This window comes from Microbulbifer sp. MKSA007 (genome assembly GCA_032615215.1).
Taxonomy (GTDB): Bacteria; Pseudomonadota; Gammaproteobacteria; order Pseudomonadales; family Cellvibrionaceae; genus Microbulbifer.
Window position 1 is genome coordinate 3,076,688 of sequence record CP128433.1, and the last position, 115,343, is coordinate 3,192,030.

Sequence of the window (115,343 nt, forward strand, 5' to 3'; positions counted from 1 at the left end):
GAACCAATACCTTTATGGACAATCCCCTATCTTATTTTCAACGGTGTCTCTGTACTCTTGGCTATCTGGCTGTACACCAAAGCATATAGCTATGCAAAACCCAGCGTGGTGTCGCCAATCAGTTACTTTGGTGTGGTTATTGCCGGACTTCTAGGTTGGCTCATTTGGCAGCACTTACCTAACACTATTGCACTGGTGGGGACGCTGATAGTTATCAGTGCAGGATTGTTCACAGTCTACCTATCAACTCAGAAAAAAATTGTAGCGACCCATCATAAACGTACTTTCTAAGGTGAAATTGGATGAATTGGCAGAATAAGAAACAACCCCCGTTCAATGACCATCTAGGTGTAACCATAGATAATTGGCAGGAAGGCCATGTTGCAATCAGCGTGGAAGTACAACCGGAACACCTGAATACCCACGGTGTGCCCCACGGTGGTTTTATTACAACATTAATCGATATCGCTGGCTCTTACTGCGGCCTCTACTGCCCCCACCCCAACCGCCGTCGTAGAGCCTTTACACTTTCTTTAACAGCAAATTTCACCGGTCAGGCAAAAACTAATCAACTCACTGCGATAGGTAAGCTAACGAGTACTGGACGAAAGATATTCTATTCATATACAGAGGTATATGACAGTGAAGGAACTTTAATCGCTACCGGCCAAATGACTATGCGCTATCGTGGTGGCAGTGAAACATTGGATGGTGAACTGATTGAAAAGGAATCTTACGAAGCTGCTGAATAGATATTCTAAGTATCTATCCACTTTACCATAAAGTATCTCCAGACTCTCACCGCGATGCGGCACTAGGTTGCAATGATCAGCGGCTCAATTAGCTTCACCGAAACTACTAGAAATGACATAAACGAAATAGGTCTTAAAATTAGAAGAGGGTCTTCCTTAGAGAAAGTAAACATCCATTGAAATTTCTCTTATTCTAACTTAACATTCAATACATATATGCTTACTGTGAAACTGGCATAAATTCTCATTTAATGTTGCAGCCTATAAATCCACATCAGATTAATATTGATTTCTATATGCATTTAAATACGAGCCAAAATTTTCATACTATCTTAGATCCCTCACCAAGCTAAGAAAAGATATCATATACTATTGATCCATGCGGAGAACTATAAAACCAACAACTCTCCAGCTGCAAAAAATGAAATGCCAAAGAAATACATCAAAAAATATAACATACCCATTTAAATTAGCTTGTTTTTCGCATGAGCCACCAGATGGACAAATCACCCTTCTACTGTGTTTAACCATGATAAACTAGTGCCATCGTTATTTCAGTATGGTTATATTTGAATTTTTAGGGCGCATTTATAGGCAGTCGGGGCCGGAGCGAAAGCCATACCATTCAAGGGCTAACAATGATTATTCACGAATAGTACGTGCCCCCCTTTGGGATGAGGCAGGTGAGCTAATTATGACTCCAATTATTATAATAGAAGCTATTCTGTTACTAACACCCCATAAAGCACGCTCTGCAAGGGCATTTTTGTTAACCGGTACAGATCTCGACCGTCGCGAGTAATTAGCTTGACTCAAGTCGGCCTATTTAATGTTACGCGCAGATCATTGATAAACATATAGAATACATCAGATATAAATCTCAGCTGATCGATTTAAATCTTATTTCCTTTATTCACGCCCATAAGTTCCAGCAGAACATTTTTTGGACTGACTCGCAAGCAAACTGACAAATGATGAATGTTACAAAAACAACCCTGCCATGCATATCATCTGACATTACAGTATTCAACTTAATCTTCAGTTTTTCGTAAAATTTTATTAGGATGAATATCATCTGAATCAACAATAACTTTTCCTTCCTCCAACTTTTTACTAATTTTTGGCAATAAAGATTTTTATGTTGGACGACCTCCAAGATACGTGATATTAGAAAGGAAAGTATTAAGCAACTCTGTGATTGAACGCTCTTAACCCTCTACGTTAATTCTAGAACTCATACTGGCATGGAAACAATTAACGATTTTAATACAAAACTACTTCAAGCGTATGCCAAGGATCGGCTTGAAACCAGGTTTTGAGCTGAAATATGGGAGATGGTTACCGGTCGTTACTAAATGAGCCGGTTTTGAAAGATTGGTGATACTATTATATTATTTGAAGTTGGCTGTGGATTGTCTGACTTAGGGCTTGCCTTATAGCGTAAACGTTGCATTTGGGCCTGAGGGTTAACTACTACCTATTTGGCGAGAAAAAACTAACTACTTACCAATATGACTTTATTTCTCTCTACCCTTGAAAACATTAACCGGGAATTGCTTTATATTCTAACTCCTTATAGATGAGAATATTCTTCTAATGCATGAATACAGAAAAGAAATTGACGGATTAAGATTCTTGGCTGTTGCTCCCGTAATTATCTTTCACTATCATCCGGCCACACTGCCTCTGGGTTACTTGGGGGTAGATCTTTTTTTTGTGATCTCTGGATATTTGATCACCGGGCTGATAATGAAAGATACCGATAAAGGGAGTTTCAATTTAGCTCACTTTTACATCCGACGAATTAGGAGAATTTTACCGGCTGTATTGGTCGTATTCCTTTTTGTGTTAATTTCTGGTCTGATTTTTTTCATCTCTTCAGATTTAATCAGATTATCTACAAGCCTGCTAACAAGCTTATTTTTTGTTTCCAATATATACTTTTGGCGCTCAGGTGGTTATTTTGGTGCTAGTGATGAACTGAAGCCTTTATTACATTCTTGGTCCTTGAGTATCGAAGAGCAATTTTATCTTGTTTTCCCTTGCACGCTATTACTGCTAACCAAATTATCCAAAAATAAGAATTTTTATATAATCTTAGCTTGCTTAGTTATATTGGCATCCATCAGCCTAAATATATTCATTCTTTCTATCGGGGGTGAAAATCCTGCTTTTTTTCTTACACCCACACGAATCTGGCAGCTTGCAATTGGCGTCCTGGTTGCTCTATTAGCTTATAGAAACCCACAGCAAAATAAAAACATAAATATTCTGCTATCTTACCTGGGGTTTGGGATGATCATAGTCGCGTATTCATATCCCGAAAACTCGATTATTCCAGCTATTTTGATAACGACAGGGGCAGGACTAATGTTGTATCAACCCATTGGTTCGCAAAGTTTGTTATATTGTATCTTAACTTTATCAGCAATTCGTTTTATAGGCCTTATTTCATATTCCATGTATTTGTGGCACTGGCCAGTTATCTCTATCATTAAATATGTTTATGTTGATCCACCTAGTAATTATGTATTGATATTAGGATTCTTATTTACATGCCTTGCTTCAGCTTTGACTTGGAAATTTATTGAAATTCCTTTTCGCCACAAATATCCTGATAAACTTTCCATACTATTGATTGCCCTGTTATATATCTTGATCGTCGCATCGACCGCACTAATTTTTAGCTTTAATGGATTTCCTAAGCGTCACCCTCCATTAGCAAATAATTTTTCGGAATCAATAAGCTCTAACTTTCGTTGTGGGGTTAGAGAATACTTACCTTTTGGTGCCTCTAGAGCTTGCTTAGTCGCAGGTGATAATAAGCAACCCTATTCAACAGTACTTTTGGGTAATTCTCATGCACAAATGTATGGGCCAGCTTTTGTTAATGCATTAAACAGTATTGATGAGAAAGGTCTAATTGTCCCTTTAAATAGCTGCTTGCCAACACTTAGAGTCAATCTCAGTCAAGATTGTTTGAGAAAAGCAAAAAAGAACTATGAAGCTATTGTTTCTACTAAGGAAATACAGAAGGTAATTATCGCACAAACTTGGCATTCTAATAGATATATTAGCTCTGAAGGTAGCCTTGTCAGTAGAAGAGCCAGGGAAGCTTTGGCTGAGGCTACAATTAGCTTTGTCAATCGATTGGAGAAGGCTGGTAAGATAGTCTATGTATTAGGGCCGATTCAAATACCTGGCTATAATTTTCCATCTATTCAAAGCCGAAAGTTGGCTATGGGGATCTATAATCCAAAGCATTTCTTTGTAGGAATTGAAAAATTTAATGAAGATTATCTTGACGTTGTTAACTACCTACATAGTAGATTGGGTGACCAACTGATGTTACCTCACCAGATTCTATGCCCAGAAAATACCTGCCTATTTTCTAATGGTGAGGTTTCATACTTTAGCGATAGTCACCATTTGAGTCCTGCAGGTGCATTACTTATGACTCCGTTATTTGATACGATAGTCAAGGGAACTTAAGTTAACTGTTAGGTTAGATTAAGTCGAGTATATAGTTTATTCAGGATATAAATAATGAGCATAAAATATAAACAAGGAACTAAAGCTGACTGTCATCGTGTAGCAGAACTCGATTACATAACATCCGACGGTGTTGTTGAGTATCTTTTACTCGATTTTATTCCCGACCAATCGCCCTTCGTTTCGGATAATATGTGCCGTTAGTCCGGGAGGGTTCTTCTGATCGCGCCGGCACCTCTCCCGGCCAAGATATGATCTGAGGGAGTTGTAATGATATTGTGGAGGAACAGCTTGGATGAAATCCCAGGGGCCTCGCGTAGCTTAAACGAGAAACAATATATAAAGTAAGGCAATCCTTAGGAATAACTCGTGAGCCTTGAAGGCTAAGCCAGATCAGATATAGTTTAAACCGTATTTCCGGACACCCATCAAAGAAGTATATTTAAATGTCAAATTCATTGACATAATGTAGGGACTTCCACAAAGTACTGGATACAAAAACAGCCACCTCACCTAATTCCATGACCCTATCTCGATGCTCACAGATATCTCTTGATGCAATACCCTACTATCCCTGCGTCTCTCGCTGTTTACATAGGGCATTTCTTTGCCGAAAAGATGTTCAGCTTGGGAAAAACTATGAGTATCGACGTCACTGGATTGAGGTCGGAATGTAAAAACTGCCATTTTCGCCCTTGATATTGCAGCCTATGTAGTAATGAGTAATCATATACCATATCGTACTCTATATTGACTCAAATACAGCCAAAGCTTGGTCCGATACTAAAGTCATTCATCTCTGGCAGCGAGTTTTTTAGTACATCAATACTGGCTCAACGCTGTATTCAAGGTCACCCCCTTAATCACAGTGAAATGGAAAAGCTCAACGAGCTTATCTCTCTAACGAACCTATTGCTCGCCAGGCCAATGCAGAATACAAGTGTACAGGCCGCTTTTCCGAGGCGTGCTTTAAATCCCAAGCTTCGACGGATGAGAGAGCCCTTGCCACCTACATGACCTATGTCGATCTCAATCCTATCCGAGCCAAAATGGCCAAACCCCGAAAGATTCCAGTCACACTTCCATTCAACAGCGTATTCATGTTGCGACCACAGGTGAGCAGCCCAAAGACCTACTGCCATTTGAAGGAGGCGAACATGCGTAAGGGGTTACCCTTTCAATTGGAGCACTACCTGGAACTAGCGGGCTGAAGCGGTCGATATTTAGATCCCAGAAAGCGCGGCTCCATTTCTGAGAACGCTCCCCCATGCTCGAACGCTTGGGTATACCACTAAAACACTGATTGTATCTCAGTCGTAATTTTGTATACCACTATAATCGCCTGGTTGGATCAGCAGAGACCGTACGACAAGCTTGCATCAAGATCGGGAAACACAGGGTACAAAGTATCAGCAATTTCCAACGCTACCTTTCTGCAACACCCTGCTAATTCTAACTCTCTCCAACCGCCTTCATTCCTTTCAGATTTTGCCTAAAACCTTAATTTTCAAATCCGTGGCATAATACTTGGTCTTTCATTACGCGTTAGTGCCAATTTATGAAAACCAGTCGCCAAGGGGGGTACCTGCGCCTCAGCTGGCCCCCTACCTTTATCTATGGGTGTCCACAAGACCAATTCATGCACAAGATCAACTTCAAGCCCGCTTAGAAAAGGAATTTGTTATGAAAAGTAGATATCTAATGCTGCTGTTTCCTTTTGTGCACGTTATTATAATTAAGGCAAAATCAAGAATCTCCATGCTCTTTAAGATCTCCCAATCGTCCTTTAAAATTTTTTTTGCTTTGAAGTACTCCTCGCAATCGATTCGGTATTCTAAAGCGATCAACTTCATCGAAGAAATAGCGGATTTATGTGCGTAAGAAACCATTTGTATCGGATATACGCCTTTGGGGGAATTCAATAACTTTGGATACGTCACATCCATCAGCTGAGCCATTTCGCACACTCTGCGAGGTGTTAGCATATCTGATTGAATGTTGTATTTAACAGCAACAGATGCAAAAGAAATCCAACCAACTAGTAAATTAGTGTATAACTGTGCCTCTCTATTTGGTTCTATACCCTTTTCAAGAAGATCGTACATAAAAGCGAGATTGGTTTCATGTGAGGCAATCAAATCTCGAACCTCTTTATCTTCCGCAAAAACTGGCCCAGTTAAAACTAATATTGCCATTAAAAATAAAGAATATTTCATAAGTTAATTGCCTTTATACGCCACAACATAGGAACCACCAGAACTCTCTATTGCCATCACTACTTGTATTGCTGCAGTCATCAAAGTAGCTCCATCCTTAATCGTACCCTATGACTTTACAGAACTTACTACTACAGTATTGGCTCCCGCATCAAGGATGCGCATTTTGTGCTACACCCGTCGGGATACCACCAAACTTAGAAGAAATTTTGTCATTAATTCTATCTTTTACTGAGATTGATTCCATATAATAAAATTCATTAAAATTATCTATAGCATTAACAGGTTTTTCAGGAGTCCATTGATCCATGGTCCCACGAGAGTATAACTCCCAAAGCTGATGCTCTACAGCGCAATTTGCCTTAACACCAACCTTGAGATGATCAAGCTCATCCTCGCACGAAGAGCCTGCCGAGCACCTAGAAGCACTTGAATGTAATCCTACCCAGCAGATTTCTCTCACGGTGATAAGGATATCGAATAACAGAAAAATGGCTTTACCATAGATTTAAGCGTCTATTTGTTTAACCCGAAAACTCCTATCTATGGATATCCTGAATAATTGGTGAGATATACCTCACACCCTAGCAGCCTCTAACTTTTACGATACTTAACCATACGATCTAAACTCCAACCAAGAAGAGAAGATTTTTCTTGCGCCAACAATGGCAGATCAGCCTCAATAAAACGCTTATGCAATATTTGCACTCCCAAGATATGATTGAGCATCGCATCCAATTGAACCTTTTTTGACCGATGCAGGGTCGGTAACTTATACTCTTCAATTAAAGTATCTATTTCCGAGTATCGCAGTAATCCAGCTAAATTAACCTCCTTTGGGCTGAGAAATTTCTCAATAACTCGTTGCACCCAAGTCCAAGCTCCGGTAACTGTCTCTACCGGAGGAGCCATGAATGCAAATTTTTGCTTTTTATATAGAACATCCGGAAGGACTCCCTTCATCGCTTCGCGAAGGGCATACTTTTCTGTAGTTCCGCTAATCCTGACCGATGGTGGGATTTGTATAGCAAACGCAGCCAGGTGATGATCGAGAAAGGCCGGACGGGTTTCAATGGAGTGTGCCATATCCACTCGATCACTTACCCAGCCCAATATCTGGGTCTCAAACATAGTTTTTATCCAAAGATACTGAGCAACATCCAGCGGATGTCTACCTTCAAGTTGTGATAAATCTAGCGTATCAACAATTGCCTTCCCGGCATCATAACCAGATATTTCTTTGCGCCACTCTTTGTTAAGCAATTTTTCTGCTTGATGATGACAGCTTAACCAGGATTGCAAGCATGTAGGGGTGAATCCTAAAGTCCGTTCCATTCCCTCTGATCGATAACTATCAATTGGCAGCATAGCTCCCTTAAATAAGCTATTGCTCCTTTCTAGATGTTGCTGCCAGGTTCTTCGTTTATTCAACTCAGCTTCAGATGTGCCATACAAGTAAAAATCTTTTTTAAATGCAGGATACCCAGAAAATAGCTCATCTGCCCCCTCCCCAGTAATTGCAACCTTGTAGCCATTAGACTTAACAGCTTTACTGAGCAAAAATTTAGCTACTGATAATGTATTGTAAAATGTCCTTTCGGTATGCCAGATGGTTTCTGAATAATTTTCATATATTTCTTCATCAGTTACCTTTACTATGAATTGGCTGACACCAATCTCACTCGCGGCTTCCTTTGCGATATGAGACTCATCGTAATCCGGATTTTCAAACGCTATCGTAAAGGCGGTGAGATCCTGCTGAGAAAGCGACTGCCCTACCCCAAGCAAGCTACCCGAATCAACACCACCTGAAAGATAATAGGTTACTGGGACATCAGCTTGAAGCCTCAAAGACACGGAGTCTATAATTTGTTCCCGCAAACCCTCAATATAATACTCATCAGACTTGTCACGAGCATACTCATCTGAAACCAAAAAATCGATGTCCCAATATTTATGTTGAGTAACAGCCAGTTCAGTGTTGTCTCGCTTAACTTTTGTAATGCACCCAGGTTCAACCTGGAAAACCCCTTCAAAAGCGGTTGTTCCAGGAATCGATACCTGAATGAGCTGGTGATACACTCCATGCGCTGTCAGTCTTCTTTGGACATCAGGGTGGGCAAACAAACTTTTAATTTCAGAACCAAATACTAAACCTTTTTTGATTCTAGCCCAATAAAGTGGCTTCACTCCAAACCGATCTCTAACCAAGTAGAGGCAATCCTCCATTTGATCGTAAACGGCAAATGCAAATTCTCCTCGAAGATGTTTAATAGCCCGAACAAGACCTAACTCCGCAATAAGATGCAAAATAATTTCGGAATCACTTTTACTTAAAAAATAAACTCCAGAGGCCCTCAATCTGGCTCTTATTCGCTGATAATCATAGATTTCACCATTATGAGCCAAATAGTAACGACCATCTTCTGACACATAAGGCTGAGAAGCGCGCTCATCACTCAGGTCATTGATCGATAAGCGCACATGACTCATCCCAAATCCCAGACCTGGAGGATTTGTAAAACCTACACCATCCGGGCCACGGTGGAACTGGATAGCAGCCATATTTAGAAGGAGTTGACCATCGACAGGCATTGTACGCGCACTATGAAGAATCCCAGCTATTCCGCACATAGACGATACCTTTTATTGGGGCCATTTCGAGACTGGAGAGGCTAGATAATGTCTACGACCTCACTAGGGCGGCCACAAATAGCCATTGCCAAGGCCATTCTGACGTACACACCACCTTTTGCCTGTATAAAATACCAATTATGGGGCGTATCATCCAGATTACTATCAAGCTCCCCCATTCGGGGTAAAGGATGCAGCACAATAGCTTGTTTTTTCAAAGGAGAATTATTATCTATAAAATATCCAGACCCAAAATCTCTATGACCCGCTGTTTTTAGGGATATAGCATTCATATAGACCACATCGAGCCGGGGAAGAATATCTCCAATCTTATCCGTTAACCTTATTTTTAAACCTTTTTCCTGAAGCATTGATAATTGCGCTTGCCTAAACGGTTCTTGTTCTTCCTCATCACAAAGCACAAAAACCCCTGAGAAAAACTCAGGAAAACAGCTCATGAGTATCAAGAGGCTTCTCGCCGCTCGCATTCGAGCTGGCGCTCCAATTAAGCCAATGGAGAGTTTTCGACTTTTTCCTGACAGAATGGAAGGGTTCCACTTAAGAAGTGCATATAGATCGATAAGGGATTGCGTGGGGTGCTCATCTATCCCGTTACCAGCATTGATGATTGGTATACTTAAATTATTAGACATAATTTTCACTGAATCTTCAGAAGAATCCCTCAAAACTACACAATCACCATAATTACTTACCATCTCTGCAACATCTCTTAAGCTCTCTCCGACACCAATACGTGTTGTCCCTTTATCTGTAATTGAAACAGTACTCCCTCCAAGTCGCAGCCAGGCGCTTTCAAAAGATAGCCTCGTCCTGGTGCTCGACTCAAAGAATGCGCTGATTAAGATTTTATTATTTAAATGACATGAGAATTTTCTGTTATCCAGCTCACAACGAGCGGCAAGTCTGAGTAACTGCAATATTCCATCTCTATTAAGCTGACTGCTCGATATAAGACTTTTACCAGTCAGGGACTCTAAGTATCTACCCTGCTCCGGGATAGCCTCTACCAGAGTTTTTGCCATCAAATTTGTATCTTTGTCGAACGGAGCGCTAGTCATCATAACCAAAGCCTAAATCAAATTTGAGGGGACAATTATCGCTTGAATAATCTGCGTGCAGATAAAGCACTTACAATACGGTTACTTAAATTCATACATCTAGTACCACCATCAAACTAAGAATCTTCAACCAATTTTATTGAACCTTGTTCCAATACGGTGTTCTTTCTAGCATTTCCTGCTGAATATCTTCTGGAAGAAGTTGAAATGGTGGAATTCCCTGCTGTATCTGCCATCCACCTCCGAGCGATAGATACACCTGCACCAGGTTCGCTGCCACGGCACCTCGCGCTATCGCCAAAATATCCTGCTGCTGAACATCTGATATCAGCGTAGTTATCACAGTATCAAATTCCACTTGACCATTAGTATATTGAGACAGGGAAATATCGACAGATCGCTGGGAGGCCTGGGCAGCCACCTCATAGTGAACTAATTGCCTTTGAGATTTTATATAAGCGACAATAGCGTTCTCCACATCAGCTTGCGCTAACAGAACTATTTGCTGATAGTCAGACACCAACTGCTGGAAAATCGCATCCTGTAGCCTGACATTGCTCCGAAGTCTTCCGTAGTTAAAGAGATTCCAGTCAAATTCAATAAAAAGGTCCCAGGCACTACTGCTGCCATTAAGTTGACCGCCATTGATATCGATAGCCCCTATCTCCCCACCAATACTAAAATTTGGATAGAGTTCCGCCCTCGCAACACCTATTAACTCACCTTGAGCTGCCAGCCGTCGCTCTGCTGCACGGATATCGGGTCGCTGCCTTAGTAAATCCTGAGGCATACCAACAGTAACGACTTTAGGAATCATAGGTATGGATGAGGGAAAAGAGACGATGTACCTCAAACTATTAGGAGGTATTCCCAGAAGGACTGCCAGGGCATTTTCAAACTGCTGTAAGCTTATCTCCAGTCCCGGCACACTGGCTTCTGTGTTACTGAGCAAAGCCTGCGCTTGCTCCGCATCCAGTGCACTGACCTCTCCTGCACGAAATTTGACTCTCGCGATCCTTAAACCCTCACGTTGTACGCGAATGTTTTCCCTGGCAACTTCTAGCCTGCGTTTCGTTGTGCGAATATTGATATAGGTTTGCGCCACCTGGGCAATAATAGAAACCAGCACACCATCATAGTCAGCTATGCTGGCTTCAAAATCTGCTGCGGCCGAATTAACCAGCCTTCTTAACTGCCCCCAGGTATCTAATTCCCAGGTTAAATTAAAGTTCGGGTAATATTCAGTCTGCAGATTGCCAGTGATCCCCGATCGAACATACTTTGAACGATCAATAAGTCCCTCAAGCTGCTGTGTTTGGGGATACTGGTTACCTATTGCAATAGCTAGCTGTTGCTGGGCCTGGAGAGCCCTGAGAGCCGCAGAACGCAGCTCCAGGTTATTCTCAATCGCAAGTGAGACTAATTCGTCCAGCGTCACATCTGAAAATGCCCACTGCCACCACAATGGGTTAACGGCTTCCAAGGTATCCAGTTTTGAGCTGGTTTGATAGATCCACTCACTTTCGACCTCTACCGGTGGGGGATGGTAATCTGGCCCCAGCATACAACTACTGCCGAAGATGAGCAGCAATGCCAACAGACACCCCTGTAGGCTCCGTATTAACCCTTTCCTGAAACTATTGGGATTGCACCGGTTCATCTTGCTCGGTGCCCGCAGAATTGCTCATTACTAGCACTGAGCTGGTAAATCCAACACGAAGCTTCACAGATTCGGGGACTTCTGTCAGATGAATCCTGACGGGAATACGCTGTGCAAGGCGAATCCAGTCAAATGTGGGATCTACCATTGGCAATAAGTCATTACCTGCAGTTCCATCTTTGCGAGCAATACCCCAGCCAATACTTTCAACATATCCTTCCAATTCTAGATGAGGATAAGCCATCAACTTCATAAATGCCTTATCCCCCGGAGCGATCCGACGAACAAAAGTTTCGCGAAAAAAACCATCAATACGAAAAGTGCTTATATCAACTACAGAAAGTGCAGGTTGGTTGGCGACGGCCTGATCACCGTAACGAAAATCTATATTGGTGACATAACCAGTAACCGGAGCAACAACTGTTGTGTATTCGAGATTTAGCCGCGCCTGCTCCAGCAGCGCAAAAGCCGCACGAACGCCCGGGTTATCGGCTCCAAGCGCTCCCAATTGTGCTCTAACCTGCTCCAGCTCCGCTTGGGATTGCTCCAAAGCAGCCATAGATTCCACCAAGCTGGCTTCTGCACCCGCTCGATACTCAATTGTGGATTCATACTCAGCCTGAGCCGCTTGCAATGCCCTTACTGATGTCGCTCTCTGGGGTAGCAGCTCTCTCTGCCGATCATATTCAGCTTTGGTTCTTGCAATTTCCGCATCAAGCGCGCCGATATTACTTTTTGCCAGATCAATATTTGCTATTGACTCCCTAATCCTGGCCTCATAAGCGAGAATATTCTTGTTTTGCGCTCGGTATGTATCGAGAGCTTCCTCGTACTCTGCCTTGGCCTCTTCCAAGGCTGCTTCATATATTCTCGGATCAATCTGAAACAGTAGTTCCCCTGCTTTAATAAACTGATTATTCTTAATAGGCAACTCAACTACCTGTCCAGTTACCCTGGGAGTCACTTGAATAATGTCCGCCTGCACTTTTCCATCCCTGGTCCAGGGATTATTGAGATATCTCCAGAACTGGATAATAAGTAACAGCAGTGCTACAAGCACTATTGTTCCAGTAAAAATATATTTTCTATACCTAGCCACTACTATATTCCCAAGAATATCCTTCCTATAAAAATTGAATAAATTACACTGAGGGAGATAATAACAACCGGTGGATTGGCAAAATATCGGGATAAACGATACCGATCCAAAAGCCTAGCGGTTAACAAGGCCGCAACAACACCAAACAAAGCTATCACCAATATTGGTGATAGATAGAAACTGCCTATTGATATATCGTGCGGTACTCTTTCCATTTAAAACCCTACAGACATTAAAGACACCTTTCCTCACAGAAAGCCTTCCAATCCACAGATTCTGAAACGCGACGAAACTCTGCCAGATAGTTATTGATGCAGTGGGTAACACCCAAGAAATAAAGAAAGTTTGTTACACCCTCTCTGGATTTTTCACTACATTCCCTTAGCTCCATCAACTCACCGACATCAATATTTGCCCTTTCAAATATCCTCCTATAACCTCTTCGCAGGGATTCAATATCAACCTTTTGGTTGCCACCAGAAAAATAGATAAGTATTTTGCTTGCAAGCCGCCTCCATATAAATGCCTCGCGAAGTAATCTTTTAGGAGCCACAAAATTTATTTTCTTCTTATCTATCTTATATAACAGCTTAACCTGATTGGATATCAACATAGCCAAACCTATAAGGCTTTGCATCTGGCTTCTGGTCATACCCCGCATTTTTTTATCAGAAATGCCCTCCACCCAATAGAACACTCTCTTCCTTGAGATCATAATAATATTCAGGTGGTACAATATATATAACCTGAAAAACAATGATTCTCTCTTTTTTTCGGAATATCACCCTCCACCACCAGCCATGCGGCACTATTGAGAATCCTATCAATACTTCTCTTCAGGTTTATTTCTGGGTGAGCAGTGAAGGGGATATTTCTTGAAACGGCCAAAATACAAAAAATTATCGCCAACACAAATAGATAATTTGTGTAAACTACAAAACTATACTCTTGAGAGTTGTTAAAATTAAAAATAATCTGGGGAAAGATAAGAACCAGGGTTCGAATCATCGACTGGGGTCCAAAGACCTTATTCGAGGAAAAGCTTACTACAAACGTCCATACAAAAATCACGACAGCCAATGAATAAAATCCGTGCAATTTCGGCATTAGAAAGAAATATATAGGTGCCGATAATATGCACACTAAAATCGTGAAAACACAGGTTTCAAACAATTGAATTTTAGGGGTCATTGAGGCGAGAATACCTATTACTGTTATCAGTAATATAACCAGCAATCCACCAATCATGTCAGGGATAAAAAGATATGCCAGATAAGCGATCCACATTCCCATCTGAACACGGACAATATTAGTCAACCTGTCCGGGTCGGGCATCAAAGCTCCAAGCCAGCCTATGCCATCACTACTTACCTGTCTCGAATAGGAGTCACCCCGTGTTTGTATATCATTTACTGAATCAATTAGAGATCGGGTTTCAACCTCCAAGTCATTTAAGGATTTTCTAGTAACGGCTAAAGCAGCGGTTTCAAAGGTTGACAACCTCTTTACTTCTTCAATATTTCCTCGAACCACTCTCCCATTGGCACTATCTACAGGCATTTCCTCTGAAAGGGCGGTTTCCACTTGCGCGAGACGCCCCTCAATGTCGGGCATGTATTCGTCGACACCAATAAGGAATTTTGATATACCCAGATCACCTGAGAGTGCTAAGCTTTCTTCCAACTTCAAGAGGGACTGCGTGACGGCTGTCGCAGATTGACCAAAGTGACCCCACTGCTTTCGACATTCCCACACCTCATAACTATCTGAGCTCGCATCGCCAATGGCTGTTTGTAAGCGCGTATCAAGCTCTAAAAGAGCAACACGCTTTTTACGCCTAATCTTTATTTTCTCGCCACTTCTAACCCGAGAAAAACAATTATCCACAAATCGACGATGTTCTCTCAATAAATCCAGAGATGCTCTTCTTAACTCACCACGACTACAGTTAGGCCAGATCAAAACGGCTACCAATCCGTAGACAATTATTCCGAGCAAGGACTCCTGAATACGTAAAACCCCAGCCTTGTAGGAGATAGAGAAGTCGCCACCAGTCACATCCCACAACAAAAAGATGACATACCCACTTGTAAGCCAAAAATACTGATAGTTTGATCTCTGTAAAAAATAGACGCAGATAGATACCCAGATAGATAGGGCGATCATAAACAACCAGCGATCTTGCGGAAATAATGCGACGATTATCCAGCCAGCCAGCAAGGCAAATAGCGTCCCTAAAATCCACAAAATGGCTCGATTAAGAGACTGCCCCAAATTCGCCTGACTGCAGACAATAACAGCAAATCCAGCCCAAAAAGGCTTCTCCCAATTCAGGCCCAAGGCAATGGCATAAACGATCACTAAAGCTGTTGCTAGCTTAATAGACTCTTTAACATTACGAGACAACTGCAAAGCTTTCTCCGACCATTTCTACATACTATTGCTTCACCATTTTGATCTTTGGCACAGCAATATGTATCTACCCTAAATACAAGCTGGATAACCAAAAGGGAGTATGGCATATAAAAAGGTAGAGAAATCTAAGACCTGGGGGCTTAGCAAAAACGGCCCAAGGCCTAACAATCCGCCCACTGGTATGAAATACAAATTCTGCCAGCTTATAAAAATAAACGCCTAAAATACCAAAAGGATTAGGCATGCCTTCCTAACCTCTCTTCTCACAATCCTGAAGCCCAAGCCATCCCCCATCTTCGCCCAGCACCTTTAAATACACTAATTATAAATCCTTAAGGCAAGAAGGGAACGCGGTATCAGCGGTATTACCGGACCAAATATTAGTGCCAGAGCTACAATCTAAGGCTTCATTATCATCTAAAAGATCATCTAAGCCGCTTCCTGTTACCGTATTCCCACTGATTACATTGTCCTGATTAGGAAAATCGTATGGGCCACCAATAAAAATTCCATAACTTGCACTACCCAGCACTGAATTGCTGGCAATAACGCAAAACGATGCACCCACCGACATTCCATTAATTGGTTGCTCCGCTAGCACGATCCCCAAATCATTATCCTGCAGATTATTGTTTGAGATGTTGGAAAAGAAACCACTTGCAATTATTCCATACACAAGAAAACCTGAGATGCTGTTACCCACCACTACATTTCTCACACCGAAAACATCAATTCCAGCCGCCTCAGCGTTATTACTATTTGACAGCGTATTCTGGCGAATAAGATTGCTATCACTTTCTACATTAATAGCAATATCATCTGAATCCTCTACAGTTACCCCTACAACCGCATGAAAACCATCCCCACGTAATGACACCCCAATTCCACAGCCTCTCAGTTCCCCACCAGTTAGCCGAGCATAAGATCCAGCCATAAGTATACCAGCGCCACTACCGGTACACTCCACCGAACCATCACCTACCATGGTTAACTTACCATCGGGACCTTCAATAGTAAGAGCAGGATCTTCACTACAGGAAAGGGCCTCACTTAATTCTTGAGCATCAGTAATCGTATCTCCACATTGAACATCTGCTATGGCATAGGAGGAAAAAGCCGAAATCAACATTATCAGCCCCGCCAGATATCGCTTATTCGGAGAATTAGACATAGCTGGAGCCTCGACGTGAAGTTAAAATTAAACTTCAGTGTCGGATTCCAAAAAGTAGCCTGCCATAAGAATATATTCTCATTCTAACTTAAACGATAGAGATATATCTTATGACTAAAATCATAAAATCAGTGACAATACATCGACAATCGCCCTTCTATAAAAACTTAAGCACTACCCCAGCCTATCAATTGACATGCAACCAAAGAGCATTCCCAGATTAAGAACTTAATTAATCACAATTTGTTTTTTAGGAAACCGTATAACACCGTCACTTTCCCATCGATAATTATCTTCCACTTCCAGATTCTTTAGCTGAACCCCATCAGGCATATTGATTCTTTTAATAAATCTGCCCGAATAATCCCAAAACCCCATATGACAAGGGTCGAATAAACCTTGCAGCGGTATATCTCCCGCAAATCCTGAAGAATCGTGTAGAAAACACCCTTTATGGGTACTCAGCGGATAATAAACAAAAAAGTCTGGAATAGTCCCTTCACTATAGTAGGGACCATTTGTCAATTTATTATTAGCAACAAGCTCCTTCAAATATTCTTCTGTAGGCCGATAAACTGCTAAAGGCCTACCCTCATATTCATAGATTTTCATCTTGCCTTTAGGGATTGAATAAACACTAACAGTCAAAGGCCCATCCGTTGCAGCAGATGGTTTCAAACTTTCAACAAAGGGGTATAAAGAAAATAATAAGCCGACACAAACCAACCCCCAGACACACCGAACAAGAATTTTCCTTTTGCTCATCGCAATTCCCTAAGATGCACTACCTAATTTTGCCTCAGCCACCCAGCTCAATAATGAATATTAAAGATGGAAAGTTGCGCAAACCGAAACCCCATAATACAACTTAAGAGTCAGAAGAGAACTAACAAAATTACCTGCGACAATCTGGATTAGCGCAGGGTAATAGAGCTAAAACCGATTAATAGCTGATGCAGATACCCAAAAATAAAAAAAGGCCCCAAATGGGGCCTTCTCGAACTCAACCAGCTCAGCAATTATGCATTTAGAGCTTTAAACTCGCGCCTACGGCGGTGCAGAACCGGCTCGGTATAACCATTAGGCTGGGCACAACCTTCGAATACCAGCTCACAAGCAGCCTGGAAGGCAACGCTCTTATCAAAGTTCGGTGCCATATCGTTATAATTGGAGTCGCCGGCATTCTGGCGGTCTACCACAGCAGCCATACGCTCCATGGTTTCACGCACTTGCTTTTCGCTAACGATACCGTGCTTGAGCCAGTTGGCGATATGCTGAGAGGAAATTCTCAGGGTTGCACGGTCTTCCATCAGGCCGACATCATTAATATCCGGCACCTTGGAGCAACCCACGCCCTGCTCTACCCAGCGTACTACATAGCCGAGAATACCTTGGGCATTGTTGTCCAACTCAAGCTGGATATCTTTAGCACTCCAGTTAGTTTCAGCCGCTACCGGAACTGTTAAAATATCTTCCAGCTTGGCGTGATGGCGATGTTGAATCTCTTCCTGGCGGCGATTCACATCCACTTTGTGGTAGTGCAAGGCATGCAAGGTAGCAGCCGTGGGCGACGGTACCCACGCCGTGTTGGCACCAGCCATTGGGTGGACCAACTTAGCGTGCATCATGGCTGACATCTGGTCTGGAATTGGCCACATACCTTTACCAATTTGTGCTCTGCCCTTCAGGCCACTGTTCAGGCCAACATCCACATTCCACTCTTCGTAGGCGCTAATCCATGTGGATTGCTTCATATCACCCTTGCGAATCATGGGGCCTGCAAGCATGGAAGTATGGATCTCGTCACCGGTGCGATCCAGGAAGCCAGTATTAATAAAGACTACACGCTCTTTCGCTTCGGCAATACAGGCTTTGAGGTTCACAGTGGTGCGGCGCTCTTCGTCCATAATGCCCATTTTTACTGTGTAACGGGGCAGATCGAGCGCATCTTCGATTCGGTTAAACAGAGTATTGGCGAAAGCCACCTCCTCCGGGCCGTGCATCTTTGGTTTTACGATATAGATGCTGCCTTCACGGGAATTCTTGATCGGGCCCTCACCACGGAGGTCATGCAAAGCGATCAAACTGGTGATCATGCCGTCGAGAATCCCTTCGGGAATTTCCTGGCCATCGCCGAACAGCACTGCATCGTTGGTCATCAGGTGGCCGACGTTGCGCACGAACATCAGGCTGCGCCCCGGTAAGGTAACCTGGTTGCCGTTCGGGGAGGTGTACTCACGATCTGCATTGAGCCTGCGCTCAAAGGACTTACCGCCTTTGCTAATGGTTTCCTTCAGGTCGCCTTTCATCAGACCGAGCCAGTTGCGGTAAACCACTACCTTATCTTCAGCATCGACAGCCGCTACCGAATCCTCGCAATCCATAATGGTGGTCAGCGCGGATTCCATTAGCACATCTTTAACACCGGCATCATCGGTTTTGCCGATGGGGCTCTCGCGATCCACCTGGATCTCAAAGTGCAAACCGTGCTGCTTCAGCAGGATGCTGGAAGGCTCTTCGCTGTCACCCAAATAACCAACAAACTGCTTGGCATCTTTTAAGGTGGCGATGTCGCCATTGGCCTGTACCACTTCCAGCAGCGAGCCATTGATGCGGTATTGCACCGCCTCAGCGTGACTACCGCAGGTAAGCGGAGCCGACTGATCGAGGAAGTTGCGTGCATATTCGATCACTTTAGCGCCGCGAACCGGGTTGTATTCCGTGCCTTTTTCCACGCCACCCTCTTCACTGATCACATCTGTACCGTAGAGTGCGTCGTAAAGGCTGCCCCAGCGCGCGTTTGCAGCATTGAGGGCGTAGCGTGCGTTCATTACCGGCACAACTAGCTGAGGTCCCGCCAGGATGGCGATCTCTTCATCGACATTTTCGGTAGTTGCACTGAATTCAGCTGGCTCGTCGGCGAGGTAGCCGATCTCTCGCAGGAAGGTCTGGTAGCCTTCCAGATCGCGGAAACCCTCGGGGTTGTCCGTGTGCCAGCGATCCAGGGTCTCCTGCAGTTCATCGCGTTTTTCCAGCAAGGCGCGATTTACCGGGGCCAGATCGTGGACAATAGATTCCAATTTGGCCCAGAAAGCTTCGGCGCTAACTCCAGTTCCTGGAATCACCTCCTCGCAAACCAGGTTGTAAAGTTCTGGTGCGATTTGCAGATCGCCGATTTGGACTCGTTCCGTCATACCCAGGGCCTCTCATCAGATTGTTGGAATAGCGGCATTCTAAACAGCCATTTCCACATACCGCTAATTTATAGACACAATTCCCACTATTCATAGATCGAATTTTTATGACAAAGCAGTTGATGTGTGTTTGCCCGGACAGAACCGCGCAGACACAGCGCCCACCTGCAACATCGTTACAAAGCGCGGCCAATATCGAGAATTAAACGGCGCAGCCAGCGGTGCGGGGCGCTCTGTTGCAACAGTGGGCTCCAAGCCATTTTTAACTCCAAGTTGGGAATTTCAAGGGGCGGATCACGCCTCACCACGCGGGGATTATCACTGGCCAATTGGGCCAAGCGAGTGGGCACCGTTACGATCAGATCGCTCTGTTCAGCCAGCAGCATAGCTACCTGGTAGTGACGGGTGAAAACGGAGATATCCCGCTTCTCTCCCAAACGACCTATGGCCTCATCTACCCAGCCCAAGCGCTGTACATCTTCCGGGTTAACCCCGACACCCACCCCCATACCGGTCTTGCTCACCCAGATATGCTGGGCTTCCAGATAACTCTGAAGATTGTAATCCCGGAGTATCGGGTTATCAGCGCGCATCACACAGGAGAAGCTGTCGCGCCATACGGTGGCCTGGTGAAAGCTCTGCGGCATGCTGTCAAAGCGGTTGATCACCATATCCACTTTGCCTTGCTCTACATCCACAAAGCTCACATCACTGGGCGTCATGATATCCAGGCTGATACCCGGGGCGTCATCCCGCAGCTGCTTTAACAGCGGCGGTATCAGGGTGGACTCGGCATAGTCACTAGCCATGATGCGGAAGGTGCGGCGGGTATTGGCGGGGTCAAAATCCCGATTTGGCTGGATAACCCGATCAATGGAGGAGAGTGCTTCGCGCACCATCGGCTGCAATTCCAGAGCCCTTTCCGTGGGCATCATGCCCTCACGGGTGCGCACCAGCAACGGATCGTCAAACAGTTCCCGCAGGCGCTTCAGGCCATTACTCATGGCCGGTTGGGACAGCCCCAGGTAATTAGCTGCACGGGTCACATTGCGTTCGCGCAGTAGCACATCGAGATACACCAGCAGGTTCAGGTCAGCTCTTTCCAGTTGCATACATCTATTCGCCAAATCGATAGTGAAAATAAAATCAATAAATTAGGCAAATTATGCCACTCCTCCTAAGATACTCAACACCTAATCGCAGTCACCGTTTAAGGATTTACAGTCATGTCCACTTACACTCAAGACATCGACGCGGTAGCAAAGCTCCGTGAAAGCCATGGCAGCTCCTGGGACGCCATCGATCCCGAATCTGTTGCCCGTATGCGTGCCCAGAACAAATTCAAGCACGGCCTGGATATCGCCAAGTACACCGCTGATATCATGCGCGCCGACATGGAAAACTACGACAAGGACACGTCCAAGTACACCCAGTCCCTGGGTTGCTGGCACGGTTTCATCGGTCAGCAGAAGATGATTTCTATTAAGAAGCACTTCGAAGGCAACACTGACCGCCGCTACCTGTACCTGTCCGGCTGGATGGTTGCCGCTCTGCGCAGCGAATTCGGTCCTCTGCCCGACCAGTCCATGCACGAAAAAACTTCCGTAGCTGCTCTGATCGAAGAGCTCTACACCTTCCTGCGCCAGGCTGATGCACGCGAACTGAACGACCTGTTCCGCGAAGTGGATGCCGCTCGCGAAGCTGGCGATAAAGAAGCTGAGAAAGCTGCCCAGGACAAGATCGACAACCACAAGACTCACATTGTACCGATCATCGCCGACATCGATGCAGGTTTTGGTAACGCCGAAGCAACTTACCTGCTGGCCAAGAAAATGATCGAAGCGGGTGCTTGCTGTATCCAAATCGAAAACCAGGTTTCTGACGAGAAGCAGTGTGGTCACCAGGACGGTAAAGTAACCGTTCCTCACGAAGACTTCCTGGCCAAGATCCGCGCAGTTCGCTACGCGTTCCTGGAACTGGGCGTAGACAACGGTGTTATCGTTGCCCGTACCGACTCCCTGGGCGCTGGCCTGACCAAGCAAATCGCTGTAACCAATAAGCCGGGTGACCTGGGTGACCAGTACAACTCCTTCCTGGATTGCGAAGAAATCGATGCTTCCGAGCTGGCCAACGGCGACGTAATCATCAACCGCGAAGGCAAGCTGCTGCGTCCTAAGCGTCTGGCTTCCAACCTGTTCCAGTTCCGCAAGGGCACTGGCGAAGCGCGCTGCATCCTGGACAGCATCACCTCTTTGCAGAACGGTGCAGACCTGATCTGGATCGAAACCGAGAAGCCTCACGTTCGCCAGATCGGCGGCATGATGGACGAAATTCGCAAAGTCGTTCCCGATGCGAAGCTGGTTTACAACAACAGCCCGTCCTTCAACTGGACCCTGAACTTCCGCCAGCAGGTATTCGATGCCTGGTCTGAAGAAGGTAAAGACGTATCCGCATACGACCGCGCCAACCTGATGAGCGCCGAATACGACGACTCTGAGCTGTCTGCAGCGGCCGACGAGAAGATCCGTACCTTCCAGGCCGACGCGGCTCGCGAAGCTGGTATCTTCCACCACCTGATCACTCTGCCGACTTACCACACTGCGGCCCTGTCTACCGACAACCTGGCCAAAGAGTACTTCGGTGAGCAAGGTATGCTGGGCTATGTGAAAGGCGTACAGCGCAAAGAGATCCGTCAGAGCATCGCCTGTGTTAAGCACCAGAACATGGCTGGTTCCGACATCGGCGACGACCACAAAGAATACTTTGCTGGTGATGCTGCCCTGAAGGCTGGTGGTAAAGACAACACCATGAACCAGTTCGGTTAATCGACCGGTACGGTTTCAGTAAATTTGAGGCGGCACTTGCCGCCTCTTTTTTGAACCCATTGGGTTCATCTCAAAGCACCGCAAGTTTGCCTACGCTTTGATCTCTGCAATTTTTATTACTTGGGCCGCTACTGCGGCCCTTTTTTATTCCGAAACTGAACTACCCCGGTTCTTTCCCTCGCAAAGACAACTCCTCGGCTAGCCTTAAAGCACCCTCGTTGAAATTCGCGCATCATGAGCGATCAAAATTTAATTCTGATATTCAATTGCGGCAGCTCGTCAGTGAAGTTTTCCGTGCTGGACCCGGATTCGGGTGCAGAACATCTTGCCGGTATCGCGGAAGCCCTTGGCACCCCCAAAGCCAAACTGAAGTGGCACTATCAAGGAACAGAAGACTCCCATCGGCTCGCGCTGGATAGCAACCACGCAGCGGTCATTAATGAGCTGGTGACTCAGTTTGACCGAGCCTGGTCAGAGTTACAGGACGGGTTAAAAGCGATAGGCCACCGAGTCGTCCATGGCGGCGAGCATTTCTCCAGCTCCGTTCTGATCAGCCAGAAGGTGATGGCCTGTATCGAAGAGTGCTGTGACTTGGCCCCCTTGCATAACCCCGCTGCTCTCAAGGGGATCTACGCCTCCCTAGATGCCTTCCCCCAACTACCCCAAGTCGCCGTCTTTGATACCGCCTTTCATCAGCAAATGCCGAAGTATGCGTATCTATACGGGCTCCCCTACCCACTGTACGAAGAGTACAAGATCCGCCGCTATGGCATGCATGGCAGTAGCTATCAGTACATTGGCGAGCGGTGCGCTGAACTACTGGGAAAACAGACGGCTGAACTCAATATTATTGCTGCTCACCTCGGTGGCGGCGCCTCTGTTTGCGCCATCAAACAGGGGCGCAGTGTAGATACAAGCATGGGGCTTACACCTCTTGAAGGACTGGTAATGGGGAGTCGCTGCGGCGATCTGGACCCGGGAATACTCCTCTACTTACAGCAAGCGCTTGGATATACCCAAGACTCACTAGAGCAGTTGCTAAATAGAGAAAGCGGTATGCTGGGCATATCCACCCTGAGCAGTGATTGCCGTGCACTGGAGCAAGCTGCCGAGAAAGATCATAAGGGAGCCAAACTCGCCCTGGAAATATTCTGTTACCGCCTGGCCAAATATATTGCTGCTTACACCATCCCCTTGGGTAGCGTCGATGCTTTGGTATTCACCGGCGGTATCGGGGAGAACTCCTCCGGGGTGCGAAGCCGGACCATCGAATGGCTCAAGCCCTTAGGCTACCAACTCAACCCCGAAGCCAATCAGAAAACCAAGTCGCAAGTAGAGGGGTTAATCTCTGCGCAGGAAACTCCCAACATCCTGGTAATCCCCACTAAGGAAGACTGGATTATTGCCCGGGATACATCGCGCTTGGTGCAGTCTTAAACATGCTGCGACACAGCAATGCCAGAACCCTGATGCTGGTTCCTCTGGAAGCGGGAGCCGGTATCACCTCTGTAAGCCTGGGTTTAATTCGGGCGTTAGACCGAAAAAGTATTGAGCTTCAATTTTTTAAACCTGTTGCCGAGCCCCCACCCCCAGACGGCACTATAGAGCGCACCACTGAGATCTTGCGGCAAACATCCAACCTGGCCATCCCCAGCTCACTGAGTGCCGAATATGCGGACTCGATGGTATCCACCGGAAAAATGGCGGATTTACTGGAAGAGATTCTCGCCCGCTTCAGACGAATCTCGGCGAAGGCTGAAGTCAATGTGATCGAAGGCGTGCTACCCAGCCGCGACAATCCCGTGACTAACCAGCTGAATTATCAAATTGCCAAAACCCTCGATGCGGAAGTGGTACTCGTCGCCTGTCCATCCCCCGGTGCAAGTGACTCAATTAAGCAACTTCGCGAGAGACTGGAGTTTGCCGTACGTCTTTATGGCGGCGAGGATGCGAAGCGCGTGGTGGGCTGCATCATCAATAAAGTGGGTCTGCCAGCGGAAATTATGGATACTCCCGGAGCTCATTTAATTGGACTGCATTCACAACTGGAATCTAGCAAAGAAAGCCCCCTAGCCTGACCCCTGAGATACTTTCAAAGCAGATTCCACTGCGTATTGTCGGTTTTATTCCCTGGAATGCAGAACTGCTCTCCCCTCGTGCTCTCGACCTGGCGCGGCACTTTAATGCAAAGGTACTCAATAAAGGAGAGCTGGAAACACGCAGGTTGCATACCGTCACTTTCTGCTCCCGCTCACTGCCCAATATGTTGAGAAGATTTAAGCCCGGGGCCATGCTGGTGACTTCTGCCGATAGGCCCGACGTGGTTGTGGGCGCATGTTTGGCCGTTATGAATGGAGTCAAAATTGGATGCCTGCTATTAACCGGCGGCTACCATTTGGACAAAGCCATTTTGAAACTGTGTACCCCGGCCATGGAAACAGGCCTTCCCATTTTACTGGTACCTTCCAATACCTGGCACACGGTGATGTCACTGCAGACTTTTAATTTGCGCACCCCATCAGATGACAGAAATCGCGTGGACCGGGTGCAGGAATTTTTCGCCAGTCGCCTGGATGAAGCATGGGTGGAATCACTGAGCCAACAAAGTGAAATCCCCAAACGCCTTTCACCTCCGGCATTTCGCTACCACCTCACGGAAATGGCCCGGCGCCGCACTATGCGGATTGTCCTACCCGAGGGCACCGAACCCCGCACAATTCGCGCCGCCCAGCTCTGCCTGGAGAGAGAGATCGCACACCCAGTTTTACTGGGCGAAGAAAAAGATATTTTCAAAATTGCCGAGCAGCAGGGGTTAAAGCTCAATAAAAAGTTGGAAATTGTCGATCCCAAGGCGGTGAGGGCACACTATGTGGAACCCATGGTTGCCCTGCGTAAAAACAAGGGACTTACTCAAGTGGTGGCACTCGAGCAGCTACAGGATAATGTGGTTCTCGGAACCATGATGTTGGCATTGGGTGAAGTGGATGGACTGGTGTCCGGAGCTATTCACACAACAGCCAATACCATTCGGCCCGCCCTGCAACTGATCAAAACCGCCCCGGATGAAGAGCTGGTTTCCTCGATATTTTTTATGCTGCTCCCTGAACAGGTACTGGTCTACGGAGATTGCGCGATCAATCCCGATCCCGATGCACAGCAACTCGCCGCTATAGCCATTCAATCAGCAGATTCCGCAGCGGCATTTGGTATAGAACCCCGAGTCGCAATGATCAGTTACTCCACCGGCACATCCGGCAGCGGCAGCGATGTCGATAAAGTCCGCGAGGCCACCCAGCTGGCCAAACAGAAGAGACCGCAGCTGATTATTGATGGCCCCCTTCAATACGACGCCGCCTTAATCCGCAATGTCGCTGCCCAAAAAGCCCCGCACAGCCCCGTAGCCGGCAGGGCCACAGTTTTTATCTTTCCCGACCTGAATACCGGCAACACTACCTACAAAGCCGTTCAACGCAGCGCTGATTTAGTGAGTATTGGGCCAATGTTGCAGGGGTTGCGCAAGCCGGTTAACGACCTATCACGGGGCGCACTCGTGGATGATATTGTGTATACCATTGCCCTCACCGCCATCCAGGCCCAGGGCAAACTTCACTAATTTTATTTACTCCCGGCGCAAAGGCCTACGCTGGTCGATATACTCTTGTAACGCGGCAGCAACGATATAGGCTTCCAGCCTGTGCTCATAGGTCTCTGTATGATCGTACCCCATTCGCTGTAAGCAGCGTTGGATATAGTCGGCACTTGAGGATTTATCGTGCCAGACCCGGCGGCCTTTAAAAATATTGGCCAGCACTTTCCACCAGCTTTTATCAGCGGAGCGCAAGTGCTGTAGGGCCACCGCTAGCAGGGCTTCCTCATCAGAGAAATCAGTACCCAGTGGATAGTGAGGCAGTTCCGCCAGGCATTTTTCGTCATTGAATACACTGGCGAGGTGTTCAGGTGTGTTTTTATTAAAACTCTCGGGAATAGAAAAGCTTTTTTCTATCTTCCCCGCGTGCTTAGCCTGCTCTAGCAATACGGCTTGAAAGCGGGTATCACAGATACTGAGCATGGCCACCATTACATCCCGGTCTGTTTTACCACGCAAATCGACTGCGCCATATTCCGTCACAACCACATCGCGCAAATGCCGGGGAATTGTCGTGTGAGGATATTCCCATACAATATTACTCTCGCAGATTCCATCGCGCATTCGCACACTGGGGAGCGCAATAATGGATCGAGCCCCTGGCAAGTCCCAAGCCTGGGCGACAAAGTTATATTGCCCCCCACCCCACTCACCACGTGGTTATCCACCAAGGCATCCGAGACAACCGCCCCCCCAAGTGTCACCATCATGGCCGAATTTACAAAGCGCGCATGCTGTCGCTGCGCCAGCTTTAGGTCTCTTTGGGATTGGAGGTCATTGGTAAAACTGATGTCAATCATATCGAGACCTGCACCCTCCCTAGGGTCCAGATCCCGCAACTCTCGATACATAAGTTCCGGCCCCAGATAGAAGCCGCCATGTAACCAGACCCCCCCAGCGATCTTTTTATTCAGGCAACTACCAATTAGACGGCGGCGCCCATGTTCGCTGTGAAGATCACACTCCTCTTCTTCACCATCAGGAGTCAGCAACTTATGGCCCCGCCAACTGTAGCTGGGGTCCACAATGCCAAGCTGCTGTAAAAAATCTGTATCTGCCACGGTTAAAGGGCAACTGATACGGCCAGCATTCTTTAATGCCAGCAGCGTTTCTTCCTGCACAGTATCAGTAATCTGATCGCTATCGAGCAGATGTTGAATTGTCGCATCAGCGTAGACTTTACGGGTCAGAACTCCGGCTCTGCGCAGATGGAGAAAACCGTGGGGCACCATTTCACTGGCCCCGTAAAGGCCCCGCTTAAAGGTGCCAGTACATAGAGGCAGTTCCTCTCGGTAGCGCTTAGCATCCTCTTCCACCAAGTCATCCAGAATCCGGCAAAAGAGGGCGTTTTCCTTATGCCTCAAGCGCAGTACATGGCAAACCGCATCTCCCAGGGCGCCGATACCTACTTGAAGGGTTCCTCCATCTTCAACCAGACTGGCGATATGGTAGGCGATGCTGTATTCGGTAAAGGTTACTGGCAGGGCCGGAGCCGCAAACAGCGGCGTATCGAAAGTCTCGCCTTTCAACAAAAAGTCAAAAGCACTGGCCGGTAGCTCACTGCTTCCATGGATATAGGGCAGCTGTGTATTTACTTCACCCAATAAAAACAGGGGATAGTCTTTGCGCTGAGCTGCCAGCTTTAGAACAGGCAGTGTCAGGTCTGGGTTGCAACTTAAACTGTACCTATCTCCACACTCTGAAGGCGCCACCATTTGCGCAATAACGTTAACCCCCCGACTGATCAGCTCACCGGGTACCTGGGTATAATTTGCACTCACGTAGTGTTGCTGCGCATAGTTGTTGCCGAGCAGCGAACCGGGCTCCATAAAGAATTCAATTACCTGGATATTACCTGGCAGGTGCCCTTTCCTCCTCGCGGGAACATAAGCAAGGTCTTGGTATTGACTGTAATGGGTATCCAGAAGTGGCTGGATAAAGCGCCGGGAAATATCACTATCCCCACGGGGGCGCTCCAGCGTCAGGGCCGTAAATATCGTCAGTGAAATCGTATGATCTTCTGCCGCTCGAGCGTATAGCGTATTAGCGAAATGGTTTGCCTTACCAAGCCCCAGCGGTAAGGCCAATACTATTTTCTTGCCGACAACTTCTAAGAGCTTATCGACACACTCCTCGGCACTGGTAAAGCTCTCTGGAGAATTCTTGTGCGCAGATTCCATCGGAGGTAGCTTTCCTCAAACCTTATTGGACTGTGCCCGCACACCCACCCAAGTGCTCAAAGTGATCCACCTGAATTGCCTTCTCCACAGCATCCGCTGTATCGTAGAGTATCTCAGCCTCTTCATCGCTGATTAGATTTTTCTTTAACCCTTCTTCCACGCTATCCCTGCTCAGGTTGCGAATACCGCCTTTTTTTAATTTTTCACGAGCCCGCTCGGAAGCGCATACCCGATCAAACGCCTGCTCAACAATATCCACTCCATCCCCGGGAGTTCCGAGAAAGACCCCACTGGTCAGCCGGTCGCGAGTCGCCGACGGCGTCAACAGTAATTCCGCACAGGCCTTGGCTTGCCGATCCGATGCGGTGTGGACACTGTGACCCCAAGGCATGGTGAGGAAGTGCATTACTTGGCCAATAAATGGCCGGGGGAAATTTTGAAACACCTCCAACAAGTTGACTTCGATCTTATGCAATCCATCTCGCATGGCAAATTCCAGCAGAGGGAGGTCATCCTTAGGGTTGCCATCATCATAAAAGCGCTTCAGGGTGCAGCTGAGTAGATACAGCTGACTCAAGACATCGCCCAATCGGGAAGAAATTAATTCTTTTCGCTTGAGTTCTCCTCCCAGAGTCATCAAGGAAAATTCGGTGACCAGAGATAGCACCGCCGAATACCGATTCAGTTGTCGGTAGTACTTGGCAGCGTGCCCTACGTTGCGAGGGCTGCTGGCAAACAAGCCCACCGTCCAGCCGTGAAAAATACCCCGACAAAGGGTTTTGAATTGAAACCACATATGTTTGGGCAGCAACTTATCCAGTTCATCCAAACCCGCTTCATGATCCGGATTTTCTGCCGCCAACATTTCCTGCAAGATATAGGGGTGACAGCGAATTGCACCCTGACCAAAGATCATCAAACTGCGAGTGAGAAGATTGGCCCCCTCTACCGTAATTGCTACCGGTATCGCTCGATAAACATTACCCAGGTAATTTAATGGACCATCCATAATGGCCTTGCCCGCATGGATATCCATTGCATCAATAATGGCCTGGCGTAGACCGCAAGTAGCATTGGCTTTCATAATTGCGGTGATCACCGCTGGCTTTCGCCCCTCATCCAGAGCACGGGTAGTCGTTTTATGGGCGCTATCCAATACGAAGGCGATAGAAGCAATTTCAGCCAAGCGGCGTTGCACGCCTTCAAAGCGACCAACGGGCACATTAAATTGCTCTCGAACCCGGGCGTAAGCGCCAGTCATGCGCGCGGCCATTTTTGCCCCACCGGTAGACAGGGATGGCAAAGAAATTCCTCGGCCTGCGGCAAGGGCACTCATCAGCATCTCCCAACCTTTGCCGACATTCTCCTCGCCGCCAATAATCCAATCCATGGGCATAAAAACATCTTTTCCCCAGTTGGGCCCGTTCTGAAATGCTTGCAGTGCTGGGAGATGCCTCTGACCAATGGAAACTCCCGGTGTATCTGTGGGCACCAGGGCAACCGTAATACCCAGCTCTTCTTCATCGCCGAGAATATGGTCCGGGTCATAGAGTTTGAAGGCCAAACCTAACACCGTAGCTATCGGGCCCAAGGTGATATAGCGCTTGTGCCAATTAACACGCATACCAAGGACCTTTTCGCCTTGATATTCGCCGTAACAGACTACGCCACGGTCAATCATGGATGCCGCATCAGATCCGGCCTCCGGACTGGTCAGCGCAAAGCAGGGAATATCAGTGCCATCTGCCAGACGTGGCAAATAGTAATCTTTTTGCCCTTGCGTACCGTGAGCCAGTAGCAGCTCTCCCGGGCCCAATGAGTTAGGCACCATTACTGTGACACCCACACAGGTACTGCGGGTGGTAATTTTGGTCACTATCTCCGCATGAGCTGTCGGGGAAAAGCCAAGGCCGCCATATTTCTTGGGGATAATAATGCCAAAAAAGCGATTTTTCCGTAGGAAATCCCAAACATGCTCCGGAATATTGCGATCCACATAGCTAATTTGCCAATCGTTGATCATTCGGCACAGCTCTTCGACTGGCCCCTCCAGGAAAGCCTGCTCCTCTTCATTGAGCGCAGGTGGACCCATCCCCAACAACTGATCCCAATGTGGTTTACCTGACAATAACTCAGCGTCCCACCAAACCTCACCCGCTTCCATCGCCTCCCTTTCTGTTTCAGAAATTGGCGGAAGTACCCGTTTAATAATTTTTAAAAGAGGCGCGGTAAAGAATTTTTTGCGCAATTCGCTCATTTTCACCTTCCATAGCGGCAGCCGTTGCAACAAACACTGCCAATTCCCGCAGGGTCGAGAGAGTCATCAATGCACAATAATAGGAGACGTTTGATTGCAGGTAAGAATTCACAGAAGAAATCCATGCCCCTACCCTGATAGACATTTTATTTTTCAACAAAACCGGCGTTGTTTTTTTTAGGGCCATTGAAAAGTTATTGAGATTAGCTTTTTCTCACTCCGTCCACAGCAATTCGTATTGTGAGACCCCATCACCCCCTTTCAATTAAATAACCATTTTTCCAGGGACTTAGCCTTATAACTTTTTGAAAGGGAAACAAAAATAAACAAGGATTTTGACATGAAGCGATTAACGGCAATATCTCTCACCAGCATCAGCCTGATGCTCCCTTCATTAATTTACGCCGATCTTATCGGCGAAGAACCGCGCTTAGACCCAGCAGATAGGATTAGCCAGGATGAAATTTCCCAAGGACAACTGCACCTCGACGAAATACGTGAAGCGGGGCTGATTATTTTCAGCACGCCTTTCAATCGTTACGACGGCTTTGGTGATGGTCCCCACGATTTTTCTGAACCGGACAACCACTCCCCCACCGGAGGTAACAGGCCCACCCTGCAAGGTAATGGCACATTTTTACGGGTCAATGGCCTCGATGCGCAAAATTGCCTGGAGTGCCACACCGTTATCAGCAATAGAACAACGCCACCCAGATTGGGCATTGGCGGAGGTGGAGGATTCGGAACCAGCGTATTATTCCGTCCCGCCAATATCGATGTTATCGATGAAAACTTTGACGGTATCGCAGAGTTTGATGGGCGGCTGATTAATCCGGTATTTTTATTTGGCGCTGGGGGGATTGAATTGGTTGGTCGTGAGATGACCCATGAATTACAAAATCTTAAACAACACGCCCTCAACAACCCCGGCACCATCGTTGAACTGGAAACAAAATCAGTCAGTTTTGGGAGCATCATTGCCGACGAGTACGGCAATTTGGATACAACCAATGTCGAAGGCGTCGAGCACGATTTGGTTGTCAGGCCATTTGGTCGAAAAGGTGACAACGCCTCAGTCAGGGAGTTCGATGTCTCCGCCTTGGCATTTCATATGGGGATGCAGGCCTCGGAAGCCTTTGGCGGAGCAACAGCAGATGCTGATAATGACGGAGTCGTCAACGAAATCACCGTTGGGGATTTATCCGCACTGAGTATCTTTATTACCACCCTGGAACCACCATTCGATGTCGATGACAGAGAACACCGTGACGGCCGGAGGCTTTTCTCCGATATTGGCTGCGCCGACTGCCACCGCCCAACGATGGTAACCCAGAGAAGGACCCTCCCTTATAAACTTACCGGCTCTCCAGAAACTCCCTTTGAAGACATTTTTTACGAAGTGGACCTCACCAAGCAACCGACAAATTTTCGCCAAACCCGCAATGGCGGAATAGAGGTCGCAATGTTCTCTGATCTCAAGCGCCACGATATGGGCGAGGGGCTGGCTGAGAACGCCTTCTTCCAAACGGACCAGCAAAACCGTGAGTTTATTACCGCACGCCTTTGGGGAGTGGCCGATACCGCGCCCTATTTACACGACGGCAGAGCCACTACGTTGGCAGAAGCCATTTTTCTCCACGACAGCCCCGGAAGCGAGGCCAGTAACGCAGCACAGAATTTCAAGTATTTAAGTGAAAATGATCAGAATAAGATCTTGGCATTTTTGATGTCCCTGAGAATGCCGGAGAACCCCGCTGATGATCTAATTGATCCCCGCTGAGTTGATTCTCAACAACTGGCAGCGCTTTTGGGCTGCCAGTTTCCAGACCTAATGGACTTACTGGTGTTTTTAGGTCAGTGCCTTACCCGCCACAATTACACCGTTGTTATCCGCGTAGAGGTATTCCCCCGGGCGGAAATCCACACCGGCAAAGCTCACCGCCAGGCCTCTTTCACCAATTCCCTTTTTTCTGTTTTCATTGGATGGCTACCAAGTGCCTGCACCCCCAGATCCAGTTCCGCGATTTCATCTACATCGCGAATGCAGCCATACATCAGGATACCTTCCCAACCGTTGGCAACCGCCTTTTCTGCCAGCATATCGCCAAGACAAGCCCGCCGCATAGATCCACCGGCATCTACAACCAAAACCTTGCCCTGCCCCGGTTCAGCCACCAGTTCTCGCACCAGGGAGTTATCTTCAAAACATTTGATAGTGACAATCTGCCCACCAAAACGATCTCGGCCACCGTAATTGACAAACATAGGATCAACTACTCGCACCTCATCAGGGTAGGCATCACATAAATCGGGGGTTGACTTGAGCATCAATATTCTCGCAGCAATCTATGGAAGAGAAGGATAATAGCGGGAAAAAAGTAGAAGAGCTAAGAGGCAAATAAATACCGGGTATCACCACGATGGATAATACCCGGCCAAGCCTTCGCTGCCACGAAATTGAAACTAGTGTGTTACACGAACCGGCGTGCCTACACGCACATGCTGATAGAACTTTCTCGCCATATGTGGGGGCATACGTACACAACCATGAGAAGCGGGATAGCCGGGCACGTGGCCAGAGGCATGCAGACCGATACCGCCATTAAAACGAATGTAATTATTCATTTTTGCACCGCGATACACAGTACCCGCAGGGCGACGATGCTTTCGAGTATTTACATTCGATCTCACGACTCTGCCGGTGCGTCTATCAACAAAACTGCCATAAATAGACGAGCGGTGATAAGGGTGTTTGGACAACACACGAAAATGTCCGGGGCGTGTGCTATAACCGCGCTTCCCCGAAGAAATACGGGAGACACCAACTAATTTCCCACCTTTATACAGATATGCGCGCTGCTCACTTAAATCAATTCTAATTGATGGACTACCACCCCTGGCTGCGGCGCGATCATCAAACCAATTAGATGCGCGTGGCTTTGCATCTGCCGGTGGCGCTGCCATTAAAGCCATAAGGCACATCATCAAAAAGACATGAAGTATGGGGATTTGAAACTGTCTACTCGTTTGCATAGCTCACCTCACCGAGTCTGGGTACCCTGCCCTGAATCCAACAGATAAACAGTCTGTCGGTAATTTTCAGGTGCGCGCCAGTGGGGCCAGGGCCCACGGCGAACATTTTTACGGAGCACATTGCGCAATCTGTTTTTCGATTTACACGCAACCTTAGGACTCTTCCGATTCTATTGAGGCGAGCGGAAAGATTTAGAATGAATTCTTCTGTGTGGATCAGCTGATAGAGGTTTGTATTTTTTGGGTAATGTGTCGTTTAAATTTTTCAAACACAATTAGCAGAACAAAATCAGGCATTTCCGGATTTAACTGCAACAACGGACTCATTTTCCACCAAGGCAAACACCGCTTCAGCAGAAAAATTACAGTTAAATATAGCGGGGGAAGAATTGGGAAAGCGGCCCACAATTGGGCCGCTTAAGGAGGAAAATTAACCTTCCTCGTTGGCCAGGAATAGCCAGGTATCTACTGCGGTATCCGGGTTCAGGGACACACTGTCAATCCCCTCATCCATCAACCAGCGGGCGAAGTCTTTATGGTCAGAAGGACCCTGACCACAAATACCTACATATTTACCCGCTTTCTTACAGGCTTGGATCGCCCTGGAAAGCAGTGCCTTGACCGCTGGGTTGCGCTCATCAAACAAATCGGCAACCAGGCCGGAGTCGCGGTCCAGACCAAGCGTTAGCTGAGTCAGGTCATTGGAACCGATGGAGAAGCCATCAAAGTGCTGCAGGAAGTCTTCCGCCAGCAAAGCGTTGGACGGCAATTCACACATCATAATGACCTTAAGGCCACCTTCTCCACGGCGCAGGCCGTTTTCAGCCAGCAGACCGACTACTTCCTCAGCTTCTTCCGGGGTGCGGACGAAGGGCACCATGATTTCCACATTGGTCAGTCCCATTTCATCGCGGACTTTCTTCAGTGCACGGCACTCCAGGGCAAAGCACTGGCGGAAATCTTCAGAGCGATAGCGAGCTGCACCACGGAAGCCAAGCATTGGGTTTTCTTCGCTTGGCTCGTACAACTGGCCACCCACAAGGTGCGCATACTCATTAGATTTAAAGTCGGACAAGCGTACGATGACGCGATTTGGTGCGAAGGCTGCAGCCAAGGTAGCGATACCTTCCACCAGTTTTTCGACAATAAAGTCTTCTGGAGAATCGTATCCACCGATACGCTCGCGAATATTCTGCTGCAGATCTTCCGGCAGGTTATCCAGTTCGAGCAGTGCTTTCGGGTGAATACCGATCATGCGGTTGAGGATAAACTCAAGGCGCGCAAGGCCAACGCCCTGGTTCGGCAGATGGCTGAAAGCGAATGCTCGATCCGGGTTACCCACGTTCAACATAATTTTGAACGGCAGCTCCGGCATTTCCGCAACTTCAGTTTCCTCGCGCTGGAATTCCAGTTCACCAGCCATTACAAAACCGGTATCGCCTTCCGCACAGGAAACTGTCACCGGGGTGCCGGTTTCCAGCAGCTCGGTTGCATTACCACAACCTACAACTGCGGGGATGCCCAGCTCACGAGCGATAATTGCCGCGTGACAAGTACGGCCGCCGCGATTGGTAACAATAGCACTCGCTTTCTTCAGGACCGGCTCCCAATCCGGGTCGGTCATGTCGGTAACCAGGACTTCACCATCCTGCATCAGCGCCATATCTTCTACGGATTCAAGCTTGCGAACGGGGCCCGCGCCAATGCGCTGGCCGATTGCGCGGCCTTCACACAATACGTCACTGCGCTCCTGCAAGCTGTAGCGCTCAATGCTGGTTCCCTGATCGCGGGAGCGTACAGTTTCCGGACGCGCCTGTACGATAAACAACTTACCGCTGTCGCCGTCTTTGGCCCACTCGATATCCATCGGGCGACCGTAGTGCTCTTCAATCTTGCGGGCCTGGATTGCCAGGTCTGTCAGCTCCGCATCGTTGAGGGCAAAGCGCTGGCGGTCTTCGTCTGCCACCGGGATAGTTTTTACGGAACGACCACATTCACCGCTCTCGTCGTAAACCATCTTGATCGCTTTACTACCGCGATTGCGGCGCAGAATCGCAGGACGGCCCGTATCCAGGGCTGGCTTGTAGAGGTAAAATTCGTCCGGGTTAACCGCACCTTGAACAACGGTTTCGCCCAAACCAAAGGCAGCGGTGATAAAGATCACATCGCGGAAGCCACTCTCTGTGTCCAGGGTAAACATCACACCCGCTGCACCAGTCTCACTGCGCACCATGTGCTGGATACCGGCAGACAGGGCAACGCCCACATCCGCATAACCGGTATGCACGCGGTAGGCGATAGCACGGTCGTTGTAGAGGGAAGCAAAAACTTCTTTTACTGCCTTCAATACAGCGTCGATACCGCGGATATTCAGGAAGGTCTCCTGCTGACCGGCGAAGGACGCATCCGGCAAGTCTTCGGCGGTTGCAGAGGAGCGAACTGCAACAGCAGTTTCCGCACCACCCAGGGCCTCATAGCCCTCGCGAATCTCTTTTTCCAGCTGCTCGGGGAACGGAGTCTGTAAAATCCAGTTGCGGATTTCATCTCCCGCCTGGGCCAGCTCGGTGACATTACCAACATCCAATCCTTGCAAACGCTCGGCTATACGCTGCTCCAGCTGTTCGTGAGCCAGGAAAGCCCTAAAGGCTTCTGCGGTGGTAGCGAAGCCACCGGGTACGCTCACGCCGGCACCGGCGAGAGAGGAGATCATCTCGCCCAGTGATGCGTTCTTGCCGCCGACTTTGTCGACATCGGCCATGCCCAGTTTTGCGAAGTCGATCGTGAAGTTCGTCAAGTGAAGGCCCTCTAAAATTCAGGTTGAGTGGCGGCAGATTATAAGGATGAGTTTTGTAAAAAATAGCCCGTAAAAATTGGCCAAAATGTTGTAAATTTTCTACAAAAATTGCAAAACGCCAGAATAAAAGACCTTTGCCCCATTCCTCCCCTACAATAGCCCCCTCACGCCGACAAACTGAGAACAAACATGGCAAAAGACAAGCGCACGGCTTTTTTTATCTCCGACGGAACCGGTCTCACCGTCGAAGCGATTGGCCACAGCCTACTCGCACAGTTCCGCGATCAACAAGTTGAGCAGGTCACGCTTCCCTATATCGACTCCACCGAAAAAGTTAAACAGGCCCTGCAACGCATAGAAAAAGCAGCCGATGAATCCGGTTTACAGCCGATCATTATTACCAGCATTGTTTCTGACAAGATCCGGGAACAGCTGCACCAAAGCTCTGCGCTGATGCTCGATATCTTCGAGAACTACCTCACGCCACTGGCCAATCTGTTTAACCGGGATCCAGCGCAGATGGTCAACGTCTCTCACGGCATTGACGACAACCGTCGCTACACCGACCGGATTGAAGCAGTGCACTTCGCCATGGACAATGACGATGGCCGCAGAGTCAGCGAATTCCAGCAAGCCGATGTAATCCTGTTGGGCGTTTCCCGCTCCGGCAAAACGCCTACCTGCTTGTACCTGGCACTTCAGTTTGGCCTGCGCGCGGCAAACTACCCCATCACCGAAGAGGATATGGACTCCACCACCCTGCCCAAGATCCTGCGCCCGTTTCGCAACAAGCTGTTTGGCCTGACAATCGAGCCCGAGCGTCTGATGCAAATTAGACAGGAAAGGCGCGCCAACAGCCGCTACGCTTCTAAGGAACAATGTGAATTCGAGGTGCGCCAAGTTGAGCAAATGCTGAGGCGGGCCCAGGTGCCTTTCCTCAATGCAACCCAACTTTCGGTGGAGGAACTCGCCACCCGCCTGATGTCTCAGGCCGGTATTGAGCGCAGGATTGACTAAAGAGCCACACACCCTTTAATTGCCGCCGCAAAATGTGTAGTGTGCGCCGTCTTCCGGACTGCTGTAGCTTGATATGCAAATTGTCTCTCTGCCCTACTCATTAAACACGCCCGCCGCATTTGCAGCGATAGCGGATTTACCTATCCCCGTTTGGCTCGACAGCGGTCGACCTCTCGCGGAGGGTGGGCGCTATGACATCATTAGTGCCGACCCAATAAATACCCTCGAGTTAAGTGCCGACACGCCCGAGCCATTTGCCCGGCTGGATGACCTCGTGTGCGAACTCTGCCCTCAGGACAGGGACTCACAACTGCCTTTTTGCGGCGGGGTTATTGGTTACGCTGGCTATGAACTCGGTGTAGAGGGCAATTATCTGCCGGCAGATATGCGCCCTACGGACTTGCCCGCAGGCTTTTTTGGTCTCTACACATGGGCCTTTATTGCCGACCACCAACTGGGCAGCAATCACCTGGTTTTCCACCCCGCCTGCCCCCCCCAGCAAGTTCGCGAATTGATACAGCGATTTAAAGCTATCAACTGGGAGACCACGCTTACGCCCGGGGACTTCCGGCTGCATTCACCATTTGAGCACGAACTGAGTGCAGATGAATATCGGGCACAAATTGAGCAGATACTGGAATATATCGCCGCTGGCGATATCTATCAGGCAAACTTTACCCAGCGTTTCAGGGCCCCCTACAGCGGCGATCTGCTAACAGCTTACCTGGCATTGCGCTCTCAAGCTGCCGGTCCCTTTTCTGCTTATATGGCCCTGCCCCATGGCAGCCTGCTCAGTATGTCGCCGGAGCGATTTATCCGAGCTGACGGCGCCAGTTTGCGCACGGAACCGATTAAAGGCACTGCAGCAAGACACGCTGATAAGATGGCCGATCAGCGCGCCGCCTTCTCGCTACAGAGAAGCCCCAAGGACCGGGCGGAAAACCTGATGATCGTCGATTTACTGCGCAATGATTTGAGCAAGCTGTGTCGCAGTGGCACCGTACGTGTTCCCGAGCTATTCCAATTGGCGAGTTTTGCCAATGTCCACCACTTGGTCAGCGTAGTAACTGGTGAGCTACCCGAAGAGTCAGTTTATAGCGAATTACTCGAAGCTTGTTTCCCCGGCGGGTCTATCACAGGTGCTCCAAAGCGACGCTCAATGGAAGTGATCCGTGAGCTGGAATCCAGCCCCCGGGGGATTTATTGCGGCAGTATTGGCTACATCAGCAGCTGTGGCCGCGCTGACACCAATATCGCCATCCGGACCTTCAGTGCCAACGATGGACATCTAACCTGCGCGGCAGGTGGTGGGATCGTTGCAGATTCCGATCCCACTTCAGAGCATCAGGAGTGCTTGGCCAAGGTGCGCTTACTACTGGAAACTACTGAACAATTTTTGCAGTAGGCATCAAATCGCCGAAAAACGACTAAAAATTAGCCTATTTTGGCGCCTTTTGTAGCATCACTACAAATTTCAGTTATAAAGGTATCGGCGATTGATATTTCAAAGTTATTAGGGGTTCTGATAGATTCAGTCCATCTTGCCTTTAATGGCATTGCACTGGATCAAGGAAATTATCGTGAAGATCACACTGGTCAAGAAAATTCTCGCCGACGGCTCGCCCTGCGCCAAGTGTCGCGACGTTGAAGAAAAGCTGGAAGAAAATGGCCAAATGCAATTTATCGACCAGACACTTATCGCCGACGTGCGTGACCCGCAAAGCCCGGGCTTACAGCTGGCTCAGCAGTACAAGGTAGAGCGAGCGCCCTTCTTTGTCGTAGAGCGCGAAGGTAAGAAAGCAGAGATTTTCACTGTTTACTTCAAGTTCGCCAAAGAAGTGCTGCGCCCCCTGATCGAGATGGAGGCTTCATAGCCTCCATCCCTTAGCTTTATTCGGCACTTCCATTCAGCAGCAGCTCTAGTAAACCGGCAACTCCATATCGGCGAACAGCGCATCGACCTCAGAACGGGATGTCGCCTGTGCCGCCTGGTCAATCAGCTCACGGCTGAGGTGGGGGGCAAATTGCTGGATAAACTCATACATAAAGCCCCGCAGGAAAATCCCCTTACGGAAGCCAATTTTCGTAACACTCGATTCAAATAGATCACTGGCATCGAGAGCCACAAGGTCCTCATCTTCGCCATCAACGGCCATATCAGCCACAATGCCAATTCCCAATCCCAGGCGCACGTAAGTTTTGATTACATCAGCATCGGCGGCGGTAAAGACTACCTTAGGTGACAACCCTTTCTCCAAGAAAGCTTCATCTAACTTGGAGCGGCCGGTAAACCCAAATACATAAGTAACTATCGGGTACTTCGCCACGTCCTCAAGGGATAGCTTGCTCACTTGGCAAAGCGGGTGATCTTTCGGTACCAGGATGCAGCGGTTCCAGCGGTAGACAGGCATCATCACCAAATCGCTGAAAAGCTCCAGAGCTTCGGTAGCAATAGCAAAGTCTGCAGTGCCATCTGCCGCCATCTCAGAAATTTGCATAGGGGTTCCCTGGTGCATATGCAGGGAAACCTCCGGATAACGGCCTATAAACAACTTAATAATCGGGGGCAAGGCATAGCGCGCCTGGGTGTGAGTGGTAGCTACAGCGAGACTACCTTTTTTATCATTGCTGAACTCTTGCGCAACCTGTTTGATATTCTCCACTTTGCGCATAATTTCGCCGGCAGTCTTTAAGATTGCCTCCCCTGCCGGGGTCACCCTTGTGAGATGCTTGCCGCTGCGTGCGAAGATTTCTACACCAAGCTCATCCTCCAAAAGTCGGATTTGCTTACTGATTCCCGGCTGGGAGGTATAGAGGCTCTGCGCTGTAGCAGAAACATTGAGGTCGTGATGTGCCACTTCCCAGATATATCTCAACTGCTGCAGCTTCATAGATCCTCCCTTTCATTAAGTTCGCTCATGGCCGAGAGCGAGTAATACCATTTTTTGATCGATAGTTATAAAAACTATCTTGAGTTATACGAGAAAAGAATAGCAGTGAATCAAAGCCAGGGCCAATGGACGGTTGAATATCCGTGGTAGAGACGAAAGTGTCAATCAACTTTGGGGGATCCCGGACTTTCTGTCGGCTTTATTTTCTAATAATTAGAGCTAAGCCTCTCGGATGAGGGCCGGGAAAAATTCGAACATTATCGGCATAGAGAGCACTGAGTGATAACGTACACCTTTATCACTTTTGAACTTTTTATACCTCTGCATTTGCGATTCCATGAGGAACATGGCCCGTAGCCACATGCTCACCTGCAGAAACACAGTGACTAGGCTGATCATCAAAGAAGACATCGGCGCCAAAAGCCCGCAGGAACTCACCTTTAGGAAGCCCGCCGAGAAAAACTGACTCATCCACCCTAATATCCCAGGCGCGCAATGTCCTGATGACCCGCTCATGGGCCGGTGCGGAACGTGCCGTTACCAAAGCCGTTCGTATCGGGCAGGTATCCATCTCAAATTCAGCCTGCAACCTCTGCAAAGCCTCAAGGAATCCCTTAAAGGGCCCTCCCCCCAGTGGCTTCTGTGCTGAGGCACGCTCCGCCTCAGTAAAAGCAGCCAGGCCTTCCGTTTTGTAGACTCGCTCAGCCTCATCAGAGAAGATTACCGCATCGCCGTCAAAGGCAAATCGCAACACATCATCACGATATTCGCGGTTTCCTCCGGCAACCAAGGTTGCCGCAGCAACCCCCTGCTCCAACGCTTGGCGGACATCTACACCATCAGCAGACAAAAACAGGTTGCATCCAAATGGGCCAATATAACGGTAAGGGCTTCCACCATTGCAAAAGGCCGCACGAGTAATATTGAGTCCATAGTGCTCTATCGAGTTAAATACCCTTAATCCGGTATCGGCACTATTCCTTGATAGCAGGATCACCTCCACCCGTGGCTCACCGCCAAGAAGCTCATTGATCTTTAGAAACTTCTCAACCAGAGGGAATGCGTCCCCTTTTTCCAGAACATCGTTCTCACGCTCAACTTGATAATGAGAAAAGGCGTGCAATCCCTGCTCCTCAAATACCTTGTGGCTATCGCTAAGGTTAAACAGAGCGCGAGAGGAAATAGCGATTACTAACTTATCTGGACGCACAGCCATTAGAGAGCCTCTACATCGTTAATCCACCGACACCGCAGCTTCACTGAGGGCAGTGAGAGTCTACGACAAATCTCAAACTTATATTCCACAAATTGAGCGATATGTACAGATAAGAATGCCAGCCCTTCCCGATGTTACCTACAGAGCGCTGCACAAGTGTCCAGGGAGTCAAAGTTGCTTTGACTGCGGGATTAAGACGATGGAGCAAAACATTTCAAAATTCGAAATTGAAACCGCTCCAAACTACCGCGTGCATTTTTCTACAGTAAAGTTTTGGTAGAGTTAATATCCACCCCCATCAAGCTCAGAAAGGATTAATACTTTAATCCTTTAGTTTGACACCCCCTTAAAGAACCCAGATTAATACACCCCTTCAAACTTAACAAACATATAGCACCCCACTCATGCAAATTGAATTAAATTGAAGAATTTCGCACCGGAAATAAACAAAAATAACAAAACCACAGAAAGCTTTACCGTTTAAATACAACTCAAAAAAAGTTTGCCATTCAGAAAAAAGCTATAAACTAACCAATTAAAACCCCTCAAATAACCAAAGTTGCAAATATCTGAATTCGTGACATACACATCAAAAAAACAATTTGATCTTTCAAGTTTACATCCACTACAAAAAAATTATTGTCAGGAATAACAACAAGGGATATCGTTATTTCGCCTGACAACGGCAAACAACCCCCAAGAAAATTTTGCACATAAACTCCATACAGCTCTCAGCTCATAGCTCATAGCGCGAGATATTCTTGGGGTGTGATTCAATTGGCCGCTTAACCAGACAGCATTAACCACTGAGCGTTTATTTTATGCTCCCGGTTAACTATGGCCATTAAATTATAATCATAAAGAGAATTACTTAATGAAATATTTGTTAGGAGCCGCTAGCACACTCGCACTCGCTATTAGCGCCCAAGCGGCGGAGCGTATTAATGTCACACCAGAGTTACTTTCCAATCAGTCCCTAGCCTCAATCGCTGGCTCAGATATGAAGCTGGAAAAGGTTCGCGAGCGCACGCTCGCCAACGGGAGAACGGTTGCCCGATATCGGCAAACTCACAAAGGCATACCCGTTTGGGGGAGAACCATAACCAGTTCCAGGCAAGGCTTAACTGAAAAAGTGAGAGGCCACGTACTCTCAGGCCTAGAGTTGGAGGTACCTACCGCCCGCGCAACGATTGATGCCGATAATGCTATTGATCGAGCCATGAACCATCAGCTGAATCTGCGCACTCAGGATGGTGACAGTAAAAAGCTCTCTCAATGTCGTCCATGCGCTTCATCGCACGAAACCAGAAAAAGAGCTCTATGTCTATGTCGATGAAAACGACCAGGCGCGATTAGCTTATTTGGTTAACTGGGTCGAATACGGAGATGAGCCGAGCAGACCGTTCTATTTTGTAGACGCACTTACTGGCGAAGTTATCAAGCAATGGGACGGCCTTGCCTTCCAGGATGCTACAGGCCCCGGTGGCAATGAAAAAACCGGGCGTTATGAATATGGAACAGACTTCCCTGCCCTCGAAGTTGACAATAACTGCTCCATGAACACTGCTAACGTAGAAACCGTGGATTTGAATCACGGTACAAGCGGAGGTAGCGTTTTCTCCTTCACCTGTCCGGAAAATGATTACAAAGAAATCAATGGTGCTTATTCTCCATTGAATGATGCCCACTTCTTCGGCAACGTCGTTTTCAATATGTATAGTGACTGGTATGGAACATCGCCCCTCACACAAAAATTGAGAATGCGAGTTCACTACAGCAACAACTACGAGAACGCCTTCTGGGATGGCAGCCAAATGACATTTGGTGATGGCTTCACAACCTTCCACCCTCTTGTCAGCTTGGATGTATCCTCTCATGAGGTGAGCCATGGCTTTACTGAGCAAAACTCCAACCTGACCTACGCCAACCAATCCGGCGGCATCAACGAAGCCTTCTCTGATATGGCCGGTGAAGCTGCCGAGTTCTACATGAAGGGCACTAACGACTGGATGGTGGGGGCCGATATATACAAGGCTGATGGCGCTCTTCGCTATATGGATGACCCCACCAAAGATGGCAGATCCATTGGCCATGCCTCCGACTACTATAGCGGCATGGACGTGCACTACAGCTCCGGCGTATTCAACCGGGCTTTCTACTTGATTGCCAACTCAAGCGGCTGGAACACCCAAACTGCTTTCGATATCTTTGTGCTTGCTAACCAAACTTATTGGAATCAAAGCACTGATTACATTGAAGGTGCTTGCGGAGCCCTGTCAGCTACTGAAGATCTCGGATACGATACTGCAACAGTAATCGCAGCGTTCGACACCGTAGGGGTATCTACCAGCAACTGTGACGATGATGGTGGTTCAAACTCAGAAGGCTGGGAAGAAACCAACTTATCAGGCCGCCGAAATAGCTGGCAGCACTTCACCCTGGATGTACCATCAGGCTCATCATCTTTGACCGTCGAAATGCTCGGCGGCAATGGCGATGCCGATTTGTACGTCCGTTATGGTGCCACCCCAACCACCGACAACTGGGATTGTCGTCCTTACGTAAACGGCAATAATGAATTCTGTAGTTTTAGCAATCCAGCTGCAGGTACCTGGCACATCAGTGTACAAGGCTATATTTCGTACAGAGGCGTAACCCTTTCCGCCCAGAGCCAGTAATATTTAAGGCAGGTGCCGACACATTAGTGTGTCGGCATTCTCTATCACATCACTCAAAGACTAGCTTCCAAACCTATCTAACAAACTGTGGAAAAGCATCCCCAACACCAACCCCGGCCACCTCAATAAAGTGCCACCTGGAAACTCTACTTTAGGAAGAGAAGAAAACACGTTGTAACCCTCACTCTCCCCATAAATTGCATCAGCCAGAAGCTTACCGGCAAAAGTTGCCGTAGGCACTCCATGTCCAGAATACCCCTGACTGTAATATAGGCCCGACTGCAACTGCCCTATACAGGGCATCCGATTCATAGTAATGGCCAGCGTACCCCCCCAGCCGAAATCAACAGCAGTATTTTCCAGTTGCGGGTAAACCCTCAACATATACTTGCGGACGAAACTGCGAATATCTTTAGGGAAACGCCTGGTGTAATTTTCCCCTCCCCCAAAAATTAAACGATTATCGCCAGATAATTTCCAATAATTTATAACAAATAGAGTATCTTGCAGTGCGAAGTCATTGGCTATGATTTCCCTAGCGAGCCCCTCCGGTAAGGGCTCTGTTGCCAGCACAAAATTATTTATTGGCATTATGCGCCCCGCTAAGCGGGGCTCAAGATCTTTCAAATAACCATTGCAAGCTAAAATCAACTTTTCGGCCTTCACCTTTCCTCGTGCAGTTTTCACCGTAAATGGAGAAGAGCTCGAATACCCTTGCACACCACTACACTCAAAAAACCTGGCACCGGCAGAAACTGCTGCGCGGGCAAGACCTAATGCAAAATTGAGAGGATGAAGATGTAGCGAACCAAAATCCAGCTGTGCGCCGAGATATCGTTTGCTACTTACAAGCTGTCGAACTTCTTCTTTATCTATATACTCAACTTGCCTGTAATCATATTTCTCTCTGAGCTCTTCAGTTTCATCCTGCAGATATTTATCGTGACTGGATTTCGCTGCAAGATGCATGATCCCGCGTTTTAAATCACATTGAATCTGGTGCCTGACTATAAGACTTTCCACCAGTTGAACAGCGTTGATACTCAAATCCCAGAGCTGCTTAGCGGTGTCGAACCCGAACATGGCTTCCAGATCACCCTGACTTCGCCTTTGTCCAACACCGACATGTCCTCCATTCCTTCCTGATGCGCCCCAACCAATCCTATTAGCCTCCAGAAGCACCACACGGTAGCCGCGCTCTGCCAAGTGCAAAGCACTGGAGAGTCCCGTATAACCACCACCAATGATGCAGACATCTGCCTCCACGTTACCTTCCAGGCATGGATACTCCTGAAGGTCGTTAGCTGTAGCGGCATAATAGGATTCCGTGTGCTCATCCAACCTATTCATCACCTTCATATTTCTACCAGATACCCTCAATGCCATTTAAATAAACGGCCCTGTTCCAATCGGCAGTATATAGTTCCTTTACACAGGAGGAATTATTTTCAGCGCAACGCTTTCCGGCACTGATCATAGAATTTCACTCAGGAAGAAAAAGTAAGCAATGGCTATCCAATGGATAAAATTACAAACTGGCTGGCAAATCACAATATTGCAGAAGTTGAATGCCTTGTTCCCGACATGTCAGGTAACGCCAGAGGAAAGTTCACCCCCACCGATAAGTTCTTAACTCAAGACAGCCGTTTACCGGAAAGCATTTTGGTGCAAACTGTCACGGGGGATTATGTCGACGAACACAATGAGCTTGTTGATCCAGCAGACACCGACATGCTCCTAATCCCTGACCCCAACTCAGTGCGCCTAAACCCTTGGGCCAATGATCCGACAGCACAAATCATTCATGACTGCCATTCTCGAGATGGGGACCCTCACCCTATCAGCACCCGTAATATTTTAAAATTTGTCCTCGAAAAATATGCAGACAGAGGATGGAAGCCTATTGTCGCCCCTGAGGTAGAGTTTTATCTTGTAAAAAGAAACCTGGACCCGGATGAAAAGCTATCCGCGCCTGTGGGAAGATCGGGACGCACAGAAAAAACCCGACAATCCTATAGCATTGATGCGGCCAATGAATACGAGCCCATCATTGAAGACATGTATGATTTTTGTGAAGCTCAGGGGCTTGATGTCGACACACTGATCCACGAATCAGGCACTGCCCAGATGGAAATTAACTTTCTACATGGAGATCCACTTCATTTAGCTGACCAGGTCTTTACCTTTAAACGCACAGTGCGCGAAACGGCTCTGCGCCACGGCATTTATGCAACCTTCATGGCAAAACCGATGGAAGACGAACCTGGAAGCGCGCTGCACTTACACCAGAGTGTGGCGGATAGAAAAACCGGTGAAAATATTTTTGTCGATAATACAGGAAAAGAGAGCAATAATTTCTTGCATTTTATTGGCGGCATGCAGAAATACACTCCCGGTTTTATTAGTTTTTTTGCTCCAAATGTAAACTCCTATCGCCGCTTTACACCTGAAATGGCCGCACCCACCAGTCTCCACTGGGGTTACGACAACCGAACAACAGGCCTTCGGGTTCCCGACAGCTCGCCACAAAGTAAACGTCTTGAAAATCGTTTTCCCGGAGCAGACTGCAATCCCTACCTTGCCATAGCAGCTTCTCTTGCCTGCGGGTATTTAGGAATGACCAATAAAGTCGCACCGAGCGCACCTTATCAGGGCGACTGCTCCAAAGAGTCAATTACACTTCCCCGCACCCAGGAACATGCCCTGACACTCCTATCAGATTGTGATGAAGCAACAGAAATGTTTGGCAGTAAATTCGTAAAAGCCTGGAGCGCAATCAAGAGAAATGAATATGAAGAGTTTAATCGTGTGATCAGTTCGTGGGAGAGGGAATTTCTATTATTAAATGTATAAATAACCGTTCCACTAAAAGCTAACAGAAATAATAAACTGTTATCGCCAAATTTATTTTTTCGGAAAAAACAACTCATCTTTTCCACCTCACAGGCAGAACATCACTTCCTAATTTGTGACGATCCGAGCAAAAATATCGAAAACAATTCAAATATATTAGTTTGCCATCACCTTTTTGTTGCCTAGATGCGTATGCAGGGTAATCTCAAGTTGCCCAATTAATTAGGGCAACCGGTTTGAGAAAGCGAACGCCACTGCCGCTACCGCGGTCCCTTCCTGGCGACGGTTATCTTCTGCTGTCTTACCACATAAAAATCCAGCCTGTATTGGCCAACCAGATTTAATACGGTCCCCACAAGGGAAATACGGCTGTATACCGGCGGATTCATATATAAAAAAGCTATAAAAGGGAAAGCTAGCAATGAAGCATTTTGTAGGACTAAGCTGCACTTTAGCCTTGGCTATTAGTGCACATGCTGTTGAGCGCGTCCCCGCCACGGCGGACATGCTCTCACCACAAACTTTAGCTGCCACCGGCGGATCGGATATGGCGCTCGAAAAAGTTCGTGAGCGCACTCTCGTCAACGGCAAAACCGTAGCCCGCTACCAACAGACTCACAAAGGCATTCCTGTCTACGGCCAAACAGTAACCAGCTCCGGGCAGGGTCTGATTACTGAGGTTCGCGGCAATGTCATCACTGGGCTGGAACTGGAAGTACCCAATATCAAAGCATTTATCAATGAAGATAATGCTATTGAGCGGGCAATGGACCACCAGATCAACTGGCGCACGCAGCAGGGCGTTATCCAGGGAGCTTTGTCAGTTCAGGCTTTGAAGCTGGAAGCACATAACCCCAAAAAGAAACTCTACGTCTATATCGATGAGCAAGACAATGCCCGCTTGGCTTACCTGGTCAACTGGGTTGAGTACGGCGATGAACCCACACGCCCCTTCTACTTTATCGATGCAATGACTGGCGAAGTTCTCAAGCATTGGGACGGCTTGAACTTTGCACAAAATGCGACAGGCCCAGGGGGCAATTCAAAGACCGGGCGCTACGAGTACGGTACTGACTACCCCCACATGATTGTTGACGACAGCTGTGCCATGGATACGGACAATGTAGAAACCGTTGATATGAACCACAGCACGAATGGCGGTAGCATCCACTCGTTCACTTGCCCGGACAATGACTATAAGTCAATCAACGGCGCTTACTCACCACTCAATGACGCACACTTCTTTGGCGGTGTGGTGTTTGATCTCTATAGCGACTGGTACAACACATCCCCTCTCACACAAAAACTGAGAATGCGGGTGCACTACAGCAACAATTACGAGAATGCCTTCTGGGATGGCAGCCAGATGACATTTGGTGATGGCCAGAGCTACTTCTACCCACTGGTTAGCCTCGATGTTTCCGCTCACGAAGTCAGCCACGGCTTTACCGAGCAAAACTCTGATTTGAATTACTACAATCAGTCCGGCGGTATCAATGAAGCCTTCTCTGATATTGCCGGTGAAGCTGCCGAGTACTATATGCGCGGCAGCAATGACTGGTTGGTAGGGGCCGAAATCTTTAAGTCCAGCGGAGCACTCCGCTACTTTGAAGATCCAACTGACGATGGCAGCTCTATCGGACACGCCGATGACTACTACAACGGCATGGACGTACACTACAGCTCCGGCGTCTTTAACCGGGCCTTCTACCTACTGGCGAACACCAGCGGCTGGGATACCCGCACAGCATTCGATCCCTTTGTTCTTGCCAACCAGATGTATTGGAGCGCCAATACAGATTTTGATGAGGGTGCCTGTGGTGTTTTCTCTGCGGCATCAGATTTAGGCTACGACACTGATGATGTTGCTGCCGCCTTCTCCACGGTCGGCGTTTCCACCAGCAGCTGCGGTGGCGGTGGCGGTGGTGGCGGTGGTAATGAAGGCGGAGAACTCGAAAACGGGGTTACGGAGACCGATATCGAGGGCGGCAGCGGTGATGAAGTTAACTTCACCCTGGATGTACCTGCTGATGCCACAGACCTGTCTTTTGTAATGTCCGGCGGAAGTGGCGATGCCGACCTCTACGTTCGCTTTGGTAGCGCGCCGACCACCAGTACTTATGACTGCCGTCCGTATAGTTCTGGCAACAATGAAACTTGTGATATCGCTGACGCTGACCTGCAGGGCGGAACCTATTACGTCATGGTGCGCGGCTACTCCTCCTTCTCCGATGTCACCCTGGTAGGCAGTTACACCGGTGGTGGCGGTGGTGGTAGCGACAGCTGGGAAGAAACCAACCTTTCTGGTTCCCGCAATAGCTGGCAGCACTTCACCATTGAGGTTGACGCTGGAGCTTCTACCCTGAGCGCCGTAATGGAAGGTGGCAGCGGAGATGCAGATCTCTATGTTCGCCACAGCCAAGAGCCTACCCGTACAGCGTACGACTGCCGCCCCTACCAGTGGGGCAATGACGAAAGCTGCACCATCAGTAATCCGGATGCTGGAACCTGGTATATCAGTATCCGCGCTTACTCTGCCTACTCTGGCGTTACCCTGAGTGCAAGCACTGAGTAATTGAGCTGATTTCCACCCAGCAGGTATCTGCTGGGTGGGCAAGCTCTAGATCGATCAAAGGATCGGTGGTGCACAAACAAAAAAGGCGGCCATATTGGCCGCCTTTTTTAATCAAACCCAGACAAATTATTTATGGCTTGGGTCTTTCCAGTAGTCCTTCACCGTATCTTTCATCTCCTTGGCCAACACAGTAATACCAAACAGGTTGGGCAAGGTCATTATCACAATGGCCACTGCAGAGAGGTTCCAAATAACTGTGGTGTCCTCAATCGCAGCCCAGAAGAATGCAATAACGTAAACTATTCGGTAAGGCATTACTGCCTTGGGGCCGAAAAGGTAAATCATTGAGCGGTCGCCGTAGTATGACCAGGCAATTGCTGTAGAGAAAGCAAACAGCAGAATCCCCAGAGTTACAATCAGACCACCGTATTCACCAAAGTAACCGCGCTGGAAGGCAAGATTGGTCAGGGCCACAGAGTGCACCAGGGACTTACCCCAAATATCCACATCTTCATTGGCAAACTTACCATCTTTCACATCCAGAACACCGCTGAAGCTGTCATCCCCCACACGGAAGTCCAGGTCTTCAGCAATAGAACGGGCGTGGATGAGGGTAAAGTCCTGGCTGTTCAGCGGGTGGCCGTCAGTCACAACAATGGAGCCGTTATAGGCCTTAACATCACTCTCCTGACCGCTCAAATACTTGAACAGCTGCTCAACATCCTGGGTATTCTTCTCATCGTAGCTACCCGCTACAACGTAAGTATCTGCACCTTCAAACAGGTTCTCGTGTTTCTCAGTCCAAACACCAGAAGAAAGAATCACAAGTCCGGTTAAGGTACAAATGATAATGGTGTCGATAAAGGGTTCCAGCAGGGAAACCATACCTTCAGAAACCGGCTCGTCTGCGCGAGCGGCGGCGTGAGCAATAGGTGCAGAGCCCTGACCCGCTTCGTTCGAGAAGAGGCCACGGTTCACACCACGGTTAAAGGCATAGGCAAAGCTCGCACCCAGGAATCCACCTACAGCCGCACTACCGGTGAAGGCATCGCGGAAAACAGCCCCAAAGGACGGCAGAATATTTTCGTAGTTGTAGATGATAACGCCCAAGGCACCTATTACGTAGATAACTGCCATGGTGGGAACAATGGTGGAGGTCACTTTAGCGATTCGGGTAATACCGCCAATAATCACCATGCCCAGCAAAATCGCCAGGATGCCACCCGTCAGAGCCTTCTCAACACCAAAAGAATCGTGCATTGCCTGGGCAATGTTGTTGACCTGGGGCAAGCTGCCGGTACCGAATGAACAGATAACGGTCGCGATTGCAAAGAGCACCGCAAGCCATTTCATATTCAAGCGACGCTCCATGTAAAACATGGGGCCACCCGCGTAATAACCATCCGCTGCTTTAATACGGTATTTGTGTGACAGGGTCACTTCCACAAACTTTGTGGTCATACCCAGGAATGCGGTCATCCACATCCAAAACAGCGCAGCCGGACCACCGAGGAAAATAGCCAAGCCAACGCCACCGATATTACCGGTACCTACGGTACCCGACAGTGCTGTGGCCAATGCCTGGAAGTGGGAGGTATCACCCGGGTCTCCGGGCTTGTCGTACTTACCGCGTACAATCTTGATCGCATGCCCAAAATAACGAAGCTGCGGAAAACCAAGATAAATGGTGAAAAAGAAACCGACTCCAAGTAACACCCAGGGGAACCAAGGTGCTGAGCCGAGCATGCCGTCTATTAACAACAGCAGATTGTTAAAGGAATCCAAACTAACCCCCCACTACTCTGACTTATTTCTGTTTGTTTTATATACAGATACAACTGTAATTTGTTGCGCAGGTTAGCAGCTTACGCGGCACGAGAACAGTAATGTCGTATTATTCGGCCACTGGGAAGAAGTGAGTTCGGTGGGGGAAGAGGCCAAATTGCCCTCCGGTATGAATAAAAACCAGGTTGTCTGAGCCCCGGTAATTTCCTTTTTTTAACTCCTGTAGCAGACCATGAAATGCTTTGCCGGTGTAGACTGGATCGAGAAGAATACCCTCCAAGCAAGCCAACTCTTTAATAGTCTGGTAAACCTCTGGCTCCGCCACCCCGTAAGCGGGACCTTTATAGTCGGCATTAACCAAAATCTTGAGGGACTCCAAATCAAGCGATACGCCAGACTGTGCCATCCACTGCGAAATATCCTCACGCACTTTCACTTGGAAATAATTAGCACTGTCGCAAACGGCGAAACCCGTAACTTTCACACCGGCTTCCAGCAAATGGCACCCCAAGGTCAAACCCGCTTGGGTCCCACCGCTGCCAGTAGCGCATAAAATATGATCAGGCGAGAAGCCCCTATCTGCACAGTCTGCCAATAATTCCTGAGAGGCCGAGATATAACCCCAGATGCCTAAACCGTCGCTGGCACCAGTGGGGATACAGAAAGACTTCTGCCCTCTGGACAGATACTCAGCAGCCCAGCTGTCAAAGAGGCCCTGTAAATTCCGGGAGTATTCCTCCGGTGAGTAAACCGCAATTTCAGCACCTGCCAACTCATCCAGTAAAAGGTTGCCATCGGGATTTGCAGTGCGCTTGCCACGTAAAATCAACTGAACCTTAAACCCCAATCGAGCCCCCACCAAAGCAGTGGTACGGCAATGATTGGATTGCACTCCGCCACAAGTGATCAAAACCTGAGCCCCTTGGGCCCTGGCCTCAGCGGCAACAAACTCTAGTTTGCGCAGTTTATTTCCCGACATGCCGGACTCGGTAAGATCATCTCTCTTTATCCAAATCCTGGGCCCTCCATAAGGAAGGGAGTAAAGATCACTGATTCGGTCTAACGACTGCAGAGGTGTGGGCAGGTTCGCCAGGCGCAACCGCTTAGGCAACTCTATTGGCAGGCTCTTAAGCACGGTGAATTAAACCTGTTATGTCTAATTATTAGTTTTATAGATGTGACTCAGTAAGGGGACACCTCTAGCAAAAAGTTTCCGCAGAGATAGAACCAAGCTTGCTGAGTAAGCGGATAGAGGACTAGCTTTGAAAAATGAACATAAGCATGCCTTTCAGTGCTATTTATTGCTTTTTGCCTAACCTGTTTTTTTATTGAAAAATTAATCAGACAAATTAGTCCAGCCTTTGATTAATTCCGCAATTTTTCTGTGGGCTTTCAAGGCACAATAAATACTGCCCGCGCAAAAATAGTAACCAAAAAAAGCCCGGCAATTGCCAGGCTTTTTTTAGTGACGACATTCAAAGATAAACCCTGAATAGGATTAGATCTTTTTAATCGTACCTTTGGGTAATACTGCGTGCACAGCTACTTTTTGGAACTTCAAAGACATGCTGTCTGCAACTTCCAATACGATGTAGTCCTCATCGACCTTGTCGACGCGGCCCAGCATCCCGCTGCTCATTACAACTTCGTCACCCTTTTTCAGAGCGCCAACCAGCTCTTGGTGCTCTTTCTGGCGCTTGCGCTGTGGGCGAATAATGAAAAACCACATGAATGCAAACAAACCCGCAAACATCAGCAGGGTTATCATCGGATTACCCTGTGCTGCCGGCGCCGCTTCCTGTGCCATGGCGGAGGGGATAAAAAAGCTCATGCAAAACCTCAAAGAGTCAGCCTATTAAATTGCCGCCAACTCTAACGGGTTTGCCCCGCCGAGGCAACGGATTGGGCCGATCCCGTAGAGACCGGCCAAACCAATCCACACTCAGAACCTCTGGCGGACCTGCCGGCGGTAGCCAGTAGGAGACATCCCGGTCCAGCGTTTGAACGCGCTGGTAAAACTGGTTCGATCAGAGAAATCGAGAATTCGTGAGATTCCATCAACGCTCAGCGCAGTATCTTTGAGGAAATGCACCGCGTGACGAAAACGAACATGGTCACGTAAAGATGCAAAACTGAGGTTGTGTTCCTGCAACCGGCGTTGCAGAGTCCGGGTGGACATACTTAGGTCGGACGCTACCGGGCGAATAGCGAGAGAGGCCTTACCGATACGCTGCTCCAGCACATCTATTACCCGTGCGGCAATACCAAAACTGGTTGCTTCGGGGGGCCAGCAGCTGGTCGAGAATATTCGGGTCTCCGGATATTCTGGCCTGCTGAAGTGATTTGTCTTCAGAGAGCGAAGTCTGGTCGGGCTGAGTATGGTTCATCGAGCTGCTCCTATTGAGTTCCGTGAGCCGCAGTTATTTTTCTATGTCCGCATCCAGCGAATCCCGGTTGCCCCTGCCCACACCAACACAACATCAACTTCGGCGGACGACTACGTGATGCGGGATGCACCAAAAAACAGACATCGAATCCTTCACAGAGATGTACAATTTTTAAACTAACCGCTCCGGCAATTCCCGCAGAGAGACTCTCTCTAGCCGGCGCACCTTTCCTTTACAACTGCCAGTATAGACCAAGAATTAAGAAAGCAAGGGGCGACAGTGCTTTTTTTCATCTTATTGTGTACCAAGGGCCAAAAATACTTACTTTCGGTACCCACATGTCGCCTTTGAGTCCGAAAGGTAGGGGCTACAGCAGACCAAGCACCAGTCCAGCCCCGCCCCTCAGAGTCTGGCAATTAATCCAGGTTCTCGCCAATCCAATTCAAAACATCAGTGTCATGGGTCTTGGTTTTAACTTTGTCGATAATATGGCGAAGGCGCCCACTCTTATCGATAATAAAAGTTGTTCGCAGAAGCCCCATGTACTCCTTGCCCATAAATTTCTTCAAGCCCCAGCAGCCATATTTATCAGCAATCTTGTGTTCTTCATCAGACAGCAAATCAAAATTCAGTTCGTGCTTGTCGATAAAGCGCTGCAACTTTGCTTCTGGATCCGGGCTCACCCCCAACACAACAGTATTGGCTTTTTTAAATTCAGCCGCACTATCGCGAATCCCACATGCCTGAGTGGTACAACCGGGGGTAAGTGCTTTCGGGTAAAAGTAGAGGACGACATTACTTTTGTCACGAAAATCCTTAAGTGACACTTTCTCGCCACTTTGGTTGGTCAGCGTAAAAGCCGGAGCCAAATTACCGATCTTCGGAAAAGCCATCTGATATCCCCTCTGGAACAGTTAAGAGTAAAGCGGGGATTATAGCGAAAAGAAACAAACGAGACGCCAGTTCTATAGAGAAATCAGAACTGCTGCAGACGAAACTCCTTCTCTTTCCTGGCACAAATGCCAAAACGACCTAACTTCTGCACCAGCTCCGCCTTTTCAGCTTCGGTGAGGAACTCCCCGACTTCAAGGCACCCCTCAGGACCACTAAAGTTTACCGAAGCCATTTCGGTAGCACTGCTCCCCATCCTTACGAGTACTGCCAACTTATCGCGGGCGAACTCCCGGTGATACACCGTTTGCTGCCTGAACCCCTTACAGCAATCCAGAATTACCAACTCCTCATTGATGCGTATTACTTCTCTGCGGGTCCCTTCGAGGTACACGTAGGTAAACAGGATGCCCAGCAGGATCATTTCAAGCCCGGCAAAGGGAAGAATCATCCAGGCTCCCGCCATCGCAAAAGCGAGGCTGATTCCAAGGGATACCCCAACCAGGGAGAAAAACACCCATAGATTGCCGGAGAGGGACAGGGACTGGTTAGGCTGCAGCAGGATACAGGCGCAACGGGCGGTGTTGCGGCCAACTTCAGTGACCATAGCAGGGACATCCGGCAGATATATAAAATCAGTGTAGTGCCGATGGCGGCAGCTCACACGAAGATACTGACCGGGAAAGTTTCCTGGTCCGGGCCGGGGTTTACAAAATTCAGGCATAAAAAAACCCACACCTCAGTGTGGGTTTTTGGGAGAGGTCTGCGGCCAAGGCCTGGGACCTGTCACTCCCTATTACGGCAGCAGGTGTGCTACTGCATCACGCTCTTCCGCCAGCTCCTGCTCGGTAGCAGACATTTTCTCGCGGGAGAAGTCGTTGATGTCAACGCCTTGAACAATTTCCCAGTCGCCATCTTTGCAAGTGCAAGGGAAAGAGTAAATCAGGCCTTCCTGAATACCGTAAGAACCATCGCTGAATACAGCCATGCTGGTCCAGTCACCTTCAGCGGTGCCCAGAGCCCAATCGCGCATATGGTCGATGGCAGCGTTGGCAGCGGAAGCCGCAGAGGAAGCACCACGCGCCTTGATGATAGCTGCACCACGCTGTTGAACAGTCGGGATGAAGTCGTTTTCGTACCATTCCTGCTCCACTTTATCCATGGCTGCAGCACCGGAAACCTTCACTTGGTGCAGGTCTGGGTACTGAGTGGAAGAGTGGTTGCCCCAAATGGTCATATGGGTGATGTCGTTAACACTGGAATCAGTTTTGTTTGCCAGCTGAGACAGAGCGCGGTTGTGATCCAGACGGGTCATCGCGGTGAAGTTACGCGGGTCCAGGTCTGGCGCATTGCGCTGAGCGATCAGGGCATTGGTGTTAGCCGGGTTGCCAACAACCAGTACCTTTACGTTACGAGAAGCAACGTCGTTCAGGGCTTTACCCTGTGCAGAGAAGATAGCAGCGTTAGCTTCCAGCAGGTCCTTACGCTCCATACCCGGTCCACGGGGACGCGCGCCTACCAGCAAAGCGTAATCTGCATCTTTGAACGCAACAGTAGCATCATCGGACTGAACGATACCCGCGAGCAGCGGGAAAGCGCAGTCTTCAAGCTCCATAGCAACGCCTTTCAGCGCTTCCAATGCCGGAGTGATTTCCAGCAATTGCAGAATAACCGGCTGATCTTTGCCCAGCATTTCGCCAGAGGCGATGCGGAACAGCAACGAATAGCTAATCTGACCGGCAGCGCCGGTAACAGCAACACGTACAGGTGCTTTCACGATAGTTCTCCCTCGTTTGTAAGCGGCCGCATTATAGGGCCTCGCGAGTAAATTTCATCTTACACAAGCGAAATAGCGGCTCAATTTGTATGACAAAACCTCTCAGACTGTATTGGACACTCTTTGCGAGTGTTTATGTCAGCGCCAATTCCCGGTAACGCGTCTGCAGTGCCTTGTAAACCTGATCACTGTAATCAGCAGCAGATGAGTCCAAAAGTCCGGCAATTTCCGCTAGGTGTTCATTGTCTTCACGGCCCGCCCAGTTTTTTACATAGCTGCCATCTTTATAGCCGTTATCCTGACGGAATCGGTTGAGTACATTTTTACCAACGTATCGCTGGTACAACTCAGCAAAAGACATTTCTGCATCGGCCAATAGTTGAGCAAAGCCAGCAACATCAAACTGCTTGGTGGCCAGGGTGTTCAAGGTGAAAGACTCGAGGTTTTCACGGAAATCACCCGCCGTACGCTCGGAACCGGCAAACTCCTTCAGCATGATCTCAGCCACTTCCTGCGGAGAGCCTTTTTGCAACTCAAGGCTCAAACCGAAATGCCAGATATCCACCAATTCAAGCTTCACCTGATCCATTTCTGGAAGTTGCTTCTTCCACCACTTCCAACCGTAATGGTCTAACAACTCTGCACTTTCTACCCAAATAGCGCGGTACCAGGCAAAGTTTTGCTCACGCCAGTTTTCATTTACTACTGTATTAATCTGGTCTTGCAGAGTCAGCATGACTTGCAACTGCTGCTTCATCATAGGGGAACATCCAATAGACCCGGATCAAACTGCCCGGGGGAATAATCTGAAAAAGTTTTCTGAGGTGATTTCGGCCAGCTCTTCGTAGGGAATACCGCGTAAATCAGCGATAAATTCTGCCACTTCACGCACATAGGCCGGAATATTGGGCTTACCCCGATAGGGCACTGGAGCCAAATAAGGGGAGTCGGTCTCAACGAGCAACCGATCCAAAGGCAGCCTGCGGGCGACATCCCGCAGCTCTTCGGCATTTTTAAAGGTCACGATGCCGGACAAAGAAATATAATAATTGAGATCCAGGGCAGCCTTGGCCATATCCCAGCTCTCGGTAAAACAGTGCAGAACACCTGCGGTATTGGTATTACCGTGCTCTTTAATGAGAGCGATAGTATCTTCCCGCGCATCTCTCGTATGCACAATAACCGGAAGCTCTGCCTGCCCCGCCGCTTTCAGGTGTGCAATAAAGCTCTGCTGCTGGATTTCCTGGGTGTCAGTGCTGTAGTAGTAATCCAGACCTGTCTCCCCCAATGCAACAACATTGGGCTGGTTAGCCATTTCCACCAGTCGCTCAACATCCGCCATGCCAGAGTCGACATCCAACGGGTGCACACCAACGGAACAGACTACGTCCTCGTAGCGGGATGCGATTTCAACAACCGCATCGGCGTTTTCCAAACTGATACCGACACAGAGGAACTTGCCAACACCGCGACTGCGGGCCAGGTCCAATACAGTATCCAGATCGCCATCAAATTTATCGAGCTTAAGTCTGTCCAGGTGACAGTGAGAATCAACAAGCATTAGAGAGTTACAACGTATGGGTTGGGCGGCTGGATTCTAAGGTTCCCGCCAAGTGGGTTTCAATCTTGTTTTGCGCGATATTGTCCTTATCGCCAAATTGAACTCCGATTCCGGGAGTGCGGTTGCCTTGAGCACCATTGGGGGTAATCCAGATCACCTTACCGGCAACCGGAATCTTTTCCGGCTCATCCATTAAGCTCAGAAGCAGAAAAACCTCATCGCCAAGGTTGTACGATTTATCCGTACTGATAAACAAGCCACCATTCTTTACGAAGGGCATATAGGCCGCATAGAGCACAGATTTATCCTGGATTTTCAGTGACAGGATGCCGTTGCGGGCACCGCCTCCCATGGCTTTCATGGACAACCTCAATGTTTATATTTCTAAATGATGCGCTAACTTATCTAAGCCCGCTGCCTGTGTCCAGGCAACGTCAATTACCCTACCCGACTTGTGCAAGATGCCTAAGCAAAAAGCTTCGCCCAACGAATAAATAATTCTTCCAGCAGCAAACGACGATTGGGGTTAGCTGTGCCCAGTAACCCTTTCCGCGCCTGAAGCAAATGATCGTAGAACGCAAATACTGGCTGCAAGCTTTGCTCACTCGACCCCGGCAACCTCTGCAAAAGAACCATTAGCTGGGCATCTCCACTAAGATCACAACTGCGAATCTGCACCATCTGGGTTAACCAGTGCTGCCAAAAAAGCAGTAGCTGAACCAATTCAACACCCTCGGCCGGTGTTTCCCAACGGCCCGCTGTAGAGACTGAACTTGCCGTACCCTGAGCTACAGCAACCAAATCTTTAAAAAACTGCTCGCGTACTTCTCTCGACTTGGGCTCGGCCAGCTCCGCCGCCAATAATGGTGCCCCGCCTGCCAGAGTTAAGACACGCTGTGCCAGCGGCTCTTCCAGCCCATTGCTGTATAGCCACTGTAGCGCCACCTCTCCAGTTGGGGGCGGAAAAGCTATAGATTGACAGCGACTTCGAATGGTTGGCAAAAGGCCTGTGGGGGCATCGGTGATCAACACAAAGATAACGGAGGGTGCCGGCTCTTCCAGGTTTTTCAACAGGGCATTGGCTGCGTTGACATTCATCGCCTCCGCCGGCGACAAACAAACCAGACGCGCCCCGCCCCGCCCACTGGTGCGGGAAACAAAGTTGCCCAGCTGACGGATCTGTTCCACTTTCAGCGGGCCACCGGGCTTTTCAGGTTCAACTTGCAGGAAATCAGGATGCGAGCCAGCCATCCACAACCGACAATCCTTACACTCTCCACAGGCCTGACCTGCCCTCGGTTGCTCACATAGGGCCAACGCAGTAAAAGCAGCCGCGAATTGTCGCTTTCCCAACCCCTCCGGGCCAGTCAGCAGCAAAGCGTGCGGGCAGCGGCCCGCCTGCAACTGCAAGCCCAACCGCTGCCATTGCTCGGAGTGCCAGGGAAGAGGTACCGGTATCGATTTATACTCAAAAGTTTCAGGCACAGACATCAGCCACAATTCTTATCATTTAAAAATAGATTCTGGGGCAAGATAGCTTAAAGCAACAGCTCCAATTGCTTGGCTAGATCCATCTGCACCTGCTCCAGAGATTGGCCGGCATCCACAACCGCGTAACGGGCAGGTGCAGCTTCAGCTCGATCGCGATAAGCCGCACGCACCCGCTGGAAGAACTCCAGGTGCTCACTCTCAAACCGATCCGCTTCCCCAGTGCGTGCGGCTCGCTGTAGCCCCACTTCTGGATCGAGATCCAATAAAAGCACTTTATCTGGACGCAAATCCCCTTGAACTGTCTGCTCCAACTGCTCGATCAATTGTCGATCCAGTCTGCGACCACCGCCTTGGTAGGCATAGGTAGCATCGGTGAAGCGATCACAGATCACCCAATCCCCACGTTTTAAGGCGGGCAGTATAACCTGAGACAGATGTTGCGCGCGGGCGGCAAACACCATCAATAATTCCGCCGTGGGATCAACGGATTCATCCCGCTTGGCCAATAACAGCTCGCGCAGCTGTTCTGCCAACGGGGTGCCTCCCGGCTCCCGAGTTTGGATAAAGTTAATATTGTGCTTTTTGAGCCACTCGGTGATGAAGAGTAAATTGGTAGATTTCCCCACCCCCTCTACACCCTCGAGGGTGATGAACTTGCCGTGCGACACTAATTCTTTCCTTTTGCCGGACTCGAGCGGTAATCCGCGCGCCTTTTCAGCTGATACTCCCGCACCGCACGGTTGTGCTCTGTCAGAGTCGCTGAGAAATGATGAGATCCATCCCCTTTGCCAACAAAATACAAGCTCTTGCCGGGCTTTGGATTTAAAGCGGCCCGAATTGCCGCTCGCCCAGGTAGGGCAATCGGCGTAGGGGGAAGGCCATTAATAACATAAGTATTATAAGGTGTTGCCTGGCGCAGGTGTGTACGGGTCAGATTTCCGTCAAAGTCCTCACCCAAGCCATAAATTACGGTGGGGTCGGTCTGCAAGCGCATACCTTTATTCAGCCTGCGTACAAAAACACCAGCTATTTCACTGCGCTCAGATGGCTGCCCTGTCTCTTTCTCGATAATTGAAGCCATGATTAAGGCTTCATAGGGCGACTTATAGGGCAGATCATCCCCTTTTGATTGCCACTCCTCATCCAGCACCTTCTGCATCCGATCATAGGCCTGACGCAGTAGTTCAATATCTGTGGTACCGGACCGGTAGACATAAGTATCCGGGAAAATCCAACCCTCAACCTCATCTTCCTTTAGGCCCAGGGCCCGGGCAGCAGCACTGACATTGCTTCCCTCTTCAGACTGAACGATTCTTTCACCGGAGCGGATTTGTCGCAGGGCCTGGCGAAAGGTCCAGCCCTCTAATAGCGTAATGCGATAGCGGGTAACTTCACCGCGATTCAGGCGCGCAATCAAGTCCCGCGCGTTACTGCCAAAGGGAACTAAATACTCGCCGGAATGGATTTCTGTTGTGCCCTCCCAGTAGGCATAGGCGAGGAGTATTTGCGGCCACTGGATTATCCCTTCGCCCTGCAAGCTTCGCAGCGTCCGGGACAAACTTCCGCCCTTTTCCACCTGAAGCGTAAGCCCATCTTGTGCAATCGGCAGGGGGATTCCAAGGCTTCCTTTGCCACGTATAGAGAGGCAACTGCAACCAAGCAGGCCAATACCAGCCCACCAAATAACAGCTTCAACACTCTCCAAGCGAAACTCGCTTGCTTTTTCTTCACCACAATTTATCCAATATCAGCTTCTGTAGCTTGCGGGTCTCGACACCCACAGGCCAATTTTTGTAACCGATTACCTCTACCACCGGTAATACACCTCGAACACTGTTGCAGAGAGCCAGCTCATCGGCCTCACAGAGTTCGGAAAGCTCCATGTCTTCCTCTTGCCAGTGGATATGGCTCGAGAGCCACTGCCGCATCACACCATGAACACCACACCGGTGCAGGGATGGAGTCATCCACTTCCCACCAAATCGGGCCAGGATATTACAGCGCAGGGTTTCGATGACCCTTCCCGCCGAATCCAGCATCAATCCATCGAGAAATTGACCCACCGGCAGCTCTGCTTTTGCCGCATTATATCGGTTACGGAGTAAAGTTTTGCAGCCCTGGTTCGAATTACTACCGATCGGCAAGCTCGTCGAACAAGGGAAAAGGCTAGTGCCCACCTGCCCCTCAGCAGTTTCAATCAGCGGCCGCAGCACCAAATCCCAACATTGCTGCCCGCGCACACTGCCAACACGCAGGCGCGCAATCGCCTCAGGCCAGCGACAGCCGGCTGTCAATTTTAACGTCGACTGCTCAATTTCTCCCAGACAGGCCTCATCCAACACTCCCGAACGCTCCAGGCGAGCGCGGTGGAAAGACCAAAGCGGTAGACCTTTGTTGTGACAGCGCATTGTTTCGAGGATTCCACCCGAGTAATCAGCATCATCTGGCAACTGATCAACGGCCAGCCCCCGAAAGTACATTTGAGGTAACTGGTACATGGAGCTCCCAAGGCAGGTGTGCCCACCTCGCGGTGGGCACGGGAATCAGACTCGCTTGAATATCAGTGACCCATTGGTGCCACCGAAACCAAAGGAATTGGATAGGACTGCATTGATTGCCATCGGCTGGGCCTCTTGGGGCACCAGGTTAATACCAGCACAGGCCTCATCCGGGGAGAAGAGATTGATAGTGGGGGGCGCAACCTGGTCGCGCAATGACAATACCGAGAAAACGGCTTCAATAGCACCGGCAGCCCCCAGCAGGTGACCGGTCATCGACTTGGTAGAACTCACAGCGAGGGAGTCCGTCACCCCCGCGAATACTTTTTTAACCGCCAGGATCTCAGCTGTGTCTCCCAGCAGAGTAGAAGTACCATGAGCATTGATATACTGGATATCACTTGGGCTCATACCGGAATCTCTCAGGGCATTTTCCATTGAGAGAGCAGCGCCAGCGCCATCTTCCGGAGGAGAGGTCATGTGGTGGGCATCACCGCTCATACCAAAGCCAGCTACTTCTGCGTAAATCTTGGCTCCGCGAGCGACTGCATTTTCGTACTCTTCCAAAACGAGTACCGCAGACCCTTCACCCAGTACAAAACCATCACGGTCTTTATCCCAGGGGCGGCTTGCTGATTGCGGATCATCATTGCGAGTGGACAGCGCCCTTGCCGCACAGAAACCGCCGAGCCCTACCGGGGTGGTAACCATTTCTGCACCACCACATACCATCACATCGGCATCACCGTGCTGAATCGCACGAACTCCGAGACCGATCGCATGGGTTCCTGTGGTACAGGCTGTTGTCACTGCCAGATTGGGGCCTTTGAGGCCATATTTAATCGAGAGGTTACCCGCAACCATATTAATGATGGCGCCAGGTACAAAGAAAGGTGATACACGGCGAGGGCCTTTTTCGGCAATCAGCAATGAATTATCTTCGATAGCCAAGATACCGCCCATACCAGAGCCAATACAGGTACCCACGCGCGGACCCAGCTCTTCGGTTACCTCCAGGCCGCTATCTTGCATAGCCTGAATACCGGCAACCAGTCCGTACTGCAAGAAAGTATCCATCTTGCGCGCTTCTTTTGCGGGCATGTATGGCGTGGGATCAAAATCCTTTACAGTAGCGGCGAAGCGGGTTGAAAAAGCCGAGACATCAAATGTCTCAATCGGAGCAGCACCATTAGCTCCCTGTAGTACCCCAGACCAAGTATCCTCTAGGGTGTTACCTAACGGGCTAACGACTCCCATTCCGGTTACAACAACTCTTCTTTGCGACACTGCGCTCCCCCTGAAATTTTCTGCTACCGTCCTTCACCAATGTAGTTAAAAGAACAACATCCGGTCAGCAGTCACAATTCCGTAGTACCAATAACAAGAAAGCCGCGCTATGAAACATAGAACGGCTTTCAGAATCGCTCGGCTAGGTACAGCATATTGAGCTGCCCGTGCCTAAACTACCCAGCAGGAATTAACCAAGGTTATCCTTGATGTAATCCATTGCCAGCTGAACAGTAGTGATTTTTTCAGCTTCTTCATCGGGAATTTCAGTTTCGAATTCCTCTTCCAAAGCCATAACCAGCTCAACTGTGTCGAGTGAGTCAGCGCCCAGATCTTCAACAAAAGAGGCTTCAGGCTTAACGTCTTCTTCCTTAACGCCCAGTTGTTCAGCAACGATCTTTTTAACGCGCTCTTCAATGCTGCTCATGATTCAATTTAACTCCTAGTGGGTAAAAATCTGTTTTAGTCGCTATTGTTTTTCACCGTATCCAATGTTGTTGGTGATAACGACCGGCTCACACAGCTTTTGGATAATTCAGAGGCCATTGTACCCCAAGTTTTTCGGGATGTAATGTGCGGCCCCTCAACACCATCAGCAAAAACATAAATATCTCTAAAATCAATAAGTTAAAGAGACATTTTGAAACACAAACTACGCCATGTACATACCGCCATTGACATGAATTGTCTCGCCGGTGACATAGCCTCCCGCATCACTCGCCAGGAAGGAAACCACCGAAGCAATTTCTTCCGGCTTCCCGAGCCTCGCGAGAGGAATCTTACCCAGAAGCAACTCGCGTTGCGCTTCAGGCAAGACTTTTGTCATATCAGTATCAATAAAGCCGGGGGCTACGGTATTAACCGTGATTCCTCTGGAGCCCACCTCTGAAGCCAGGGAGCGGGCAAACCCTCCCACACCAGCTTTGGTCGCCGCATAATTGCTCTGACCGGCATTACCCATACTACCTACGACGGAGCTGATATTAATAATCCGCCCCCATCGCGCCTTGGTCATATCGCGCAGGCAAGCCTTACTCATGCGATAGACCGCGGTCAAATTCGTATTGACGACTGAATCCCACTCGTCATCCTTCATGCGCATCAACAAGTTGTCCTTGGTGATGCCAGCATTATTAACCAATATCGCAGGAGCACCAAACTCATTTTTTATCGCTGCATGAAGCTCGGAAATACTTTCCGCATTGCCCACATCCAGAACTTTACCGGCACCTGCGATACCGGCTTCTGCGAAGCGGGCGCTTATTTTTTCAGCGCCGGATTCGCTGGTGGCAGTACCAATAACTGTGGCACCCATTCCACCGAGCATATCTGCAATTGCCGCACCAATGCCGCGACTTGCACCTGTCACTAAGGCAACTTTACCCTCAAGGGACATCTGTAAGGTCATTCTCACTTATCCTTATTCGACTACTGGACTACTTTTTGAGCGATTTATACCGCTGTAGCTCGCAGAGCTTCATTAAAGTTACTGGGGCTATCGATTGCGTGACAGGAAACACTTCGGTCGACACGTTTGATCAGGCCAGATAAAACCTTACCCGGACCACACTCAACCATTTGCTCCACTCCGGAGCCAATAATTTTTTGTGCGCAGGCAGTCCAGCGAACCGGGCGATAAATCTGCTCGATCATCAGGGTCTTAATTTTTTCCGGATCCACTTCAAGCTCAGCGTGGACATTGTGCACGATGGGTATTTCTGGCGCGTTAAATTCTGTCGCCTCTATTTGAGGGGTCAGCTTTTCCGCCGCAGGACGCATCAGCTCAGTGTGGAATGGGGCACTGACCGGAAGAGGCATAGCCTTCTTTACACCGGCAGCTTTACAGGCTTCGATGGCGCGCTGCACCGCCGCGCTACTTCCCGCAATAACAATCTGGCCGGGAGAGTTGTAATTCACCGCAGCAACTATTTCACTCTCAGCAGAAGCAGCACAAGCTTCTTCGACAGCTGCATCATCAAGACCGATGATCGCAGCCATAGCGCCCTCCCCTACAGGAACCGCCTCTTGCATCAAGCGGCCGCGCTCGCGAACCAAATGAACCGCATCTTTAAACGCCAGAACGCCAGAGCACACCAGTGCTGACCACTCGCCCAAACTGTGACCGGCCATGAATGCAGGCTGGGCACCGCCGCGAGAGCGCCACATGCGATAAAGGGCAACACTGGAAGTCAGTAAGAGAGGCTGGGTACGCTGGGTGAGATTAATGGCTTCCTGCTCGCCATTCTGGCACAGGTCCCAGAGGTCATAGCCGAGCACATTGGATGCTTCGGCAAAAGTGGCCTGAATTTCAGGCGCCTCTTGGGCAATCTCAGAGAGCATACCTATTTTCTGGGAACCCTGCCCCGGAAAGACAAATGCGAGTGCGGCATTGGTCATAAGATATCCTTAACCTAAATGTGGCTGATTTCAGTAAGGGAAACTGCTTTTTACCCTTCATCCATGGAGCGTCTTTCGCCGGATTGTGCCATAGCGGCATCGACCCTGGCTGCCAGGTCAGCATCGGCACACTCCTTCGCCGTAACCATCGCCCGATAAAAAGCTTCGCTGCTGGCACCGCCGTGACTCTTGATCACGTTGCCCTTTACCCCTACAAAGCTGGCGCCATTATAGCGAGCAGGTTCCACCTGTGTACGCCATTTTCGCAACAGCTTTATGGCCAATTGGCCAAAAAAACGCTTGAAACACCCTCTTTTCTCGATTGTGAACGCTTTTTGACCCATTAGTCGAATCACACCCTCGGCAGATTTCATCGCGACATTACCCATCAGGCCGTCGCAAACAACCACATCTACCGAGCCGGTAAAAATATCATGCCCCTCAACAAAGCCAACATAATTGACCCCGGGGTCCGCATCGAGCAGCTCCGCTGCACGGCGTATTTCGGCGCTACCCTTATGTGCTTCCGCCCCAATATTGAGCAGCGCCACCTTTATATCCTTCACACTCTTGCGGGCAGTATGAATCCGCTGAGCCTCTATCCCCATACGGGCGAACTGAAGCAAATCCTCAGCACTGCAATCCACATTGGCACCAAGGTCCAAAAGATAGCAGGAACCCATACCTGAAGGTACAGACTTACCGAGCGCCGGCTTCCTAACACCTTGGATATTACCGAGAATACTGCGACTCAACGCCAACAAGGCGCCAGTATTGCCGGAGGTAACTGCAGCTTGCACATCTCCCGATGCAACACTCTTCAGGGCCATCGCCATGGTTGAATCGCGCTTATGGCGAACAGCCTGCAACGGATTGCACTCTTGAGTGATGACTTGCTCGCAATGGATAATTTCGAGACGGCGGGTAACGCGGCGGCGATGGCGCTGCAGCTCTTGATGAACCAGAGCTTGAAGCTCTGCGCGCGGGCCAAATAGCTTTAGCTGCGCTTCAGGGAAGTTTTGAAGAAATCTAATACATGCCGGAACGACAGAGCGGGGACCTAAGTCCCCGCCCATTGCATCCACGGCCAATCGCAATTGGCTGGACAAAGCTTACTCTTCTTCAGAGCCGCCGCTAACTTCGATCACTTTGCGACCACGGTAGAAACCGTCTTTGGTCACGTGGTGACGACGGTGCTTTTCACCGGTAGTCGGATCGACGGAAAGGGTAGCACCTGCGCCCAGCGCATCGTGGGAACGGCGCATACCGCGACGGGAACGAGTCTTCTTGTTTTGTTGAACAGCCATTGCTAGCTCCTAAAATAAACAAATTTCGCTGGAACCGGGGCGCCTACCGGCGAGCCCAAACTCATCGGGAAACCTAGGATTTACCCGACGAACCCTTCAACTGCTCCAGCACTTTAAAGGGGTTTGCCTGTTGCTCATCCGCCTCGGCAACCTCGCCACCAAAATGAAAGCTCTCCTTGGAGACACATTCTTCCTGGTGATAAGCCACCATTGGCAAATTGAGCAAAATTTCATCTTCAAGGATCTGGTGCAAGTCCAGCTCATCGCCGTCCTGGATCACCGGGTCCAGATCTTTGGGCAGGGCCTTACCCTGCTCCTCAGTCCATACGATACCCCAGCTAAACTGTGCCTCGATCTGCTCATGGACCGGTAACAAACAGCGCTGACACAAGAGGTCAACTGCAAGTTGAACCTTGCCGCTCACCGTTTGGTGACCTTGCAAGTCTCGCTCAAACTGCAATTCAGCAGAAATCTCTCCGTGGACAGACTCAACTGCGCTACCAACCCGAGGCAGGGACTCCAACGGCAAAACACCATCGAGCAACTGCTCTCGCTGTACCAATTTCCGAGCATCAATGCTCTTTGGCAATACTGATTTAGAGGGGGCTATCGACATAAGCGCGCAATTCTATGGACTCACCTTAGCCTTGTCAAAACAAATCAGGCATTGCAGTATCGCCCGGTCACAAACCACTATTCGACCCAGCGGAAAATCCACCAGAATGCCCCACCCTCTGATACTAGCCTCCAGCTCTCCTTACCGCAGAACCCTACTACAACAGCTTGGCATCCCCTTTCAGCAGGATTCGCCCCATATAGATGAAGCACCACAGGCGGGGGAAGCGCCAGCTGCACTCGCCCTGCGCCTCGCCACAGAGAAAGCGCGCGCCCTGGCTGGCCGCCACCCGAAATCACTGATTATCGGTTCAGATCAAGTTGCCTCTTGCGACGGCCAAATACTTGGCAAGCCAGGCAGCAGGGAGCGCGCCATCGCCCAGCTGCAAGCCTGCAACGGCAAAAAAGTGATATTCCACACCGGCTTGTGCCTGCTGAATAGCGCAAGCGGAGAGCAGTTGGGCGATACGGAAACCTTCACTGTCTACTTTCGGCAGTTGAGCACAGAGCAAATTGAACGATATGTAGAGCTGGAACAACCTTACGATTGCGCCGGCTCTTTTAAGGTGGAAGGGCTAGGTATCGCCCTGTTTGAAAGGCTTGAAGGAGCAGATCTCAACACCCTGGTTGGGCTGCCACTAATCCGCCTTACCGATATGCTGAACCACTTTGGCATAGATCCATTGGGCCCGCAGGCCACCTAAAAGAGTGGCGGCCAGCGGAGCAACTCAGAGAAGCGATCGATAACAACCTTGGGGCCACACCCCTGCAGTCGGGTTGGGCAATGAGCGCCATAGCTCACCCCGATAGAGGGCATGCCGATCGCCGCCGCCATTTCCAGGTCGTATACGGTATCCCCTACCATTACCGCCTGCTCCGGACCGGTTCCGGTCTCATGTAGCAACTCATTCAGCATCAGCGGGTCAGGCTTGGAAGCGGTCTCATCCGCACAACGACTGGCGGCAAACAAGTGGCCGAGGCCGTGCTCCTCAAATTCCCGATTGAGCCCCTGCCGACTCTTCCCAGTCGCTACCGCCAACTGGTGACCACCGCACAGCAACTGGTCCAGGGTATCCAGGACCCCCTCAAATAACGGCAAGGGTTCAACCCGGGCCGCCATCCACTCATCAAAGTAAAGTTGGCGCAACGTGAGTTTTTCCTCACTGGCAGCCTCCGGAAACAGAGAGGATATCGCTTCCGGCAGACCAAGCCCGATGATGTTGCTAACCGCCTCCGGGGCAAGCACTGGCAAACCAGCTCTATCTGCCGCCCGCAACATACAGTCGACGATACGCGCCTCAGAATTACAAACCGTCCCATCCCAATCGAGGATTACCAACATAACAAAAGAACGCCCTACTCTTCCCTTAACCTATTCAGCACTGCACTCAGCTCCGCAGGGAGTGGAGCCTCCACCTCAACCTTGGAGCCATCTGGCAAAGAGCAGCGCACTGAAGCTGAGTGCAAAAAGAGACGCTTCAGACCGCGACCACGAAATTCACGATTGACTTCGTCCGAGGTGTACTTGTTGTCGCCCGCCAAAGGGCAACCAACAAACTGAGCATGAACTCGAATTTGGTGTGTTCGCCCGGTGACCGGCTCTGCGGAAAGCAGAGTCGCCGCCTTAAATCTCTCAATCAACTTAAAGCGAGTCTCTGAAGGCTTGCCCTCAGGGTGCACTGACACCATTCTCTCGCCGCTTTTCAAAGTGTTCTTGCGCAAAGGTGCCTCAACAACGCGGCGACCTCGGGGCCACTTGCCCACCGCCAATGCCTGATACGATTTACCGATCTTTCCCGCCCGCAACTCCGACTGAACATGCTGCAATACCGCGCGCTTGCGGGCCACCATGATGGCGCCACTGGTATCCCGGTCAAGGCGGTGCACCAACTCAATAAACGGGCTTTGCGGAAACATCTGGCGCAAAACTTCAATCAGACCCAATCTGACACCACTGCCGCCATGGACCGCAAGGCCCGACGGTTTATTGATCACCATAAGCCCGTGCTTGTCGTAAAGTATGGACTCTTGGATCAGCTGGCGCAGAGATTCACCAGCGAGAGGGGTCTCAGCCTGCTCGGCAACACGAATTGGCGGCACTCGCACCACATCGCCCGCCTTTAACTTGTATTCAGCCTTTATTCGTCCTTTATTTACTCTTACCTCACCCTTACGCAGGATTCGGTATATACGTGAACGCGGCACACCCTTGAGGCGCGCCTGGAGGAAATTGTCGATCCTCTGTCCCGCCAGCTCTTCAGGTACAGTTAAAAGCTGCACGCCGCCAGATGGATTCGAGGTCTTTGATGGGGTCTCGGCCGGAGCCTTCTTAGGGTGGGGTATACTTCGCATGACGCGCATCATAGCGTTGCCAGGGATACAATTGAAGCACCTCCCTGCCCATGCTATATTCGGCCGGCCTGAATTCGGCGTATTTTCGGTCAAAGGCGACTTCCCACATGAAGAGATAGCCGTGACCCCAACGAAAATACCCCATTCGGTCGGTGCGCGGGGATGCCGCGTCATTGATAAAACTTAGCCGTTGAGATGTCCCCCAATTACCAGAACCAGAGGGGAGCTCACCGGCAACAACAGCCCGCGGTTATGCGGGTAATTATCGCGAAGGTAAGACGGGCCGTGACCCGCAGCGCTTGAAAGGACGACTCAAACTTGCGTCCGGTTTTGCAGAATACGACGAGCCAGCAACCGAACTGGCAACCAGGGCAGCACAGCTTCCGCAAGCCTGGTAAAAAAATTAAGAAGAATGGGTATCAGCCAAAAGCTGAACTGCAGAACCTCTGATGATTGACGCAAACCTTGCCGCCCAGCATATGAAACAAACCAAGGGGCGGCGCCCAACCCTGCTGTAGAAGCCTGCAGCACAGGTACAGGGCAGTACTAACAAAAGGTATTAAAGGTACCAACGGATAGCACAATAACAGCGCGTATCCGGAGTTTTTGCAGAGCGAATAATAGGCAAACGCCAGTCTCAACAAGCCGCATAGATCCATGGCGCGGTAGAGCTGGCATACCTTATTTCCCCTGCCCTGCCTGGTGGTCCTCTCCACCTGGCAGCCAACAAGCAAGCCTGTGAGTAGCGGTGTCACACCTTTGCGCAACGCAAGGAAAACGACACGCATGAAAAGAATGCTAATCAACGCAACCCAACCTGAAGAGTTGCGTGTTGCCCTGGTCGACGGCCAGTGGCTCTATGATTTAGATATTGAGAACCGAACCCGCCAGCAGAAAAAAGCGAACATCTACAAAGGTAAGATTACCCGCGTAGAACCCTCCCTCGAAGCTGCATTCGTCGACTACGGCGAAGAGCGCCACGGGTTTCTCCCCTGAAAGAAATCTCTCGCGAGTACTTCCTCAAGCAGCCCAAAGACATCGAAGGCCGCATCAAAATCAAAGATGTTGTCAAAGAAGGCATGGAAGTTATCGTCCAGGTGGACAAAGAAGAGCGCGGCAACAAAGGCGCTGCCCTCACCACCTTTGTCAGCCTCGCCGGCCGCTACTTGGTGTTAATGCCCAACAATCCTCGTGCCGGCGGTATCTCCCGCCGCATTGAAGGTGATGAGCGCTCCGAGCTCCGCGATGCACTGGCCAGTGTAGATGTCCCTTCAGGTATGGGCATCATCGTGCGCACCGCCGGCGTTGGCCGCAGTGGTGACGAGCTGCAATGGGACCTCAACTACCTGCTGCAACTTTGGAATGCCATCAAGGAAGAAGCTGATACCTCCAAGGCGCCACACTTCCTGTTCCAGGAAAGCAACGTCATCATCCGCGCCATCCGCGACTACATGCGCGATGATATCGGCGAAGTTATTGTCGACGACAAAGGTGCCTTTGAGCTGGCCGCAGAGTTTGCCCGCCAGGTAATGCCCCACTACGCCAATAAGGTAAAGTACTACGAAGACGCCATCCCGCTGTTCAATCGCTATCAAATTGAAAGCCAGATTGAGACAGCGTTCGAGCGCGAAGTGAAGCTCCCCTCCGGAGGCTCCATCGTTATCGATGTGACCGAGGCTCTGGTGTCTATCGATATCAACTCCTCCCGCGCAACCAAGGGCGGCGATATCGAAGAGACCGCGCGCAATATCAACCTGGAAGCCGCCGATGAAATCGCTCGCCAACTGCGCCTGCGCGATATGGGCGGACTGGTTGTAATCGACTTTATCGACATGCAGAGCAAGTCCAACCAGCGCGAAGTTGAAAAGCGCATGGAGAAGGCCCTCAGCATGGACCGCGCCCGCGTTCAGGTTGGCCGCATCTCCCGCTTCGGACTTTTGGAAATGTCCCGCCAGCGCCTGCGCCCATCCCTGGGTGAAACCACCTTCCGCGTCTGCCCCCGCTGTAGCGGTCAAGGCACTATTCGCGGCACCAAGTCTCTGGCCCTCTCCATTCTCCGCCTGGTAGAAGAGGAAGCGAAGAAAGAGCGCAGCGCCGAGATCCGCGCAATCACCCCGGTGAATGTCGCAACCTACCTGCTGAACGAAAAGCGTAAAACGATCTCCCAGATCGAGTCCCGCAATTCCACTCGCGTAGTAGTTGTGCCCAGCGCAGAAATGGAAACGCCGCACTTTGAAGTTCAGCGCCTGCGTGACGATGACACTGCAACCCTGGAAACCTCCTACAAGATTTCTGGCACTGCCGAAGAGACAGTGACCAAGAAAGAGGAAAAGCCACAGCGTCCAGCTCCAGTGCAAGCGGCCGTGCAGCAAATTGCCCACACCGCTCCAGCACCCACTCCGGAGAAAAAGGAAGAGCCTGGACTCTTCAGCCGATTGATTAGCGCTATCGCCTCCTTCTTCACCGCAGAAGAGGAAGAGCCGAAGAAGCATCAAAAGTCCAAAGGCCGTGGCAAGGACTACCAGCAGCGCAACCGCAATCGCAACCAGCGCGGAAATCGCAACAACCGCAGTGGCCGCCCCGCGCGCCGCAAGGATGATCGCCGCGAGGACAATAAGCGCGACGACCAACGCGAAGATAAGCGCAGCGCCAAGCTGGACGAGCATGACAGCGCCTCTGATCGCCAGGGTGAAGGTCAGCGCAGACGTCGCCGTCGCCGCAACGACAACCGCCGCAGCGACAACCGCACTCAAGCTGCTGAAACCCAAAATACCGTTGATACCAACGAACAGGCTGGAGACACTTCCGATCAGCAACGCCCAGCACGTCGCCCGAGCAATGTGCGCGGCCGCCCTCAAGCGCGCCGTCGCGGCGGACGCCGCAGTGAGAACACCGCAGCAACCGCGGTAGCTCACAGCCAGGAAGAGCTGAATCGCGAAGTTCACGAAGCCATCGACGAAGCTGAAAGCGAAGCCCGCAAGACCAAGGAAGTCGCAAAAGAGACTCGTACCGAGGCGCCCAAGCCCAAGGCGAAAGACTCTCACAAGGCTCAGAGAGCTCCCAAGCAAGCAGCTCAGCCCGCCATCACAATGCCGGTGCGCACTGCTCACGAGGAAAAGTCTGAAGCACGAGAGACCCAGAAGCCTGCAGCTCAACCGCAAAGCGCCCCGCAGGCAGCCAAAGCAGCCGCCTCCGAGCAACAACAGCAGCCTACTCAGCCCAAGCCCAAAGCTACCCCGGTAGAAAAAGCAGCTGCGCCAGCTGCCGAGCCGGCCAAGCCTGTAGAGCAAGCGCCAGAACAAAAAGCCACCACGGCAGAAGTTCCGGCTGCCCCCAAAGCTGAAACCACTCCTGCCAAGCCAGAAGTAGAAGCAGCAGAGGAAATCGTGCTTGAAGAAGCACAAGCTGCAGCTGAAGCTTTACAGGAACAGGCAGGCACCAGCGAGCCGGAAGTTCAGGAAGAAATTGTTGCCGCCGAGCAGGCAGCTTCCGAAGAGGAACCGACCGCACCTAGCCAGGGACGCGCAGTAAATGATCCGCGCATCAACCCCAAACCACTGGGTGAATTCTCAATTGTTACTGAGCGCCGTGAAGTGGGCTCCCAGCAGCCGCTGGATACCGCACAGCCGGCAGCGATTGAGCACAATCCACGCGCCCTAGCCCGCCCGGCCAACGACCCGCGTATCAGCCGCAAGGCCGTGGAAGTTGATGCCAACGCAGATATCGATCGCGACTCTGCAGAAGCGAGCTAAGCGATAGCTGCCAAGCCGCCCCAGCCAATGGCCGGGGCGGCCTTATCAACCTGACAGTAAGCCTTGAGCTGGTCAATAAATCACCTAACTTATTGAACTATATAAAAAAATCAAAATGGCGCTTGTACATCCCGAGAAGCTATGTATAATGCGCAGCACAATTTGGTGGGGTGGCTGAGTGGTCGAAAGCGGCGGTCTTGAAAACCGTTGACTGTAACAGGTCCCAGGGTTCGAATCCCTGCCCCACCGCCATTATTCATACAGAAAGCCCTGATTTTTCAGGGCTTTTTTGTTTCTGCTATTTTTATCCCCCCACTTGTTCCCCCACTTAGCTTTTGCTAGTCCGCAACGTTTCAGATGACGCAAACTCTATACGATACGCGCCAACTGCGGCAGCGCACCAACGTCTTTATCATCCACCCCTTTCCGTGAACATTAGGTCGATTTAGCTCTTTTGCAGGCTCCACGAGAGCCCGCCCATTAACCTTACAAAGACCTCATACGCTTACGCAGCAGCTAGATCGTAATCTCCGGTAGCTGGTCCCACTGAGTCGTATAGGCTGGCGATCGATGCTCCTGCCTCATCTTCCACTTCTTGTCGATACCTTCAGCCCCCAGAAACAAGGTGCCCCGGCCAAACCGTTGATTGATCTGGTCCATGGCCTGCATGGTCTCATCTGATCGTATTGGCTGGCCCGTGGTGAACATGTCGCCCTGGCCCAGTGAGCGGGGGATAAGCTCTACCAGCCCTACCCCCGCTTTCAGGAATCTATGTCCCTGCAGGAACAGCTCTGTAATGGCGCGCTTTACCAGCTGCACTATCAGCCGTGTGTCATCCGTGGGGTATGGGGTTTGCACTACAGTGCTGCGGCTGTAGTAGTGCGGTTCATGGGGTGAGGTATGCAGGAAGACATGGATAGACTTCACCAGGGAATCCTGGGCCCGCAGCTTCTCCGCTGCCCTGCTCGTGTACAAGGTAACGGCCTGCAGTATCGGCTGCAGATCGGTGAGCTTTTCGCCGAATGAGCGTGTGCAATAGATCTGTTTCTTGACTGGTGGCTGCTCTTCCAGGCTTAAGCAACTAATGCCATTTAGCTCTTCTATCGTTCGCTCAATATTTACATTCGTATGACTGCGCAGGATTTTCGGGTTGGCTTGCGCCAGGTCATAGGCTGTCTTGATACCCATGTGCCCGAGTCGCTTTGATAGGCGCCTGCCTACGCCCCACACATCACCCACCTCAGTGCGCCGTTGCAGCCATTGCCATTTTGCGGGGGAGTCCAAGACGCAGACGCCCTCACACTTGGGGATCTTCTTGGCAGCTCTATTTGCCAGCTTAGCCAGGGTTTTACTGGGGGCGATGCCAACGCCCACCGGCATGCGAATATCCCGCCAGAGGGTTTGCCGTATCTGCTGCCCGTAATCCAGCAAGCACTCTTGCAACCCTTGCAGATCCAGAAACATCTCATCGATGCTATAGACCTCAACCTCTGGGCTGTACTGCTTTAGGGTTGTCATTACCCGGTGGGAGATATCGCCGTACAGGGCGTAGTTACTCGAAAAGATCTTTACCCCATGCTTGCGCAGTAGGTGCTCAATCTTGAAGAACGGCTGCAAGTCGGGAATTCCTAAAACCTTGGCCTCTTTCGAGCGCGCCACCACGCAGCCATCGTTGTTAGAAAGGACTACCACCGGAAGCCCACGCAGGTCGGGACGGAATATCTGTTCGCAGCTGGCATAGCAGCTGTTGCAATCAACCAGTGCCAACATCAGCAGGACCGGTGGTACCGCACGGAAGCCTTGACCACCCCCTCAACAATCAATTCCTGTCCCTCCCAAATGGGAATCGGTGCGTATTTGTCATTGGCTGATAGCAGGCGGCCCTGTTGGCGGTCGAGCACCTTGCACGTTAACTGCCCATCCAGGGCAACCACCACCACATCACCGTGTACTGGCGTTAATGATCGGTCAACTACCAACAGGTCCCGGTCAAAGATGCCGAGGTTCTGCATAGAGTCGCCGTTGGCGCGGGCGAGGAATGTCGCCGCCGGGCTGGTTATCAGGTGTTGATCCAGGCTCAGCGCTGCTTCTTTGTGGTCATCCGCTGGCGAAGGAAAGCCGCAGCTAACGCCACTGCCGTATAGAGGGGAAAGTTTCATGTGCTCTAGCAATATACTGTATTTTTATACAGTGTAGTGGCGAGCACCCAATAAAGACAAGTAGCCAGTGCGACTCCAGGGCCTCACAGGTATTTTGTACTCAAGCCATCTCGGCGCCGCCACCTCCTTTTGACTCAGCCGAATAAATCACCCCCTGGATAGTGGTGCTCACTTCCTCACCTATCAGCTTTAATACGGCATCCCTTCCCGCTAAATCGGGGCAACCTGTTACCCACTCCAGGGCCACACACAGGCCTGCGACCCGCTGCAATTGCTCCATTCGTGCTTTTATAGGCATGCTCAACCCTTTGTAACTGCTAGCCCTATCTCCACCCTGTGTCACCTAACGCCAGATATCTGCACTGCCTTATGACGACAAGTCACCAAGCGCACCTTGATAATTGAGGCCGGATCACTAGGCGATCGCCTGCGCAACGCACGGAAACGGGAGAGGATAACGATTGCACAGCTGGCAAAGTAGCTGGGGCTTGTGTCATCTCAAATTTCGACAATGGAAACAGGCGTACAAAGAATTCCGGCAGACCTGCTGCCGGTTTGGTGTGAGGCGGTTGGGATTACTTTAACGGAGGTGTATGGGGTGGAGAACCTGCACCACTTTGCACAGATTCCATTTCCGCCATTAGTTGCAAGAATGTACTTATCACTCCCGAAAGAGTGGCAGAGACATATCCAGAGAAGCATTGATAGTATTCACCGCCTCTGGAAAATTCGGCAGATCAATAAGTAAGATTATTAACTACATCAAAGAATAGATCATGCTTTACTTTCTTTATCTTCAGGAGTTGAAGCCCAGACTGAATTCGGGAACATACGCTTCCTAACATCATCCAACTCAATAGTATCCACAATACCAAACCCCTCTCTCATCAAGGGATAAGGGTTTTTAATATCTCCATTACCCACCACATACTCTTTAAGCAAATAGAAAAGCCCCTCCTCTAGATTTGGTATCAAACCACTACTAAGTTCGAAACGACTGGAACCTTCATTTTGGAGGATCAAATATGGCCAAAACATAGCCCAGAACGTTAATATATAATTTGATCCAAAATGAGCTTTTATTATTTCTTCAGAAAAAAAGCCATACTTGATATTGACTAAAATTATTTCAAGCCTACCAGCACGCTCTGATAGATACTCCTGCTCCTCAGCGCTCAAACGCTTCACTGCCTCAATAACCCCCAGAATATTATAGCCATTTTCTGGATTTTGAGGGTTTATAAGTTTATGGCTTTGAGAAAATAATTTTTTGTATATCTCATTCTCGTTTATTTTTTCTTGATGAGGCAGATCTGAAGTTAGCCTAAAAACATAATCAATAGTTCTATTAATTTTCTCCTTCTCAGAAGCCTTTTCAAGATTTTCTACAGCTATATATATTGCAATACAGACAGAAACAAGCACAGCAACAGGCGACAAAAATCTAGAATAATCAATAGAAAAATTTAATGTTGATGCAGACATAACACCTAAAGCAAAGGCCAAAATTGTTAAAATTACTGTAATCTTGCTTCTTGTCATAATTTAATTCTTCTGCAGCCCCTTCTATAAAGCATACAATTTTTATCAATCATAATACTTTATAGATAAACTAAAATAAGCGCCAATCTTACTTCAACTTAAGAGCACTAACTACATCAATCCATATTTTTTCGCTACAGTCTCAAACTGGCGTTTATAGATTGCCCGAGCGGGCCGATATGGCGGCAACCATTCATCAGGACCCTTGTCGCCCTTACTCTGGTTATTGTCATCATCCACTAGCCAGAGATTGGCTGGGTCTTCGGCGAATACACGGCGTTGCTCGCGAGTCCAGTTAGCACCGCCGTTCTTATGAACCCAGGCTAAAGGGGCTATATGTTCTACATCCAGATCTGAAGCTTGATCAAAAAACTGGCCAGTATAGGGGTCCAACCATAAACCTGACAACACCGTGCAGGATTTTTCATTGCTAAAGGTGACGGGAGCCAGAGAGAGGCGAATCAGCAGCTCCTGGCGAGTGTTTTGGCAGTCGCCATCCGCATCGGGCCAGCGGGGGAACCACTGCTGACGATCATAAGCTTCCATTTCAGCTTCGTAGCAACTAGTTAATACAGCTACCAGTACAAACAAAAAAAGTAAACGCATATGAACTTACGCTACAGATGATTGACCTGTTTTAGTGTCCACAGAGAATTTGGATCTAATTTCAGACTCAATACGCTCCTCTGTTTTCCCTTCGATAAAATATGCAGTAGAACTATCATTACTCCTATTGTAATCATCTAGCATCTGTCTTGCTCGAATGGTAAGAGGTGTGGTAGCAACTAATAAGCCGCTTCCTCCTGACTGCCGAACCATGTACAAAAAGCTACGGACCGTCCTAACCCCAACTTTCTTTTGATATGCTTTGGTCTCCACAAAAATATTTTTCCCTTTATGCACAAAAGAAAATTCAGAAGCATAAGTTTCCACTCCAGGTATATAGCTACCTTCACTCCCATCAAGTAACTTCAACCCTCTAAGAACCCTACTCACCAGTGCTTGATATTCATAGCCACTGAGGGACTCAAAACCGCTCACAGAGAGCACTTCCTCTTCATTCTCAGCTAGATCCACTTCTGTTTCAGCATCAATCCACTTCTTTCGAACAACACTCAACAGACCAATAACAGCTATCAATATGAACGGAAGCTCGATTTTCAAAAACTGAGTCAAAGAAAACTTCGACCACCAACTTCCCTCTTCTACCGGCTCCTTTATTTCACTAATAAGCCCTTGAATTTTTAACTTTATTTCACTTCTACGCTCTAACGAAATATATGAATTTTTTGAAAAATCATTGCGTATTAGCAAGAGGGTTTGCTTAACGCTATATGGAAAACTTAGCTTGTAATAGACTTCTTTCTGCTCTATTGCCAACCTAACTTCCTGAATGGTGACATTCTCATTCGCAAAAAATCGCCCACCAACCTCCTGAATCAATTCTTCCTGGGCCAAAGCGGACTTCTGATACATACTCTCCTTGACATGCTCAGGTACATAAAAAAACCAAAGTAGAACGTAGCGAAAACACCGAAAACATTAAATATATTCCAGGAGTATTCTAATACCCACTCCCAGGTTTTATTTAAAATATTACCCAATTTATCCTATCCTTGTTTTTGGTTAAGTTGAAAATTATTGTGCTGCACCACTATTGTTACACCTCAATACCATACCGATATATTTGAGCTGCAAATTCAAGTGCATACTTGGGAAACATGTAGGCTAATTTACATTATTATCCCATAGAAGCCCATCCAAAGCCCCCAACATCTGCCCAACCACCCCGGCCAGATCCGTGTTGGTATCCCCAGTGATCTGCGGCAGAGTCGCCGGACGGTTGGCTACCTGTCAGCCGCTGCTGCCGTTGATATACAGCAGGCCATCCGCCTGATTCAGCGCGACCTTGGCAGGAAAGAATTGCCAGTAGCCGGTGTCTGCCACGTAGCGGGCCAGCTGGCCGTTTTGGTTTGCCCACTCATTGCTACCGGTGGCAACTATGTAGCGGTCGCCATCGTCGGGGGGATCGTTTTGGATGCCCTGCACTTCGATTTGCAGAAGCGCGTAAGTTCATTGTTACAAACACCCCACTCACCATCATCATCCGCATAAACTCGCTCACCGCAGTTAATTGCAACCATACTCACCCACTCGGAATCGCCATCACTGCAATAGAACTATGCACGACCATGCGATTCGCCACTTCACCAATGCAGTCAGAAACAAGGCCCGCTGCCTCGTCAATCACATTGACCGCCTGCCCTGCATCTGTGGTGAGTGTCTTCGTTGTCACATAGACCCGATCCATCGGGCATCGGTCTGCACGCTGTTCTGATCATCAATCACGGCAATAACGCACTTGAGCACAGCGACGGCTTGAGCTTCGGAGCTTGCGGGCTCAGCCTTTTGCGTGATTGCAGATCGCACAATCGTACCAGTACAGTGGCGGTCGTCGATGATGTAGGCAAATTGCAAAGCCTGGCACTCTATAAACAATATAAATATAGGAATTTCTTACTAAACTAGTTATCCCTATATGTTTAAACTTTATTCCCAGCTTTTTGAGATCATCTTCCTAAAGATAACTACCGCAATCCAGCCCTATACTTCCCGTGTCACCTCTATTTTACCTAGACAGCCAGACAAGCAGTAGGAACTCTCTAAGGATGAAATCCTATATTGGTGACTCCACTTCAACTTTAATGACAAAGATTTGAGAGCATTCTCCGCCTAATTAGCTGTTCAGCTGAGTCCCAAATCGATCAACAGTCTGTAACAAAATTAATCGCTTGATTTTTAAGGGATCATCATGAAAGCTTTCACCCCGATAGCGGCAGCTATCTTCTTAGTAATTAGTGGGTATTCATTCGCAAATGGGAATACTGCCATAGTGAACCAGAATGGAAATGGTAATATGGCTAACCCGGACCAAAGTGATCCCGCAACGATGGACAGTTTGATCGCAATCACCCAGGATGGTGATTTCAACGAATCTGCACCGGTACAGGAGAATGCCACTCAAAATGGCACTATTATTCATATTCAAACTGGAAATCTAAATACCGCTCCTGCCTTACTACAAAATAACAGTGACTCTACCCAGATTACGGCAATTCAGCAGGGCAATCTTAATGAGGTAGGCATGTCGCAAGTTGACTCTCAGTTAAGTACTGTTTTTGTTAACCAAATTGGGGATACCAATAGCTATGGCGGTGCGCAGATAATGTCAGATAGCGATACTATTTCTGTATTGCAATCTGGAGATTCCCAAATTTCCGGTAATACTCAACTCAATACCTCCTTTAACAGTTTTATAGTGAACCAGACAGGAATGGCCAATAGTGCTATTGGTTTCCAATCTAGCGGTACCTCAAATACCTCAGTTATGATCCAGAATGGAACTGCTAATATCGCTGGCATGGCTCAAAACGACGGCGACTTTAATAGCTTACTTATTCAACAAGACGGAGATAGCAATGATGGCATTGTTACACAGTTAAATAATTCAAATAACAATACTGTGAGCGTATTCCAATCAGGCATGATGAATATGTCGGAAGTTAATCAAGATGCTTCTGATTTTGGCATAGTTGATACCAACCAAACTGGCATGATGAATATGGCACTAACCAATCAGACGGGGATATCCAACTTTGCCAGTCAATCCCAGATTGGCACATCTAATGTGCATGAAATCGGTCAGGCAACATCCGGTAATTCTGCAACTGCCCTCCAATCTGGTACTGGCAATATGGGCGTGATTTTTCAATAGCGGATAAGGTTGACGATTCAACACTGTACTCCCTATTAGCAGCTATGGGTGTTTGACTGTTTTTGGGTAAAAGAGATGCTTTTTAAATAGGTATAACACTAAGCTAACGGGCAGTAACGTAGCGGCATAATCGCGAAGCGCCGCTGCGTTACTGTCCCAGTGTGGCACGCAGTGCTACACGTGTTAAGCGCCTTGTTATACGTTACAGCTAAAATCATCTACTACACCCCACGCTATTGCCGCCATAAACATACACCATGTAATTAGGATTAAACGTCGTCTCATACCAAAATTTGATACATATCTTGCCTCTGGTACATGAGGCACATTCATGGGTAACTTTAAGAAGAAATTAATATTTAAATTTACTAAATAGGTAAAGCTAAGAAACAGAACAAATGGCCTACCTTTATCTGCGGGGCAGGAATAATGACTCGCTGCCAAAATTGCAATGACTAAGTAGGATAGGAGTAAAATCCATTTAAGAGCTTTGTTGTTCATTTTATCCGAAGCGTATAATCGGGATAGGGAGGCACCTCACGATGCCTCTCCTCCCACACCACCAGGCATACGGATCGCGTACCATGGCGGTTCAATTCTATTCCCCTTCCTATCTGCCAATTCCGGCAGCCCCAAGCTCCTAAAGTATCTATTTGGCAATGCTCTGTAAAGGGCGGGACTTTTGCTTAGCCTCCATGATCCATGTGCTGATTTGGCCGTGTTCCACGCTAAAAAGCGATCAACACCCAGCCTTCTTAATCTGCGGTAACCACTACGTCCCCATTGCTTCCATAAATAACATCGCAACTTCCGCCTTATCCACTTGTCCAGATCTTTCAGAGGGCTCAGTACTTCACTGATGTCAAAGTACGCTTTCCAACCAAGCAGGGTCTTCTTTAACTCCTCTATGATCTGAGTAAACTTGCGGCCTCGTGTTCGGCGGGTGACCATTCTGATCTTTGCCTTCAATTTATTCATCGATGATTCTGATACCTTGATCCGGGCATCTTTCTTCAGCAATCTAAATCCTAGAAAGCTCCGCTTCCAGAAGTGATCCTCTGCACTCTTCTCAGCATTTACTGTGAGCTTCAGCTTACATTTGATGAAGTGCGTAAGGCTTACTTTTATCCGCTCTGCAGACCGACGACTTCCCACCAGTATTTGAAAATCATCGGCATATCGCACAAAACTGAGTTGCCGCTTGTGCAGCTCCCAGTCCAGTTCATTAAGCACAATATTAGCTAGAAGCGGAGATAGCGGCCCACCTTGCGGGACGCCTTTTGTTGTAGCTATTACCTTGCCGTCGACTACCGTTGGCGCTTTTAGGTATCGGTTTATCAACCCCAGCACATCAGCCGGTATTCCACTTTGCTTCAGTGTTAGCATGAGCCTGTCATGATTCACTTCATCAAAGAAGGATTTCAAGTCCATATCGATCGTCCAGCGCTTTCCTTGCCGGACAAAGTTTTGAACCTGTCTAATCGCCTGGTGTGCCGATCGATTTGGTCTAAAACCAAAACTAAGAGCATGAAACTTAGGCTCCCATTGCTCACTGAGTATCTGTGCGATAGCTTGTTGGATCAACCTATCTTGCACAGTGGGTATACCCAATGGACGCAGGCCTCCATTGCCTTTTGGTATAAAGACGCGTTTCACCGGTTGAGGACGATAGCTACTACTTAACACCTTGTGTCGGGTAGCAATCCAAGTCTGCTTAAGATGTTCCGGCAACTGTTTTACCGTCATACCATCGAGACCTGGCGCACCCTGGTTACGAGAAACTTGTTGTAATGCTCGAAACAGATTATTCCCATCTAGAATTCGCTGCATTAAAAGAGATGGGAAATTGGACAATGTATGATTAAGTTTCCAGTTTGATGTTCACCCCCCAAAAAAAATATTTTTTTTCCTGGCAACTAAGTTACTTGTCAGATGCAGTCATCAAGCTCTGCATTAATAATACTGTCCAGAATTGTTCAGGCCGTCAGTAACACGAAATCTACCTACTATGCCCTCTGCTGACTTCTATGGGTCGGTCAAAACCAATCTCTCAGTTTTCAGTTATTCCATTAACAACCCATAGACCTCCCAGGGTAAGACATTTAACTTTCTTCACGTAGATGCTGGATTTATAAAACGCAGGCCAGTTGTGGATGGAGAGCTTTATGGTCACGTGCCCACTGGCTCCACCTGCGTCACACCTCATATCCAGTTCTTGTTCATCACCCCGTGAATTTGCGTTGGGCTTCCTCCAGCCAATACCTCGCGATATTGACCTTGCCCTTTCGTTAACCTTCGGCTCCACGAATACCTGGTAAGAGGACTTCCACCTCTCTAGTTAAATGCCATGCCTGGCAAACACGCCGCTAGCATGGGCGCAGCTTTAGCTGCGTCCAATGCCTTGCTTTGTTAACTGTTTTACCTATATTCAACGTAAATTTCCCCAGAGCCTATCGGCAACTCTTTATTCAAGATCTCAATTAGATCAATGACACTATCAGTTTGCTCTAGGTCTTGATACTCACAAGCATACCAAGCAATGAATTTTGCCCCTTTATATATTAACTCTCCTAATAACTTTCCAAGTTGAGTAGAACTTAAAGGATCGCCTTGTGACAACTGAAGTCCAGCTTCGGAAAATATACTGTCTGTAGTATCACCAGTTTCATCTAAAACTGCCCGTGCATGAGACTGATCAATACCGTAGTAGTCGACTACTTCACCGAATACTTCCTGTGCTTCGCTGGCAGGCACAAAAGTAATGTCTGAAACATCAGTTGTAGGCTTGAGATCTATAATTGCGAGTAAAAACTGGCTCATGTTCGAATACAGTTAACGCAAAGCTAAAAGGCCGGAGGCATTTTTTGCCGGAGGTCCAGCCCACGTTTTTTGGGGGCGAATTTTCAGCGTTTTGTTATAACGTCTCATCTAATCTCTCTGATACAGAAAGGCTTTTTCTAAGTAGCAGCGAGACCAAATATATAATTGCCAGAGGAGGTAATAATGCCATAAATCCACCAACTACAACCGCTCGTTTAACCTTTAAGGTTTTTTTGATAGCTAGCATATAGCTAAGAGCTAATACAACACAAAACCATAGCAATATACCCAGGGCTTCGATATTGGAAATATTAAACAGCTCGTACATTCCGCATTATCCATTAAGGAGCTATAACGCCGCGCACAATGGCCGGAGGTCCGATTGCTGCGCCTTGTTATACCTCACTCGTATATTTTTCCAGCGTGTAATATTTGGGCCATACGCTTCCAAGGGTTAACCTCTTTAGGCATGAGTGGCAAACCATTAATTGATGAGTTTGCCCATGCAGCGGACGCATCAAGATACTGCCCAATAGTCTCATGCTCCCATCCATTACGACCTCGGCCATATGGATTACTTGGACTGGCTTTCTCATGTTCTTCCTCATCTAGTCTGTCAGCAGCAAGGGCTTCCAAGAATAGAATGAAAGTTTCTTCGTTATGTACTTCGTCTTCGAGCTTAGCTAAATCTTTCATAAGGTATAACGCCCAGCACACGGGCGGCCGAAGCGCAGCGTAGGCCGTCCAGCCCGCGTTTTTTGCGGGCGACCGTGCTGCTGCTTGTATGGTTGTTCTTGCCTGATTCTGATGTTGAAAATCCTTTTCGCTAACGGGTAAATTGAGACCCACCTTCGGCGGCCACCGAAGGCCTTGTTTGTCACAGTTCGTTGCTGCGCCGGTTTATAAAGACCGTTAACAAGTAGGAACGTGACAGACACTCACTAGGCATAACTCGAATAGTCATGTGGGCCTCGAGCCCGAATAGCAAGGCGGAGATAGCTTATCTTATGGAACCTAAAGAGATCAATGTCGGTATCGATACCAGCAGTAAACAACTCGATATTTATGTGAGACCTACTGGCCAGTTTTTTAGTGTTGCCAATGATAAAAACGGCATTAAGGATGCCATTAAACAACTACAACCTCTTAAACCTCAAAGAGTATTAATAGAGTCTACAGGAAGACTCGAATTAGAGTTTGTTTGCGCCGCCGACAAAGCAGGATTACCTGTTGTTGTTTGCAACCCTTCACAGATAAGAAGCTTCGCTAAATCCGCAGGGCGCCTCGCCAAAACTGACAAGCTAGATGCAATGGATATTGCACATTTTGGTGAGGCCATGAAGCCAAGACTATCGGAGCTAAAGCCAGAAAAACTCAGGAATATCAGTGACTTACTGGTAGTACGAAGTCAGTGTTTAGAAATGAGTACAATGCAAAAGAATCGGCTTCAGAGAATGCCGAAATCAGTACACAAACCTATACGGACCATTCTAAACACCATCAAGAAAGAGTTACAAAGTATCGACAAACAACTAGATAAACTGGTTAACAGTGTGCCTGAGTGGCGGCAAAGGCGAGACCTATTGTTAAGCGCTAAAGGAGTCGGAAATGTATTGGCTTATACGCTGATGAGTGAACTTCCCGAGCTAGGAAAATTGAACCGTAAAGAAATCGCTGCACTTGTCGGTATCGCCCCGATGAACCGTGATAGCGGCAGCTTCCAGGGAAAGAGATATATTCGGGGTGGAAGGCATCGTGTACGAACGGTTTTGTTTGTTTCCATCATGTCGGCCATACAGCATCATCCCAAACTAAAGCCGATGTACAAGCGATTAGTCGACGCTGGCAAACCTAAAAAGGTCGCTCTGATTGCCTGCATGAGAAAGCAGATTACGATACTGAATACGATGGTGAAAAATAACACCTACTGGGATGAAAGTATGGCTTAATAACTTGACGAGCAACCATAGTCACTTGTTAAGGCTACTTACCAGTTATGAAATTTGTGACATTCTGGTGAGCCACACTGTAATGATTTTAGATATATTGCATGTTTTTTAAGCGCATCAGTACGAAAATTAGCCATTGATATGATACAGTTCATCCCTATACCCTGGCCAAACCTTAGATGCTGTGAATTATCTTCATAGTTACACATGGCTTCTCTAAACTCTTCCCACTTTATTTGGGCTTCGACAAAGCTGCTCTTTGGTTTATGTTTTCCATCATCATCTTCAATCAAAGATAAAGCCGCTTCATATGCTTCTTGAAGCTGTTTCTCAGCTTCATCTCTTTTTATTTTCAGACACATCGAAGTTTCATGTCTTGTTGCATAGTCACACGGATTTTTAAGAACACCATCGATACATACTAAATTGCCTTCAATCTGGTGCCCCTCACATTCATCACCTATTTGTTGGCAATACGCAATTGTTGGTAAAGATAGTAGTATGGCTATTATAAATCTCAATTCTCTCTCCCTATGCCTTAACGCTTAGATAACCTGCACTGCAGGCGGTAAAAAAAATGACCTGGCATTGAATTTAGGCCGAACTAAAGAGGCCCATTCCTGCAGTGTCTGGTTCATCGCCATGTTGTACATTCCCGCCGGCACTATCTTGCCGAGCCGCCCCCTTTATAAAGGAAATTCCTTTTTTCGCCTTAGACCACACTCGGCCAGTCAACTTTGTAGATTCATGGCACTGCCCACACTCTACCATCAGATCTTGGATTTGCAATCCAGCTGGGAGTCGTTGATCTTTCATTAAACCCACTTGATTACTACATAGATCGTGCTTTTTCTTATTGCACCCAGCATATAATCCATAACTCCGTACCATGTGTTTTCCTATTGGAGGTATGTGCTGCAAGACACGTCTTAAGAACTCCTGAGGCTTTAACCGAAGTTGCTTACGTCGCTGGTCACGGTGATCAAAATAACGAAAATCCAGCCCCTTATGATCCACGTTTAATATCTGCTTTGGCTTAAGCGGGCCACCTTTGATGTAGCGTGAAAAATACAGCAGAACGCCTTGACCATGCTCATACCGTTCTTGAATACGAACCGACCATTCCTTGCGATAGCAAGCTTTAAAGAGGATATCAAACTGGCCAATTGACCAACTGGGAGGAAGCTTGAGTAACCCGGCACGATACTGTTCTAATAAAAGCGCTTGAAATTTTCCCCTATAAAGACTCTTAACCACTCGCACAGGCAATAAATATTCACCTGTTTCTTTCCATTTTTCCCTTAAAGTCAAGCCGCCAGCAGTTATCAAACAGTGTATATGGGGATGTAAAGTTAACTGTCTTCCCCAAGTATGCAGAGCCATAAGCATCCCGGGAGTTACTCCGTGATAGTCTTTACTCGCCATTAATTCAAACAGGGTTTCTTTACTCGACAAAAAGAGTATATCTGTAAGCTTCTCTTCGTTGTATTGCCATAACGGCAGATACTCATGAGGTATAGTAAAGACCACATGAAAATGTTCTGTATCAAATAATTTACGACGCTGCTGATCAACCCACTGGAGCTGTTTTCTGCCTGAGCAGAGGGGCAACTTCTATGCCTACAAGAATGATGCTGTTCAGTGACATGGTTGTGCTTACAACGATAATAACTGCTTCCCATCGATTTTGTACGGCATTCTTGTATCGAGGAGATAGCCTTTAAATTTTTTAGTGGTTGCGCAGTTTTAGATAAATAACCACTGTACGCAGAAAATATATTTTGCAATACCCGGTTATGCATTTTCTAAAATGCCTCTTATAATTTAAAAGTGGCACCACTCCCGCGCAGCGGGTTTGTACAACAGTTAATTCAAAAGAAGCGTCTTTATATCACTCTTCTATATAATTCTACTCACTTCTTTCAAGATAACCTCAAAAACCCAATAATATCAGGAAGTTAAGAGCTTTGACATAATTCTCAACAGGTAGATATAAAGCAGGCGCTATATATCTACCTGCTTTTTCTGCTCTTAATAACATTATCAACCCTATAAAAATCAAAGAGATAGATCGTCATTTCCAGAAATAGGAGAAGCTTCTCTTGAATTCTGATATATAGAGCAAGCCTCAACTGTCTTAACCGCCTTTATTCCCGGGCAACTAACCGTGCGCTTAGTCTCAAATAGCTCTATCGCTCTTACCTGGCTTACGCTGCTCAATGACAGGCTCCGTCAACTATTCACCACCTGCTATCTTGCTTTAAGCAGCAAAGCTGAAGCTAGGGGGAGGAAGTGGTTATGTCTGTCATGTGCCGTTTAGCCCTTTTGGCAGTAGTTTTTGTAGATCTGATGGGTCAGGGATTGCTGTTCCCGATCATCAATGAATTGGTTATGTCGACAAAATTCCAGTTCCTACCTACTGATACGCCACAATCAACTCGGCACTTGTACTATGGAGTTGTGATCGGCAGCTTCTTTCTGGCGTGGTTTATTGGGTCCGTATATATCGCCAAACTGTCTGACAGTATCGGACGCAAAACTGCCATGGTGCTGTGTCTGGTGGGGGCTATGGCCGGATACGCGATCACTGTTCTCTCTTTGCTAAGCAATAGTCTCTGGCTTCTTATTCTCGGACGAGTGATCAGCGGCTTTACTGCGGGAAACCAACCTATTGCTCAAGCAGCAATGATTGATGCCAGCCAAAGTGAGCTGGAGGCCTCCAAGAACCTAGGGTTATTGGTAGCCGGAATGAGTGCTGGGGCAGTAGCTGGACCGATTATGGCAGGGGTCTTGGCAGACAGGGAGCTATTGGGGAGCATAGCCAGTATCCAACTGCCCTTTTACTTTGCGCTGGTACTTGTCGCTATTACTTTGTTTTTGATCCTGACCTTTTATCACGATACCCGGGAAGCCCCGATGCAGCTTAGGCTTCGCTTTCTGGATCTATTTACTCAGTTTATACATCTGAAGGACCGCCCTCGCGTCGTCCGACTTTGCCCTGCCTATCTCTGTTTCATGCTGGTGCATCTCAGCTTTTATATATTTATCACAAACTATTTAAGCAGTAGATTCCAGGCAGGCCTGCTAATAAACAGTATGGCCATGCTGACTATGGGTATTGCGGTGGCAATTTCCAGCCTCTTTATGGTCAAGCCTGTTTTGTCCCGCTGGACTAAACCCCTGGTAGTTACAGTTTCCGCCTTAGTGATGGGAGCGAGCGCGTTAGTCTTCGTATTCAGCAGCCATATTTGGCTATGTTATCTCAGTGTGTTCTTCGCGTACCTTTGCTTTGGGCTCGCTTACCCCGCCCTCTTGAATATATTCGCCAATAGTGTCGATGAAACGGAACAGGGTTGGGTAATGGGAATAGCTACTGCGGGCTTCACGCTGGTAGCAAGCTTGATTTCGCTCGCGGGGGGCATGGCAATGGAAGTTGATATCCGCTTACCGTTTTACATTACAGCAGCTGCATCGATATTAGTATTTGTTTTAATCCGGTGGAGCTGGCGCAAACTCCCTGGCGTAGCATAGTGAAAAATCAGGCAAATAAGTAACCGACCTACTCTGCCAGTGACACCAGACGTGGGCCCTTCAGGATAAGCTGAAAGGCCCATAACTTTATACCTCGCCCCTCATTAGTTAATGAATCGCCCGCTCTCTAGTTAATCCACAGTCTACAGGGTTATTTACCTCCACACTTAAATCTAGAATACGGGCGATCCACCATATAAATGGCTCAACCTGACCGCTTAAGGTGCAGCTACCTGTACAAATATCATCAAGCAGCGACTGAACATCGTGAAGCCGCAAGGCCGTGACAGACCTCTGGTTTCTTAGCGTTACTGAGCAAAAAGGAACGTCGTTGGCCGAGAGATCACTCAAGGTTACTTTGCCGCCATCAATTAAAATTCTCACCGGCTCAAACTGTTCAGTAACACTCACAGACAAGCACAAGTTAGGCACAGGGCTGGATAGTCGATTGATATATTCCTGTAGGAAGTTAGAAAAGGTATTTGCCCACTCACCAATTTCAGCGAGGGCTTGCCCCAAATCCATAGCCTCCTCTTTTGTTTCCTGGGATTGAGCATCAACCTCTTTTTCAGCCTCAATAAGAGCTTCCACGGTCCTTTCAACATCCTCCCTCGTGTGAGCTGCCGAGCAGATCAACCTCAGGCGGCCGCGGCCGCTCTCAACTATCGGGTAAGTGACAGCCGAGGTTTGAATACCGCGCTGATAAAGCGCTTGGACTATCCCATATAGTTTATCTTTATCTTTAAAATGGGGTGTGATAATAGGCCCATCACCTGTTCCCAAATCGTATCCGGCCTGCTCGAATTTCCGGCGCATATAGCGGGTCGTATCCCACAATTGATCACGCAGTCCATCGTCAGATTTAATCCGACGCAAAGAAGTCAATGCGGCTGCAATATCTGCAGGACTGATAGAAGCCTGAAAGATATATGCCCTGGCTGAGGACCTCAGCAAGTCAACGTACTCCTTACTCGCAGCAACCACACCCCCAAGACTACCGAGCGACTTACTGAGTGTTGTCATAATAAAGTCAACTTGATCAGTAATACCTTGAGCCGCACAGATACCGGCACCACGCTCACCATAAAAACCGAATGAGTGTGCCTCATCAACTAAGGTCAAGGCGTTGTATTTCTTTGCTGCACGCACGATTTCAGCTACCGGTGCAGCACCTTCCCCCATACTGTAAACGCCCTCGAGAACCACTAGCGTGGTTCGGTAGGGAGACGCTTCAGATTCCAGCACCGACTCCAGATCAGAGGCATTATTGTGTTGGAAAGTTCTAATTTTGGCACCACTGAGACGGGCCCCATCAACAATTGAGGCATGGCAAAGTTGGTCTATAACCACAACATCATCTTTACCTAATATTCCTGCCACCACCCCGACATTGGCCGTATAACCCGTTGGAAACAAGCAGGCTCCAGACTTGCCCACCAAATCAGCAAACTCCGTTTCAAATTGGAGGTGAAGATCCGTCAAACCCGATGCCGCCGCTGAAGTGCCCATTCCTGTTCCGAAAAGCTGTACAGCGGATGAAGCCTGTTCGATAACTTCTTGATCTCTATTCAGGCCAAGGTAGAGATTGGTCGTCCAAATAATTGCATCCTGGGTATCATCGTTATAAACATCTGTAACAGTGCCGTGCGTCCCACTACCTGTACGTAAAACTTTACTGTAAGGATTCCTCTTCTGATTGTTTGCCATGGCTATCACCGCCTGCACCAACTTACTTTTGTCAGAAGCAGACCAGGATGACGCCTTTGCGGCCTGAAAAGTTGGATGGCTCAACTGGAGCTGGGACTGGAAATTAGCCAGCGCATCAATTTCAGATTTGGCAATCTCATTAGCTGACTCACCACTGATCTTACCTTCCGTCAAATCAAGCATATAGCCAGCCAATAGCTTCGGCGTGGGATAATCGAAAATTGTCTGCGCAGATAGGGGGTGTCCAATGCTATGACTCAATCGGCTGGCCAATTCTAATGTTGTCAGCGAATCCAGGCCCTGCTTGTCGAAGGCTATCTCTGGGCGCACAACCTCCGGATTTGGGTGATTCATGATGGAAGCCACCTCACCCTGGATAATTGAAGTAAAAATTGCCTCGCTGTCTACTGATAAATCTGCGAAATGCTCGCCCATTCCACGGCTTCGATTAATATCATCGTTTGCAGCCAAACTGCCTTCAGTTGGGACGACTAGCTCTCCTTCAAGGAGGGCTAACCGTTTGCGGTCCAGCTTATTGTTGGGTAGCAGGGGTAACTCTTGCAGATGCTTGACAAACTGGGGGACCATATATTTAGGAAGGCGCTGTTCAAGAAACTCTTTTACTGCTGCTTCGGTAATTGTCTTTTCGCGAGCAACAATATAAGCCACCAGAATCTTCTGCCCCGCCCCGCCATCTATAACGGTAGTAGCGGCAGCATCAACGCCCGGTATAGACTCAATTGCCGATTCTATTTCTTCAAGTTCAATACGATAGCCCCTAATCTTCACCTGGCAATCGGCGCGCCCCAAGTATTCTATTTCTCCATTTGCTGTCCATCGGCACAGGTCTCCCGTTTTATACAAGCGCTGATCGGAAATTCGGGAGTTGGAAGCTTGCTGTATAAAGCGTTCCTCGCTCAGATGCTCATCATTTAAATAGCCCCGAGCTAGCTTATCACCAGACAAATACAACTCCCCCTCCCCGCCGGGAGCAACTGGCTGTAATCTCTCATCCAAAATATACGCTCGGGAACTTGAAACCACCCTTCCAATCGTAATTTGGTCGCTATCGGGGCTAACTTCTTTATAAGTTGAGTAAACCGTGTCCTCTGTGGGGCCATAAACATTAACTATCCGCAGTTGTTCAGCCCCCGCGTATATTTGCTCGACCAGGGATTGCTTAAGTACTTCACCCCCAAAAATCAGGCAACGCACTCCCTGAGGTAATTTGTCTATCGAAAGTAAAGCCTGAATCGCAGATGGAACGGTGATACAAGTTCGCACTTGCTCTCGAAAGGGAAGTTTTGGCAGCTCCAAAATATTCTTCGACAATATAACTCGGCCGCCCAGAGAAAGAGTCCCGATAATTTCCATCACCGAGGGGTCAAAGCAAACTGAGGTCGAAGCCAAAACGCCTTCTAGCTCTCCATCGCTCAACAGCTCACTCATGGACTTACTGAGAGCGATAAGGCTTCGGTGTTCGATAGCAACCCCTTTCGGGCTTCCAGTAGAGCCGGATGTGTAGATTACATAGGCTAAATCACTCGTTTGCGGCCTGGTATGTTCCGGTAAAAACTCCGGTGCCTGCTCTCGTAACTCATCGATCCATACCAGTTCTTTCACGCCAAGGCACAAGTTTGCGTTTTCGTCACAATCAACGATTGCTGCGGCAGCTCTGGAGTGCTCGAGCATGTATCGCACCCGCTCTAACGGATAAGTCGGGTCCAGTGGGACATAAGCACAACCTGCGCGCATTACGCCAAGTAGAGCCGCGACCAGCTCCCAGGATCGACTCATACAGACACCAACCAAGGAACCAGGCTCAACCCCTCGATTTACCAACTCAGCGGCAATCCCATCGACCCGTTTCATCAGGCGAGCGAAACTTAATTCTGTGTTGCCATCGATAATAACGACCTGATCAGGATTCTTTAGCTTTTGTCTTTCGATCAAATCGCAAACTGTATCTCCTGATGATATAGCGCCCATTTCTCCCGATTCAAAATCTAAGGACTGGGCGTTATGTTTGTTTATTGAGCTGCACACTGAACATTACCTTTTATACTTATTAAAATCCGGAAACTAACTTTCAATTCATTTCTCTGTCTTTCAAATTTGGTCAAAATTTTCTGTTATTTGAACTACTTGAAAATCAGTTGCTAAATTGGAAGTATGCCGGGAAATAATTTCATAACATTGAACTGGAGCAGTATTTCAGCTAACGCAGTTCCAAGTCATAAAGGAAAATTAAATGAAGGTGGTATTCAGGGAGACAGGAATGTATTTTGGAAACTGATAGTTAAATATCAGTCATAAAATTAAATTTCTGAGGAAAATAGCCGATAAGAAGATACCGGCTACTATTGAATTTATTTCTGTGCGATTGCACCGCTACGACCAAGGCGAGCGATGATATTTTTCAACCTTGCAAATAACTGGGGAATATCTTTACCCATCATTAAATAGAGACAGGGTACCAATAACAATGAGATCGCCGTAGCAGCGAGTATTCCATAGCCCAGCGAGATCGCCATCGGAATCATAAAGCGCGCCTGCACCGAACTTTCAAAAATCATCGGCATCAAGCCGCAGAAAGTTGTTATGGTGGTCAATACGATTGGGCGAAAACGCCGCGCTGCCGCTCCCTTGATAGCGCTTTCCAAATCAGCGCCATCATTTCGGAGACGATTGCTGTACTCAATCATTACCAGAGTATCGTTAATCACAACTCCGGCCAGTGCCACCATACCCAGCAGACTCACCATACTGAGTCCATACCCCATGCCTAAGTGGCCAAGTAACGCGCCAATCACACCAAAGGGTATCGCCACCATTACGATCAACGGCTGTACGTAACTCTTTAAGGGAATTGCCAATAGCAAGTACAGCACCGCCATCGCAAGGGCAAAGGTCATCGCCAAACTCGCCAATCCCTCTCGCTCCTCCGCTTGGCGTCCCTCATAGGAAACACTTAGGCCGGGGAATTCAGCTTTCAATTGGGGGACCACACTTTCATTCAGCTCATTAATGACGAGTGTCGCTTGATCACTGGGCTCCACATTGGCGGTAATTGTTGTAACCCTGCGGCCCGCCCGGCGATTAATCGTCGCATAGGCGCGCCCTTTATCAATTTTTACCAGATCTGGCAGGGGCATCCAAAGTCCATTGCTGGCCCGGATCATAATGCTATTCACATCATTGATATTCGCCCGCTCATCCTCAGGCAAACGCACCATGACCTTCACCTGGTCCCGGCCACGCTGTTGGCGCAGGGCTTCAGCCCCGTACAACGCTGCCCTCAACTGGCGACCAATATCCTCCGCAGACATGCCCAAACTTTTGGCCGTTTCAGTCAGGGTAAGGTCCAGCTGGGTTTTACCGAGGGAAATACCGGGATCGATATCGCTGACATTGGGGAATTTCTCCAACTCATCCCCTAAACGTATCGCAGCTTGCTCCAGAGTATCCGTGTCAGTATGGCGAAGCTCCACGGTTAACGAGGAGCCAGCGCCGGGACCGCCACGGTCAGAAGCTGTTGTTGCGCTAAGCGCACCGGCAATGGGTCCCACTTCCTGGCGCCAGGCGCGAATAAACTCACCGGTGGAAAAAGGACGTTCATCTGCGGGTACAAAGAAAGCGTCCACCATAATCGCGTCATCACCCATCAAACCGCGAATACCCAGGAAGACCTTTTCTTTATCGTATTGCTCGAGCACCCTATCGGCAGCAGTAATAATCTGCGAGCGCGCTTTTTCCAGCTGGGATTGGGCCGTTCCGGTGGGAAAGGTGACAGCAAAGCGACCGGAGTCACGCTCCACCCTGGGCATCAAGGTGAAGCCCATACGACCGCTAGCCGCATAGCCGCCAACCACCAGCAGTGCCGCTACCGCCACGGCAATAGTGGTGTAGCGGTGCTTGATACATATATCCAGGAAGGGCCTAAAGCGCTGCTGTACAAAACGATCCAATCCCCGCGCCAGCATTTTCTGCCGCGCGGCAAAGCGGCGCGCCCGGCGACTTTTATAGCCGCGACGAGAGTGGGCCAAGTGACCGGGCAAAATAAACAGCGCTTCCACCCAGGAAATAATAAATACCGAGCCCACCACAAAGGGAATCACACCAAAGATCTTGCCCATAAAGCCGGGTAAGGCCATCAGTGGAAGGAAAGCGACAATATTAGTCAGGATCGCAAATGTGAGCGGTACCGATACCTGGCGGGCACCGGCAACGGCAGCCTCCAGATTGCTGTAGCCTTTTTGTCGCCACTCGTGGATATTCTCACCGGCAATAATTGCATCATCCACCACTATTCCAAGGGCGATAATAAAGGCAAACATACTTACCATGCTGATGGAAATATCCAGCCCAGGCAGGAATAGCAATGCCCCCAGGAAGCTGGTAGGAATGCCCAGTGTTACCCAAAAAGCCAACCGCAATTCCAGAAAGGCTCCGAGCACAACAAATACTAATAAGAGCCCGATAAAACCGTTCTTCAGCAGCAGGGTCAGACGCGCTTTGAAAATTTCCGAGTCGTCATCTCGAACTGTCAGGGTCACCCCCGGAGGCAGGCTTGCCCTGACCTCATCAACGACTTCATGGGCAGCCTCACTGACACTCATTGGTGTCTGGTCGCCCACCCGGTAGATCTTGATGCTGATAGCTGGCTCGCCGTTAAACACCATATTGCGCGCTTCTTCCTCAAGCGCATCGCTGATATTGGCAACATCCTTTAAATAAACGGCACCGCCACCAATGCCTTGGGCAATAACAATATCGCCAAACTCACGAGCCCAATCACGGCGCTCGGTCACCCGAACCAATATCTCCCCCGCATCAGACTTAACACTGCCGCTGGGAATATCTACCGCTGCATTTTCTACAATGCTTGCCACTTGCAGCAAGGTAAGCCCATAGCGACGCAGGTCGTCGCGGCGAATCTCGATCGCCACTTGCAAGTCCCGCATACCCCGCGCTTCCAACTGGGTAATACCACTGTGCGCTTCGAGCTTATCGTAAACCTGCATCGCCAACGCGCGCAGGTTTTGCTCGGTAAGATCGCCGTGTAATACCAGATCCAGCACATCCCGTTTGCGCTCGGCCAGACTGACCTGGGGTTGCTCAATATCTGTGGGGAAAGTGGTAACGGAATCGATAGCCTGCTGAATATTCTGGTACACCAAGGCAGCATCAGCATCGCCTTCCAGCTCCAGGGTTAAAGAGGCACTACCCTCATTGGCCCTCGCGGTCATCTCTTTGATGCCTACCAAGCCCTGCACCGCTTGCTCGGCAGCCACCAGTACACCGCGCTCGACCTCCTCAGGGCTGGCACCGGGATAGGAAATGGACACGCTCACAGTGTCCAGGCTGAACTCCGGGAAAACTTCCTTTTTAACGATGGTCGAAAAAATCAAACCACCGATCAGGAAAACCAGCATCAACAAATTGGCGGTTACATGGTTGCGCGCCATCCAGGCGATGGCGCCCGTGCGGGTATCGACCTTATCTTTGGATCTATCCTGCTTAGTCATCTGCGCCCCCAGCGTTGGGTCCACCGGGGCCGCGTCTTGGCGGCCGTTCCGCAGAGGCAGCAGCATCTATCGGCGGGCGCTGCTGGCGATTACTGTCTCCGGCAATTCGCACCGGCATACCCTCAGTAACGGTTACCAACCGGGTCGTCACTAAGGCTTCTCCACCGTTGAGCCCCTGCTCCAGGACTGCAAAGTCGCCGCTCATGTAGGCTACTTCTACCGGCAGAACCGTGGTGCGGTTCTTACGAACCACCCACACATTGTTGCCGTCTTGCAACGCGGTGAGGGGGATTCGCACACGCTCATCCTCACTTTGGGAAACGATCTCTACTTTCGCCAGATCGTTGAGAAGCAGCTGCGGCTGGGACGGATCCTGTACGGAAAGCGGGTCTTCCAGCTCTACCAACACACTGGCGAGACGACCCTGCTCTTCCAGTACCGGGATAACCCGGACAAACTCACCGCGGCGGTAGACGCCCTGCGGCCACTGGCTGCCGTAAATTCGAACTTCAACATCACCGCGTCCAAGCCGGTGCAGTTGCGACGCGGGAACCTCAACGGCAATCTGGAAACGGTCAGCACTAGCGAGGCTGTAGAGAGTATCTCCCGGAGAGACGCGATCACCGACATCGGTATCACGCTCAACTACTAGGGCATCAAATGGGGCGCGAACCTCGGTAAGCCGAAGATCGCGTTTAGCCAAGGCCACATTTGCCTCTGCGGATTTTACTGCCGCCTCTGCTGCTGCTCTCTGAGGCTCGCGCAACACCAGGGCCTTATCCGTTCCAGACAGGGCTGTGCCGAGAAGCTCGTATTCCTCTTGAGCAACTTGCTGCTGTCCTTGCTCCTGCTGCAATTCAGCACGGCGTTCGGCGAGGGTGCTCTGGGCCGTCATCAGGGCCAACTGGTAGGGCTCCTGGTCAATACGCAACAGCACCTGCCCTTTTGGCATTACCGCACCTGGACCCAGATCATAGTCGAGCCACTGCACCTGCCCCTGTACCTGGGGCTCCAACTCCGCTAACTCACGGGCACTCACTTTACCCAGCGCGCTCAGGGTCACAGGAAAACGACCCTGCTCAGCAACGGCTACATCGACTGTCGGCGGTGGCGATTTGCGCTCACCGCGACTGACCGACGGTTTTTCCCGCATCATCCAGTTGAAGGCCAGGAATGCCAACACCACCAAAATTATGGGGATCAGCAGGCGCCAATTGAGTTTCTGCAACATCAGTTATTTCCCTCCAGGTACAACTCCAAATCCACTGGCTCGGGGGCTGGGAGATCCGCCTGGGGGATCCCGCCGGAAAGCGCGCGGTAAAGTACTACTCGGTTTTCAATCAGTTCGCGCTCGGCAGACAAGATTTGTCGCGCCAAACTCTGTTGTTCACTCGTCGCGGTCAACACATTGAGGAAGTCGATGGTTCCCCGCGCATAGGCGCGGCTTTGGCGCAGAACCAAAAGGTCTGCGAGACGCTCACGCTCACGTAGATGGTTGAGTCTCTGCTCGATCAGGCTCTCTCGAATCAAGGCCTGCTCTACTTCAGACAAGGCTTCATTAACTGCACTGCGGTAGAGCGCCCAGCGCTCCTGCAGAACGGCGTCCTGTTGCTCCCGGGCCGATGCCAGGGCGCCACCATCAAAAATCACCCCCTCAATAGAGGCTGCGATGGCCAAGAGCCAGTTTTCAGTCACGTCACTAATTAAACTGGTGCCATTGCTAGCTACCGCAGACAAACTAAATACAGGCAGTCGATCGGCCCAGGCCTCATCGGCTAAGTGATAGCCCTGTAAAAGGTCTCGCTGCGCCTCAACGACATCCGGGCGGCGCAATAACAATTGCGATGGCACGCCAGTCTCTGGCAGGGCTGGTAATGCCGGTAACCCGGCCTGTTCGTGAATAATGCTGCTAAGTTCCTCGACATTGATATCCAAGAGCACCGCTAACTGTACTTTTAGAGTTTCGGCATCCGCCTCCGCCTCATCCAGTTCCTGCTGTGACTGCTGGACCAGCTGCTGTTGCTGCAAAACATCGGCTGCACCTGAGACGCCGCGACCAAAGCGCAGTTCCAGAACCTTCAGGCTTTTGCGATTGATCTCCAGCTGTTGTTGCAGCAAATCCCGCTGCCCCCACTGCTCCCGCAATTCCAACCAGGTAGCTGCGACCTCGCTCGCCAGGGTCAGAGCTGCCGTCTGTAAATTCTGTTCCTGGGCCAGGTAAGCCGCCTCTGCTGCACTGGCACCGGCACGAACTCGCCCCCAAAGGTCCACTTCGTAGCTGGCGGCGATACGGGTACTCCAACTATTGCCCTCCGCAGAGGGATCGGTGAACTCGCCGGAAGAGTAGCGCTGCTCAGTATTTTCAATACTGGCAGTCAATCTTGGCCAAAGGCCCGATCGCGCTCCCCGCGCGGTGGCTGCTGCCTGCTCCAATCGCCAATAGGTAGCTTGAATATCCGGATTATCTTTCAGTGCCAGCTGTACCAAATTATCCAACTGTGGATCTTGCAAATCTCGCCACCAGCGCAAACTCGGTGCGACGGTACCCGATGCACGAAAAGATTCTGGTAATCCCAAGTTTTCATCGGGTTGAACGGTCTCAATTGGCTGCGAACTACAGCTGGCAAGCAGCGGAACACAAATTGCCAAAATACGGTAAAAGGACAAGGAATATCACCGAAATTAAACGTTTAATCGTAAAAAGTAGAGATTTATTGCGTGCATTATCCGCCCCCCAAAATCGCTCGCAATGCGTTTTACTCTTGTTTACAAAGCATACGTAAAATCAGGCAAAAAATTGCTGCCCGCAGGAGTGCCGAAAACCGACTACTTCGGTATGATGCGGCACACTAAACTGAATAGTCATCGGGGTTTGACGCGGAGCTTATCCAAAAAGTCTCCCCTCTGTACAAAGGTGCTCGGCCTTCTTCAGCCGGCCCCCTTGGACGCTCCGGTGGAATTAATAACGGAAGTAGAAGAGACAAACCATGAGTAAACATCAGCCACTCGCCCATTGGGACGATATTTTGCTGCTGGACCAACAGCTGACCGACGAAGAGCGCATGGTGCGCGACACGGCACGTGAGTACTGCCAAAGCAAACTGATGCCCAGAGTTCTCGAGGGTAACCGCCACGAAATCTTCGATCGTGAAATCATGAACGAGATGGGTGAATTGGGCCTGCTCGGTTCCACCATCGAAGGCTACGGCTGTGCCGGTCTCAACTACGTTTCCTATGGCCTGGTGGCGCGCGAAGTTGAACGCGTTGACTCCGGCTACCGCTCCGCCATGAGCGTTCAGTCCAGCCTGGTTATGCACCCGATTTACGCTTACGGCAGCGAAGAGCAGAAGCAGAAGTACCTGCCTAAGCTGGCATCCGGCGAATGGGTTGGCTGTTTCGGCCTGACCGAGCCCGATGCGGGTTCCGATCCCGGCGGCATGAAAACCCGCGCCAAGAAAGTCGATGGCGGCTACCGCATCAGCGGTTCCAAGATGTGGATCACCAACAGCCCAATCGCCGACGTTTTCGTTGTTTGGGCGAAAGATGACGACGATATTATTCGCGGCTTCGTGCTGGACAAGGGTATGGAAGGCCTCTCCGCACCGAAGATCGAAGGCAAGTTCTCACTGCGCGCCTCCATTACCGGCGAGATCGTGATGGACAATGTGTTCGTTCCGGAAGAAAACAAATTCCCGGAAATTGGCGGACTGCGCGGCCCCTTCGGCTGCCTGAACCGCGCTCGCTACGGTATCTCCTGGGGCGCCATGGGTGCCGGCGAGTTCTGCTGGCACGCCGCTCGCCAGTACGGCCTGGACCGCACCCAGTTCAATCGCCCTCTGGCTCAAACCCAGTTGTTCCAGAAGAAACTGGCGGATATGCAGACCGAAATTACCCTGGGCCTGCAAGCCTCCCTGCGCGTAGGTCGCATCATGGATGAGAACAAGCAGTTCGACCCCACCATGATCTCCCTGGTGAAGCGCAACAACTGTGGCAAGGCACTGGATATCGCCCGTATTGCCCGCGATATGCACGGCGGCAACGGCATCTCCGACGAATTCCACGTAATTCGCCACGTGATGAACCTGGAAGCTGTAAATACCTACGAAGGTACCCACGACGTACACGCCTTGATCCTCGGCCGCGCCCAGACCGGCCTGCAAGCATTCGTGTAAAACACGTCTAGTTCGATGCTCACGGTAGTTACCGTGGGCATCGCCCTTATCCCATCATTTCTTATCTGCTTACTTCTACCTCGCCCCCCAGGTTGGTAGCACAAAACCATTAAACTAAAGTTCGGAATAGTCACGCAAAAAGGCGGCGCATAGACTGTGGAGCAGTATTAAATTATTACCCGCACCAAGCAAAGCACTGCACCGAAAAAAAACGTTTGGATTTAAAGTAATAATAATTTGAGAGAAGACCAAAACTGACTGTGACCATTTACGCATCATCGAACCGCGAAATAAGTAAATACAGCCCTCAGCAATTATTAAACTCTCAATAACGGTATAAAAAGGAAGTTTTGGGAACCGCGGAAAGCCCAAACAGAGAGCCCAACAAGCTGAATAAAGTTATTACCCCTCCCCTAACTTCCCTCCACATCAACAATCTCCTGTCCCGGATTTCGATCATTTAATTTCACTACACAAAGAGCAATACCCAGCAACACGACAAAAGTCGCTACCCACTCGACAAATGTAAGATATTCACCGAGGATAATTGATGAGCCGATTATTCCCACAATAGGAACCAGCAACCCAAATGGTGAAACGCAGGCAGAGGAATAGCGACGAATTAAATCACCCCATAAAATATAACCAACCAATGTCACCATGCACACTTGGTAAACAATTGAAAACCAACTGGCCGTATGCGCCTGAAAAAAGAAAACCCAGGGAGTATGGCTCTCATAAAATATCGACAAGACCAAAAGAGGTACCGGCGGCACCAATGAAGCCCAAACCATTAAGTGAAGTAAGTTAACTCCTGGCATCCTGCGGAATACGATATTCGCTATCGCCCAAGACAGCCCCGCCCCCATGATAAGGATAAATCCCACTATCGTTGTCGACCCACCTTTATCGGCATAGTAGAAGAATACAGAGAACCCTACAGCCGCTATTACCAAACCCAAGCATTGCTGCATATTTATCTTATCGCCAAACAGCATTGCGAATAGCAATAGGGTGAATGGCACCTGCGACTGCATAAGCAGTGACGCTACACCCGCTTGAATATCGGCCTTCATGGCGTAGTACATCAACCCCAGAGAGAGAAACTCTAAGAAGAAGCCGAGCGCAACAACATTGAGGATCGAGGTCTTGGGGAATGGACAAAAGAAAACCAGAGGAACAGCGACGAGGGTGAAGCGAACCGAAGCCAATAACATTGGCGGGAAGTCGGCCAGCGCCACCTTGGTTATCGGGTAATTCAGTCCAAAAATTGAGACTGCCAGCAAAGCCAACAGTATGCTTTTATACGGCATCTCTACAGCCAGTGAACAATGGACGTAACCAAAGGGTAGCAGCCTCCATTAGTCTTCTGCGCCTAATGGGCCCTTTGTCATTGTTTCAATAGCTCCCTGGTACCCATCTATTGCGGCGCCTCACACTTCTCACCAGTAGATCGCTGCTCAATTCCCTTTGCGTAGACAGAAGTGCTATTCTCCCCTGCCCGCCAATCTCTGGATGTAACGATGATATGGATGAGCTGCTGCACTGGTTTGAATTGATCGGTATCGCGGTCTTTGCCTTCAGCGGCGTACTCGCCGCCGGCCACAAACAGATGGATTTATTTGGTGCCGTGGTACTCGCCTGCGTCACCTCTATTGGCGGCGGCACCGCCCGGGACATTATTCTCAACGTCCCTGTATTCTGGCTTGAGCACACCTATTACCTGTGGATCGCCTCAATTACCGGTGTAGTAAGCTTTTACCTGATACGCTATCTAAAGGTCCCTATGCGCCTGCTAATGGTGGCAGATGCCATTGGACTCGCCGTTTTTGTGGTGCTCGGAACCCAGAAAGTACTTGAACTGGGCTATTCCGCGACCATCGCAATCGTGCTCGGCGTAATGACCGGTACTTTTGGCGGGGTGATTCGGGATGTGCTGTCCGGTGACATTCCACTTTTACTCCGGCGAGAGATCTATGCCACCGCTGCCCTTACTGGGACAGCCATACTCGTTGCATTGGACAATGTAGGGTGGCTACCCCATGAGCTGGTGGTGGCTATTGCTGTATTTGTGACCTTAGCGATTCGCCTCGCGGCATTGCGCTGGAATATCTCCGCGCCAGTGGCACGCTTCGGCAAGCACTGACCCGCTCACAGGCCTGGAACCATAAACCACTACTTAATAGCAGTCACAGGAATAATCTAAGTGCAAAAAGCCCGATTGCGCATACTCCTCATCATTCTCTTTTCCATGGTGATTGGAGCCTGTGAGCGCTCGACAGACTCTGCCCAAACCGGTCAATCCCCGCAAAAACAATACGCTCGCCTGGTAGCAAAGCCCTGCTGGTTCAAAACCGATGAAACCTGGCCTTTCACCCAGTGTTTCATGATGGAGGTGCCGGAAAATTATGCCCACCCAGAAAAGCGCAAAATCCGCTTTCCGGTCGTACGCTTCCGCGCCACAAACCCCGATCCCAAGAAAATCCCCCTACTCCATCTAGGCGCCGGAGGCCCCGGAGCCAGCATGGGGTTAGAGCCCGAGAACGCCAGCGATTGGTTGTGGCTTAACTATGCCGCCATGACAGTAGAAGACGGCCGGGATCTGTTTGTTATAGATCCCAGGGGCACCGGTATGGCCCAGCCACGCCTCACTTGCAGCGAGTTTATCGAAGATGCCGATACCGCCTTCCGGCGCAATCTGTCTCCGGAAGAAGAGGCCCGTGTTTTCTCTTTCAGTATGGAGCGCTGTTACAGTCGCCTGAGCAAAGGTGCCGACTTGGCCCAGTACAACAGTTCTGTGATCGCCAGGGATGTAGAAGAGCTGAGAAAAACCCTCAAGCTCAATAAATTCGATCTCTACGGGGTGTCCTACTCCTCCCGCTACGCCCTGACTGTGGCCCGCGACTTCCCGGAATCAGTGCGCACCCTGGTGCTTAACAGTGCGGTCTTCCCCAATATTGTCTACACGCAGCAGCTCCCACAGGACTCCCTGGCAGCCTACGAGCGCGGCCTGAAGCATTGTATCGAAGACGAGAAATGTAACAGTCGCTATCCCAATTTACGCCGCAGGCTGGAAAACCTGATCCAGACCTTAGACGAAGAGCCGCGCACCATTCCGATCAAGCACCGCTACTCAAAACAAAGCTATCCCTTTGTGCTTACTGGACAGCGCTTGCTGAGAGTTCTATTCCAGGCCCTGTATAACGAAAACTTCTACAGTGAACTGCCCAAGATGATCGAGGGCCTGGAAAATGAGGGCGATGAAGGGCTACAGCCGGCCCAGGATGCCATCGCACACTTTATGGAGATCGTACTGGACCCCTACTTTGGGGATGCAGCCGGCGTTAGCCACTTCTGCTATGAAGAGGCTCCCTTTGTCGATTTTGATCAGGCCAGGGCCAACGCTGCAGACACCGGCATTCTCGGCGGGGCCGTACGATCAGATTTGAATTTGTTGCAGCTACAGTGTCGCATCTGGGCAATCCCCTCTGCTCCACTCACTGAGTCAGAAGCCATCTCCACCCCAGTTCCAGTGATAGTGTTACACGGCGGCCTGGATCCGGTACTAGCTGCAGATGATGTCGATATCGCACGCAAAGAGCTACCGAATCACCAATGGCTGCTATTTCCCAACCTGGCTCACGATATTATTTCCGCAAGCAACTGCGCGGAGCGGGCAGTAGCGCGCTTTCTCGACAACCCTGCCGAAGATCAAACCGAAACCACCATGACTTGCCGCAAAGCGGAGCTGGCAGACCAGATTTCCACCGAAGAAGAATCTGAGTCCCAGCAAGAAGCCGAACAACAGGCCGTTGAACCCCAAGCAGCTGAGGTCCCTGCCCCGGAAAGCGGCCAATAACCAAAAACAACAGCTGAAGTTACACGACAAAAGCGGTATCAAGGATTGAGGAAAGGCCGATGGAGAGCAACAACAACCCTGCCCTGATTGAAGTTGCGGATTTGGTAGAGCTCAAAAAGACCGGCGAACCCGTAATATTGGACTGCCGCTATAGCCTGGCGGATCACGATAGTGGTGAGCGGGACTATCGGGCTGGCCATATTCCCGATGCCCATTACGCCTGCCTGCACCGTGACCTCTCTGCCCCTGTGCAACGCTACGGCGGCCGCCACCCAATGCCGAGCGCTGCACAGTTCCAGGACTACGCTCGCAATCTGGGAGTCGATAGTGACACACAGGTAATCGTCTACGACGACACCCGCCTGGGTTTTGCCGCCCGTGCCTGGTTCCTGTTTTTCTTCTTTGGCCACAAGAAAATTGGCATTCTGAATGGCGGTCTAAAAGCCTGGCTCGATGCAGGGGAAACATTGGACACAAGCGAGCCCACTCGATCCAGGCAAGGAAACTTCAGTGCACAACCAAAAGAAAATCTCTTGGTTCATTACGAGACCATCAAACAAAACCTGGGTAAAGCACCCTGGCAGTTAGTAGACGCCCGGGACAGTCAGCGCTTTGAAGGAATTGAAGAGCCTATCGACCCGATTGCCGGACATATACCCACCGCCATCAACCAGCCCTGGCAAAACATTACTGACAAAAACAATGGCAAAGTGAAATCTATTCCCGAACTCAAAGAGCAATTCGGCAACTTGGCGGACGGCAAACCACTTCTCAATTACTGCGGCTCCGGAGTTACTGCCTGCGTTAATTTCTATGCACAATATTTAGCTGGTCGCCACGACTCACTACTCTATCCAGGGAGTTGGAGTGATTGGTGTTCGCATCAGTGAAGATAAAATAGGAGTCATGGAACTTAAATACAGCAGTGCGAGAAGGCTCATGCGAACTGTAGATATAAAATAAAGCTAATAAGCCAGTTACAATTTTTACTATTGCTTATATGCCCAGCGAATCCCCCATCTCCAAATCAGAACACTCCTGCATGGGCGGTAATTGGGCTATTTGATGCTTATTCAGTCGGGCACCAGAGAATTCGCAACGATTTTTACACATAAAGATTATAAAATTAGTTAAACCGATATCCACCAGCACCTCTTTACCGCATAACATGTTAGAGGAAGCCTCCTCATAACACCCCGCCGCTCTGCACTTTATAAGGTGTAAACATGGGTACGCCAACGATCTGAAAGACCTAGGGAACCAAATCCATTCGACAGAATCTTCCGCCGATAATATTCACGGAAGAAATTAAAAAAATCCTGCTTGTTATTAAAACAGTACTCTCCATGGTTAGGGTCAAAAAAAGTGCACTGTTGAGCCATCCCAGCGGGTCCAATATAGAGAGAAACAGCATGGGCCGCCGAAAAGTGCCCAAAGACTTTACCTGACACAGTAATTATTACGTAATGATCGTTTAATTGATCTAATGATGCTATTAAAAAATCGGTCATTGATAAAGGCTGAGCTCCAGGATTAACTATTTGAATACTCGAATCTTCTCCAAGCCCAGGTACTGGATATACTCCACGCTCTCTCAGCCACGCCCCTACATTATTCATATAAGAATTATCTTTATCATGTGCCCACCCCCACTGAGACTTGGCAACACTTCTTAATTCACGAATATTTAGAGAGCGAAGTCGAGTGAATGTAAATGGACCTGCTCCAACTTTCCACTTTTCATACAAGCCCAATTTGCTTGATAGAGATACCCCTTCAGAAGCCCTACAATGTATCCAATGTGCAGTTAAGGCTCCACAAATGCCAAACGTGCTAAATCCTGCATAGTGCACCCAAACTCTTAGCGAACTCTGGGAAAAACCCCAAATTTTTTGCCCTCGATGACGCTCGGCAATTGTACTAACACGCATACAAGCAACCTCCCAACAGACAATTAAAATCCAAAAATCATCTATTTTAATTCGAACAAAAACCTACAATAAATACTGATCCGCACCTAGCCAGAGGCTTTTACCTACAAGGACTGATAACTCTCTTAGAAAATGGGGTGCGCAGATTGACACACTCTTATATTTACGCCAACCCAACAACAATAAAATAGGTCAATCAATCCTTTACCCATTGACTCAAATGAACATTGCCAAATTGATCAACATCACCAATTTTGTACTTTTAATATCTCTTTATAACCAATTATGACAAGCAACTACTCACAGCCCAATACCCGCACAGGATCTAAGTAATTCCAATATCAGCAAAATTTACTTCTCTAACACTCCCTTTCCCAGACTTAACGCCCACTATATCCAGCGCACTGTTAAAACAGTAAAAGTTAAATATGCCAAACCTGAAATAATGAATTTGGTTATATGGAAAGAATTGCGCCTCCATGGCTTTAAACCACACTTACCCCTTACCGGACAATTTTCCACCCTCTCAACCTTCAACTTAAAGGGTAATTCATCCCTAAAAGCCAAAAGAATAGCTCTCTCTTTAGATCTATATTGTGTCGGCTCTATCAAGTAGCGCTTTAGATATTGGGCAAATTTTTTTAGGTTTTGGACTTTCTTTAGGGAAAGGAAAATACATGCAGATTGGGTTGTTTTGTATGGGGAAAGTAAGATGGCCAGAACTCCAACCATCTTAAGCAAACCCCAAAACTCTATACGAGATGAAATACTTCCTGCAACACTAAGCAGAACCAATTTATGAATAGAGCTAGCTTTTCCATATCCTATCGATCTGCCATGAATCGAATTTATGTTCCGCCCGATAATGCATATTACTGACCAAGTGAAAGAAGAAGTAAAAATCCTCTTTATCCTCAAACCAAAACTCCCCAAAGTTCGGATCAAAGAAACAAGCATCCTGCTTTTGCCCGCCAAATGACTGGGCACCAACCCAAGCAGCTACTGCATGAGCGCCCGGATTCTCGTCTCGACTAGAGCGCATTTCAATTAACGCATAGGCTCCATTAATCTGTTTAAGCCGCTGTCGCAAGGAATCCCTGTTTGATCTTCCGGTAGCTGAAGAAAGCACTCTCAACCGATTTAAAAGTAACCATGCCCTATGAGAAGCTTCCCAGTTGGCACTTTGCTGCCAGGCTTGCTGTTGTGCCGCTATTCGTTGGTATTTCCCCATATTGAAAGGGATAAATCTTCGCTGATCCCAAACGCCACCCAAGTGATTTACTAAAGAGTCGTCATAAGCATGATACTTAATCCAGTGTGAAACCAGCGACAAACAGATTCCACTGCCAGAAATCTGTCGGATATTCAACACAGGAAATGCTTGGGAAAAATCCCAAGTACATACTCCACCCAACTGGCGCGCCATAGAGTAAACGCTGTACATAAAAGGTCCTACGAAAAAATTATTGTGACTCTGTACTTAAGGAGCCTCTGAATAACTACGCGGATAGAGTGAAATCTGTAACGGCCCCCTTATTAACCGTAACCATTTCTGCTCAAGGTGAAAGTGAGGCTCAAGGGTTCTTTTCTCCGACGCAGGAGTTGGAACTTTACGCGCCAACCCCACCGCCGACTTTATGATTTGGGCGCAAGTTTTTAGATTTTGGTCATATTTTAACGACAACCAAATACAGGGAAGCAAATTCAGAGAAGACAGGAAAAAGACAAAAAAGTGGAGGGGAATTAACTGTGCTAAGCGTCACAACAACAGGCAGCACTCACCGCGCCGCCTGCTTCTGCAATCTAACAACGTTTAGTCGTGCATTGGGTTGCGAAGAATTGGGCAAACAGCGTCTTCTTTCTTAGCCATATACCACTGGTGGTATTCATCGGCATAGTAGAACGGTTGGGCCATGCTGATCTCAGTGGTGATTGACCGCGATCTTTAGCATCCAGCGCCTCCTGCACAGCCGCCCTACTTGCTTCCGCCTCCTGTTTCTGGCCTTCATTCAGCCAGAAAACACAGGAACGGTACTGGGAGCCGATATCGTTACCCTGTCGCATCCCCTGGGTTGGGTCGTGGTGATCCCAGAAGATACGCAGGAGCTCTGCATAGCCCACCTTTTTCGGATCAAAGATTACTTTTACCACCTCCGCATGCCCGGTACGACCGGTGCAGACCTCATCGTAGTTCGGGTTTTCAGTGGCGCCATCGGTGTAGCCTACGGCAGTGGCAAAGACAACATCCGTATCCCAGAACCCATGCTCTGCGCCAGAAGCACCCCATACCAAAAATGGCGACCTCCAGGTGCTCGGGGAGTGGCTCTTTAATGGTGTTGCCATTTACAAAGTGGGTCCCACTGGGTATTGGATAAATATTTTTAGATTTTAGGCGCTTTTAGACATAAAGTAATTAAAGTTAAGTTGAGGGGACCGGCCTCCAAGAGCCCCAGATAACCGAGGGAGCCTTTAAATAATCTCACAATATCTCTACGGATTGTGATTACATTTCACCAAAAATACGACAGGCACTTCAAGCACAAATACAGGCCAATTTTAGGCTTACCCGAAGGCAACAAGCTGCTCACTCTTTTGGGGGAGCACTTACTAGCCAGGCAGAAATAATCAGTACACTCTGGCAATATAAACTGCATGAAATACGATGCCAGAAAACTTAGTACTGAGAAGCAGCACCTCATACGTAAAATTGCTGTTCAGCGAGTATTTGATGGAGAATCTGCGGCGGAGGTTAGTCGTAGCTTAGGGCTGGGGAGCAGAACTATTTTCCCATGGTTAAGGACTGCTAGGGAGAAAGGTATTAAAGCGCTATCTCCAAAAATTAGACCTGGACGCGGTAGAAAGCTATCAGCTATTGAAGAAAAGGAAGTCAAGCGATGGATTATTGGTAGCGATCCAAGGCAATATGGCTTTGACTTCGGATTGTGGACACGTCAGATCGTATCGGATTTGATTTTTGAGAGATTCAAGGTTGAACTTAGCATTTCTGGTGTCGGCACACTGGGCCTGACGCCACAAAAGCCTCTACGAAGAGCTTACGATAGAGATGAGAAGACGGTGAATAAATGGGTAAAGGAAGTCTACCCAAAGATTAAATCTTATGCGAAAAAAACTGGGGCAGAAATATTTTGGCTGGACGAGGCTAATATCAGATCAGACGATCCACTCCAAAGGACATGGGGAGAAAAAAGAAAAACTCCAGTGGTAAAAACGAGTGGTCAAAGACAGTCAATCAATGCGATCTCAGCTTTATCGAACAGAGTTGGCTTCTGGTGTCATATTTATAGTGAAAAGTTCACGGCAGAAAAGTGCGTAGAATGCTTCAAAAATTTCCAGAGAAGTCCGAAAAGACCAGTGATTCTCATTGTTGATGGGCACCCAGTACACAAATCGAAAAAGGTATTGGAGTATATCGATTCACAGGATGGCAAGCTTGAAGTGGTGTTCTTACCGCCATATGCACCAGACTTAAATCCAGATGAGTTGGTCTGGAATCATATGAGAAATATAGGGACCTCAAAGAAGCCGCTGAAAAAAGGTGAGACACTACTGAGTCGTGCAAATGCAGATTTGCAGAGCATCAAGAAAAATAGAAAACTTGTAAATCATTTTTTCAAGAGTCGTCTGTATTCTTTGCTGCTGCCTAGGTAATAAGCTCGAAAATCCTGCCTGTCAGCACAAGCATTCAGTGCTTCTACTAACCTATGATATCGTGCCTTATTGTAGCTAAACTGGTCTTAATATAGCGAAAGGGTTGCTCCAGCTTGGTCCCAACCTGTACTTCTTTCCATTATACGAAATCAAATTTTCTCCGGAAGAGATTTTTAGCTTGCTCGGCTTCAACGTTATGTTACAGACCATATTTCGATCTTCCCACATTTCCACGCCGATGTAGTGCCAACGGCGTGTACGATTCCGGTCTCATCATCAACACCAATAATAAGTTTCATATCAAATACCATTGCCCACCCTTCTTGATCTTGTAGATCTCTGGATTATGAGCTTTTCTTATTTTTGGTAGAACTGCGCGCACTGATAGTTCACTGATAGTTGTTGCATCTACGATGCATCCTTTTTTCAGTAATACGCCATTTTCTATGATCTGCTTGTGAATAGCCGTGAAGAGTTGACGAGCAAATTATTGTGTCTCAAGCAAATAGCAAAACTTAAAGATGATTTTTTTATCCGGGATAGGCTTTGTCAGTGCCACCCCAGCAAAGCGACGCATGACTTCGATTGCATAGAGGACGCCACATGTACGAGCTAGAATTACTTACTTTTTCCCTGTTTTCTAGTAATTCAGGCTTAAACTAACAGTGGTTACATTCTTGCTTCGCTCACTGGGAGTAATTAGTCCACCGCTTGTGATAAGTACGTTTTTTCAAAGTTCCCACTGGAGACAAAATTGCGTCGACCGGGAAGCTTCGTCTGAGTTTTTAGTCAACTAGGTGCTTGGAACATTTGGAGTAAATTTGTACTATTCTATGCGAATAAGATAATCTCGCCACCCCTGAATTAATAGCTTGATTTTGTTCTGACGATGTATTGTGCTTTATTGTATTAACCTGCTGATTATTTATCCTGCCCCCAGCATACTATATCCACCTCTCTGAAGCTTCTGTAGACTTTCGATGCCTGAGTGTTTCACTCCTCACTTGTAGCTCATTCCTGGGCCTTTTTTACCTTTACGCGGCAATAGATATTCCCGATGACTCATTAGGGCCATCTATTCCCGAAATCTTTAGAAATCAACAAAATAATGACCAAAAACTAAAGATGAGATATGGGTGAAATCTAATAATACTTGAACCTTGTGAAACCTATAAGAGTTAATGAAAGTGACTATCCCGTTTTTTAAATCCATGGCTATAGCTATGCTTCTATTCACCCTTGCAGGCTGTAGTGGCGGAGGGGGTAATAATGGCGCTACTGGCGGTGAAGATACCACTATAGCGGGGTCGCCTGCGGAAGACCCAGCTGCTGAGGACCCACCTGCTGAGGACCCACCTGCTGAGGACCCACCTGCTGAGGACCCACCTGCTGAGGACCCACCTGCTGAGGACCCACCTGCGGAAGACCCACCTGCTGAGGACCCACCTGCTGCCCCCGAAGCAGTTCAGGGTTTTACCCTGAGCTTCGAGGCAATCAAGGTTTTCCGTTTTAATTGGAGCGATGCGGAAGGGGCTACTCATTACCACCTGCTGGAAAATCCTGATGGAATTTCCGGTTTCACACGTTTAGTCGAGGATATTCCCAAGGGTAATGGGACCCTTGAGGTACAAGTCCCACTGCACGCCCGAACAAATGCGCTATATATACTGCAAGCTTGTAACAAGGTGGGAGAGCAAGATCTTTGCACTGATTCTACCTCCCTTAGCGTAAACGACACCTTGGTGGAGAGCATTGGCTACTTCAAGGCAAGTAATACAGGTATTAGGGACGTTTTCGGAGTGTCAATCGCCCTCAGCGCAGATGGCCACACCCTTGCAGTAGGCGCTACCTTAGAGGAAAGCGATGCGACCGGTATCAATGGCGACCAGGAGAACGATGATGGAGTCAACCCAGATGGAACTAGCCCAGCAGGTGCGGTCTATGTGTTTACACAGGTAGATAACGCCTGGGTACAGGAGGCCTATATCAAAGCCAGTAATAATAATGGAGGGGGTCTTTTCGGTGTTTTAGATCTGAGCGGGGATGGCAACACTTTAGCCGTTGGTGCATTCTATGAGAACAGTGGCACAACGGGTATCAATGGCGATCAAACCAATACTGACGCCCCTCAATCCGGCGCGGTCTATGTTTTTACACGTCTAGATGGTGCCTGGACACAAAATGCTTATATCAAAGCTAGCAATACATCCCCCTATGACTTATTTGGACGCTCTTTAAGCCTCAGTGATGACGGCCGTCTTCTAGCTGTAGGTGCGCCTTTTGAAGATAGCAGCACTACTGGCATCAATGGCGATCAAACAGATCCAACTGTTATACTTGGCATCCCTGACGAGAGTGGAACTTGGCAAATAGAGGATAACAATGAGAGTCAGGAAATCGGCAATACTGTGAATTCAGGAGCGGTATATGTTTTCTCCCATATAGATGACACCTGGGTGCAGGAGGCTTATATTAAGGCTAGCAATACCGGTCTTCTGGATGAATTCGGAATTTCCGTCAGCTTGAGTGGGGATGGTACAACTATGGCTGTTGGCGCGACCGGAGAGGATAGCAAAGCGGTGGGTATTAATGGCGAGCAAAGCAATGATGATGCCCTTTACTCGGGCGCTTGCTACGTATTCTCCCGTACGGATGGTAATTGGGCGCAACAGGCGTATATCAAAGCGAGCAACTCTGATTATGACGATGAGTTTGGCTTGTCAGTTGACCTAAGTGCTAATGGTAACATCTTGGCCGTTGGTGCTAATAATGAAGACAGCAATGCCATAGGCACTGATGGCGATCTAAGCAATAATGCAGCCAAAGACTCTGGTGCTGCCTATGTCTTTGCCCGTGCAGATGGCCAGTGGGCGCAGCAGGCCTATCTCAAGGCCAGCAACTCAGATGCCTCTGACAATTTTGGTGAATCAGTTAGCCTGACTGCCGACGGTCGAACTCTGGTAGTTGGAGCACCCAGAGAGGGCAGTATCGCTAAGGGTGTAGGGGGAGACCAAAACAATAACAATGCCGAAAATGCTGGCGCAGCTTATATGTTTGCTCTAGTTGATGGGACCTGGTTGCAGAAAACATATTTGAAAGCAGGCAATACTGATGCAAATGATGCTTTTGGCTTTTCCGTCAACCTCAGTGCAGATGGCGATACCCTGGCTATTGGGGCTCCCAATGAAAGCAGTAGCTCTACTGGTATTAATGGTGATCCGGATAATAACCAAGCTGAGGGATCCGGTGCGGTTTATATATACTGATAGAAGCCTGACGCCCAGTAAAATCCCCCATCTTATTTCTTGGATTGGGGGGTAGTGGCGCTTGCGTAGGCAGTTCGGTTATAGGGCTGGTATCTTTCAAAGAAAATCGCATTCTAAGAATTTAGTAAGAACTTTGCTTTTAAGATCGGCCCTCAAATCAGCAACCACCCGCATAGCGGGTGGTATGGTGAAAGCCCCCAGAGGGGGCTATTTACAACCCCGCCAGTTGCATCTGCACTTGCCGGCGTTCTTCAACCTCTTGATGCTTGATGTACTCTCGAATCATCTGCTCATCAAGACCTACTGTGCTCACTCAGTAACCCTGAGCCCAAAAGTGTCTTCCTGTGAAATTTCTCTGCACATGCCTGTACTTCCGAAATATCTGGATCGCAGATTTCCCTTTCAGAAAACCAACCGTATTGGAAACACTTAACCTTGGAGGAATCATTAACAACATATGAATGTGATTCCTCATTGCGTACCCCTCGACCAACTCAATACCTTTTTGACGACATAAGTCTCGGAATATTGCTCCAATCTCATGTCTCAATGCTCCAAATAACGCATTCTTTCTATACTTGGGCACAAATGCCACATGGTACCTGCAATAATGTTTCACGTGAGCATGGCACTGCCAATCTAGCATATGGCCTCCTTAAAGAACTTGCCGGTTCATGGAGGCCATATTTTACTCTGCACGCCGGAACGGCGGAGCCTTGTCTAGTCTCACCGCCTGAGGCGGTGGTTTACCTATTTGTTAATTAGAATGCGTTGCAATTACTGCTAGTACATCAGTTAATGGTTGCTCTTCAGCATAAAATTTAAATGGTTCACTCCGTAGATCTTCAGCCAATACATAATTAACCGAAACAGCACAAAAATTAATTAGAAAAAATAACACTAAGGTGCAATATATTTATATAGCTGATTTTCCTTAATTTCGTTAGAGTTAATCTTTGGCAAAACACTTTCACACAATGAACAATGATAATTTGTAAATTCATAAAATTCTTCATAGGAGACGCTATTTTTGATAATGGTCTGAAAACCGAAATATTTTACAACGTCAGCTATTATAGATTTTGCAAACCCAGGCCATGCATAGCCCTTTCGCATAGCATTCGTTAGGAGCACCCCTCTATGGATAGTTCCAGATTAACACTAACTAGCAAATATTCATTTCGTAACTCATAAAATAAAACGCTAAATTTTGAATCAAAATTTAAACAGTAAGATTTATCAGGGCCATCTATGATCTCAGATATGAGAAAATCGAGGCATAATTTTGTTAGTTTGTCATTCAGCGGCATAATGATCCGAAGCACCGCCATAGTCATTTATTCGAACTTCAACAGCGAAAACATAAAAATTCTTTTAATTTTAACTTTTTTATGCAAAGGACAATTGTATAGCGATCTGAAGATATTTATTGATCATGCAATATACAGCTTGATTAACATCCAATCAGCAGTATTTTGCGCACCTCATGAACAAGGTGCACAAAAAGTTATACTTTTATACCGAGCTTATTATCAACACTGAGATTACCTGATAATGCTCCTGAACTTATTGAGTTATTTTTTGATGTAATCAATTCATACCAATACATAGCCGCCTGATACAGTTCATTAACCCTTTTTACTAATGAACCCACCTCA

The 115,343-nt window shown here is 48.8% G+C and carries 95 protein-coding genes, 1 tRNA gene and 4 pseudogenes (2 of these 100 running past the window's edge); 28 read left to right on the forward strand and 72 right to left on the reverse strand.

The window, feature by feature from the left end; all coding sequences use genetic code 11:
- The 3 genes from QT397_16535 to QT397_16545 all read left to right on the forward strand — a co-directional run.
- A protein-coding gene (locus tag QT397_16535) for a DMT family transporter (GenBank protein ID WNZ54498.1) crosses the window boundary here: on the forward strand, nucleotides 1–291 show its end. The gene continues 651 nt to the left of window position 1, outside the view; the window shows 291 of its 942 coding nt (coding positions 652–942); its start codon lies off the left edge, out of view; it ends in the stop codon at nucleotides 289–291.
- 11 nt (nucleotides 292–302) lie between these two features.
- Entirely contained in the window at nucleotides 303–752 is a 450-nt protein-coding gene (locus tag QT397_16540; GenBank protein ID WNZ54499.1) for a PaaI family thioesterase, read from the forward strand.
- 1,596 nt (nucleotides 753–2,348) lie between these two features.
- Complete coding sequence (locus QT397_16545; protein ID WNZ54500.1) at nucleotides 2,349–4,244, forward strand: acyltransferase family protein; 1,896 nt, start codon at nucleotides 2,349–2,351, stop codon at nucleotides 4,242–4,244.
- A 1,655-nt stretch (nucleotides 4,245–5,899) separates the two neighbouring features.
- On the opposite strand, the gene QT397_16550 is transcribed toward QT397_16545, so the two are convergent.
- The 12 genes from QT397_16550 to QT397_16605 all read right to left on the reverse strand — a co-directional run bounded on the left by QT397_16550 (nucleotide 5,900) and on the right by QT397_16605 (nucleotide 20,824).
- The gene (locus QT397_16550) at nucleotides 5,900–6,460 is read right to left on the reverse strand and encodes a hypothetical protein (protein ID WNZ54501.1); all 561 of its coding nucleotides are present in this window, start codon (nucleotides 6,458–6,460) and stop codon (nucleotides 5,900–5,902) included.
- A gap of 151 nt (nucleotides 6,461–6,611) precedes the next feature.
- Complete coding sequence (locus QT397_16555) at nucleotides 6,612–6,770, reverse strand: hypothetical protein (GenBank protein WNZ54502.1); 159 nt, start codon at nucleotides 6,768–6,770, stop codon at nucleotides 6,612–6,614.
- A 284-nt stretch (nucleotides 6,771–7,054) separates the two neighbouring features.
- A complete protein-coding gene (gene asnB, locus QT397_16560) occupies nucleotides 7,055–9,094 on the reverse strand; it encodes an asparagine synthase (glutamine-hydrolyzing) (GenBank protein WNZ54503.1) in 2,040 nt (679 codons plus the stop codon).
- Nucleotides 9,095–9,135: 41 nt separating this feature from the next.
- On the reverse strand, nucleotides 9,136–10,176 hold the full coding sequence (locus tag QT397_16565) for a hypothetical protein (GenBank protein WNZ54504.1): 1,041 nt from the start codon (nucleotides 10,174–10,176) through the stop codon (nucleotides 9,136–9,138).
- A gap of 133 nt (nucleotides 10,177–10,309) precedes the next feature.
- The gene (locus QT397_16570; GenBank protein WNZ54505.1) at nucleotides 10,310–11,770 is read right to left on the reverse strand and encodes an efflux transporter outer membrane subunit; all 1,461 of its coding nucleotides are present in this window, start codon (nucleotides 11,768–11,770) and stop codon (nucleotides 10,310–10,312) included.
- 40 nt (nucleotides 11,771–11,810) lie between these two features.
- Nucleotides 11,811–12,893 (reverse strand): HlyD family secretion protein, encoded by a 1,083-nt coding sequence (locus QT397_16575; protein ID WNZ54506.1) that lies wholly within the window; start codon nucleotides 12,891–12,893, stop codon nucleotides 11,811–11,813.
- 271 nt (nucleotides 12,894–13,164) lie between these two features.
- Nucleotides 13,165–13,668, reverse strand: coding sequence for a hypothetical protein (locus QT397_16580; protein ID WNZ54507.1), 504 nt, complete (start codon nucleotides 13,666–13,668; stop codon nucleotides 13,165–13,167).
- Nucleotides 13,656–15,344, reverse strand: coding sequence for an FUSC family protein (locus QT397_16585; GenBank protein WNZ54508.1), 1,689 nt, complete (start codon nucleotides 15,342–15,344; stop codon nucleotides 13,656–13,658). Before QT397_16585 ends, QT397_16580 begins: the two co-directional genes overlap by 13 nt.
- 325 nt (nucleotides 15,345–15,669) lie before the next feature.
- Complete coding sequence (locus QT397_16590; GenBank protein WNZ54509.1) at nucleotides 15,670–16,476, reverse strand: hypothetical protein; 807 nt, start codon at nucleotides 16,474–16,476, stop codon at nucleotides 15,670–15,672.
- Between the two features lie 270 nt (nucleotides 16,477–16,746).
- A complete protein-coding gene (locus QT397_16595; protein WNZ54510.1) occupies nucleotides 16,747–17,283 on the reverse strand; it encodes a hypothetical protein in 537 nt (178 codons plus the stop codon).
- A 254-nt stretch (nucleotides 17,284–17,537) separates the two neighbouring features.
- Nucleotides 17,538–19,712 (reverse strand): malate synthase G, encoded by a 2,175-nt coding sequence (locus tag QT397_16600; GenBank protein ID WNZ54511.1) that lies wholly within the window; start codon nucleotides 19,710–19,712, stop codon nucleotides 17,538–17,540.
- 176 nt (nucleotides 19,713–19,888) lie between these two features.
- A complete protein-coding gene (locus tag QT397_16605; protein ID WNZ54512.1) occupies nucleotides 19,889–20,824 on the reverse strand; it encodes a LysR substrate-binding domain-containing protein in 936 nt (311 codons plus the stop codon).
- Nucleotides 20,825–20,938: 114 nt separating this feature from the next.
- Here QT397_16605 and QT397_16610 point away from each other — a divergent pair, with 114 nt between their 5' ends.
- From QT397_16610 to pta, 4 genes are all read left to right on the forward strand, one after another.
- Nucleotides 20,939–22,537 (forward strand): isocitrate lyase, encoded by a 1,599-nt coding sequence (locus tag QT397_16610; GenBank protein WNZ54513.1) that lies wholly within the window; start codon nucleotides 20,939–20,941, stop codon nucleotides 22,535–22,537.
- A 234-nt stretch (nucleotides 22,538–22,771) separates the two neighbouring features.
- The gene (locus QT397_16615; GenBank protein WNZ54514.1) at nucleotides 22,772–23,974 is read left to right on the forward strand and encodes an acetate kinase; all 1,203 of its coding nucleotides are present in this window, start codon (nucleotides 22,772–22,774) and stop codon (nucleotides 23,972–23,974) included.
- 2 nt (nucleotides 23,975–23,976) lie between these two features.
- Entirely contained in the window at nucleotides 23,977–24,615 is a 639-nt protein-coding gene (locus tag QT397_16620) for an AAA family ATPase (protein WNZ54515.1), read from the forward strand.
- 65 nt (nucleotides 24,616–24,680) lie between these two features.
- Entirely contained in the window at nucleotides 24,681–26,150 is a 1,470-nt protein-coding gene (gene pta / locus QT397_16625) for a phosphate acetyltransferase (protein WNZ58548.1), read from the forward strand.
- Nucleotides 26,151–26,156: 6 nt separating this feature from the next.
- Here pta and QT397_16630 read toward each other — a convergent pair whose 3' ends face one another.
- Genes QT397_16630 through QT397_16645 form a run of 4 tightly spaced genes read right to left on the reverse strand, consistent with a single transcriptional unit; the run spans nucleotide 26,157 to nucleotide 30,807 of the window.
- Nucleotides 26,157–26,771 (reverse strand): acetyl-CoA hydrolase/transferase C-terminal domain-containing protein, encoded by a 615-nt coding sequence (locus tag QT397_16630; GenBank protein ID WNZ58549.1) that lies wholly within the window; start codon nucleotides 26,769–26,771, stop codon nucleotides 26,157–26,159.
- Complete coding sequence (locus QT397_16635; GenBank protein WNZ54516.1) at nucleotides 26,663–28,363, reverse strand: acetyl-CoA hydrolase/transferase C-terminal domain-containing protein; 1,701 nt, start codon at nucleotides 28,361–28,363, stop codon at nucleotides 26,663–26,665. The genes QT397_16630 and QT397_16635 overlap by 109 nt, the downstream gene beginning before the upstream one ends.
- A gap of 22 nt (nucleotides 28,364–28,385) precedes the next feature.
- Nucleotides 28,386–30,620: an acyl-CoA dehydrogenase gene (locus QT397_16640; protein WNZ54517.1), complete on the reverse strand. Its 2,235-nt coding sequence runs from the start codon at nucleotides 30,618–30,620 to the stop codon at nucleotides 28,386–28,388.
- Nucleotides 30,568–30,807: a hypothetical protein gene (locus tag QT397_16645; GenBank protein WNZ54518.1), complete on the reverse strand. Its 240-nt coding sequence runs from the start codon at nucleotides 30,805–30,807 to the stop codon at nucleotides 30,568–30,570. The genes QT397_16640 and QT397_16645 overlap by 53 nt, the downstream gene beginning before the upstream one ends.
- Before the next feature lie 153 nt (nucleotides 30,808–30,960).
- On the opposite strand from QT397_16645, the gene QT397_16650 reads away from it, so the two are divergent.
- Nucleotides 30,961–32,400, forward strand: a complete 1,440-nt coding sequence (locus QT397_16650; GenBank protein WNZ54519.1) for a di-heme oxidoredictase family protein — start codon at nucleotides 30,961–30,963, stop codon at nucleotides 32,398–32,400.
- Nucleotides 32,401–32,469: 69 nt separating this feature from the next.
- On the opposite strand, the pseudogene rraA reads toward QT397_16650, so the two are convergent.
- The 3 genes and pseudogenes from rraA to ppsA form a co-directional block, all read right to left on the reverse strand.
- A pseudogene (rraA, locus tag QT397_16655) lies at nucleotides 32,470–32,948 on the reverse strand (ribonuclease E activity regulator RraA).
- 135 nt (nucleotides 32,949–33,083) lie between these two features.
- Nucleotides 33,084–33,653, reverse strand: coding sequence for a L,D-transpeptidase family protein (locus QT397_16660; protein WNZ54520.1), 570 nt, complete (start codon nucleotides 33,651–33,653; stop codon nucleotides 33,084–33,086).
- A gap of 430 nt (nucleotides 33,654–34,083) precedes the next feature.
- Nucleotides 34,084–36,447, reverse strand: a complete 2,364-nt coding sequence (ppsA, locus tag QT397_16665) for a phosphoenolpyruvate synthase (GenBank protein ID WNZ54521.1) — start codon at nucleotides 36,445–36,447, stop codon at nucleotides 34,084–34,086.
- A gap of 189 nt (nucleotides 36,448–36,636) precedes the next feature.
- Here ppsA and QT397_16670 point away from each other — a divergent pair, with 189 nt between their 5' ends.
- The 3 genes from QT397_16670 (at nucleotide 36,637) to QT397_16680 (ending at nucleotide 39,338) form a co-directional block, all read left to right on the forward strand.
- On the forward strand, nucleotides 36,637–37,464 hold the full coding sequence (locus QT397_16670) for a pyruvate, water dikinase regulatory protein (GenBank protein WNZ54522.1): 828 nt from the start codon (nucleotides 36,637–36,639) through the stop codon (nucleotides 37,462–37,464).
- 73 nt (nucleotides 37,465–37,537) lie between these two features.
- A complete protein-coding gene (gene pabB, locus QT397_16675) occupies nucleotides 37,538–38,869 on the forward strand; it encodes an aminodeoxychorismate synthase component I (GenBank protein WNZ54523.1) in 1,332 nt (443 codons plus the stop codon).
- A gap of 175 nt (nucleotides 38,870–39,044) precedes the next feature.
- Nucleotides 39,045–39,338, forward strand: coding sequence for a hypothetical protein (locus QT397_16680; protein ID WNZ54524.1), 294 nt, complete (start codon nucleotides 39,045–39,047; stop codon nucleotides 39,336–39,338).
- Nucleotides 39,339–39,383: 45 nt separating this feature from the next.
- On the opposite strand, the gene cysB is transcribed toward QT397_16680, so the two are convergent.
- Nucleotides 39,384–40,355 (reverse strand): HTH-type transcriptional regulator CysB, encoded by a 972-nt coding sequence (cysB, locus tag QT397_16685; GenBank protein ID WNZ54525.1) that lies wholly within the window; start codon nucleotides 40,353–40,355, stop codon nucleotides 39,384–39,386.
- A gap of 313 nt (nucleotides 40,356–40,668) precedes the next feature.
- Nucleotides 40,669–41,571, reverse strand: coding sequence for a 5'-nucleotidase (locus QT397_16690; protein ID WNZ54526.1), 903 nt, complete (start codon nucleotides 41,569–41,571; stop codon nucleotides 40,669–40,671).
- An 874-nt stretch (nucleotides 41,572–42,445) separates the two neighbouring features.
- Between QT397_16690 and QT397_16695 the strand changes: the two genes are divergently transcribed.
- Nucleotides 42,446–42,907: a hypothetical protein gene (locus QT397_16695; GenBank protein WNZ54527.1), complete on the forward strand. Its 462-nt coding sequence runs from the start codon at nucleotides 42,446–42,448 to the stop codon at nucleotides 42,905–42,907.
- A complete protein-coding gene (locus QT397_16700; protein ID WNZ54528.1) occupies nucleotides 42,822–44,249 on the forward strand; it encodes a M4 family metallopeptidase in 1,428 nt (475 codons plus the stop codon). Before QT397_16695 ends, QT397_16700 begins: the two co-directional genes overlap by 86 nt.
- Before the next feature lie 60 nt (nucleotides 44,250–44,309).
- Here the strand turns inward: QT397_16700 and QT397_16705 are convergent, their stop codons facing one another.
- Nucleotides 44,310–45,608, reverse strand: coding sequence for an FAD-binding oxidoreductase (locus QT397_16705; GenBank protein WNZ54529.1), 1,299 nt, complete (start codon nucleotides 45,606–45,608; stop codon nucleotides 44,310–44,312).
- Nucleotides 45,609–45,767: 159 nt separating this feature from the next.
- Between QT397_16705 and QT397_16710 the strand changes: the two genes are divergently transcribed.
- Both QT397_16710 and QT397_16715 read left to right on the forward strand, forming a co-directional pair.
- On the forward strand, nucleotides 45,768–47,102 hold the full coding sequence (locus tag QT397_16710) for a glutamine synthetase family protein (GenBank protein WNZ54530.1): 1,335 nt from the start codon (nucleotides 45,768–45,770) through the stop codon (nucleotides 47,100–47,102).
- Between the two features lie 421 nt (nucleotides 47,103–47,523).
- Nucleotides 47,524–49,677 carry a M4 family metallopeptidase gene (locus tag QT397_16715; protein WNZ54531.1) on the forward strand — a complete coding sequence of 718 codons (2,154 nt, stop codon included), beginning with the start codon at nucleotides 47,524–47,526 and terminating at the stop codon, nucleotides 49,675–49,677.
- Between the two features lie 126 nt (nucleotides 49,678–49,803).
- Here the strand turns inward: QT397_16715 and QT397_16720 are convergent, their stop codons facing one another.
- The 22 genes from QT397_16720 to QT397_16825 all read right to left on the reverse strand — a co-directional run bounded on the left by QT397_16720 (nucleotide 49,804) and on the right by QT397_16825 (nucleotide 67,674).
- The gene (locus QT397_16720) at nucleotides 49,804–51,462 is read right to left on the reverse strand and encodes an AGCS family amino acid carrier protein (protein ID WNZ54532.1); all 1,659 of its coding nucleotides are present in this window, start codon (nucleotides 51,460–51,462) and stop codon (nucleotides 49,804–49,806) included.
- 109 nt (nucleotides 51,463–51,571) lie between these two features.
- On the reverse strand, nucleotides 51,572–52,597 hold the full coding sequence (locus QT397_16725) for a D-cysteine desulfhydrase family protein (protein WNZ54533.1): 1,026 nt from the start codon (nucleotides 52,595–52,597) through the stop codon (nucleotides 51,572–51,574).
- 363 nt (nucleotides 52,598–52,960) lie between these two features.
- The gene (yajC, locus tag QT397_16730; GenBank protein WNZ54534.1) at nucleotides 52,961–53,293 is read right to left on the reverse strand and encodes a preprotein translocase subunit YajC; all 333 of its coding nucleotides are present in this window, start codon (nucleotides 53,291–53,293) and stop codon (nucleotides 52,961–52,963) included.
- A gap of 111 nt (nucleotides 53,294–53,404) precedes the next feature.
- Nucleotides 53,405–53,704, reverse strand: a complete 300-nt coding sequence (locus QT397_16735; protein ID WNZ54535.1) for a helix-turn-helix domain-containing protein — start codon at nucleotides 53,702–53,704, stop codon at nucleotides 53,405–53,407.
- Nucleotides 53,682–53,849, reverse strand: coding sequence for a hypothetical protein (locus QT397_16740; protein WNZ54536.1), 168 nt, complete (start codon nucleotides 53,847–53,849; stop codon nucleotides 53,682–53,684). Before QT397_16740 ends, QT397_16735 begins: the two co-directional genes overlap by 23 nt.
- 416 nt (nucleotides 53,850–54,265) lie before the next feature.
- A complete protein-coding gene (gene bcp / locus QT397_16745; protein WNZ54537.1) occupies nucleotides 54,266–54,742 on the reverse strand; it encodes a thioredoxin-dependent thiol peroxidase in 477 nt (158 codons plus the stop codon).
- Nucleotides 54,743–54,825: 83 nt separating this feature from the next.
- Nucleotides 54,826–55,464: a DUF2244 domain-containing protein gene (locus tag QT397_16750; GenBank protein WNZ54538.1), complete on the reverse strand. Its 639-nt coding sequence runs from the start codon at nucleotides 55,462–55,464 to the stop codon at nucleotides 54,826–54,828.
- A 72-nt stretch (nucleotides 55,465–55,536) separates the two neighbouring features.
- Nucleotides 55,537–56,517, reverse strand: coding sequence for a malate dehydrogenase (locus QT397_16755; GenBank protein ID WNZ54539.1), 981 nt, complete (start codon nucleotides 56,515–56,517; stop codon nucleotides 55,537–55,539).
- A 133-nt stretch (nucleotides 56,518–56,650) separates the two neighbouring features.
- Nucleotides 56,651–57,274 carry a dUTP diphosphatase gene (locus QT397_16760; GenBank protein ID WNZ58550.1) on the reverse strand — a complete coding sequence of 208 codons (624 nt, stop codon included), beginning with the start codon at nucleotides 57,272–57,274 and terminating at the stop codon, nucleotides 56,651–56,653.
- Nucleotides 57,275–57,301: 27 nt separating this feature from the next.
- Entirely contained in the window at nucleotides 57,302–58,078 is a 777-nt protein-coding gene (locus tag QT397_16765) for a TatD family hydrolase (protein ID WNZ54540.1), read from the reverse strand.
- Between the two features lie 7 nt (nucleotides 58,079–58,085).
- Complete coding sequence (locus tag QT397_16770) at nucleotides 58,086–58,439, reverse strand: PilZ domain-containing protein (protein ID WNZ54541.1); 354 nt, start codon at nucleotides 58,437–58,439, stop codon at nucleotides 58,086–58,088.
- Nucleotides 58,440–58,543: 104 nt separating this feature from the next.
- On the reverse strand, nucleotides 58,544–59,569 hold the full coding sequence (locus tag QT397_16775; GenBank protein WNZ54542.1) for a DNA polymerase III subunit delta': 1,026 nt from the start codon (nucleotides 59,567–59,569) through the stop codon (nucleotides 58,544–58,546).
- A 47-nt stretch (nucleotides 59,570–59,616) separates the two neighbouring features.
- A complete protein-coding gene (gene tmk / locus QT397_16780; GenBank protein ID WNZ54543.1) occupies nucleotides 59,617–60,237 on the reverse strand; it encodes a dTMP kinase in 621 nt (206 codons plus the stop codon).
- Complete coding sequence (gene mltG / locus QT397_16785; GenBank protein ID WNZ54544.1) at nucleotides 60,237–61,274, reverse strand: endolytic transglycosylase MltG; 1,038 nt, start codon at nucleotides 61,272–61,274, stop codon at nucleotides 60,237–60,239. Before mltG ends, tmk begins: the two co-directional genes overlap by 1 nt.
- A 22-nt stretch (nucleotides 61,275–61,296) precedes the next feature.
- Nucleotides 61,297–62,067, reverse strand: coding sequence for an aminotransferase class IV (locus tag QT397_16790; GenBank protein WNZ54545.1), 771 nt, complete (start codon nucleotides 62,065–62,067; stop codon nucleotides 61,297–61,299).
- 45 nt (nucleotides 62,068–62,112) lie between these two features.
- Nucleotides 62,113–63,354 (reverse strand): beta-ketoacyl-ACP synthase II, encoded by a 1,242-nt coding sequence (gene fabF / locus QT397_16795; GenBank protein ID WNZ54546.1) that lies wholly within the window; start codon nucleotides 63,352–63,354, stop codon nucleotides 62,113–62,115.
- 190 nt (nucleotides 63,355–63,544) lie between these two features.
- Nucleotides 63,545–63,781 carry an acyl carrier protein gene (gene acpP, locus QT397_16800; protein ID WNZ54547.1) on the reverse strand — a complete coding sequence of 79 codons (237 nt, stop codon included), beginning with the start codon at nucleotides 63,779–63,781 and terminating at the stop codon, nucleotides 63,545–63,547.
- Nucleotides 63,782–64,006: 225 nt separating this feature from the next.
- The gene (fabG, locus tag QT397_16805) at nucleotides 64,007–64,750 is read right to left on the reverse strand and encodes a 3-oxoacyl-ACP reductase FabG (protein ID WNZ58551.1); all 744 of its coding nucleotides are present in this window, start codon (nucleotides 64,748–64,750) and stop codon (nucleotides 64,007–64,009) included.
- Between the two features lie 56 nt (nucleotides 64,751–64,806).
- Nucleotides 64,807–65,751, reverse strand: a complete 945-nt coding sequence (gene fabD / locus QT397_16810) for an ACP S-malonyltransferase (GenBank protein ID WNZ54548.1) — start codon at nucleotides 65,749–65,751, stop codon at nucleotides 64,807–64,809.
- A gap of 50 nt (nucleotides 65,752–65,801) precedes the next feature.
- Nucleotides 65,802–66,860: a phosphate acyltransferase PlsX gene (plsX, locus tag QT397_16815; protein WNZ54549.1), complete on the reverse strand. Its 1,059-nt coding sequence runs from the start codon at nucleotides 66,858–66,860 to the stop codon at nucleotides 65,802–65,804.
- 3 nt (nucleotides 66,861–66,863) lie between these two features.
- Nucleotides 66,864–67,058 carry a 50S ribosomal protein L32 gene (gene rpmF, locus QT397_16820; protein ID WNZ54550.1) on the reverse strand — a complete coding sequence of 65 codons (195 nt, stop codon included), beginning with the start codon at nucleotides 67,056–67,058 and terminating at the stop codon, nucleotides 66,864–66,866.
- A gap of 73 nt (nucleotides 67,059–67,131) precedes the next feature.
- Nucleotides 67,132–67,674, reverse strand: coding sequence for a YceD family protein (locus QT397_16825; GenBank protein WNZ54551.1), 543 nt, complete (start codon nucleotides 67,672–67,674; stop codon nucleotides 67,132–67,134).
- 106 nt (nucleotides 67,675–67,780) lie between these two features.
- On the opposite strand from QT397_16825, the gene QT397_16830 reads away from it, so the two are divergent.
- The gene (locus QT397_16830; protein WNZ54552.1) at nucleotides 67,781–68,377 is read left to right on the forward strand and encodes a nucleoside triphosphate pyrophosphatase; all 597 of its coding nucleotides are present in this window, start codon (nucleotides 67,781–67,783) and stop codon (nucleotides 68,375–68,377) included.
- Here QT397_16830 and QT397_16835 read toward each other — a convergent pair.
- Nucleotides 68,374–69,015 (reverse strand): HAD-IA family hydrolase, encoded by a 642-nt coding sequence (locus QT397_16835; GenBank protein ID WNZ54553.1) that lies wholly within the window; start codon nucleotides 69,013–69,015, stop codon nucleotides 68,374–68,376. The genes QT397_16830 and QT397_16835 overlap by 4 nt on opposite strands.
- Nucleotides 69,016–69,029: 14 nt before the next feature.
- Nucleotides 69,030–70,025 carry a 23S rRNA pseudouridine(955/2504/2580) synthase RluC gene (gene rluC, locus QT397_16840; GenBank protein ID WNZ54554.1) on the reverse strand — a complete coding sequence of 332 codons (996 nt, stop codon included), beginning with the start codon at nucleotides 70,023–70,025 and terminating at the stop codon, nucleotides 69,030–69,032.
- 786 nt (nucleotides 70,026–70,811) lie between these two features.
- On the opposite strand from rluC, the pseudogene QT397_16845 reads away from it, so the two are divergent.
- Nucleotides 70,812–73,777: pseudogene (locus QT397_16845) on the forward strand (Rne/Rng family ribonuclease).
- A 164-nt stretch (nucleotides 73,778–73,941) separates the two neighbouring features.
- Nucleotides 73,942–74,029: transfer RNA gene (locus QT397_16850), tRNA-Ser, on the forward strand.
- A 264-nt stretch (nucleotides 74,030–74,293) separates the two neighbouring features.
- Here the strand turns inward: QT397_16850 and QT397_16855 are convergent.
- The 3 genes from QT397_16855 to QT397_16865 form a co-directional block, all read right to left on the reverse strand.
- Nucleotides 74,294–75,547, reverse strand: coding sequence for a Y-family DNA polymerase (locus QT397_16855; protein WNZ54555.1), 1,254 nt, complete (start codon nucleotides 75,545–75,547; stop codon nucleotides 74,294–74,296).
- Nucleotides 75,547–75,936, reverse strand: a complete 390-nt coding sequence (umuD, locus tag QT397_16860; GenBank protein WNZ54556.1) for a translesion error-prone DNA polymerase V autoproteolytic subunit — start codon at nucleotides 75,934–75,936, stop codon at nucleotides 75,547–75,549. Before umuD ends, QT397_16855 begins: the two co-directional genes overlap by 1 nt.
- Nucleotides 75,937–76,036: 100 nt before the next feature.
- Nucleotides 76,037–76,234, reverse strand: coding sequence for a hypothetical protein (locus QT397_16865; protein WNZ54557.1), 198 nt, complete (start codon nucleotides 76,232–76,234; stop codon nucleotides 76,037–76,039).
- A gap of 192 nt (nucleotides 76,235–76,426) precedes the next feature.
- Between QT397_16865 and QT397_16870 the strand changes: the two genes are divergently transcribed.
- On the forward strand, nucleotides 76,427–76,684 hold the full coding sequence (locus QT397_16870) for an XRE family transcriptional regulator (GenBank protein ID WNZ54558.1): 258 nt from the start codon (nucleotides 76,427–76,429) through the stop codon (nucleotides 76,682–76,684).
- A 26-nt stretch (nucleotides 76,685–76,710) separates the two neighbouring features.
- Here the strand turns inward: QT397_16870 and QT397_16875 are convergent, their stop codons facing one another.
- From QT397_16875 to QT397_16900, 6 genes are all read right to left on the reverse strand, one after another.
- A complete protein-coding gene (locus tag QT397_16875) occupies nucleotides 76,711–77,478 on the reverse strand; it encodes a hypothetical protein (protein ID WNZ54559.1) in 768 nt (255 codons plus the stop codon).
- A gap of 111 nt (nucleotides 77,479–77,589) precedes the next feature.
- Nucleotides 77,590–78,084 (reverse strand): DUF1524 domain-containing protein, encoded by a 495-nt coding sequence (locus tag QT397_16880; GenBank protein ID WNZ54560.1) that lies wholly within the window; start codon nucleotides 78,082–78,084, stop codon nucleotides 77,590–77,592.
- Nucleotides 78,085–78,090: 6 nt separating this feature from the next.
- Complete coding sequence (locus tag QT397_16885) at nucleotides 78,091–78,954, reverse strand: restriction endonuclease (GenBank protein WNZ54561.1); 864 nt, start codon at nucleotides 78,952–78,954, stop codon at nucleotides 78,091–78,093.
- 378 nt (nucleotides 78,955–79,332) lie between these two features.
- Nucleotides 79,333–79,533, reverse strand: a complete 201-nt coding sequence (locus QT397_16890) for a DUF2793 domain-containing protein (GenBank protein ID WNZ58552.1) — start codon at nucleotides 79,531–79,533, stop codon at nucleotides 79,333–79,335.
- A 91-nt stretch (nucleotides 79,534–79,624) separates the two neighbouring features.
- Nucleotides 79,625–79,774, reverse strand: a complete 150-nt coding sequence (locus QT397_16895; GenBank protein WNZ54562.1) for a hypothetical protein — start codon at nucleotides 79,772–79,774, stop codon at nucleotides 79,625–79,627.
- Nucleotides 79,771–79,977: a hypothetical protein gene (locus QT397_16900; GenBank protein WNZ54563.1), complete on the reverse strand. Its 207-nt coding sequence runs from the start codon at nucleotides 79,975–79,977 to the stop codon at nucleotides 79,771–79,773. The genes QT397_16895 and QT397_16900 overlap by 4 nt, the downstream gene beginning before the upstream one ends.
- Before the next feature lie 313 nt (nucleotides 79,978–80,290).
- On the opposite strand from QT397_16900, the gene QT397_16905 reads away from it, so the two are divergent.
- Nucleotides 80,291–81,253, forward strand: coding sequence for a hypothetical protein (locus QT397_16905; GenBank protein ID WNZ54564.1), 963 nt, complete (start codon nucleotides 80,291–80,293; stop codon nucleotides 81,251–81,253).
- A 537-nt stretch (nucleotides 81,254–81,790) separates the two neighbouring features.
- On the opposite strand, the gene ltrA is transcribed toward QT397_16905, so the two are convergent.
- The 4 genes from ltrA to QT397_16925 all read right to left on the reverse strand — a co-directional run bounded on the left by ltrA (nucleotide 81,791) and on the right by QT397_16925 (nucleotide 84,769).
- On the reverse strand, nucleotides 81,791–83,107 hold the full coding sequence (gene ltrA, locus QT397_16910; GenBank protein ID WNZ54565.1) for a group II intron reverse transcriptase/maturase: 1,317 nt from the start codon (nucleotides 83,105–83,107) through the stop codon (nucleotides 81,791–81,793).
- A 564-nt stretch (nucleotides 83,108–83,671) separates the two neighbouring features.
- Complete coding sequence (locus QT397_16915; protein ID WNZ54566.1) at nucleotides 83,672–84,073, reverse strand: hypothetical protein; 402 nt, start codon at nucleotides 84,071–84,073, stop codon at nucleotides 83,672–83,674.
- Nucleotides 84,074–84,167: 94 nt separating this feature from the next.
- Entirely contained in the window at nucleotides 84,168–84,401 is a 234-nt protein-coding gene (locus QT397_16920; GenBank protein ID WNZ54567.1) for a hypothetical protein, read from the reverse strand.
- Nucleotides 84,402–84,475: 74 nt separating this feature from the next.
- Nucleotides 84,476–84,769: a hypothetical protein gene (locus QT397_16925; protein WNZ54568.1), complete on the reverse strand. Its 294-nt coding sequence runs from the start codon at nucleotides 84,767–84,769 to the stop codon at nucleotides 84,476–84,478.
- Between the two features lie 311 nt (nucleotides 84,770–85,080).
- Here QT397_16925 and QT397_16930 point away from each other — a divergent pair, with 311 nt between their 5' ends.
- Nucleotides 85,081–86,022, forward strand: a complete 942-nt coding sequence (locus tag QT397_16930; protein ID WNZ54569.1) for an IS110 family transposase — start codon at nucleotides 85,081–85,083, stop codon at nucleotides 86,020–86,022.
- Nucleotides 86,023–86,060: 38 nt separating this feature from the next.
- On the opposite strand, the gene QT397_16935 is transcribed toward QT397_16930, so the two are convergent.
- Nucleotides 86,061–86,543, reverse strand: a complete 483-nt coding sequence (locus QT397_16935; GenBank protein WNZ54570.1) for a DUF1311 domain-containing protein — start codon at nucleotides 86,541–86,543, stop codon at nucleotides 86,061–86,063.
- Nucleotides 86,544–86,616: 73 nt separating this feature from the next.
- On the reverse strand, nucleotides 86,617–87,633 hold the full coding sequence (locus tag QT397_16940; protein ID WNZ54571.1) for a transposase: 1,017 nt from the start codon (nucleotides 87,631–87,633) through the stop codon (nucleotides 86,617–86,619).
- Between the two features lie 687 nt (nucleotides 87,634–88,320).
- Here QT397_16940 and QT397_16945 point away from each other — a divergent pair.
- Nucleotides 88,321–89,553, forward strand: a complete 1,233-nt coding sequence (locus QT397_16945; GenBank protein ID WNZ54572.1) for an MFS transporter — start codon at nucleotides 88,321–88,323, stop codon at nucleotides 89,551–89,553.
- A 108-nt stretch (nucleotides 89,554–89,661) separates the two neighbouring features.
- On the opposite strand, the gene QT397_16950 is transcribed toward QT397_16945, so the two are convergent.
- The 4 genes from QT397_16950 to QT397_16965 all read right to left on the reverse strand — a co-directional run bounded on the left by QT397_16950 (nucleotide 89,662) and on the right by QT397_16965 (nucleotide 99,455).
- Nucleotides 89,662–93,213, reverse strand: coding sequence for an amino acid adenylation domain-containing protein (locus QT397_16950; protein WNZ54573.1), 3,552 nt, complete (start codon nucleotides 93,211–93,213; stop codon nucleotides 89,662–89,664).
- A 416-nt stretch (nucleotides 93,214–93,629) separates the two neighbouring features.
- Nucleotides 93,630–96,788: an efflux RND transporter permease subunit gene (locus QT397_16955; protein ID WNZ54574.1), complete on the reverse strand. Its 3,159-nt coding sequence runs from the start codon at nucleotides 96,786–96,788 to the stop codon at nucleotides 93,630–93,632.
- Nucleotides 96,781–98,019 carry an efflux RND transporter periplasmic adaptor subunit gene (locus QT397_16960; protein ID WNZ54575.1) on the reverse strand — a complete coding sequence of 413 codons (1,239 nt, stop codon included), beginning with the start codon at nucleotides 98,017–98,019 and terminating at the stop codon, nucleotides 96,781–96,783. Before QT397_16960 ends, QT397_16955 begins: the two co-directional genes overlap by 8 nt.
- Nucleotides 98,019–99,455 (reverse strand): efflux transporter outer membrane subunit, encoded by a 1,437-nt coding sequence (locus QT397_16965; GenBank protein ID WNZ54576.1) that lies wholly within the window; start codon nucleotides 99,453–99,455, stop codon nucleotides 98,019–98,021. Before QT397_16965 ends, QT397_16960 begins: the two co-directional genes overlap by 1 nt.
- 320 nt (nucleotides 99,456–99,775) lie before the next feature.
- Between QT397_16965 and QT397_16970 the strand changes: the two genes are divergently transcribed.
- Nucleotides 99,776–100,960: an acyl-CoA dehydrogenase gene (locus tag QT397_16970; GenBank protein ID WNZ54577.1), complete on the forward strand. Its 1,185-nt coding sequence runs from the start codon at nucleotides 99,776–99,778 to the stop codon at nucleotides 100,958–100,960.
- A 413-nt stretch (nucleotides 100,961–101,373) separates the two neighbouring features.
- Here the strand turns inward: QT397_16970 and QT397_16975 are convergent, their stop codons facing one another.
- A complete protein-coding gene (locus tag QT397_16975) occupies nucleotides 101,374–102,273 on the reverse strand; it encodes an EamA family transporter (protein WNZ54578.1) in 900 nt (299 codons plus the stop codon).
- Between the two features lie 215 nt (nucleotides 102,274–102,488).
- Here QT397_16975 and QT397_16980 point away from each other — a divergent pair, with 215 nt between their 5' ends.
- From QT397_16980 to QT397_16990, 3 genes are read left to right on the forward strand one after another with little or no spacing between them, the layout of a single operon-like run.
- The gene (locus QT397_16980) at nucleotides 102,489–103,106 is read left to right on the forward strand and encodes a trimeric intracellular cation channel family protein (GenBank protein WNZ54579.1); all 618 of its coding nucleotides are present in this window, start codon (nucleotides 102,489–102,491) and stop codon (nucleotides 103,104–103,106) included.
- 60 nt (nucleotides 103,107–103,166) lie between these two features.
- A complete protein-coding gene (locus QT397_16985) occupies nucleotides 103,167–104,819 on the forward strand; it encodes an alpha/beta hydrolase (GenBank protein ID WNZ54580.1) in 1,653 nt (550 codons plus the stop codon).
- Nucleotides 104,820–104,878: 59 nt separating this feature from the next.
- Entirely contained in the window at nucleotides 104,879–105,709 is an 831-nt protein-coding gene (locus tag QT397_16990; protein ID WNZ54581.1) for a sulfurtransferase, read from the forward strand.
- Between the two features lie 321 nt (nucleotides 105,710–106,030).
- Here the strand turns inward: QT397_16990 and QT397_16995 are convergent, their stop codons facing one another.
- The 4 genes and pseudogenes from QT397_16995 to msrA form a co-directional block, all read right to left on the reverse strand.
- Nucleotides 106,031–106,750, reverse strand: coding sequence for a YopT-type cysteine protease domain-containing protein (locus QT397_16995; GenBank protein ID WNZ54582.1), 720 nt, complete (start codon nucleotides 106,748–106,750; stop codon nucleotides 106,031–106,033).
- An 808-nt stretch (nucleotides 106,751–107,558) separates the two neighbouring features.
- Nucleotides 107,559–108,176: a YopT-type cysteine protease domain-containing protein gene (locus tag QT397_17000; protein ID WNZ54583.1), complete on the reverse strand. Its 618-nt coding sequence runs from the start codon at nucleotides 108,174–108,176 to the stop codon at nucleotides 107,559–107,561.
- 387 nt (nucleotides 108,177–108,563) lie between these two features.
- On the reverse strand, nucleotides 108,564–108,665 hold the full coding sequence (locus QT397_17005) for a hypothetical protein (GenBank protein ID WNZ58553.1): 102 nt from the start codon (nucleotides 108,663–108,665) through the stop codon (nucleotides 108,564–108,566).
- 95 nt (nucleotides 108,666–108,760) lie between these two features.
- Nucleotides 108,761–109,093 (reverse strand): annotated as a pseudogene (gene msrA / locus QT397_17010) (peptide-methionine (S)-S-oxide reductase MsrA).
- Nucleotides 109,094–109,402: 309 nt separating this feature from the next.
- Between msrA and QT397_17015 the strand changes: the two are divergent.
- Nucleotides 109,403–110,419: an IS630 family transposase gene (locus tag QT397_17015; protein WNZ54584.1), complete on the forward strand. Its 1,017-nt coding sequence runs from the start codon at nucleotides 109,403–109,405 to the stop codon at nucleotides 110,417–110,419.
- A 1,181-nt stretch (nucleotides 110,420–111,600) separates the two neighbouring features.
- Nucleotides 111,601–113,685, forward strand: coding sequence for an FG-GAP repeat protein (locus QT397_17020; protein ID WNZ54585.1), 2,085 nt, complete (start codon nucleotides 111,601–111,603; stop codon nucleotides 113,683–113,685).
- A 211-nt stretch (nucleotides 113,686–113,896) separates the two neighbouring features.
- Here the strand turns inward: QT397_17020 and tnpA are convergent.
- Together tnpA and QT397_17030 are read right to left on the reverse strand one after the other, a co-directional pair.
- Nucleotides 113,897–114,331 (reverse strand): annotated as a pseudogene (gene tnpA, locus QT397_17025) (IS200/IS605 family transposase).
- A gap of 861 nt (nucleotides 114,332–115,192) precedes the next feature.
- Nucleotides 115,193–115,343, reverse strand: partial view of a type III secretion system chaperone gene (locus QT397_17030; GenBank protein ID WNZ54586.1) — the 3' portion only. The gene runs 317 nt beyond the window's last position; only the last 151 of its 468 coding nucleotides appear in the window; the start codon falls outside the window, past its right edge; its stop codon occupies nucleotides 115,193–115,195.

Bases quoted from the DNA above. Each gene is read 5' to 3' on its own strand.
- QT397_16955 (WNZ54574.1), bottom strand. From the start codon at position 96,788: ATGACTAAGCAGGATAGATCCAAAGATAAGGTCGATACCCGCACGGGC.
- QT397_16790 (WNZ54545.1), bottom strand. From the start codon at position 62,067: ATGTACCAGTTACCTCAAATGTACTTTCGGGGGCTGGCCGTTGATCAG.
- QT397_16960 (WNZ54575.1), bottom strand. From the start codon at position 98,019: ATGTTGCAGAAACTCAATTGGCGCCTGCTGATCCCCATAATTTTGGTG.
- QT397_16610 (WNZ54513.1), top strand. From the start codon at position 20,939: ATGTCCACTTACACTCAAGACATCGACGCGGTAGCAAAGCTCCGTGAA.
- QT397_16635 (WNZ54516.1), bottom strand. From the start codon at position 28,363: ATGGAATCTGCGCACAAGAATTCTCCAGAGAGCTTTACCAGTGCCGAG.
- QT397_16975 (WNZ54578.1), bottom strand. From the start codon at position 102,273: ATGCCGTATAAAAGCATACTGTTGGCTTTGCTGGCAGTCTCAATTTTT.
- cysB (WNZ54525.1), bottom strand. From the start codon at position 40,355: ATGAAGCTGCAGCAGTTGAGATATATCTGGGAAGTGGCACATCACGAC.
- QT397_16835 (WNZ54553.1), bottom strand. From the start codon at position 69,015: ATGTTGGTAATCCTCGATTGGGATGGGACGGTTTGTAATTCTGAGGCG.
- asnB (WNZ54503.1), bottom strand. From the start codon at position 9,094: ATGTGCGGAATAGCTGGGATTCTTCATAGTGCGCGTACAATGCCTGTC.
- QT397_16770 (WNZ54541.1), bottom strand. From the start codon at position 58,439: ATGAAAGCCATGGGAGGCGGTGCCCGCAACGGCATCCTGTCACTGAAA.
- QT397_16880 (WNZ54560.1), bottom strand. From the start codon at position 78,084: ATGCGTTTACTTTTTTTGTTTGTACTGGTAGCTGTATTAACTAGTTGC.
- QT397_16980 (WNZ54579.1), top strand. From the start codon at position 102,489: ATGGATGAGCTGCTGCACTGGTTTGAATTGATCGGTATCGCGGTCTTT.
- QT397_16760 (WNZ58550.1), bottom strand. From the start codon at position 57,274: ATGAAGCAGCAGTTGCAAGTCATGCTGACTCTGCAAGACCAGATTAAT.
- QT397_16765 (WNZ54540.1), bottom strand. From the start codon at position 58,078: ATGCTTGTTGATTCTCACTGTCACCTGGACAGACTTAAGCTCGATAAA.
- QT397_17020 (WNZ54585.1), top strand. From the start codon at position 111,601: ATGAAAGTGACTATCCCGTTTTTTAAATCCATGGCTATAGCTATGCTT.
- QT397_16670 (WNZ54522.1), top strand. From the start codon at position 36,637: ATGGCAAAAGACAAGCGCACGGCTTTTTTTATCTCCGACGGAACCGGT.
- fabD (WNZ54548.1), bottom strand. From the start codon at position 65,751: ATGACCAATGCCGCACTCGCATTTGTCTTTCCGGGGCAGGGTTCCCAG.
- QT397_16830 (WNZ54552.1), top strand. From the start codon at position 67,781: ATGCCCCACCCTCTGATACTAGCCTCCAGCTCTCCTTACCGCAGAACC.
- QT397_16750 (WNZ54538.1), bottom strand. From the start codon at position 55,464: ATGCCTGAATTTTGTAAACCCCGGCCCGGACCAGGAAACTTTCCCGGT.
- QT397_16660 (WNZ54520.1), bottom strand. From the start codon at position 33,653: ATGCAAACGAGTAGACAGTTTCAAATCCCCATACTTCATGTCTTTTTG.
- QT397_16700 (WNZ54528.1), top strand. From the start codon at position 42,822: ATGGTGACAGTAAAAAGCTCTCTCAATGTCGTCCATGCGCTTCATCGC.
- QT397_16615 (WNZ54514.1), top strand. From the start codon at position 22,772: ATGAGCGATCAAAATTTAATTCTGATATTCAATTGCGGCAGCTCGTCA.
- bcp (WNZ54537.1), bottom strand. From the start codon at position 54,742: ATGGCTTTTCCGAAGATCGGTAATTTGGCTCCGGCTTTTACGCTGACC.
- QT397_16645 (WNZ54518.1), bottom strand. From the start codon at position 30,807: ATGGCCCTAAAAAAAACAACGCCGGTTTTGTTGAAAAATAAAATGTCT.
- QT397_16620 (WNZ54515.1), top strand. From the start codon at position 23,977: ATGCTGCGACACAGCAATGCCAGAACCCTGATGCTGGTTCCTCTGGAA.
- QT397_17005 (WNZ58553.1), bottom strand. From the start codon at position 108,665: ATGGCCCAACCGTTCTACTATGCCGATGAATACCACCAGTGGTATATG.
- QT397_16550 (WNZ54501.1), bottom strand. From the start codon at position 6,460: ATGAAATATTCTTTATTTTTAATGGCAATATTAGTTTTAACTGGGCCA.
- QT397_16885 (WNZ54561.1), bottom strand. From the start codon at position 78,954: ATGTATCAGAAGTCCGCTTTGGCCCAGGAAGAATTGATTCAGGAGGTT.
- QT397_16650 (WNZ54519.1), top strand. From the start codon at position 30,961: ATGAAGCGATTAACGGCAATATCTCTCACCAGCATCAGCCTGATGCTC.
- QT397_16875 (WNZ54559.1), bottom strand. From the start codon at position 77,478: ATGACAAGAAGCAAGATTACAGTAATTTTAACAATTTTGGCCTTTGCT.
- umuD (WNZ54556.1), bottom strand. From the start codon at position 75,936: ATGAAACTTTCCCCTCTATACGGCAGTGGCGTTAGCTGCGGCTTTCCT.
- QT397_16990 (WNZ54581.1), top strand. From the start codon at position 104,879: ATGGAGAGCAACAACAACCCTGCCCTGATTGAAGTTGCGGATTTGGTA.
- yajC (WNZ54534.1), bottom strand. From the start codon at position 53,293: ATGAGCTTTTTTATCCCCTCCGCCATGGCACAGGAAGCGGCGCCGGCA.
- QT397_16865 (WNZ54557.1), bottom strand. From the start codon at position 76,234: ATGCCTATAAAAGCACGAATGGAGCAATTGCAGCGGGTCGCAGGCCTG.
- QT397_16545 (WNZ54500.1), top strand. From the start codon at position 2,349: ATGCATGAATACAGAAAAGAAATTGACGGATTAAGATTCTTGGCTGTT.
- QT397_16565 (WNZ54504.1), bottom strand. From the start codon at position 10,176: ATGATGACTAGCGCTCCGTTCGACAAAGATACAAATTTGATGGCAAAA.
- QT397_16710 (WNZ54530.1), top strand. From the start codon at position 45,768: ATGGATAAAATTACAAACTGGCTGGCAAATCACAATATTGCAGAAGTT.
- QT397_16695 (WNZ54527.1), top strand. From the start codon at position 42,446: ATGAAATATTTGTTAGGAGCCGCTAGCACACTCGCACTCGCTATTAGC.
- QT397_16970 (WNZ54577.1), top strand. From the start codon at position 99,776: ATGAGTAAACATCAGCCACTCGCCCATTGGGACGATATTTTGCTGCTG.
- QT397_16920 (WNZ54567.1), bottom strand. From the start codon at position 84,401: ATGTACGAGCTGTTTAATATTTCCAATATCGAAGCCCTGGGTATATTG.
- QT397_16855 (WNZ54555.1), bottom strand. From the start codon at position 75,547: ATGTTGGCACTGGTTGATTGCAACAGCTGCTATGCCAGCTGCGAACAG.
- QT397_16995 (WNZ54582.1), bottom strand. From the start codon at position 106,750: ATGCGTGTTAGTACAATTGCCGAGCGTCATCGAGGGCAAAAAATTTGG.
- QT397_16690 (WNZ54526.1), bottom strand. From the start codon at position 41,571: ATGGCTGTGCGTCCAGATAAGTTAGTAATCGCTATTTCCTCTCGCGCT.
- QT397_16825 (WNZ54551.1), bottom strand. From the start codon at position 67,674: ATGTCGATAGCCCCCTCTAAATCAGTATTGCCAAAGAGCATTGATGCT.
- QT397_16715 (WNZ54531.1), top strand. From the start codon at position 47,524: ATGAAGCATTTTGTAGGACTAAGCTGCACTTTAGCCTTGGCTATTAGT.
- fabG (WNZ58551.1), bottom strand. From the start codon at position 64,750: ATGTCCCTTGAGGGTAAAGTTGCCTTAGTGACAGGTGCAAGTCGCGGC.
- QT397_16590 (WNZ54509.1), bottom strand. From the start codon at position 16,476: ATGTTGATTTCGGCTTTTTCCTCCTATGCCATAGCAGATGTTCAATGT.
- QT397_16945 (WNZ54572.1), top strand. From the start codon at position 88,321: ATGTCTGTCATGTGCCGTTTAGCCCTTTTGGCAGTAGTTTTTGTAGAT.
- QT397_16930 (WNZ54569.1), top strand. From the start codon at position 85,081: ATGGAACCTAAAGAGATCAATGTCGGTATCGATACCAGCAGTAAACAA.
- QT397_16775 (WNZ54542.1), bottom strand. From the start codon at position 59,569: ATGTCTGTGCCTGAAACTTTTGAGTATAAATCGATACCGGTACCTCTT.
- pabB (WNZ54523.1), top strand. From the start codon at position 37,538: ATGCAAATTGTCTCTCTGCCCTACTCATTAAACACGCCCGCCGCATTT.
- QT397_17015 (WNZ54584.1), top strand. From the start codon at position 109,403: ATGAAATACGATGCCAGAAAACTTAGTACTGAGAAGCAGCACCTCATA.
- QT397_16540 (WNZ54499.1), top strand. From the start codon at position 303: ATGAATTGGCAGAATAAGAAACAACCCCCGTTCAATGACCATCTAGGT.
- QT397_16705 (WNZ54529.1), bottom strand. From the start codon at position 45,608: ATGAAGGTGATGAATAGGTTGGATGAGCACACGGAATCCTATTATGCC.
- acpP (WNZ54547.1), bottom strand. From the start codon at position 63,781: ATGAGCAGCATTGAAGAGCGCGTTAAAAAGATCGTTGCTGAACAACTG.
- QT397_16925 (WNZ54568.1), bottom strand. From the start codon at position 84,769: ATGAAAGATTTAGCTAAGCTCGAAGACGAAGTACATAACGAAGAAACT.
- QT397_17000 (WNZ54583.1), bottom strand. From the start codon at position 108,176: ATGGCGCGCCAGTTGGGTGGAGTATGTACTTGGGATTTTTCCCAAGCA.
- QT397_16915 (WNZ54566.1), bottom strand. From the start codon at position 84,073: ATGAGCCAGTTTTTACTCGCAATTATAGATCTCAAGCCTACAACTGAT.
- QT397_16555 (WNZ54502.1), bottom strand. From the start codon at position 6,770: ATGGATCAATGGACTCCTGAAAAACCTGTTAATGCTATAGATAATTTT.
- rpmF (WNZ54550.1), bottom strand. From the start codon at position 67,058: ATGGCTGTTCAACAAAACAAGAAGACTCGTTCCCGTCGCGGTATGCGC.
- QT397_16640 (WNZ54517.1), bottom strand. From the start codon at position 30,620: ATGAGCGAATTGCGCAAAAAATTCTTTACCGCGCCTCTTTTAAAAATT.
- QT397_16600 (WNZ54511.1), bottom strand. From the start codon at position 19,712: ATGACGGAACGAGTCCAAATCGGCGATCTGCAAATCGCACCAGAACTT.
- QT397_16595 (WNZ54510.1), bottom strand. From the start codon at position 17,283: ATGAGCAAAAGGAAAATTCTTGTTCGGTGTGTCTGGGGGTTGGTTTGT.
- QT397_16740 (WNZ54536.1), bottom strand. From the start codon at position 53,849: ATGAACCATACTCAGCCCGACCAGACTTCGCTCTCTGAAGACAAATCA.
- QT397_16905 (WNZ54564.1), top strand. From the start codon at position 80,291: ATGAAAGCTTTCACCCCGATAGCGGCAGCTATCTTCTTAGTAATTAGT.
- QT397_16605 (WNZ54512.1), bottom strand. From the start codon at position 20,824: ATGCAACTGGAAAGAGCTGACCTGAACCTGCTGGTGTATCTCGATGTG.
- rluC (WNZ54554.1), bottom strand. From the start codon at position 70,025: ATGCGAAGTATACCCCACCCTAAGAAGGCTCCGGCCGAGACCCCATCA.